Raw genomic sequence first — 113,302 nt, forward strand, 5'->3', positions numbered from 1 at the left:
TGATGCTGATGCTGATGCTGATGCTGATGCTGATGCTGATGCTGATGCTGATGCTGATGCTGATGCTGATGCTGATGCTGCGGAGCCTGAGCCTGAGCCTGAGCCGACGATGTACGCGAAAATCGCGGATACCTGCACCGCTCTGGTGGATGCGGTGGCGCAGGTGGAGAAGCTGGAGGCCCGTCAGGCGGCGTGGAAGGCCGAGTTCATCGACCGCGCAAGGACGCTTGCCGTTGCCACGGAGGAGGGCGTGCTGGTCACGGCCCGGTCGCGGAGTGCGGTCGAGCGTCAGGATCTGGCATTGCGGTCGTTCATCGCGGAACTGGCCTGCACGCTACGGGTCGCCGAACGCACCGCCACAGCACTGGTCGACGAGAGTCGGGCCTTGTTACACCGGCTACCGGTCACCCTGGCAGCGTTGCGGGAAGGGGAGATCAGTTACCGCCACGCCCAGGTGCTGGTCGATCAGACCGACACCCTGACCGATGACGCTGTTGCGGAACTTGAGGAGAAGGCGGTGCCGTTTGCGAAGACGATGCCGGTGGCCCGGTTTCGGCAGAAGACCCGGATGCTGCGGGAACGGTTGTGTCCGGAATCCGCCGTCGCCCGGTGTCGGAAGTCGGTAACCGATCGGCGGGTAGAACTGATCCCGGCACCGGACGGGATGGCCTGGCTGAGCCTGTTCACCACCGCACCGGCCGCCGAGACGATCTTCGACACGATCCGTGCGCAGTCGATGAAACTGCAGTCACCGGTTGAGCCACGCACCCTGTCCCAGTTGGATGCCGATGTGGTGTTCGCGGCGATGATGGAGGCATTCACCGGTGAGTTCACCCTGCCCGACCCCACCGGCACCCGGCTCTTCGGCACCGGCCTCGGCACGCGCAACCCCTACACCGAGGTGGAACCCGCACCTGCCACTGCGCCTCCATCCGGAGAAGAAGAGGGTGCTGTCATCGCCCCGGGACCCGGACGTGACCCGGCGACCGCGTTTCGGAAGATCGTGCCGACGGTGATGGTCACCGTGCCGGTACTCACCCTCCTCGGCAAAAGTGTCGAACCGGGCAACCTCGACGGATACGGTCCCATCGATCCGGACACCGCACGGGAACTCGCGTCCCAGGCACCGGAGTTCAGCCGGATCCTGACCCACCCGGAAACCGGAGTCGCCCTGTCCCTCGGCCACACCAAATACACCCCATCGAAAGCGATGCGACGGTTCCTCCGCTACCGCGACGGATACTGCCGGTTCCCCGGCTGCACCCGCAAAGCGGTGTCCAGCGACATCGACCACACCGACCCATACGAAACCGGCGGAAACACCGACTTCGACAACCTCGCCAGCCTCTGCCCCAAACACCACAAACTGAAACACGAAACCGGGTGGAACGTCGAGCAACTCGGTGACGGGATCCTGAAATGGACCTCACCCCACGGACGCGAATACCTCACCCACCCCGAGAACCCGGTCCGCAACCCGATCCCGCATCCGATCCCACCGGCGAAAGCGGCACCACCAAAACCCACTGCGGGGACTGAGTCGGACGACGCAACCGAAGCTCACACAACCCAGGCAGAGGAGGAAGACGCCCGGCAGAACAACGTCTATACCCGACTCCTCGACGCCCAGAGAGAAAAACGTGAGAAGGAGAGAACGGAAAGAGGGAAAGAGGGTGAGGCCAATGAAAGCGACGCTCAACGAGAAGGCGAACCGCGTGACGACGACGGCCCACCGTTCTGATTCACGACGTCATCCAGCCCGGGTTCTATTTCGGAACGGTCATCCAGGCCGGGGTTCTCCTTCGGGGCGGTATTCCGGACCTGGATATCGCTTCGCGACGGTCATCCAGACCGCGGTTCTCCTTCGGGGCGGTATTCCGGACCTGGATATCGCTTCACGACGGTCATCCCGATCCCGGATGTCTTATTGACGACACTCATTCACACTGGGATTCTGTCCCGCGACGCTCATCGAAACCTAGAATCGACAGGTGTTCACTCACCGTGACCCGCTTCCTCGTCTGCCCCGGAAGGTGCTCGTTGCCGGAGTATCGGGAGTAGGCAAAACCACCTTGGCGAAGCAGATCGCGGAGGTCATCGGCAGCACCCACGTGGAGATCGACGCGCTCTTCCACGGACCGGAATGGGCGCCGCAACCGAACTTTCTCGACGACGTCCGAGCCTTTGTCGCAACCGAGACCTGGGTGACCGAGTGGCTGTACCACTCCGCCCGCCCTCTCCTCGCAGCGAACGCCGACGTGCTCGTCTGGCTCGATCTGCCGTTCGTGCGGGTCACACTTCCACGGCTTGTGCGGCGCACTGTGCATCGCCGCCGAACCCGGCAAGAACTATGGAACGGCAACATCGAGCCACCTTTCCTCACGTTCTTCACCAACCCCGAATACATCATTCGATGGGGCATTCGAACACGCAACAAGTATCGAGTGGCGATCCCTCCGCTCGAGGCAGAGAACCCGAACCTGACAGTGGTTCATCTCCGAACACAGCGAGAGGTCGACGCCTGGCTCGATGGCCCACTGGCGATGTCACTCAGTGCGAGCGATGCCTAACGACCCGCCCGCCTAAAGCCGAAATACAGGGCAACGGCACCGACCGTCAACAGTAGGACATTCACGGTGACGTACACGCCACCATCCGCAAGGGAATGCATCGCCGTCCGACTGGCAACTGAACCGACGACGGCAAGTATCACCAATGAGAGTCCGAGAATCTTGAGCCGCCCGGGCGTCTCGGTGCTCACAGCGACAGGAGAAGCGCGTCGCCCTGACCGCCACCACCACACAACGCAGCCACCGCCTTGCCCGAACCTCGCCGCGACAGCTCGAGCGCCGCATGCAACACAAGCCGCGCCCCGGAAGCGCCGATCGGGTGCCCGAGGGCGATAGCTCCGCCGTGGATGTTGACCTTCTCGTCATCAATACCGAGGTCACGCATCGACTGAACGCTGACGGCCGCAAACGCTTCATTGATCTCGATCACATCAAGATCGGATGCCGTCCAGCTCGCCTTGCCGAGGGCATCCGCTATCGCCCGTGACGGTTGTGAATGCAACGAGTTATCCGGCCCGGCAACCGACCCTGAGGACCCGACCACGGCCAGCCAGCTCAGCCCGTGCTCCTCTGCGTACGAACGACTCGCGAGCACGAGCGCACAAGCACCATCACTGAGTGGCGATGAATTGCCGGCGGTAATCGTGCCGTCCTTGTCGAACGCCGGACGCAACGCTCCCAGAGAGTCGAGCGTCGATTCACCCCTGACACCCTCGTCCTGGGTGAGGATCGTCGGCTCACCGCGCCGCGACGGTACCTCCACTGGAGTGATCTCGTCGGCAAACACGTCACTCGCCTGCGCCCGCGCCGCCCGCGTATGTGAGCCGACCGCAACCCGGTCCTGCTCGTCCCGATCGATACCGAGTGGCCCGTTGTGCCGTTCGGTCGAGATGCCCATCGAGTCGCCGTCGAAAGCATCGGTCAGACCGTCGAACGCTGCGGTGTCGAGCAAGGTTACATCGCCGTATTTGTAGCCCTTCCGCGAGGCGGGCAGCACGTGGGGCGCATTGGTCATCGATTCCTGACCGCCGGCAACAACGACGGATGCTTCGCCAAGCCGAATCATTCGAGCCGCGTCGATCACCGCCTGAATTCCAGACAGGCACACCTTATTCACGGTCACGGCAGGCACTTCCCAGCCGATTCCTGCCGCACGCGAGGTTTGTCTGGCGGGATTCTGACCTGCACCGGCCTGAAGGACCTGGCCGAAGATCACCGCGTCGATGTCTGCAACATCAACCCCCGACCGCTCGAGTGCAGCCTTGAGCGCGATCGCTCCGAGTTGGACAGCACTGAAGCCGGCCAACTGGCCAAGCAGTCGTCCCTGCGGAGTGCGGGCTCCCGCAAGGATGACAACATCGTTCTGGCTCATGAAAACTGACTCCCTTGTCGTTGACTTTGGCACTTGGTGCCTGGCACCTGGCACCTGGCACTGGGTGCGTGGCGGATTTGCTCTCTCCAGCTTGGCACGTTTTCGCGGTGACCAGCGGGGTCAGCAGTGGGGGTAGCAGAGTGGTGTCAATAGCGTGGGGTCAATAGCGCGGGGTGACAGCCTGCGGTCAACAGTGTGGGGTCATCAGCGCGGGTCACAAGCGTGGGATCAGCACCATGATCAGCGCCTGGGGTTCAGCAGCATAGGGGCAGCAGTGTTACTCAGTCGGCGGCAGACCCTGCCGACGCGTACCTGGCCGCGAGCTGCCGGAACGCGTCGGCAAGCTCGGGTGGGTGCACATCCTCGATATTGGTATCGAATCGGCCGAGGGCGGCAGCAAGGGCGACCCACGACCACGATCCGGACTCCAAACGACAGCGGCCCGGCCCGAGCTCCTCGACGGTCCCATCGCCGGCAAACGGTCGGACCGAGCTCGCAGGCAGCGAAAGGATGACAGTGCCTGTGCACGGCCAGGCGTTCGTCCGATCAGATCCCTTGAACCGGGCTGAGACAAACTCGTGGACGTCATCACCCGGAATCCGGCGAGGAGCAAACCGCGGACCGGTCGGCGTTCGCGGACCGATCCGATCCGCACGGAAAATGCGCCAGTCCTCGTGCTCCAGGTCCCACGCCACGAGGTACCAGCGAGCGTTGGACGTCACGAGGTGGTGTGGCTCAACGCGATGTGGTGCCCGGGGCTCGACGGTGGTGGTGTTGCCGGTGGCGCCGGTGGCGCCGGTGGTGATGGTGCCAGCCTGCTCAGTGTCAGCCAGCTGAGTGTCAGCCAGTTCAGGGCCACCCTCAGCTGAGGCTGCGCTCCCGGCACGGTCGTGTGACCCGGAGTAATCGAACCGCAACACCTCCCGCGCCCGGATCGCCGTTGACAACGCGATGAGCACATCGGAGGAGACCGTTTCAGCCGCCCGGGGAATCGCGGTGAACCTCACGGCATCAAGACGGTGACGCAATCGCGACGGCATCACCTGTCGCACGGTCGTGAGTGCCCTCACCGCGGCTTCCTCGACCCCGGCCCCGGCAACGGTCGCAGCCTGCAGCGCAACGGCAAGCGCGATCACCTGATCGTCGTCGAAGAGGAGGGGAGGCAGGTCCGTTCCGGCATCAAGGCGGTACCCGCCATCCGGTCCCTTCGTCGACCTGATGCGGTACCCCATCTCACGGAGGCGATCCACGTCACGCCTCACCGTGCGATGACTGATCTCCAGTCGCTCGGCGAGAAGCTGACCGGGCCAGTCCCGCCGGGCCTGCAGCAGAGACAGCAGCAACAGAAGCCGCGACGTTGGTGAAGTCATGTTTCCGATGCTAATTCCAGTAGAGGACGAAGGCTGACCTCTACTGCCGAGAGACTCGAAGTTATCGGGCACACGAACCCGGAATCATCTCATCAAGGGAGCACAACAATGTCTGTCATCACCACCCCGCACCTCAACTTCCGCGGCGACGCGCGCTCTGCCCTGGAGTTCTACTCGTCGGTCTTCGGCGGTCAGCTTCTGATCATCACCAATGAAGACGCTCACAGCACCGAACTGCCGAGCGAAGCACAGCAGGTCAAGTTCGGCCAGGTCGTCAGCGAGAACGGATTCCGGATCATGGCGTACGACGTGCCGGCAAGCCAGTCATACGAGCGGGGCGACAAGTCCATGTTCGTGTCGGTCCGCGGGGACTCCGCCGACGAGATCGCCGGACTCTGGTCGAAACTCGTTGAGGGATCCACTGTTGTGGAGGACCTGGCCCCGTCCTTCTTCTCGCCCGCCTACGGAATGCTCGAGGACAGGTTCGGAGTCGTGTGGGTTCTCGACGTCGCGGTCGCCTACGAACCGGCGTGACGGCACGGGCGTGGAGGCCCTGGTCTCCACGCCCGTCCCGCACCGGTTTCGTGCGCGGGTCGTCCGCGCTGGTTCTCGTGCACGGACGCGCTAGGGTGGAAATCGTTGGCCACCGACGGTCTCTCGCGGGCTGCCGACACGGGGTGCCGCGAACGCGCGGCATCCGCAGCGACGGAGGTGCAACGATGACGATGGACAAGACAGTGTCGAGCGCAGCTGAGGCGATTTCCGACATCGACAGCGGATCATCGATAGCGGTCGGTGGCTTCGGACTCTGCGGAAACCCGATGATTCTCATCGAGGCCCTTCTCGAACTCGGCAGCGACGAACTGTCCATAGTGAGCAACAACTGCGGCGTCGACGACTGGGGACTCGGCATCCTGCTCGCCAACGGCCGCATCCGCAAGATGACCTCGTCCTACGTCGGCGAGAACAAGGAGTTTGAACGACAATTCCTCTCCGGCGAGCTCGAGGTCGAACTGACGCCTCAGGGAACTCTTGCCGAAAAGCTCCGCGCCGGCGGTGCGGGCATCGCCGCCTTCTACACGCAGACCGGAGTCGGAACGCAGGTCGCCGAGGGCGGCCTGCCGCGGCGATATGACGGCACCGGGGGAGTGGCCATCGCCTCCGAACCGAAACCGGTCCAGATGTTCTCGGTCCGCGGCACAGAGAAGACCTTCGTTCTCGAGGAGGCCATCACCACCGATTTCGCCCTTGTCCACGCCAAACGGGGAGATCGCCACGGCAATCTTGTCTTTGACAAGTCCGCTCGCAACTTCTCACCTCTGGCCGCAATGGCCGGAAAGATCTGCATCGCGCAGGTCGAAGAGCTGGTCGAGCCGGGAGGCATCGATCCGGATGCCGTCCACTTGCCCGGTGTGTTCGTGCACCGGGTCCTTGAGGTCGGCACCGACATCGAAAAACGGATCGAACGACGCACCGTTCGCCAGACGGAAGGTGCGTGACCATGGCTCTCAGCCGCAATGAAATGGCAGCCAGGGCCGCGCTCGAACTTGAAGACGGTGCGTACGTCAACCTGGGAATCGGACTGCCAACGCTCGTCCCGAACTACGTCCCGGACTCGATCACCGTCACGCTCCAATCGGAAAATGGAATCCTCGGTGTTGGTCCGTACCCGACGGAAGACGCTGTCGATCCCGACCTGATCAACGCGGGCAAGGAGACCGTCACGACACTCCCAGGCACATCGTTCTTTGACTCGGCCCTGAGCTTCGCCATGATTCGCGGCGGCAAGATCGACGCGGCAATCCTCGGTGCGATGCAGGTCTCCGCTCGAGGGGACCTCGCGAACTGGATGATCCCGGGCAAAGTCGTGAAGGGACCAGGGGGAGCGATGGATCTGGTTCACGGTGCCGAACGGGTCATCATTCTGATGGAACACGTCGCCCGCGACGGCAGCGCCAAGATCGTCCACGAGTGCTCACTGCCCCTCACCGGCCGGGGCGTCGTCGACAGAATCATCACGGATCTCGCCGTCATCGATGTCACCGCCAGCGGCCTCGTTCTCGTCGAGACAGCACCAGGCGTCAGCGTCGACGAGGTGATCGCGGCAACAGAGCCGCCCCTCAGGATCGCACTGCAGAGCTGAACGGAATCCAACTTTCGGACCATCATTCATCGGCTTGTGTTCAGGGGCGCGGCGTAGGATGGCACGGTGCCAGCAGTTAATTTGGGAATGCCCAAGGTCCCCGAGATCCTCGCTCCGCGACGCAAGTCCCGTCAGATCAAGGTAGGCAAGGTCCTCGTCGGCGGTGATGCCCAGGTCAGCGTTCAGTCCATGACGACGACGCCAACCACGAACATCAACGCGACGCTCCAGCAGATCGCCGAACTGACGGCATCCGGCTGTGACATCGTCCGTGTCGCCGTGCCGAGCCGTGATGACGCAGAAGCTCTTCCGATCATCGCGAAGAAGAGCCAGATCCCGGTCATCGCCGACATCCACTTCCAGCCCAACTACGTTTATGCAGCGATCGACGCCGGGTGCGCCGCCGTCCGCGTGAACCCCGGCAACATCCGCAAGTTTGACGACCAGATCGGTGAGATCGCCCGTCGCGCCAAGGCCGCAGACGTCTCACTCCGCATCGGCGTGAACGCCGGATCGCTCGACCCCCGCCTGCTGCAGAAGTACGGCAAGGCCACTCCGGAGGCTCTCGTCGAGAGCGCCGTCTGGGAAGCCAGCCTCTTCGAAGAGCATGACTTCCACGACTTCAAGATCTCGGTCAAGCACAACGACCCGGTTGTCATGGTCAAGGCGTACCGACTGCTCGCCGAACGGGGCGACTGGCCACTTCACCTCGGCGTCACCGAGGCCGGTCCGTCATTCCAGGGCACGATCAAGAGCGCAACGGCGTTCGGCATCCTGCTCTCAGAAGGCATCGGCGACACCATTCGGGTCTCGCTCAGTGCGCCTCCCGCCGAAGAGATCAAGGTCGGCCTGCAGATCCTGCAGTCGCTCAACCTGCGTGAGCGCAAGCTTGAGATCGTGTCATGCCCGAGCTGCGGCCGCGCACAGGTCGACGTCTACAAACTCGCCAACGATGTGACCGATGGTCTCGAGGGAATGACGGTTCCGCTCCGCGTCGCCGTCATGGGCTGTGTCGTCAACGGCCCAGGCGAAGCCCGCGAAGCCGACCTCGGTGTCGCCTCCGGCAACGGCAAGGGCCAGATCTTCGTCAAGGGGGAGGTCATCAAGACCGTTCCCGAGTCCGAGATCGTCGCAACGCTCATCGAAGAGGCGAACCGCCTTGCCGCCGAGATGCCCGCGAGCGACACCAGCATTGGTGCACCGGTGGTCAGCGTCAGCTAGCGGTTCGGGACGCTCTCCCGCGGCCCGCACCAGCGCGGCCAGAGGCACTGTAACTGGCACCGCAACTCGCGCAGGCGCAGGGGCGAAGGGTCACGCGGGGCTAGCATAGACGGGTGGTAACTCGGCTAACTAACTATTTCCTCAAGACCCTCCGCGAAGACCCTTCAGACGCCGAGGTGATCAGTCACCGCCTGCTCGTCCGGGCTGGCTACATCCGGCGCCAGGCTCCGGGTATTTTCGCGTGGCTGCCCCTCGGCCTCAAGGTCAAGGGCAAGATCGAACAGATCATCCGTGATGAGATGACCCGTGCTGGTGCGCACGAGGTGCACTTCCCGGCGCTTCTCCCGCGCGAACCGTACGAGGTCACCGGCCGCTGGGACGAGTATGGCGACGGACTCTTCCGGCTCAAGGACCGCAAGGGAAGCGACCTGCTGCTCGCTCCCACCCACGAGGAAGTGTTCACTCTCCTCGTCAAGGACCTGTACTCCTCGTATAAGGACCTGCCCCTGTCGATCTACCAGATCCAGGACAAGTACCGCGACGAGGCACGTCCCCGCGCCGGCCTCCTGCGCGGCCGCGAGTTCACGATGAAGGACGCGTACTCCTTCGACTACACCGATGCCGGCCTTGACGCGAGCTACATGGCACAGCGCGACGCGTACGAGCGCATCTTCACCCGCCTCGGTCTCGAATACGTCATTGTCCAGGCGGATGCCGGTGCAATGGGCGGATCGCGCAGCGAAGAATTCCTGCACCCAACGCCCGTGGGCGAAGACACGTTCGTGCGCTCAGCGGGCGGCTACGCGGCCAACGTCGAGGCGTGGACCACGCTCGCACCCCCAGCCATCGCGATCGAGGGACAGGCGCCTGCAGAGGTTCACGACACCCCGAACACACCGACTATCCAGACCCTCGTCGATGTCGCCAACGCCGAGCATCCCCGCGAGGACGGTGCAGCCTGGACGGCGGCGGACACGCTGAAGAATGTCGTCCTGGCGCTCAACCACCTCGACGGTACCCGAGAGCTCGTCATCGTCGGCCTGCCCGGCGATCGCGACGTTGACCTCAAGCGCGCCGAGGTTGCCTTCGCTCCGGCTGAGATCGAGGCTGCGACCGAGGCCGACTTCGCCAAGCACCCGGGACTCGTCAAGGGCTACATCGGCCCGTGGAGCGAGAACGGCCCGGTGCTCGGCGAGAAGTCGGCGACGGGCATCCGTTACCTGCTCGACCCCCGCGTCGTGGACGGCACCAGCTGGATCACCGGAGCGAACGTCGACGGCAAGCACGTCTTCGGCCTCGTCGCCGGTCGCGACTTCACCGCTGACGGAATCGCCGATGTCGCTGAAGTGCGTGCCGGCGACCCCGCACCGGACGGATCAGGACCCGTCGAGCTCGCACGCGGCATGGAGATCGGCCACGTGTTCCAGCTTGGCCGTAAGTATGCGGAAGCCCTCGGGCTGAAGGTCCTGGACGAAAACGGCAAGCTCGTCACCGTCACGATGGGGTCATACGGCATCGGTGTCACGCGAATCCTCGCGATCATCGCCGAGCTCAACAACGATGAGAACGGCCTGATCTGGCCCGAGACCGTCGCTCCTTTCGATGTCTACGTCGTTGCTACGGGCCGAGATGCAGCGGTCTTCGAGGCGGCGGAGAGCGTCGTTGCCGACCTCGAAGCTGCAGGGTTCGATGTACTCTTCGATGACCGCCCGAAGGTCTCACCCGGCGTCAAATTCGGTGACGCCGAACTGATCGGCATCCCGAAGATCGTCATCGCCGGTCGCGGTGTCGCCGACGGTGTCGTCGAGCTGTGGGACCGCCGCACGAACGAGCGCACTCCGGTTCCGATCAGTGAAGCAGCAGCAACGCTCCAGGCCGGCAGCAAGGCCACACAGAGCGTCTGACGCTCGCATGCAAAAACCCCGGTCGGATGATTCCGACCGGGGTTTTTATATGGCGCCAGGGAGTTAGCGGCCGTGGTGAGCGCCGTGCTTGATGATCGGCATCGGGCCGGTGACGCTCAACTGGTCCTCCCAGCACTCGACGTTCTTAAGCTCGGGCAGGCGCTCTTTGGTGAACACCGGATCGAAGCCATCGCGCCTCTGGTCTGAGTAGTCCTTGAGGAGCTTGAATGCCACACCACCGAGCAATCCGATCGCCGTGAGGTTGACGAGTGCCATCACGCCCATCAAGCCGTCAGCGGTGTTCCAGACGATGTCAGCCGTGAGCACCGAGCCCGCAAGTACCGCGACCACGGCGGCAACGCGGTAGACCGTCAGCCACACGGGCTTCGTCGTGATGAACTCGATGTTCGATTCGCCGTAGTAGTAGTTTCCGAGGATCGAGCTGAACGCGAGCAGGAAGACGATCACGCTGAGCAGGATGCCGGACCACGCCCCGAGCTGACTCGTGACGGCGTCGAAGGTGAGGCCGATTCCGCGCTCAGCATTCGCGAGGTCCGGTGTCGAGACCAGGACGATGAACGCCGTGATCGAGCAGATGAGGAACGTGTCGAAGTAGACGCCGAGCGTCTGCACCAGGCCCTGCTTCACCGGATGGGTGACCGCCGCTGACGCACCGGCGTTCGGCGCAGAACCGAGCCCTGCCTCGTTCGAGAACATCCCGCGCTTGACGCCCTGGAGGATGATCGTGCCGATCGCCCCACCGGCGACCTGCTGGAAGCCGAAGGCCCCGGCAAAGATCTCCCCGAAGACCCGGGGTACCTCGGTCACGTTCAACCCGACGATGATGACGCCGACGACGAGGTACAGGAGCGCCATGAGAGGCACGATGGCCTGCGTGACCGAAGCGATTCGTCGCACGCCGCCGAAGACGACGAGGCCGGTGAGCACGGCGAGGGCGAGGCCGACAACCCACGGCAGCCAGGTGAGCTCAACTCCGACCGTGCTCATGACTGTCGCGCTAATGGTGTTCGCCTGCAGAGAGCTGAACGCGAGCGGGAAGCAGAGGATGAGGATCACAGCGAAGAGGATGCCCATCCACCTGGCCCCGAGACCGCGTTCCATGTAATAAGCGGGGCCGCCTCTGAACCCGTCTTTGTCCTTGGTCTTATACAGCTGGCCGAGTGTTGACTCGACGAAGCTCGATGCGCCACCGATGAACGCCATGGTCCACATCCAGAACACCGCACCGGGGCCGCCGATGGCGATCGCGGTTCCGACCCCGGCGATATTGCCGACGCCGACGCGGGATGCTGCCGAAATGGTGAAGGCCTGGAACGCCGAAACCGACTGCGCTTTGCCGCTCGAATCGAGCGGCGTCTTGTCGGTGAGCGTCCGGAACATCTCCGGAATCATGCGGAACTGGACGACGCCGGTTCTCACTGTGAAGTACAGGCCGAGAAGTCCAACAACGGGTAGTAGCACCCAGGTCCAGAGTCCGTCTCCCGCTGCGAGCACGAGATTATTGAGTGCGTCCATCATTCAAACCTAACCGCCAGCCGGCGCGCCTTCGTTCACGGAGCGGTCTGGGAGGCCACCAGGCAGCGCCACTTCGCCGACTTTCGTAACGTATCTGTTATCGGACCGCCAGCGCTGAGCGCCCAGCCGTCCAGTAGGTTCTGACCAGTGGCGAGAGTCTCGTTCTCGCTGATGAGACGAGGAGCCATGATGGTTCGGGCACGCACGCTTTCGGCGCTGGCGCTTGTGGTCCTTCTGGGCGCGGCCGGATGCGTAACCCCACCGACTTCCCCGCCACGGCAGCCCAGCGCGACCGCATCACCGTCGGTGACGCCGACGTCGTCCCCCACCCCGGACGCTCCCCTCGTCAGTATCGTCGTCATCGGTGTTGACGGCCTCTCAACGCAGTCGGCGGAAGGGGAGGAGATCAGCGTCCTGCCCTACGATTCCGATCCTGACGCCGCCATTTCGGCCGTTACCCGGATCTTTGGCGCCGAACCGGCCGTGGAACACTTCCCGGGCGACCAGAACTGTGACGCCGAGCGGGTGGAATACCGGTGGAGCGCCATGTCCATCAACGTGGAAGGAGAGCTCTCGAGCGCGACATCCTTCTGGGCGGTTTCTGAGCCGGATGCCGGAAATTCCGGCATCGTCGTCCAGTCCGAACACGGCGGACAGGTCGGCGGATCCTTCGTCGAGCTGTTGTCGAAGATCCCTGATCCGCTTACGGCCATGTTGGATGAGGAGGGCGACCGTTTGGAGTGGCTCATGGACGGACTGAGCGAAGAGCCCGATAGCACGGTGGAACGCGAGTACTGGCTTGGGGCCCGAGTTCACGCTGTTGATGATGAGATCGTCCAAATCGTTGCTCCCGTCTCTCTGTGGGGTGCCTGCTAGCAACAATCGCTTCGCTGTCACCGCTGTCACCGCTGTCACCGCTGCCACGGCTGTCACGGTTATCGCGACGGCAGGGCAGGCAGCCCCGTGGTGTTGGAAAGCGCGCGCGTCGGGTAAGTTGGAAGATCGATCCGCCAGTGCAGAAGTGGCGGTGGCAGCTGAATAGAGGAGTACCCCGGTGGACATCGATCTCAACGTACTGAAGATGATGGAGCGGGAGAAGGAAATCCCCCTCGGCGAACTCATCGGCATCATCGAACAGGCTATTCGTACCGCCTACATCAAGAGCCAGACCGAACCGGGTGAAGCAGAACCCGACGTCCGCGTCGAGCTGGACCGGAAGACCGGTCACGTCGCTGTCCTCATTCCTGAAAAGGACGAAGAGGGCAATATCATCGGCGAGGCCGAGTCGACCCCTGAGGACTTCGGCCGCATCGCTGCTTTCGCAGCGAAGCAGGTCATCAACCAGCGTCTGAGGGACCTCGCTGACGACGCGATCCTCGGCGAGTTCAAAGGCCGCGAAGGTGACATCGTCGCGGGTGTCGTGCAGCAGGGTCCCAACCCGCGCATGGTGCATATCGACCTCGGAACCATCGAAGCGATTATGCCGCCCGAAGAGCAGGTCCCCGGCGAGGAATACAAGCATGGTGCCCGCATCCGGGTCTACGTCACGAGCGTTGCCCGTGGAATGAAGGGCCCGCAGATCACCGTGTCTCGCACCCACCCGTCTCTCGTTCGCAAGCTTTTCGCGCTCGAGGTCCCTGAGATCGCATCCGGCGTCGTCGAGATCGTGTCGCTTGCCCGAGAAGCAGGTCACCGCACAAAGATCGCCGTGCGCGCCAACGACCCGAGCGTCAATGCCAAGGGTGCGTGCATCGGCGAGCTCGGACGACGGGTTCGCGCGGTGACGGAGGAACTCGGCACCGAGAAGATCGATATCGTCGACTACTCGCCGAACCTGGCTACGTTTGTCGCCAACGCGCTCTCGCCGGCGAAGGTCACGAGCACTTTCATGATCGACGAGTCCACCAAGGCTGTCAGGGCGCTCGTGCCCGACTACCAGCTGTCCCTCGCTATCGGCAAGGAAGGGCAGAACGCCCGCCTCGCCGCGAAGCTGACGGGCGCGAAGATCGACATCCAGCCGGACTCGATCCTCGAGGACTGAATACGCTGCTGACCGGATCAGCCGCCTGGTCGGGTCGAGAGGCCGAATTCTATCCTCGAGGCTCGACCACGCGCTGCCGGGCGTCTTCGAATTGAGGGAGTGCTAGGATGGAACCCGTTAGAACGTGCGTCGGATGCCGCGTACGTGCCGAGAGATCCTCCCTCGTGAGGGTCGTGGCCAGGGACTCACAGCTCGTGGTGGACACCACCGCGTCGCTGCCAGGCCGAGGCGCGTGGCTGCATCCGCAAATCCAGTGTTACCAACTCGCAGTGAAGCGGCGGGCCTTCGGGCGTGCCCTTCGTGAGCCGAGGTCCCTCGACACGGCAGCACTTGAAATTTCAGTACGAGAGAACAGGCTGAACGGCTAATGGACAACTAATGAGCGGCTCGAAATGAGACCCGTCCGTAAATAAAGGTCCGCCCTGTCTGGGTGGACCCAGACAGGAGAATAGTGGCTGGAAAACCACGCGTACACGAGATCGCATCTGAACTCGGTGTCGACAGCAAGGTAGCCCTTGCGAAACTGAAGGAACTGGGCGAATTCGTCAAGTCGCCCTCATCAACTATTGAACCCCCGGTTGCACGGAAGCTTCGTGCTGCCCTTGAAGCGGACGGCGCCAAGCCCTCCGCTCCTGACGCGGCAAAGGCCCCGGCCACCTCGGCGAAGCCGGGCTCACGCCCGACGCCCGCTCCGGCTAAGAAGCCTGCAGCCGCCGCTCCGGCACCGGCTGCGGAGCCCGCCGCGAAGACGGAAGCCCCTGCAACACCTGCAGCGCCTGCAGCACCGGCGCCAGCCGCAGAGGCAGCACCGGCCGCAGAAGCAGCACCGGCAGCATCCGCAACACCATCAGCAACGCCATCGCCCGCTGCTCCGGCAGCCGCGGAAGCGTCGGCTGACGCCGCGACCGGCTCTGCAGACAAGCCAGCAGCACCGGGTGGTCCTCGCCCAGGCGCACCTCGCCCGGGTAACAACCCGTTCGCGAGCGCACAGGGCATGGGCCAGCGCCCGGCAACACCGCGTCCGGGTAACAACCCGTTCGCAAGCGCGCAGGGCATGGGCCAGCGCCCCGCTCCGACCCCGAGCAACATTCCTCGCCCGCAGGCACCCCGACCCGGTTCGCCGCGTCCGGGCGCTCCGCGTCCCGGCGCTGCAGGTCAGCGTCCCGGCGGCGGCGGATTCCAGCGTCCCGGTGGCGCAGGTCGCCCCGCAGGTGGCGGATTCCAGCGCCCAGGCGCTCCCGCTGCCGGTGGATTCCAGCGTCCGGGTGGCGCTCCAGGTGCTCCAGGCTCGAACTTCGGCCCCAACCGCCCCGCAGGTGGCGGCGGTCGTGGCCGTGGCCCCGGTGGTGGAACCGCCGGTGCGTTCGGTCGTGGTGGCGGCAAGAGCAAGTCACGCAAGTCGAAGCGCGCCAAGAGGCAGGAATTCGAACTCAGGGAAGCTCCGTCGCTTGGTGGCGTGAGTGTTCCCCGCGGTGATGGAACGACCATCGTCCGTCTTCGCCGTGGAGCGTCCATCTCGGACTTCGCCGACAAGATCGACGCGAGCCCCGGAAACCTCGTCACCGTGCTGTTCCACCTCGGTGAAATGGCGACGGCTACCGAGTCCCTCGACGAGGCGACCTTCGGCATCCTCGGTGAAGAGCTCGGCTACCGGATCCTCATCGTTTCCCCCGAGGAAGAGGACCGCGAGCTTCTCGAAGGCTTCTCGATCGACCTCGACCAGGAGCTTGCAGACGAGACGGACGAAGATCTTGAGATCCGCCCGCCCGTCGTCACGGTCATGGGTCACGTCGACCACGGTAAGACCCGACTGCTCGACGCCATCCGTAACGCCAACGTCGTTGCGGGAGAAGCCGGCGGCATCACGCAGCACATCGGTGCGTACCAGGTCGTCGCTGAGCACGAGGGCGTCGAACGCCCCATCACCTTCATCGACACACCGGGCCACGAGGCGTTCACCGCCATGCGTGCCCGTGGTGCGCAGGTCACCGACATCGCGATCCTCGTGGTCGCGGCCGACGACGGCATCATGCCCCAGACGATTGAGGCACTCAACCACGCACAGGCAGCAAACGTGCCGATCGTGGTCGCAGTGAACAAGATCGATAAGGAAGACGCCAACCCGCAGAAGGTGCGCCAGCAGCTCACCGAATACGGACTCGTCGCCGAGGAATACGGTGGAGACGTCATGTTCGTCGACGTGTCAGCGCGCAACAACATCAACATCAAGGAACTCCTTGACGCTGTGCTGTTGACCGCAGACGCCGGCCTCGACATGCGCGCCAACCCGAACAAGGACGCCCGTGGTGTCGCGATCGAAGCGAAGCTCGACAAGGGACGCGGTGCTGTTGCGACAGTGCTCATCCAGTCGGGAACGCTCAAGGTCGGAGACCCGATCGTCGCCGGTACCGCTTACGGCCGTGTCCGTGCGATGGCAGACGAAAACGGCGACGCCGTCGAGTTCGCTACCCCGTCACGTCCGGTCCAGGTTCAGGGTCTGTCTTCGGTGCCCCGCGCCGGCGACACGTTCCTCGTCACTGACGATGACCGCACAGCACGTCAGATCGCTGAGAAGCGTGAAGCTGCTGAGCGCAACGCCCAGCTGGCCAAGTCCCGCAAGCGCATCAGCCTTGAGGACTTCACCCGCGCTCTCGAAGAGGGCAAGGTCGAATCGCTCAACCTCATCATCAAGGGTGACGTCTCCGGTGCCGTCGAGGCACTGGAAGAGTCGCTGCTCAAGATCGAGATTGACGACAGTGTCCAGCTGCGCATCATCCACCGCGGTGTCGGTGCGATCACCGAGTCGGACGTCAACCTGGCGACCATCGACAACGCGATCATCATCGGCTTCAACGTGCGCCCCGACCCGAAGGCTCGGGAACGTGCCGCCCGCGAAGGCGTCGACATCCGGTTCTACTCGGTTATCTACAACGCCATCGACGATGTGGAAGCAAGCCTCACCGGCATGCTCAAGCCCGAGTACGAAGAAGTCCAGTCCGGTGTCGCCGAGATCCGCGAGGTGTTCCGTTCCTCCAAGTTCGGCAACATCGCCGGTGTCATCGTTCGCTCGGGAACCATCACGAGGAACGCGAAAGCTCGCGTTATCCGCGACGGTGTTGTGCTCGGTGACAACCTCGCCATCGAATCGCTGCGTCGGTTCAAGGACGACGTCACCGAGGTTCGGACGGACTTCGAGGCTGGAATCGGCCTCGGCAAGTTCAACGACATCCAGATCGGTGACGAGATCGAGACGACAGAGATGAAAGAGAAGCCGCGCGTCTAGGCTCCTCTCGACTGCGGCAGCCTCTTTGGGGCTGCCGCAGTCGATTCCGTCCCTGTACAGGGACACAGGGACTGCAGGCAAGGCTGAAGGAGAAGATCATGGGCGAGAACCCACGAGCACGTAAACTGGCCGACCGTATCCAGGAAGTCATCGCCAAGCGCATCGAGCGTGGAATGCGTGACCCCCGGCTCGGATTCGTCACGATCACCGACGTCCGCGTCACGGGAGACCTCCAGCACGCGAGCGTGTTCTACACGGTCTACGGCTCTGACGAGGAACGGGCAGACTCAGCGGCCGCACTCGAGGCGGCCAAGGGCATGCTTCGAAGCGAAGTCGGCAAGAACATCACGGCACGGCTGACCCCGAGCCTCGAGTTCATCCACGACGCCCTCCCGGAGAACGCCAAGCACCTGGACGAGCTCCTCGCCAAGGCCCGCGAACGCGACTCATCGATCGAGGCACTCAAGTCCACGGCGACATACGCCGGCGACCCCGACCCGTACGTCAAACCACGGGTTGCTGACGACGACGAATAAACCGAACACACTAGAGCTTCGAGCAAAACGGGCTGTGTGCCGCCTCAGGGCAGCACATAGCCCGTTTGTGCGTTCACGGCCAGCCCGTCGGCGACGAGTCCAGCGAGTGCGCGTTCGCGCTGAACGGCATCCGGCCACAGGCTTTCGATCTCGGCCGGTGTGACGGGAACGTGCGCCGCACGCAACTCGGCCATGATCAGGCCACGGACGTGCCTGTCACTGCCTTCATACTTCTTCTGCACAGCCTTCCGTTTGCCCTCGTACGCCGGATAGCCCGCGAGACGCCAGGCGCAGGCATCAGCGATGGGGCACTCATCGCACTTCGGCGCCCTTGCCGTGCACACGATCGCACCGAGCTCCATCGCACCGGCGTTGAACACCCTCGCATCCTCGACGCTTTCCGGCAGCAGCCGCTCCATCGCGGCGAGGTCGCGGGCATTCGACGGGGGAGCGGGCTCCTGGTTACCGTCGATCGCGCGCGCGATCACGCGTCTGGTATTGGTGTCGACGACCGGATGCCTGTGGCCATACGCGAACACCGACACGGCTCGCGCGGTGTAATCACCGACCCCTGGCAGGGCGAGGAGATCGTCGACACCCTGCGGCACGATCCCATCGTGCCGCTCGGCGATCGTGACGGCAGCAGCGTGCAGCCAGAGAGCTCGGCGCGGGTAGCCGAGGTTCGCCCACGCCCGAACGGCTTCACCGGGCGGAACGCTCGCGAGCGCCCCCGGCGACGGCCAGCGCTCGAGCCACTCGGCAAGGCGGGGGATCACACGGGCGACGGGGGTCTGCTGCAGCATGAACTCAGACACCAGGATTCCCCACGCCGGGAACCCCGGCTCGCGCCACGGCAGGGCGCGGCCGCTCGTGGTGAACCAGTCGATGATCCGGTCAGACAGCACCGAGTCAGACAACTGGGCTGACAGCGGCGGGGACAGCACCGGGGCCGACGGCTGCGGGGCGGACGGCAGCGGCGCGGGACGCGGGGCGAGGGGAGTGTCAGACATACGTCCGTCAAGCGTATGCGGTCGGCCAGAGGTATTCTCGACTGATGAGTCTTGTTTCGACACCCAGGGTCGAGCTGTTGCGTGACCTGCGAGAAGAGATCACCCACAATTACCCCGCAGGCCGCACGATTGTGGCGGTGGACGGCATCCAGGGCTCCGGCACTGCGGCGTTCGCCGATGACCTCGCCGATGTGTTCCGTGAAGCGGACAGGGCCGCCTTCCGTGCCTCGATCGACGACTTCCACCGGCCGAGGGAGGAGCGATACGCGCGGGGACGGAACTCCGCTGAAGGTTACTACCATGACTCGTTCGACTACTCGCTGCTTCGCCGTGTGCTCATCGAGCCGTTCCGGTTGGCGGGAAGCACCGGATTCCAGCTCGCGGGTTTCGATGAGAAACGCAACACGGGTGAAGAGCTTCGATGGGTGACAGGACCAAAAGACGCCGTGCTCATCGTCGACGGTGTTTTCCTCCACCGGCCTGAGCTTCGCGGACTCTGGCACTATTCGATCTGGCTCGACGTGCCGTTCTCGGAGGCGTACCGGCGGCTGGCAGAGTCGCTCGGCGCAGATCCGGATCCTCAGGCCGCGTCCAACGCAAGGTACGTCGGTGGCCAGCAGCTCTACCAGCGAGAAGCGAACCCGCGCACCAGCGCGACCGCGGTGGTCAACAATTCTGTTGAAGCCAGTCCTGCCCGGGTCTTCCTGGACAGCTGCTGAGTCCGCTCACACGTGCGTGCGGGCCTCGGCACCGGACACAACGCTGGCCACAGCATCCGCCACCTGCCGCGGGGTGAAGAAGACCCCGGTCTTCTCGACCTCGTGCACGAGGGCCGTCAGTGATTCGTTGACCGGGGCGCGACGCCCGAGCGCGCGTGCCTGCCGCACGACTGCCCCGTTGAGGAAGTCGATCTCCGTGGGCTGGCCCCGCCTGATCGACTGCAGCGTCGAGCCGGGGTTGGGGACCGGTCCCATCCTGGCCGCGAAACGGGCGGGCAACGCCTGTCCGAGCGCGACGGGCAGCCGAGCGAAAAAGCGAAGCCTGAGGTCACCCAGACCCTGAATCGACCCGAAACGGATGCCGGTGGCAGCGCCGACGCGCACCGTCTCCCGCATGCTCCTCGTCATGATCATGCGAAGGGAACGATCGGCAACGACCTCCTGCACGCTCAAGCCAGTGATCGCCGGCAGGGCGTTGAGCCCGTTGACGAGGAGCTTCGTCCACTGCGCTCCCACGAAATTACCGATGGCCGTGAACCGCAACGCCTCACCGAGCTCGGCCTCGATCCGCCGGACCTCGGCGTCGGGCTGGCCAGTGCCCCTGCCGACGTGCGTCGTCGCCGGGGTGGTCACCCGCACGGCGCCCGGCTCCAGGTACGACGCCGCGACGATCGACAGCGCACCGATGCATGACGAGTCGACGAGTGTTTTCGCGACTGTGTCGACACCGTCGAGACCGTTCTGCACAACGATCACCGGTGTCCCGTTGATCGCCTGGCCGTGTTCGGCGAGAGCGGATGCTGTGTCCTGCGCTTTGACGGCGATGAACGCGAGGTCAAAGTCCCCACCGGGCATTTCGGGGGTCGTGAGATGCGGGACGGCGACGAGCTTCGTTGTGTCCCACTCGCCGAACCCGCCGCTCAGATGAATTCCGCTCGCGCTGACCGCCTCGAGCTGCGCTCCGCGGGCGACCAGCGTGACCTCGTGGCCGGCCCGGTCGAGAAGTGCCGCGAAGGTGGAGCCGAGGGCTCCAGCTCCGATCACGGCAACACGCATGCCTTCAGCCTACGGTGCCGCGTGTGGGAAGATGGTCTGTCGCCCGCAAGGCACGAAAGGACCATCTGTGCACTCCGGCATCCTCCTCGTTGACAAGCCGCAATCGATCACGAGCCACGACGTCGTCGCGCGCACCCGGAGACTCGCGGGCACCCGTCGGGTCGGACACGCGGGCACCCTCGACCCGATGGCGACCGGTCTCCTGATCCTCGGCATCAACTCATCCACCCGCCTTCTCACCTACCTCGTCGGGCAGGACAAGGAATACCTCGCGACGATCAGGCTCGGGATCTCCACGACGACGGATGACGCCGAGGGCGAACCGGTCGAGCGGGCGGATCCGGATGCCGTTTCCCGCGTCACCGACGCTGCGATCGCGTCAGCGGTCGCCGACCTCACCGGAAGTATCTCCCAGGTTCCGTCGAGCGTCAGCGCCATCAAGGTCGACGGTAAGCGGGCATACGCACTCGTCCGTGCCGGTGAAACCGTCGAGCTCAAGTCCCGCCCGGTCACCGTCTCACGCTTCGACGTTCTTAACCGAACGGACGGCGAGGGCATCGTGGACCTCGAGGTCCGCGTCGAATGCTCCTCGGGAACCTACATCCGCGCCCTGGCCAGAGACCTCGGTACAGCCCTCGGCGTCGGCGGTCACCTCACAAGCCTCCGGCGCACACGCATCGGGCCATTCAGTGTCGACAACGCTCCCCGCCTCGACCAACTCGACGTCGCAGCGAGCCTCATCGGCCCGGCGGAGGCGGCATCCGTTCTCTTTCCCCGCATCGCTCTCACCGAGCAGCAGGCCATCGACCTGGGGCACGGCAAGAAGGTCCCCGCCGCTGAGCTCGCATTGTCCGGGCCCCTCGGCTCCGATTCACTCGCCGCCGCTGTCGCCCCTGACGGACGGCTGGTCGGACTCGTGAAGATCGCGGGGGATGTCGCGAAGAGCGCCGTCAACTTCCCGGCCGATGCAGTGGCACCTCCGAAGGACGCTCAGGCAACATCCGACGCGACGGCTGAAACGACGGCTGCGCCGGCGGCTCAGGCAACAGGCGACGGGGAAACCCGGGCATGATCGAGTGGTTTACCTGGCTGCAGGTGGCTGTAGCGGTTGGGGCTGGCCTGCTCTGTGTGATTCTCGGATTCGCCGGCAAAAAACCGAGTGACCTCACCCTGGGCTCGCTCGCGCTCGTGGAACTCCTCCTCATCGCCCAGCTCGTCGTGGCCATCGTCGCACCGTTCACGGGCAACGAACCGGTCGGAAGCGTCCTCGAGTTCTACACCTATCTCGTTTCGGCGATTCTGTTGCCGGCCGCAGCGGGCTTCTGGGCTTTGGTGGACCGCAGCAAGTGGAGCACTGTGATCCTCGGCGTCGTCGCACTAGCGATCGCGGTGATGGTCTACCGGATGCAGCAGATCTGGACGACGCTCCCGTTCTGAGCCCCACAGAGGCGTTCTGAGCCTCGCTGAGGACTGCCTGCCCAACGCGAATAGAATTAGCGGTGTCATGACATCACACAACGAACAAGTCTCAAACGGGACCGGGGCGGCCCTCGCGCCCCGACGGAGTATCTCAGGCATCGGCCGCGTTCTCGTTGTCGTCTACGGGATCCTCGCTCTCGGGGCGACGGGCCGTTCATTCGTGCAGATCGCCGAGCGGTTCGGTGACGCGCCGCTCGCGTACTCGCTGTCGGCACTCGCCGCCGTGGTCTACATCGTTGCGACAATTGCGCTCATTCGCAGCGGGTCAGGGTGGTATCGGATCGCCTGGCTGACCATCGGATTCGAGCTGCTCGGTGTCCTGACGATCGGGACGCTCAGTGTGCTCGAACCCCAGTTGTTCCCCGAAGCGACAGTGTGGTCGTACTTCGGCGCTGGGTACCTCTTCATTCCACTGGTGCTTCCTCCGCTCGGAATGTGGTGGCTCGCGAGCCACAGGCCCGCCCGCCGTTCGACGGTTGCGGCAGCGTGATCACGTTCCGGCGGGTCAGCGACATCCCGGCAGGTTTTGGCCCGACCGCTGTCACCATCGGCAAATTCGACGGGGTACACGGGGGTCACCGCGCGGTGATCGAGCGGCTGAAACAGGCCGCAGGTGAACGCGGACTCAACTCGGTCGTCGTCACGTTCGACCGGCATCCGCTTGCCCTGCTCGCCCCCGAAAAGGCACCGCCCGTCCTGGTAAGCAACGAACAGAAGCTCGACCTCCTCGCTGAAACCGGAATCGATGCGGCGCTGCTGCTGCCGTTCGACCGGGAATTCTCGTGGCTCAGCCCCGAAGAGTTCGTCACGACGGTGCTTACCGATGGCCTCAAGGCGAAGCTCGTGCTCGTTGGCAACGACTTCAGGTTCGGCCACAGGGGCGCGGGCGATGTCGCCATGCTTCGCGAACTGGGTGCCAGACACGGGTTCGACGTGGAGACCATCCCCGACGTTGCTCCCGACGATGGCAGGCGGGTGTCGTCCACCTGGATCCGTGAGCTGCTCGCGGAGGGGCGGGTGGCTGAGGCCTCCCGCCTGCTCGGACACGACCCCGCCGTTCGCGGAGTCGTCGTGCACGGGGCCAAGCGCGGACGTGAACTCGGGTACCCGACGGCCAACCTTTCGCCGGACTCGGACGGCCTGATCCCCGCGGACGGTGTTTACGCCGGCTGGCTGCGCGTGGGCTCACGACGGTTCCCCGCCGCGATTTCGGTTGGCAACAACCCGACGTTCGACGGTGTGCCGCAGAAGCAGGTCGAAGCGTACGTGCTCGACGAGGACATCGACCTGTACGACCAGGTCGTCGAGGTGCAGTTCGTCGACCGCATCCGCGGCCAGGTCGCCTTCACCGGCATCGATCCGCTCATCGTGCAGATGGCAGACGACGTCGAGCGGGTCAGGCTACTGCTTTCCTGACGGCCGGGTGAGCCCGGTGGGCTCTGGTGCGCTCAGGCAAGCCCTGGCGTCGGAGCGGGTGCCAGAAGGCGTTCCCGTCCCGGCGGCTGCATGGCCTTGCGGCCGTTGAGGAACAGAATGACGCTCGCGGCATCCGCGATGATCTCCGATCCGTGCCCGATCTTCCACCCGGCGTCCTCTGCGACGAGAGTTCGGTGCCTGATCACGGCGCGCACTCGCCGCGGTGCCTTCAGCGCGCTGGCCGTCGCCACCCGGTGGGTCGTCGCCGGTGCGAATGGGAGCCGAATCTCCAGGGGGTGCAGGGCGTCGTAGCCGTGCACGACGACCTCGAGAAGTTCGCCGGCGTTCGTGCGTCCGTGTCCCTGTGCTTTCTCGGCGGCGATCGCACGCAACTCCCGGCGCAACTCGTCTGTGCCGCCCGAGTCGGCGATCCCGCGTGCGATGTCGTCGAACGACTCCATCGGGTTTGCGTGGTGCCCGGCGACGGACGCCCGGACAATGTCGCCCGCCAGTCGCATCGATGGCGTGCCGATCCGCCAGACCAGATGCGCGATGGTGTCCTTGACGCTCCAGCCCTCGCAGAGACTCGGGCTCGCCCACTGCACCGCGGTGAGGGTATCGAGGCCGTCGCCCACAACGGCAAGAGCTTCCGCAATCTCGATTCCCCTGGAGGGCGTTGACGGTTCCTGGCGTGATCGGGAGGCAGACATGAGTACAGGTTACGCGCGGCGGGCGTCGTCGGTCGAGAAGCGCACCGCCCATACACTTGGACCGTGATGTCGAACGCGAACCGTCCGCTGCTCGCCGGCAGGACGCTCGCGTTCATCGGCCTTATCCTCGTCGCCGCAAACCTCAGGACCGCGGTCGGGGCGCTGTCGCCCATCATCGGCCGCATCTCGGAGGACCTTCCTCTCGACCCTCTCGTCGTCGGCCTGCTCGGTGCGATGCCGCCGGTGTGCTTCGCGCTCTTCGGGATCATCACCCCGGCCCTCGTCCGCCGCAGTCGGCTCGAGCTCGTACTCATCCTCGCGCTCGCCGCGATTCTCGTGGGGCATCTGATCCGAGGTATCGCCGGTGACGTCCTGACGTTCGTGATCGGCAGCGCGGTGACCTTCGCCGGACTCGGCCTCGGCAACGTACTTCTGCCACCGATCGTGAAGAAGTATTTCCCCGACCGGATCGCACTGATGACGACGGTGTACGTCACAATGTTGTCCGTTTCGACACTCATCCCACCGCTGATCGCCGTTCCCGTCGCCGACAGCGCAGGGTGGCGGATCTCCCTCGCCATGTGGGCAGGGGTGACCGTCGTAGCCCTCGTTCCGTGGCTCGTGCTCAACCTCCATGCCAGGCGTACCCCGCCGTCACCGCGCATCGAACCCGCACGGACCGAGGTGGTTGGCCGGCTCTGGCGTTCTCCGCTGGCCTGGTCGCTGGCCGTCATCTTTGGCCTCTCGTCACTCAATGCGTATGCGATGTTCGCGTGGTTGCCGAGTCTTCTCCACGACATCGTCGGTGTGAGCGATGCAACAGCCGGAGTGTGGCTGTCGGTCTTCGCCTTCATGGGTTTTCCGGCCGGGCTGCTGATTCCGATCCTCGCCGTACGTATGAGAAACGTCGCACTCCTGGTCTATGTGGCGATCGGATGCCTCGTGGCCGGTTATGCGGGACTCCTGATCGTTCCCACCGTCGCGCCTCTCTTCTGGGTGGTGCTTATCGGTCTTGGGCCGCTCCTGTTCCCGCTCGCACTGGTGCTCATCAACCTGCGGACAAGGACCCATGACGGGGCAATAGCCCTGTCGAGTTTCGTGCAGGGCGTCGGCTATGTCCTCGGGGCGCTTGGCCCGCTTGTCGTCGGCATTACGCACGATGTGACCGACGGCTGGACCGTTCCGCTTGTGATCCTGATCGCTGTCGCGTTCATCGGCGTCTTCGCCGGGGCGATCGTGGCCAGGGACCGCAGCATCGAGGACGGCGCGTGACCGCACCGGCGTGATCTGCACCAGCGGGACCTGCACTGGCGTCGTTCCCAGCACCCAACATCCGCCGGGGTAATCCCCGCATCGTGCTCATATGAGCAGAAACCCCTACCTGTGTTGTTTTGAGCACTGTCGGGATTTAGTCTGGGGTTGGCGGGCTGGCAGGGTCCGTGGCGGGAGGGTCCGTGCCGGCAGAGCAACGAACGTCAGGGGAAGCGGTGGAAACCATCGACAACGACGAGCTGCTCTCCATCCGCGCGGCCGAGCTGTACTACGACGAGAACAAGACTCAGGACGAAGTCGGCGCGATTCTCAAGCTCACCAGATGGAAGGTCGGGCGGCTGCTCGCCTCCGCCAAGGAAAAGGGCTTCATCCGCATCGAGATCGTCCACCCCCGGGCGCGCAAGCTGACGCTCGAGCGCAGCCTTCGCGAACGCTTTGGACTCGACGACGCCATAGTCGTCCCCGCGGCGGGGACGAACAGCGCCGACGATCTCCGCGCACGCGCCGCTCAAGCCGCAGCCGACTATCTCGCGAGCCTCCGCCCCGTACCCAGGGTCCTCGGCGTGAGCTGGGGTCGAACCCTCCATGACGTTGCCGAACACCTCAGTGACGGCTGGGCCACCGGCGTGAACGTCGTGCAGATCAACGGCGGGGTGAGCGTGAACCAGCGAGCGGGCACAGCGGCAGCCACGGCGTTCGAGATCGCCCGCAAGGCCTCCGGTCAGGCCACACTGCTCCCGAGCCCGGCCATCCTGGAGCGGCTCGAGACCAAACGATCCATCGAGGCCGATCGCACGGTCGGGGGAGTGCTCGCGATGGCGGCTGACGCAGCCGCGTACCTCTACAGCGCCGGCGTGGCCGGCCACGACTCCGCGCTCGTCGACAGCGGGTACCTGACACCGAACGACGTGGACGAACTCGTGCGCCGAGGTGCTGTCGGCGATGTCGTCGGGCGCTACATCGACGCGGCCGGCATGATCGTCGACCCGTCGCTCGACGAGCGAACTGTCGGCCTGAGCCTTGCCACGCTGCGCAGTGCGGCGACGAGCATCGCGGTGATCGCCGGCGCTGGCAAGATCGCCGTCGCGCGCGCCGTCGTCACGAGCGGCCTGTGTACCGTGCTCGTCACCGACGAGGCGACAGCGCTCGCCCTGCTCGACGCCGGCAGCTGACGCTCTTACGCACCAGGCGCTGTGCCCCCGGCACAGTGCCCCAAGACTTCTCGACCTGAACACACTTTATGCAGGAGGATCCACGCATGACCGAAACCAGACAGGCTGTTGTTCCGCGAGCAACAGCCCTCGAGCTCTTCGACGGGCCGATGACCGATGCGAATCTCCGTCGCTACCTCGAGGGAATTCCCGGGGTCGACGCTGTCGGCCTCGAGCAGCGCGCTGCGGGACTCGGCACACGCTCGATCAAGACCAGCTCCAAGAAGTGGGCCCTCGACACAACCATCGGGCTCATCGACCTCACAACACTCGAGGGTGCCGATACTCCCGGGAAGGTGCGTTCTCTCGTCGCGAAGGCGATCACCCCGGACGCCTCAGATCCGTCGACGCCCCGGGTTGCCGCTGTGTGTGTCTACGGAGACATGGTGCCGTATGCCGTTGAGGCGCTTGGCTCGCACCACGCTCGCGGTACCGACTCCGGAATCAATGTCGCCGCTGTCGCAACCGCATTCCCGTCCGGCCGCGCGTCGCTCGCCATCAAGCTCAGCGATACAGCGGATGCCGTCGACGCAGGCGCCGATGAAATCGACATGGTCATCGACAGGGGTGCGTTCCTCTCCGGTCGTTACGGCCAGGTGTTCGACGAGATCGTAGCCGTCAAGGAAGCCTGCCGGCGCTCAGACGGCAGCTACGCGCACCTCAAGGTGATCCTCGAGACCGGAGAGCTCAACACCTACGACAACGTTCGCCGGGCATCGTGGCTCGCCATCCTCGCCGGTGGCGATTTCATCAAGACGTCCACGGGCAAGGTGGCTCCGGCGGCGACGCTTCCGGTCACCCTCCTCATGCTCGAAGTGGTGCGCGACTGGCACCGCCTCACCGGCGAGAAAATCGGCGTCAAGCCGGCTGGCGGCATCCGCACGTCGAAGGACGCCATCAAGTACCTCGTCACCGTTGCCGAAACCGTCGGTGAGGAATGGCTGCAACCGCACCTCTTCCGCTTCGGCGCGTCGAGCCTGCTCAATGACGTTCTGCTCCAGCGGCAGAAGATGTCCACGGGGCACTACTCCGGCGCCGACTACGTCACAATCGATTAAGGATTTTCAATGAGTTTTCTGGACTACGCACCGGCCCCCGAGTCGACGGCGATCCTCAACCTGAAGAGTGAATACGGCCTCTTCATCAACGGCGAGTTCGTGAGCGGAAGCGGCACCCCGTTCACGACGATCTCACCGGCGACCGAAAAGACAATCACCACTCTCGCTTCTGCCGACGACTCTGATGTCGATCGAGCGGTCGCGGCCGCTCGTGCCGCGTACGACAACGTCTGGTCACGGATGTCGGGCGCAGACAGGGGCAAGTACCTGTTCCGCATCGCGCGGCTCGTCCAGGAGCGGGCTCGTGAACTCGCCGTTGCTGAAAGCCTCGACAACGGCAAGCCGATCAAGGAGAGCCGCGACGTCGACGTGCCACTCGTTGCAGCGTGGTTCTTCTACTACGCGGGCTGGGCGGACAAGCTCGATCACGCCGGTGTCGGACCCAACCCCGCATCGCTCGGGGTCGCCGGCCAGATCATTCCGTGGAACTTTCCGCTGCTCATGCTCGCCTGGAAGATCGCCCCTGCGCTCGCCGCGGGCAATACCGTCGTGCTGAAGCCAGCCGAGACCACCTCGCTCACCGCGTTGCTGTTCGCCGAGATCCTGCAGCAGGCAGACCTGCCAGCCGGTGTCGTCAACATCATTACCGGCGCCGGTTCGACCGGGTCAGCCCTGGTTAACCACCCCGACGTGAACAAGATCGCGTTCACCGGATCGACGAACGTCGGCCGCGGCATCGCCCGCGCAATCGCCGGAACCGACAAGCGCGTCACTCTCGAACTCGGTGGAAAGGCCGCCAACATCGTCTTCGACGATGCGCCGATCGACCAGGCCATCGAGGGCATCGTCAACGGCATCTTCTTCAACCAGGGTCACGTCTGCTGCGCGGGCTCACGGCTCCTCGTGCAGGAGAACATTCACGACGAGGTCGTCGACCGGCTCAAGGAGAGGCTGTCGACCCTGCGTCTCGGCGACCCGCTCGACAAGAACACCGACATCGGTGCCGTCAACTCGGCCGCGCAGCTCGATCGGATCCGCACATTGACCGATGTGGGGGAGGCCGAGGGCGCCGAACGGTGGAGCCCCGACTGCGTGCTTCCGTCTGAGGGCTTCTGGTTCGCGCCGACGATCTTCACCAACGTCTCGACGAGCCACAGGATCGCCCGCGAGGAGATCTTCGGACCGGTGCTGAGCGTAATGACGTTCCGTACCCCCGCCGAAGCGATCGCCAAGGCGAACAACACGCCGTACGGTCTTTCCGCCGGCATCTGGAGCGACAAGGGCAGCCGCATCCTCGCTGTCGCGGACAAGCTCCGTGCCGGGGTGATCTGGGCGAACACCTTCAACAAGTTCGACCCGGCGAGCCCGTTCGGCGGGTACAAGGAATCCGGTTACGGCCGAGAGGGCGGACGACACGGGCTCGGTGCCTACCTCAAGCCCGCCGGTTCGGCCCGCCAGGTCACGTCGGCTCCCGCCGCCGACCTCACCACAACTGCCGCAGCATCCGATGCAACGCTTACAACGGATGCTACGGATGCAACGACACAGAAGGGCACCAAATGAGCCGCCTCGCCGTTCCCAAGACCTACAAGCTCTACATCGGCGGGAAGTTCCCCCGTTCGGAGTCCGGCCGCACCTACGAGGTGACCTCGAAAGACGGCGTCTTCCTCGCCAACGCCGCGAAAGCATCCCGCAAGGATGCCCGCGACGCCGTCGTTGCCGCACGCAGCGCGCTGTCCGGCTGGTCAGGCGCGACACCGTACAACCGCGGCCAGGTGCTCTACCGCATCGCGGAACTGCTCGAGGGGCGCCGCGTGCAGTTCATCGACGAGATCGAGCAATCCGAGGGCGTCTCGACCGAGGCCGCGACCGCTCAGGTCGACGAAGCCATCGACCGCTGGGTCTGGTACGCCGGGTGGGCTGACAAGTACGTTCAGGTCGCCGGAAACGCCAACCCGGTCTCTGGCCCGTACTTCAACCTCTCGGTTCCTGAGCCCACCGGAGTCGTGGCGATTGTTGCTCCGCAGGACACATCGCTTCTCGGTTTGGTCAGCGTGGTGGCCCCGGCGCTTGTCGCAGGCAACACCGTCGTCGTGATCGCGTCAGAGGCGCTGCCGCTCTCGGCGATCAGCCTCTCCGAGGTACTCGCGACCAGCGACGTCCCCGGTGGTGTCGTCAACATCCTCACGGGCTCGCCCGCCGAGATCACCCCGTGGCTCGCGTCGCACGCCGACGTCAACGCGCTCGACCTCACCGGTGCGGGAGACCTCGACTGGATCGATCTCGAGATCGCCGCTGCGGAGACGCTCATGCGGGTGCTTCGACCCGAGAACGGTTCGGATGCCGGGGCGCCGAGCCTCGACCGGATCACGGCGCTGACCGAGACGAAGACCGTCTGGCACACCAAGAGCCTGATCTAGTCTCAGCGCAAAGCAAGCAGGGCCGCTCCGAAAGGGGCGGCCCTGCTTCATTGGATGCCTAGTGGCTCTTCTTCATCGCGGTGATGCCGACCCAGAGTCCGACAGCCGCGAGCGCAAGAGCCGCAGCGAACCCACCGAACACGACAGGCACTCCGAGGTCACCGGCGAGTAACGCCCGACTGGCACCGACGATGTGGCTGATCGGATTGACCGACGCGGCCACTCGCATCCACTCGGGTCCCTGTTCAAGGGGAAGCAGCATCCCGGACAGGATCATCAGCGGGAAGATCAGCGCCTGCTGTACGACCCAGAACATCCAGTCGGACTTCCGGCTCGCGAGGGCGAGCGCGTAGCTGAGCGCTCCGAGACCAATGCCGAAGATGGCGAGCAGAACGAGCGTCAGGAGCATTCCCGGGATGCCGGGCCGGAACCCGAACGGAATGGTCACGAGCGCGATGACCGCGACCTGCACCGTGATGGGCACCATTTCTTTGAGCGCCCGCCCGATGAGGAGTGACGAGCGGGCGATGGGGGCGACGAGCGTGCGTTCGTGCGAGCCCGTCTGCATCTCATACAGCAGGTTCGATCCAGTCGCGCTCGCGCCGAAGAGGGCGACCATGACGAGGATGCCGGGCACAAACCAGGCGAGGACCTCGGGAGCGGGGTCTCCCGATGACCCGATGAGCAGCGGCCCGAACAGCCCGAGGAAGATGACGGGCTGCACCAGGCTGAAGATGAGTGAGAACGGATCGTGCAGGATCGGTTGGAGTTCCCTCCAGAGCACGTTCCAGGTGTCGCGCGGAAGGTGTGTCTCGCGGGCGGTGCGTGTTGCTGTGAGAGCGGTCATGATCGAACCTCTGCGTTCTCGAGTGGGGGAGTCGTGGAGTTGGGCGAGTCGGCGGAGTCGGGGCTGAATGCGCTGTCATCGCGGAGGCTTCGGCCGGTGAGGGCGAGGAAGACGTCATCGAGCGTTGGCTGCCGGAGGGCCGCCGTGTGCACGGAAATGCCCGCGGCGTCGAGGTCACGCAAAAGACGCGGAAGGACTTCGTCACCGCGCTCGAGGGTGATCTCGAGCACTCGCTCGTCATGCGCTGCCCGGTCAAGCCGGGCGGTCGGGAGCGACGCTGAGACGAGATCGGCTGTTCGCGCGGCATCGGCGGCAGAGCCGAGCCCGATGCTCAGAACGTCCCCGGCCAACCGGGATTTGAGTGCCGGAGCCGTGTCGTCGGCGATCATCCGTCCCGAGTCCATCACCATGACCCGTTCGGCGAACTGGTCCGCCTCCTCGAGATAGTGGGTGGTCACAAGATCGTGGTGCCATGCTGGCGTCGCAGGGTCAGGATGTGCTGCCAGAGATTGGCGCGACTCTGCGGATCCAGTCCCGTCGAGGGTTCGTCGAGGAACAGTAACTCGGGGGAGTGCACGAGTCCGAGAGCGATGTCGAGTCGGCGTTTCTGGCCACCGGACAAGCCGAGCACCGGTCTCTTCTCCAGGCCGCCGAGTCCGAGTGATTCGATGAGCTCGTCGGCCCGCTCCGCCGTTGCCGTTCTCGGCATGCCATAGAAGGCTCCCTGGTTGAGCAGTTCGTCCCGCACCCGGTGGTTGTGGCCGGCGCTGTTGCCCTGGCCGATGTATCCGATGCGCGACCGCACCCGGGAACTCTGGGTGGAGATGTCGAACCCGGCAACGGTTGCTGTGCCCCTCGTCGGCGGCAGCAGGGTCGTCAGCATCCTCAGGCTCGTCGACTTGCCCGCGCCGTTCGCCCGAGGAATGCGACGAGTTCACCGCGTTCGACGTCGATCGTGAGGTCGGTCACCGCGGCGGTGATGTTCTTCTTCACGGTGAACTCTTTGCTGAGCCCCCGTGCGCTAATCATGATGTCTCGTGTCATGACACCGAGACTAAAAGCGAATGCGGCCACTTTCTGTCCTGATAAACGTCGACAATGAGACTATGTCAGCAACCACGTCTCGGGCTCTTGAGCTTCTCGCCCTCCTGCAGACCCACCGGCACTGGCCAAGCTCCGATCTCATCCAGCGCCTCGGGGTGACGGCGCGCACCCTCCGCCGCGATATCGACAGGCTGCGTGCTCTCGGCTATCGGGTGACAGCGACGCGGGGGTCAATCGGCGGCTATCAGCTTGAGGCCGGCCCGGAACTCCCGCCCCTGTTGCTCACCGACGAGGAAGCCGTCGCCATGGCGATCGGGCTGCGGGCGTATGCAACCGAGGGCATTGCCGGCGGCGAAGTCACGGCGCTGACCGCGCTCGCCAAACTCGAGCACCTGCTCCCGGCCGAGCTGCGCAGGCGGGTGAACGCGCTGTCGGCTCATGTGCAGCCTCTCCGCCGCGACACCCCGCAGGTTTCGGCCGAACTCCTCGGCCAGCTCGCCCTGGTGTGCCGCGATCGGGACCGCATCCGGTTTCACTATGAAGCGCGTGATGGCTCACAGACCGACCGGCTCGTCGAGCCGCACTCGATAGTGTCGTCGTCCCGCCACTGGTTTCTCGTGGCCTGGGATGTCACCCGGGCAGACTGGCGCACATTCCGCATCGACAGGATCAGCAGGTTCTTCGACACCCGTGTACGGTTCGACGCTCGTGAGCTCCCCGCCGAAGACGCCGCCGAGTTCATTCAGGTCGCGGTTTCGCAGCTGGCCGAACCTCGACTGTACGCCGACGTCGTGATGGACCTTCCCCTGGAGCAGATGCGCGCCCGGTTCGGGCCCTGGTCGGACGGAGCCGAAGCGGTTGACGACGCCCATACCCGCTGGCCTATCGGCGGTGGGTCGTTCGAAGAGCTGATCAGTGCGCTCGCCTGGGTTGAGCGCGGCGTCGAGTACCGGATCGAGGGAAATGACGAGTTTGCTGAGTTTGTCCGGGAAGCGGCGACGCGGATGCTGCGGGCAACTTGAACGCAATACCCCCTAGGGGTACCGTGGAAGAGTGAAGACCGCAACGCTCGAAATTTCGGGGATGACCTGTGCCAGTTGCGTCGCTCGCGTGGAAAAACGCCTGTCCCGGCTGGACGGCGTGACCGCCGAGGTCAACCTCGCCACGGAGCGAGCCAGCGTCCACTTTCCGGCCACGGTGTCCGCCGAGCAGCTGGTCACGGCGGTTGAGTCCGCCGGCTACGGGGCCACGCTGGTGCCAGAGCGTCCGCTCGCCGAGCCTGCCGCCCGCGCGGAGCCGGCATCCCTTCGCACCAGGCTTATCGTGAGCGCTGTCCTCACGCTTCCCGTCGTGGTGCTGGCGATGGTTCCGGCCTGGCAGTTCGTGAACTGGCAGTGGGTGTCGCTCGCGCTCGCCGCCCCGGTTGTGATCTGGGGCGGATACCCCTTCCATCGGGCGACCTGGCTGAACCTCCGCCATGGCACGCTCACCATGGACACCCTCATCACGCTCGGCACAGGGGCCGCATTCCTCTGGTCGCTCTGGGCGCTGTTCTTCGGCATGGCTGGAATGCCCGGAGCGACGCACGAGTTCAGCCTGTTCACCCCGGACGCCGACCCGTCGGGAACCATCTATCTCGAGGTGGCCGCCGGAGTCACCGTCTTCCTTCTCCTCGGTCGGTACATCGAGCAGCGCTCTCGGCGTGCGGCAGGGCACGCGCTCCGGTCACTGCTCGAACTGGGAGCGAAAGATGTGACGGTGCTGCGTTCCGGACCGTCCGGATCGCAGGAATCCACGATCCCGGTCGGCGAACTCACGACCGGCGATCGGTTTGTCGTCCGTCCCGGTGAGACGATCGCCACGGACGGCATCGTCGAGTCCGGCTCTGCCGCCGTCGATGTCAGCATGCTCACGGGAGAATCGGTCCCCGTCGAGGTGGCGCCGGGCGACGCGGTGACCGGTGGCACGATCGCCGGCGGTGGGCGGCTCATCGTCCGGGCGACCCGGGTCGGAAGCGAGACGCGGCTCGCCCAGATGGCGCGCCTCGTCGAAGCCGCCCAGCTGGGAAAGGGGCAGGCCCAGCGGCTGGCCGACCGGATCTCGGCGGTCTTCGTACCCATCGTCATCGCCCTCGCCGTTGCTGTGTTCGCGGGGTGGGTGCTCGCCGGTAACCCGCTCTCGTCGGGATTCACCGCCGCGGTTGCCGTGCTCATCATCGCGTGCCCCTGCGCCCTCGGCCTCGCCACCCCCGTTGCACTTCTCGTCGGCACCAGTCGCGGTGCGCAGTCGGGCATTCTCATCACAGGCCCTGAAGCGCTCGAGCGGGCGCGCCGAATCGACACGGTCGTGCTCGACAAGACGGGCACGGTCACGACCGGAACCATGACGCTGACCCGTGTGACCGCGACCGACGAAACCGCGCTCGGTCGTGCGGCGTCGCTCGAAGCCGCGTCGGAGCATCCGATCGCCCGGGCCATCGTCGCCGGGGCAGTGGACCTCGTGGGCACCGATGGACATCGTGCGGTGGCGCCGGCGGTGTCCGACTTCCGGAGCGCAGCGGGACTCGGCGTGACGGGAACGGTTGACGGCTCCGAGGTCGTCGTCGGACGGCCTGCCTTTGCCGCCGAACACGGTTGCACTGTGCCCGATGGGCTTGCGGATGCCATCACCGCGGCGGAATCTGCGGGATCGACAGCCGTTGTGGTCGGCTGGGATGGCGAAATTCGAGGCGTGCTTGAGGTGGCCGACACGGTCAAGCCGGGAGCGCGTTCCGCCGTCGAGCGCCTGCGCCGGCTCGGACTCAGCATCGTCCTGCTGACCGGTGACAATGAGCGCGCCGCCCGGGTCGTCGCCGGTGAGGTCGGTATCGATCGTGTCGTCGCGGGCGTGCTCCCCGAACAAAAGGTCGACGAGATCCGGCGCATCCAGGGCGATGGCCACAGTGTTGCGATGGTCGGCGATGGCGTGAACGACGCGGCAGCGCTCGCGACGGCTGACCTCGGTATCGCGATGGGTTCCGGGACGGATGCCGCGATCTCGGCGTCAGACATCACGCTCGTCCGCTCCGACCTCGGAAGCGTTGCCGACGCCGTCGAGTTGTCGCGAAAAACGCTCGCCATCATCCGCGGCAACCTGTTCTGGGCCTTCGCCTACAACGTCGCTGCGCTCCCGCTCGCCGCTTTCGGGCTGCTCAACCCGATCATCGCCGGCGCCGCCATGGCGTTCTCGAGCGTATTCGTGGTGCTCAACAGTCTCAGACTGCGCTCATTCACACCACGCTGACCTCTTCCATGGCGTAGAATGAGCGAGCGCCCGCCGTGTGGGGTGTGCCGATCCGCAATGAACATCTTCGCGTCGATTGGTCACGTAATCGGCGCCCGCTGTCTCGGCCACCGGCATCCGCCTGGCCATTCGACTGCTCAGGAGGAGCATGCCGCACACCGGTACACGCCGCAGTTCTGGCCGACAGGCCACCCGCGGATCTTCATCGCGCGCATCATCGTCGCGCGGTTCATCGTCACGACACGATGACGAATCCCCGATCATCCCCATCCTCGCCCGCAAGGTGCGCGAGGTTGAAGCGAAGGCGCAGAAGGGCAAGGTCGGGCCAACGAACCGGACCAAGTTCCAGGTCATCGCGTTCCTGGTTCGTGAGGAACGGGCAAAGGTCAAAGCCGACACCACCCTCAGCGACAGCACGCGAGCGGAACTGCTGAAGCGACTCGACGGTGTTGCGACCATTCTTGCGAAGACCGCCGCGCGCGACACCTCGCTCATCACGCTGCTCGAAGCGGATGCCGCCACCACGCCGGTTGCGCAGAAGTTGCGTCGCGACTGGCTGCTCGAGTCCGGCGCTGAGCTGAGCCCCGACGAGCTGATCATCACCACAACGAAGCCGGTGCTTGAGCCCGTAGTTCCCGCCGAACTCGCGGAGAAGCAGGTCATCCCGCAGTCCGTGAAGTCGCGGCTGATGGCCAATCCGTTCCTCGCCCCGGTCCTCGACCAGCCGGAGGTGAAGCAGCCCGTTCGCGGCCGGCTCTCCAACTGGGAGCTGATGGGCCCGCTGTACAAGGCGTTCGAACAGGGCTCAGGCGGGCGAGCCGCGAGTATGGAACTTCCCGAGGCGCCGAAGATCGACAGGCTTTCTCCCAAGGGTCGCGAGATCATGCGGCACCAGGCCCGATTCGTTGAAGCGGTCCGGGAGGGTCACCGCACCTTCCTGCTCGCCGATGAGCCCGGGCTCGGCAAGACCGCGCAGTCGATCCTCGCCGCCAGCGTCGCCGACGCGTGGCCGCTGCTCGCCGTCGTCCCCAACGTCGTGAAGATGAACTGGGCACGAGAGGTCGAGCGCTGGGCGCCCAACCGCCGCGCAACGGTCATCCACGGTGACGGTCGCGACCTCGATGCGTTCGCCGATGTCGTCATCGTCAACTACGAAGTGCTCGACCGTCACCTCGCCTGGCTGGGAACCCTCGGGTTCAAGGGCATGGTCGTCGACGAGGCGCACTTCATCAAGAACCTGCACTCGCAGCGTTCACAGCACGTGCTGTCGCTCGCGTCGCGTATCCGCAAGCTCACACCGGGCGGCAACCCGCTGATGCTCGCGCTCACCGGTACGCCGCTCATCAACGATGTCGAGGACTTCAATGCCATCTGGCAGTTCCTCGGCTGGGTCGATGGCGACAAGCCCGCGCCCGAACTCATGGCGAAGCTCGAGGAGACCGGACTCACCCCGGCCGACCGCGACTTCTACCCCGAGGCTCGCAGTGCCGTCATCGACATGGGCATCGTCCGTCGTCGCAAGATCGACGTCGCCAAGGACCTGCCGTCGAAGATGATCGCCGACCTTCCCGTCGAACTCGACGACGACCTCGGGCGTTCCATCCGCGACGCCGAGCGCGAACTCGGCGCCCGGCTGCTTGCAAAGTACCGTCGCATCATCGAGGCACGCGGGGAACGCGCGTCGCTGGCCGGAGAACCGGACACCGACATCATGCGTCTCGTCGCCCAGGGCGAACTCGACGAGTCCAAGGCGTCTGGGGGAGCGGAGAACGTCTTCACCATGGTGCGCAAGATCGGCCAGGCGAAAGCAGTGCTCGCGGCCGATTACACGGCGCAGCTGGCTCACTCGGTGGGCAAGGTCGTCTTCTTCGCCAAGCACATCGACGTCATGGACACAGCGGAGCAGGTCTTCGCCGGCCGCGGCATCCGTACGGTGTCGATCCGTGGAGACCAGTCGACTCCGGCCCGCCAGGCCGCGATCGATGCCTTCAACAACGACCCGGACGTGGCCGTTGCTGTCTGTTCGCTCACCGCTGCGGGAGTGGGACTCAACCTGCAGGCCGCGTCGAACGTCGTTCTTGCCGAGCTCAGCTGGACCGCTGCGGAGCAGACGCAGGCGATCGACCGCGTTCACCGCATCGGCCAGGACGAGCCGGTGACGGCGTGGCGGATCATCGCTGCTCACACTATCGACGCGAAGATCGCCGAGCTCATCGACAGCAAGCAGGGCCTCGCGGCTCGGGCGCTCGACGGCAGCGACCAGGAGATCACGACGAGCGATTCCGTCCAGCTCAACGCTCTCGTCGCGCTGCTGCGCGACGCGCTGGCGGCGTAATCGTGGCGAAACCACAGGCACGGCCTGCCGAACCGACGTTCTCGAGGCCTGCCCTCGCCCCCGGCATCCTCGCCGCCATCGTCCTGATGGCGGGTGTCGCGTTCATCGAGGACTCATGGTTCATCGCGGTGCACTTCGCCGTGACCATCCTCGCGGTGATCATCGGCTGGTTCGCGATCCAGGGCAGGCAGTACTGGTGGCTGATCGTCCTCGTGCCCATCATCGTGCTGTGGAACCCGGTGTTCCCGTTGCCGCTCTCCGGTGACGGCTGGTTCGCTGCACAGCTGATCGCGGCGATTCCGTTCGTCGCGGCCGGTGTGATGATCAAGGTCGACACCCCGGCAGACGCACACGCAGAAGACCGCCGCAGGCGCTAGGCCAACGGCGGTCTGTGTTCCGCGGATTGAGGGTTTAGCCCGGGTCTGGTGCGAGTTCCTCGGCTTCGGCAGGAGTGGCCGCGTCAACGGCCGGATTCTCGGCAACACGGTCGGACTGTCCGCTCGGATTGTCTGACGCCGTGTCGTGGCCGGTTGCGTTGTTCTCGACCGAACCGGAACCCGAGTCGTGTGACTCCGGGTCACCAGCGGCATCATCGGCGACGATGTCGGCGTCCTGCGGAATCGAGAAATCGGTCAGCGGGTCGTTCGAGGTCGCGGTGTTCGCGGTTCCCTCGGTGTTTTCCGTGTTCGGCCCGGTCTTTGGGGTGTTCTGTGCGTCGGTCATGGCTCGAGGCTACGGCGACGACGACGGCCGAGGCTACCCCTTGCGCTCTCGAAGCGGATGCTGTTCAGCCGCGCGCGAGCACACGCCGGGGCTCAAGCGCCGAGCGCAGCCTTGACGGCGATGAGAGACGGGTTGGTCGCCGAGGTGCCATCCGGGTAGATCACCGTCGGGACCGTCTGGTTGCCGCCGTTGAGGCTCGCGACCAACTCGGCAGTTCCCGGGACCTCTTCGATGTTGACTTCGGTGTACCCGATTCCGGCCTTGTCGAGCTGGCTCTTCAGTCGTGAACAGTAACCGCACCATCCCGTTGAGAACATCGTGATGGTGCCGTCTTCGGGAATGTAACTGGTCGTTGTGCTCATGATTTCGTGGGACTTTCTTGCTACTGTTCTCGGTCTATTGCGGGTCGCGGTACGCCGGCGGGTAAACCCCGGCGCGTGCTTCACGCTATCCTCATTGCAGCAACGACGCTGCTCTTTTCATTCCCCCATCTACCGTATGAGGAACGTAACCCTATGAGAATTGGTGTACTCACCAGCGGCGGCGACTGCCCCGGACTGAACGCCGTCATCCGTGGAGCCGTGCTGAAAGGCACCAAGATCCACAACCAGGAGTTCATCGGAATTCGGGATGGGTGGAAGGGTGTCGTCGAGGGACTGACCATGCCGCTCGACCGGCACAGCGTGCGCGGCCTCGGCAAGCAGGGTGGCACCATCCTCGGCACCAGCCGCACGAATCCGTTCGAGGGCCCGCACGGCGGCCCCGAGAACGTCCAGGCGACACTCGACAGGCTCGGGATCGACGCGCTCATCGCGATCGGTGGAGAGGGCACTCTCGCGGCGGCGAAGCGGTTGACGGATGCCGGACTTCAGATCGTCGGCGTGCCGAAGACCATCGACAACGACCTCGATGCCACCGACTACTCGTTCGGCTTCGACACCGCCGTCGAGATCGCCACCGAGGCGATCGACCGGCTGCGCACCACTGGTGAGTCACACAAGCGCTGCATGGTCGTCGAAGTCATGGGACGCCACGTCGGCTGGATCGCACTGCACTCCGGCATGGCAGCAGGCGCCCACGCGATCCTCATCCCGGAGCAGCCGCAGTCGATCGATCAGATCTGCGAGTGGGCGAAGAGCGTCGGAGATCGCGGCCGCGCCCCTGTCATCGTGGTCTCAGAGGGATTCACGCTCGACACCATGGAGAGCGCTCACTCCGAGAAGGGGCTCGACGCGTTCAATCGTCCCCGCCTCGGCGGCATCGCCGACGTGCTCGCGCCCATCATCGAGGAGCGCACAGGTATCGAGTCCCGCGCCACGGTGCTCGGGCACCTCCAGCGCGGTGGCGTACCGAGCGCGTACGACCGCGTGCTCGCCACCCGCCTCGGCATGGCTGCCATCGACTCCGTCATGAAGAAGGAGTGGGGCACCATGGTCGCGCTGCGCGGCACCGATATCGTCAACGTTCCGTTTGAGGATGCCCTCGGCGGGCTGAAGACGGTGCCTCAGGAGCGCTACGACGAGGCCGCAATCCTGTTCGGCTAAGCCGTACGTCTCGGCCCAGCCGTCCTCGCGAGCGCTGCACTTCCATGCCCGCGCTGCAGAAACATCTGCAGCTTGAGCATGGAAGTGCAGCGTTCGGCGTTTAGTCGGCCAGACCCAGCACCTTGAGCAGCCAGGCGAGCTCGTAAGCGCGCTCGTGCCAGGCCTTGTACCGGCCGCTGACTCCGCCGTGACCGGCGCTCATCTCGATCTTGAGCAGTGCCGGCGCGCCCACCTCGCGCAGGCGGGCCACCCACTTGGCTGGCTCAACGTAGAGCACCCTCGTGTCGTTGAGGCTCGTCACCGCGAGGATCTGCGGGTAATCGACTCCCTCCCGCACGTTTTCGTACGGCGAGTACGACTTCATGTACTCGTAGACTCCGGCGTCCTCAAGCGGGTTTCCCCATTCGTCCCACTCGATGACGGTGAGCGGAAGATCAGGATCGAGGATGCTGGTGAGCGGGTCGACAAAGGGAACAGCGGCAAGGATGCCGGCGAAGAGTTCAGGGGCAAGGTTCGCGACGGCGCCCATGAGCAGGCCTCCCGCGCTTCCGCCCTCAGCGACCATCCGCTCTGGTGTGGTGTACCCCTCGGCAACGAGATGACGTGCACACGCCACGAAGTCGGTGAACGTGTTCTTCTTGGCCAGCGTCTTGCCGTTCTCGTACCACGCGCGGCCCAGCTCGCCACCGCCGCGGACGTGCGCGATGGCAAACGTGACGCCTCGGTCCAGGAGGCTCAGCCGCGCCACTGAGAACGCCGGGTCCATGCTCGCCTCGTATGAGCCGTACCCGTAGAGCTCGAGCGGACCGGGGTGGGCCGCTCCCTTCTTCCAGACCAGCGAAATGGGGACCCGTGTCCCGTCGTCGGCGACCGCCCACTCGCGTTTCTGTTCGTAGTCGAGCGGGTCGTACCCGCCGAGCACCGGCTGCTGCTTGAGCAGGGCGAGCTCACCGGTGCGTACGTCGAGGTCGAACACCGTCGCGGGTGTGACCAGTGAGCCGAACCCGAATCGGACCGTCGGTTGCGTCCACTCGGGGTTGCTCGACGACCCGACGGTGTACAGCGGTTCGGTGAACGGCACCTCGTCGACGGCGAGAGCAGCGGGGGAGTCGACCCCGTCCAGGGTTGCGATGCCGAGCTGGCTGAGCCCCGCCCGCCGGTAACCGAACACGAGGTGGCCGGCGAACGCCTCGACGTCCTCGAGCCTGACCTCGGCACTGTGTTCACGCACGACGATGGCGTCCGCCGGGCCGGTGCCGACGGCATCCGGGCGCACAGCGACCAGCTCGAAGTTCGGGGCACCGTCATTGTGAAGGATGAGGAACCAGTCCTCGCCGCCGATCACGGCGTGCTCGAGGGAGTACTCAACCTCGTCCCGGCGTTCCCAGACCACCCGGGGCTCGGCGGTCGGGTCAGCAGCATCGAGGATGAGCCACTCGCTGGTGACGCTCGAGGAGACCACGATGATGATGTACTTCGCGCTCCGGGTGACTCCGGCGCCGACCCAGAACCGTTCGTCCGGCTCGGAGAGCACGACGACATCGGCGCTCGACGCCGTGCCGACCTCGTGCCGCCAGAGCGTGTCCGGTCGCCAGGACTCGTCAACCGTCGTGTAGAACACGTGGGCGCCGTCGGGGGAGAAGGTCGCGCCGTGTGAGGTGTTGGGAATCTCGTCCGGCAGGTCGACGCCCGTCACCAGGTCACGGATCCGGAGGGTGTACCGCTCGTCACCCTCGGTGTCGACGGCCCAGGCCAGCAGCCGGCCGTCGAGCGAGACGTCGAACGAGCCGAGCGAGAAGAACTCGTGCCCATCGGCCTCGACGTTGCCGTCGAGCAGCACCTGTTCACCGGCGACGTCGACGCCGGGGGTGAGGGTCGGCGGAGTCCAGTCGAGCGGGTCTGTGATGGGCGCCCGACAGTGCAGGGCGTACTCCTTGCCCTCGATGCTCCTCGAGTAGTACCACCAGTCGCCCTCACGCACGGGAACGCTGAGGTCGGTCTCGAGGGTCCGTCCCTTGATCTCCTCGAAGATCCTCTGCCTGAGTGGAGCGAGTGACGCGGTCTGCGCATCGGTCCAGGCGTTCTCGGCTTCGAGGTGGGCGATCACCTCGGGGTTGCTCTTGTCGCGCAGCCACTCGTAGTCGTCGACGACTGTATCGCCGTGGTGAGTCCGTTCGGTGGGGCGCTTCGCGGCGCGAGGTGCAGCGCGAGGTGCGGAAATATCAGGCATGATTCCACGCTACCGGGCATCACCCGGGCATAGGGTCGACACATGACTTCTCTCCGCTCGCTCACGCTCAATGACGGCAACCAGCTTCCAGGAATCGGATTCGGCACCTACCCGCTGAAGGGGCAGGAGGCGACGGATGCCGTGGCATCCGCTCTCGAAATCGGCTACCGGCTGATCGACACCGCTGTGAATTACGGCAATGAGGATGCTGTCGGCCGCGCGATCGCGGAGACCTCTGTACCTCGATCGGAGATCACGCTCACAACGAAGCTGCCGGGCCGCGACCACGGCTACGACGAGACCCTGCGGTCGTTCGATGCCTCTGCCAGCGCGCTCGGCGTCGACACCATCGACCTCTATCTCATTCACTGGCCGAACCCGTCGGTCGGGAAGTTTGCCGAGAGCTGGAAGGCGATGGTGCAACTGCAGAGGGACCACCGGGTTCGCAGTATCGGTGTGTCGAACTTCACTCAGGAGTTCATCGAACGGCTTGGCGCCGAGACGGGTGTGCTCCCCGCGGTGAACCAGATCGAGGTGCACCCGTGCTTCCCGCAGGAGCCCCTCATCGAGTTCCACACCGAGCGCGGCATCGTCACTGAGGCCTGGAGCCCGCTCGGAAAAGGCGCGGCGCCGTACAAGGACGAGGTCGTCGTCGACATCGCTCGCGAACACGGGATCACCCCGGTGCAGGTCATCCTGCGCTGGCACACGCAGCGCGGCACAGTCCCGCTGCCGAAGTCAGGAAACCGCGAGCGGCAGCTGGAGAACTTCTCACTCCCCGGTGGCGACCTGTCCGCCGAGGAACTCGCCGCGATCACCGCACTCGGGCGGGAGAACGGGCGACTGTTCGGCGGCGACCCGAACACCCACGAAGAGATGTAAGGGCGGGTGCGCGACGCTTCCGGACGTCGCGGATCCTGTGCGTGAGCGGAGATGCCGGTCTTCTAGGCTGGTGGCATGACGCTCCAGCCGACATCGCCGTCCCGACAGTCAGTCCGTTCCAGGTTCGCCCGCGCGGCGGTATTTCTCGCCGTCACGGGGGCGCTGGTGATGTCAGCGGGGATCCCGGCGACCGCCGCCGTGCCGCAGCAGGCGGAGGCAGGCATCCGCTCGGATGTCGACGACTTCACCTTCAGTTCGTTCGACGGGGAGTACACGCTCGGCAGGGACGACAACGGCAACTCAACGCTCACCGCCGTCGAGACGTTCGTCGCCGAGTTCCCCGAGTTCGACCAGAACAAGGGCATCATCCGGGCGATTCCCGAGGGATACCTTGGCGTCAACCTGCACACCGAGATCCAGTCGGTGACGGATGCCGCCGGAAACCCGGTCGAGTTCGACGACTCCGAAACCGAAGACGGGTTCATCCTCCTCGCGCTCGGTACTGACGATTACGTCCGTGGCACCCAGACCTACGTGATCGAGTACACCCAGAAGGATGCTGTCCGGGCGTTCGCAGACACAGACGCTGACGAGTTCTACTGGGATGCACCGGGAACGGGCTGGAACCAGCCCTTCACCGAGGCGCAGATGCGGGTCGTCGTGCCAGAGGAACTGGCGAGCGAGCTGACGGGCGCTGCAGCCTGCTACACGGGTCCCCAGGGATCGACCGACAGGTGTGAGCTCGAAGAGACGGCGACGGACGGGACCGTCGAGTTCGCCTCGCCCGTCACCGGACTCGCTCCGCACGAAACGTTCACTGTAGCCATCGGCTTTGAACCAGGTACCTTCGTCACGCCGGAGATCCCATCGACCTGGCCCGTCTTCACCGTGGTCCCCGCAGGGATCGCCGGCGCAGGACTGATCGGTCTTATCGCCGCCGTCTTCACCAGGCGGCGAAACGTCAGGGATGCGCCAGGGCGAGGAACCATAGTCCCGCAGTACACGGTGCCAGCCGGCGTGGACATCGTGGTGGCCGCCGACCTGATCGGCAAGATAACGAAGGCCATCCCTGCCTTGTTCCTGAGCCTCGCGGTGAGGAGAAACATCCGCATTCTCGACGATGGCGAGTCGTCGAAGCTCGGCGCGAAGAAACGCGAGTACCGCATCCAGTTCCTCACGGACGCCGGTGCATCGGGCGCCGATCTCGAGGCGCTCGACGCCCTGTTCGGCGCAACAAGGCGTCCGAACATGATCATGCCGCTTAGCGCAACGAACACCACGCTCAGCAAGAAGCTCCAGGCCATGACGACGAAAGCGACGGATGCTTCGGTCGCTGCCGGCTACCGCGTGAAACGTAAAGTACCGCGCGCCGGCTGGTTCGCCCTGTTCGCTCTCGCCGTTTTCGCTGTGCTGTTCGCGCTCTTCTGTGTCGGTGTGGCGTCGTATGCGGTCAATGCGTGGCTGGGATTCGGGCTCGTCATCGGGCTGGTCTGTGCGATCGGCACGCTGCTCGCTGTCTCATCGAAGAAAGCGCTCACGCCCGAGGGGGCCGAGGTGAAGGATTACCTTCTGGGGCTCAGGGAATACCTGGCGCTCGCCGAAAAGGACCGGATCGCCATGCTCCAAAGCCCGGAGGGTGCCGAACGGGTGAGTGTCGAGGACACGGTGAACCCCGGTGACACCGTCGAGGTGATCAAGTTCTACGAGAAGCTGCTTCCCTTCGCTGTCCTGTGGGGAATCGAGAAGGAATGGGCGGAAGAACTGGGCAGGTACTACGAGACCACCGGCACCGATCCGGACTGGTACTCGAGTCGGTCAGGCTTCTCGCCATACGGTTTCACCGCGGGACTGAGTACATTCGCGACCTCGGCCGGGGCGTCGACACCGTGGTCCGCCAGCGCGACAGCGAGCTCAAGCGGTGGTTCGAGCGGTGGTGGATTCTCCGGCGGCGGTGGCGGCGGCGGAGGCGGCGGGGGTCGCTGAGCGTTTGCCCAAACGGGGGTGTCAAGTTGACGGCTGGATCGAGGGGTGTAATCATCGTTTACGGCCCCTCAACTGGCAACCTCGATCACATGAATCCCTCCTGAACTTTTAGGGATTCCTGTGCCCGGGCGAGTCCCTACTCAGAGAACTATGCCGGTGGATATCACCCTCATTATCGTGCTTGTTATAGCACTTGCCCTTTTCTTCGACTTCACCAACGGATTCCACGACACAGCGAACGCTATGGCGACCCCGATTGCCACTGGGGCTCTCAAGCCCAAGATGGCTGTCACGCTTGCGGCGATCCTTAACCTGATCGGTGCGTTTCTGTCGACCGAGGTCGCCAAGACGATCTCGGGTGGAATCATCCGCGAGGGTGAAGGTGGAGTCCTGATCTCGCCGGAGCTCATCTTCGCTGGCCTGATCGGCGCGATCGTCTGGAACATGCTGACCTGGCTGCTCGGACTGCCGTCCAGCTCCTCCCACGCGCTGTTCGGCGGGCTCATCGGTGCCGCCCTCGTCGGGGCTGGTGTCGGGGCCATTGACTTCGGCGTGCTCACCTCCAAGGTGCTCCTGCCGGCGCTCCTCGCCCCCCTCACCGCCATGCTCATTGCCTTCATCGCCACCAAGCTGGCCTACGGCGTCACCCGCCGTTACGACGGCAAGCCGGACGGACGTTCGGGCTTCCGGTACGGCCAGATCTTCTCGTCCTCGCTCGTTGCCCTCGCGCACGGCACCAACGATGCTCAGAAGACGATGGGTGTCATCACCCTCGCCCTCATCTCGGTCAACCTTCAGGCACCGGGTGACGGCGTGCAGTTCTGGGTTGTGGTCGTCTGTGCACTCGCTATCGCTCTCGGCACCTACGTTGGCGGCTGGCGCATCATCAAGACCCTCGGTACCGGCCTCACCGACGTGAAGCCGGCGCAGGGCTTCGCCGCCGAGACCAGCACCGCCGCAACCATCCTCGCGTCGAGCCACCTTGGTTTCGCGCTGTCGACAACGCAGGTTGCCTCCGGCTCCGTCATCGGCTCGGGGCTCGGCCGCCGCGGCTCCACAGTGCGCTGGAAAACCGCGGGCAGGATCGGCCTCGGCTGGCTGATGACGCTTCCCGCCGCTGCCATCGTCGGTGCTCTCGCCGCCCTCGTCGCGCACCTCGGCACGTGGGGTGTCATCGTTGACGCCGTCGTCGGCATCGGTACCATCGCTTTCATCTTCCTGTGGTCTCGCCGCGACCAGGTCGGCCACCACAACGTCGTGAGCGAGGTCGCAGCGTCCGGTGAAGCCGTCTCGATTGCTCCAGAGCCCGACATCAAGAAGGTGACCAAGTGATCGACTGGATGGGGTTCGTTATCGTCCTGCTGGCGGCGCTCACCGGCACCGTCGTCGTTGTCGGCCTGTACTCTCTCGGGCTGAAGTTGCTCGTGCGGGCGGGCCGTGTGCCGGTTGTTACGCCGGCTACCTTCACCGACGCAATCACGGTGTTTACCGAGGCCGAGATTAAGTCGGCCGCGAAGAAGGCCGCCAAGGCCGTCAGGAAGAATCCGCTGTCGCCGACGCAGAAGCGGATCGCCCAGATCGCCGCATACACCTGCTTCGCGCTCTGCGGCGCGGCAGTACTGCTCGGTATCTACCTCATCGTGCCAGCCCTGCACAGCTAGCACAACGACAAAGCCCCCGGCCCCGACGCGTGATGCGTCGGGGCCGGGGGCTTTGTGCGTGGCGCTCTGTCGGCGCGCAGCGCGTCGCGCCTTAGCCGGTCCCGCGGAGCCGACCGAGGGAGTTCATCACGTGATAAACGATGATCGCCGCGAGGGTTCCGAGCGCAATCCCGTTGAAGATCACATCCCCGAACTGCAGGGTGTAGTTGGCGATGCCGAGGATGAGGGCGATCGCCGCGGTGAACTGGTTCTTCGGCAGTGAGAAGTCGACCCGGTTGTCGATCCAGATCTTCACGCCGATGATTCCGATCAGGCCGTAGAGCGCCGTCGTCACCCCGCCGAGGACCCCGGCAGGAATCGTGTTGATCACCGCTCCGACCTTCGGGGAGAGCCCGAGGAGGATGGCAAAAATGCCAGCGACCCAGTACGCGGCGGTTGAATAGACGCGCGTTGCGGCCATGACACCGATGTTCTCGCCGTATGTTGTGGTTGCCGAACCGCCGCCCATTCCCGCAACGACCGTTGCGAGACCATCGGCGAAGAGGCCCCGCCCGGTGAGTTTATTGATCGTGGGGTCGTCGGTCATTTGTGCGACACCCCGAATGTGTCCGACGTTCTCGGCGACAAGGACGAGCACGACCGGCAGGAACGCGGGGAGCACCGCCCAGAGTGCTGAGTCGGTGAACGGGTTGCCTGGGCTACTGAATTGCGGGAGACCCACCCAGGCCGCATCGCCAACACTGGAGAAGTCGATCTCACCGGCAACCACTGCGGCGATGTACCCGACGATCACGCCGATGAGAATGGACATCCGGCCGAGGATGCCACGGAAAAGGACGGATGACAGAATCACCGCTGAAAGCGTGATCGTCGCGGTGAGCGGGGCTTGCTGGAAGTTGTTCCAGGCGGCAGGGCCGAGGTTGAACCCGATCAGGGCAACAATGGCGCCGGCGACGACAGGCGGCATGAGCGCGTTGATCCAGCCGATGCCGGTGAACTGCACGAGAAGTCCGACGAGTGCGAGCAGAAGGCCGACGATGACGATGCCGAAAAGCGCGCTTCCCATGCCCTGCGCTGTTGTCGCAACGGTGATCGGAGCGATGAAGGCAAACGACGAGCCGAGGTAACTTGGCAGGCGGTTTTTGGTGATGATGAGGAACAGCAGTGTGCCGATTCCCGAAAACAGCAGTGTGGTCGACGGCGGGAAATCGGTGAGGATCGGGACCAGGAACGTGGCGCCAAACATGGCCACGACATGCTGGGCGCCGAGGCCTATCGTGCGTGGCCAGGTCAGTCGCTCCTGTGGCGCGACGACTTCGCGCGCGCCGACATCCTTACCGTCACCGTGCAGCGTCCAGGGTAAATTCATTCGATCTCGTCTCATTTTCGGGCGTGGTCCTTGCGATACCGTACTCGCAAATAACCGGGGTGCGCGGACGAGCACAAGGCTGGCAATAAACTGGCAGTCTGCGCGTTACGCGTGCACGGGTCACCCGTTCCTGGCTCGTGTGTCTGGCGCCAGCCGGTTTCATCCCATTCTCCTGTTCGGAAAGGCCCCTGAGTGGCATCCTCAACTGCGCCAAGCGTCAAAGACCGCGTCGACAGATTCTTCGAGATTACGAAGCGAGGCTCCACCTTCGGCGGTGAGATCCGCGGCGGCCTCGTCACCTTTGTGGCGATGGCCTACATCGTCATCCTCAACCCCATCATCCTGAGCGGGGGAGTGGACGTCGACGGCAACTCCCTCGACTTCGCCCAGCTCTCCGCGGTCACGGCACTTACCGCCGGCGTGATGACCATCCTGTTCGGCCTCGTGGCCCGACTGCCGTTCGCGTTCGCTGCCGGGCTCGGCATCAACTCGTTCCTCGCGTTCAGTGTCGTCGGTCAGGTCACCTGGGCCGAAGCGATGGGACTCGTTGTCATCAACGGCGTGTTCATCGTGCTCCTCGCCGCAACCGGACTTCGACGGCTGATCTTTGAGGCGGTGCCCATCCAGCTGAAGATCGGCATCACCGTCGGTATCGGTCTCTTCATCGCGTTCATCGGGCTCGTCAACGCGGGCTTCGTCACGTCAACCGGCCAGGCCTCGCCCCCGGTCGGGCTCGGAGTCGACGGCTCGGTCGCGACGATCCCCACCCTCATCTTCGTGATCACGCTCCTCCTCGGCGGTGTGCTCGTCGCCCGCAAGGTGAAGGGCGCGCTCCTGATCGCTATCCTCGTCGGCACGGTTCTCGCGGTAATCACCGAACTCATCTGGCCGGTCGGCGCGTCCAACGGCGGAGAGAACCCTGGCGGCTGGAGCCTCACCGTTCCCGCGCTTCCCACCCAGATCTTCAGCGCTCCCGACCTCGGCCTCATCGGTGCGTTCAACTTCGGTGCCTTTGAGCGGATCGGCGTCCTCGCGGCACTCATGCTCGTCTTCACCCTCGTGTTCACGAACTTCTTCGACGCCATGGGGACAATGACCGGGCTGAGCAAGGAAGCCGGGGTCGCCGACAAAAACGGCAACTTCCCGCGCATCAAGTCCGCGCTCATCGTTGAGGGTGTCGGTGCTGTCGCCGGTGGAGCAACGTCGTCGTCATCGGCCACGGTCTTCGTCGAGTCCGGCGCAGGCATCGGCGAGGGTGCCCGCACCGGGCTCGCCAACATCATCACCGGTGTGCTGTTCATCCTGGCCATGTTCCTGACGCCGCTCACCGGCATCGTCCCGAGCGAGGTTGCATCCGCGGCTCTCGTGCTCGTCGGCGCCATGATGATGGCCCAGATCAAGGACATCGCCTGGACGGAATTCTCCGTCACGTTCCCGGTTTTCCTCACCGTGGCGGTCATGCCGTTCACGTTCTCGATCGCCAATGGAATCGGTGCCGGGTTCATCTCCTGGGTCGTGCTCCGTGCTCTCAGCGGCAAGGCACGCGAGATCAGCCCGCTGCTCTGGATCGTTGCGCTGGGCTTCGTGGTCTACTTCGCGCGCGGACCGATCGAGATGCTGTTCGCCTGATAACGACCTGACGGGCCGGAGGGCCCGACGTCTGCGAGAGCGGGCCGACCGAACGGTCGGCCCGCTCTCGTGTTTCATCCGGGTGACATCTTCAGAGCTGTGTCCGCGGCCCGAACTAGGCTGGGCCCATGGTTCAGCTCGGTCAGTACCCCAAGGCACGGCAGGTGCTCGTTCACCTCAGCGACACGCACTTCCTGAGCGGCGGGGCACCACTCCACGGAGATCTACCGGCCGAGTCCAACCTCGAGCGGGCCCTGGAGCAGGTCGAATCGATGGGCATCAGCCCATCGGCGCTTGTGTTCACCGGAGACCTCACCGATGAGGGTGAGACGGATGCCTATGCTCGCCTCCGCGAGCGGGTCGAGCCCGCCGCGCGGCGGCTCGGGGCCGAGGTGATCTGGCTGATGGGCAATCACGATGAACGTGGTGCGATGCGTTCAGCACTTCTCGACGAGGAGCCCAGCGACGCCCCGGTGGACCGGGTCTGGGACCTGGGGGGACTTCGGTTCATCGGCCTTGACTCGAGTGTTCCCGGCTTCCACCACGGCGAGCTGACCGACGCGCAGCTGGACTGGCTCGACGCCGTGCTCGACGTTCCCGCGCGCCTCGGAACGGTGATCGGGATGCATCATCCGCCCGTCCCCGCTCCGCAGCCCCTGTTCGATCTGCTCGAGCTCAGGCACCAGCGCCCGTTCGCCGAGGTGCTCGCCGGCCGTGACGTCAGGGCCATCCTGGCCGGGCACCTCCACTACTCACTCAGCTCGACATTCGCCGATGTGCCGGTGTCAGTTGCCGCTGCGACGTGTTACACGATGAACCTCTCCCGCCCGCCGCGCGAGGCCAACGGTATGAACGGCGGACAATCGTTCAACCTGGTGCACGTCTACGACGAGCAAATCACGCACTCGGTGGTTCCGATCGGCGACTTCGAGACAGCAGACACCTTCAGCGCTGAGTTCATTGCCGAGATGGAGGCGCTCTCGCCCGAGGAACGCGTCGAAGCCTTCTCACGCAAGCGATAGCCACCCGGCCCGCAGGCGCCGCGAGTGCTCCGTGCCATTCCGGCGCGCGTGCGGCATTCGGATGCCAGTTCGGCCAGCTTCCGGGCAGCCAGAAGCGGGTACAGTCGAAACTGTCCGGCCACAAGCACACGACACAGGCGATGGAGCCACACAGTGAGAATCAGCAACGCCGCCACACGCGGAATGACGATCGACGACGAAAGCGGAAAGGGGTTCACGGTGAATGCACCAGGCCAGACGCGGACGGAGACGGATTCACTCGGATCACTGGAGATTCCCGCCGACGCATACTGGGGCATCCACACCGCGCGAGCGCTGGAGAACTTCCCGATCTCGAAGCGGCCGATCTCCGTCTATCCCGATCTCGTCGAGGCCCTCGCGAGTGTCAAACAGGCAGCGGCCCGCACGAATGTCGAGCTTGGTGCGTTGAGTGCCGAGAAGGGCGCCCTCATTGACCGGGCGTGCCAGCGCATCATCGACGGCGAGTTCCACGACCAGTTTGTGGTTGGGGTCATCCAGGGTGGCGCAGGAACGTCGACCAACATGAATGCCAACGAGGTCATCACCAACGTGGCCCTCGAGATCGCCGGAAAGCCCAAGGGCGAATACGGCTACCTCTCGCCGATCGATCACACGAACCGCAGTCAGTCGACAAACGACGTCTACCCGACCGCGATCAAGATCGCCCTGTCGTTCTCGCTGCAGACCCTGCTCGACGAGCTCGAATACCTTAAGGAGTCGTTCACCCGGAAGTCCGCGGAGTTCCGCCACGTCCTCAAGGTCGGACGCACGCAGCTGCAGGACGCCGTTCCGATGACGCTCGGCCAGGAGTTCCACGGGTTCGCGACGACGCTCGGTGAAGACCACGCGCGGCTCAACGAGACTCGGTGGCTGCTTGCCGAGATCAACCTCGGGGCGACAGCAATCGGTACGGGCATCACAGCGGATCCCCGGTACGCGGCCGCTGCTGTCAAGCACCTGAACCGGATCACCGGACTCAGCCTCGAGACCGCGCCTGACCTCATCGAGGCGACGAGCGACGCCGGGGGATTCATGTCGTTCAGCGGAACCCTCAAGCGTTCGGCGATCAAGCTGTCGAAGATCTGCAATGACCTCAGGCTTCTCTCCAGCGGCCCTCAGGCCGGGTTCGGCGAGATCAACCTGCCGCCGGTCCAGGCCGGATCGAGCATCATGCCAGGCAAGGTGAACCCGGTCATTCCCGAGGTCGTCAACCAGGTCGCGTTCTCGGTGGTTGGCGCGGACATGACGGTGACCATGGCCGCCGAAGCCGGGCAGCTGCAGCTCAACGCGTTCGAACCGGTGATCGCGCACTCATTGCTGCAGAGCATCACCTGGATGACCCAGGCGTGCCACACGCTCCGGGTCAACTGCATCGATGGCATCACGGCCAACCTCGAGCGACTGGAGACGATGGTCGGCTCGTCGGTCGGCGTGATCACTGCCCTCACCCCGCACATCGGGTACTCAGCGGCAGCTGCCCTCGCCAAGACCGCGCTCCTGACCAGGAGGAACATCGCCGATCTCGTGGTCGAGTCGGCGTTGATGACGCGCGAAGAGGTGACCAGGCAGCTCTCGCCGGCGAGACTCTCCGGACTCGAGGCGGTCACGATGGCGATTCCGATCATCGATGGGCCCACTCACCCGCACCCGGTCGGAGAAGAGCTCACAACGGCGGTCGAGGGCACCGAGCGGGTCTGACCCGCCTACGCGCCTGATTGACCGGGCCGCTGATTGCCTGACCCGCTCGCTGCGCTCATCACTGGCTCGCAGCCTGCTCTTCGACCCAGTCGAAGGCGAGGGGGAGGAGATCCGCGATGGCGACGCTCCGAACCCCCGCCGGCGTCGGGACGATAACCCGGATGCCGGGGTGATAGTCCGCGAGCACCTGCCGGTCGCGCCCACAGGGGGCCTTCACTCCGCGCCCGGCGTCGCCTACCGCCACGATGGTCACCAGCTCACGGGCGCCCGCACTGCGCGCTGCCCCGAGGGCAACGAGTTCAGCGCAGGGCCCGCCGGTGAAGTGGTACAGGTTGACGCCACGGTGCACGCGGCCGGTGACGTCTCTCACAGCCGCCCCGACCGTGTGTACCCCGGACTCAGCATCCGCATTGGCGTCGATGACGGCCGTCGCCTCGGCGATGAGGTCGATGTCGTCCTGGCTGAGCTCGCGCATGTTCATGCCGTCGAGCCTATTGCCGGTCAATGCCGTTGCCGACCAGCGCTGTAGGCGGCGAGTGCCGTTGCCGGTCAGCGCTGTCGCCGGTCAGGCCGGGAGCAGCCGATCAGGTCATCCGGCAGTGCGTGGTGAGGGCTCCGACACCCTCCACGGCAACGGTGACCGTCGACCAGTCGCGAAGGAAGACCTGCGGCTCCCGGGAGTATCCGGCACCGCCGGGGCTGCCCGTTGAAATCAGAGTGCCAGGCAACAGGGTCGCTGATCGCGACAGGTGGGCGATGAGTTTGGCCACACTGCGCACCATCAGGCCCGTTGTCGAATCCTGCATCAGGTGCCCGTCGAGCGTCGTCGTGACGTGGAGGGCCTGCGGATCGGCGATCTCGTCGCGGGTAACGACGGTGGGTCCCGTCGGCGTGAAGCCGTCGAACGACTTGCAGCGGCTCCACTGGGTCTCGGCGAACTGGATGTCGCGGGCTGTGATGTCGTTGACGACCGTGTAACCGAAAACGTAGTCAAGGGCATCCGCCTCTGAAACGTCTTTGGCGTGCCTGCCGATGATGACGCCGAGCTCCGCCTCATAATCGATCGACTCGCTCAGTGCCCGCGGCCAGCTGGTCGTTGCTCCGTGTCCGGAGAGGGAGTTGGGCCAGAGCGAGAACACGGTCGGGGCGGCGTCGGCCTTGACGTTGAGTTCACTGGAGTGGGCCGAGTAATTGAGACCGATGGCGATGATCTGCGGCGGGCGCAGAACGGCCGACGCGTGGGTGAGTTCAGACACCGGTGTGAGCCCTACTCCCTGGGCGAGCGCGGCGTCTGAGTGAGACTTCACCCGCGCCAGCTCGGCATCGCCCCGTTCGAGGAGATGCTGGAGATCGACGGGAGCGTCGTCGAGGATCTCGTCGAGGAAGAGCGCACCGTCCCCGGAGATCACAGCCAGTCGAGCAGCGGGCGTGCCGGGGGCACTGGGATGGGCGTCATCGATCAGGTGTGCAAATCTCACATTCTCAGGGTAGTGGACCCCGCCGCGGTTCATTTCGTAAGCGCGGGAACCAGTAATCTGATCCAATGGCGAACGAGTTTCCTGGCGGACACCGGCACACTCCAGACAATCGCGCGCGCGGTCACGAAGCAAAGGGCCATCGCCCGCTGCAGATCTATACCGGCTCTGCGTACTCCACGCCGGGCGGATTCGGCCAGCCGACCTACGCCCAACCCGTCGCCCCTGAGTCCTGGGTTCAGCCCGTGTGGACACAGCCGGTGTCGCGCACGCCGGCGGTTGCCGTGGTCGGCGTCATCGCCGTAGCCGTCCTGACCCTGCTGCTTTTCTCTGTGCTCGGCTACTTCGTAATCTTCCTCGGGCCCGCAGCCACCCTCGTTGGTTTCCTGATCGCCCTCGTGCCGCTTGCCGTCGTGCTGTGGGCGATCCGCTGGGTCGACAGGTGGGAACCGGAACCCCGGCTCGCGCTGTTGTTCGGTTTTCTCTGGGGTGCAGCTGCCTCGGTCGCGATCGCCCTCATCGTCGGGCTCACCATCGAGATCGCCGCGATGGCGACGACAGGGCAGGGCACCCCGACATTCCTTCAGGCTGCCCTGCAGGCACCGGTTGTCGAAGAGACAGCCAAGGGCATCGGCGTCCTCATCCTGTTTTTCGCGACGCGCAAGCATTTCACCGGCCCCGTCGACGGCCTCGTCTACGCGGCAATCATCGCCGCGGGATTCGCGTTCACCGAGAACATCCAGTACTTCGCCGTCGCGCTCGTCGAGGGTGGGCTCGGCGAGCTGGGCGCCACGTTCTTCATGCGGGCGATCCTCGCGCCGTTCGCCCACGTGACCTTCACCGCCATTACCGGACTTGCGATAGGCATGGCGGCTCTGCGTGGAGGCAGGATGCTGATCGGCTGGTTCGTTCTGGGCCTCGCGGGTGCCATCGCACTTCACGCGCTGTGGAACGGTTCCCTCTTCGTTGTCAGTTCCCTCGAGTCGTATGCCATGTACTACGTGCTGATCCAGGTGCCGATTTTCGTGATTCTCATCGTGATCACCATCCTGATGCGCAGGCACGAGGCCCGTCTCACCGCAGCGAGGCTCAGCGAGTACGCCGCCGCCGGGTGGTTCGTGCCCGCGGAAGTGCAGATGCTCGCGTCAGCGACAGGGCGCAGGCAGGCCATGTCGTGGGCTCGCACGCTGCCGGGAAACAAGGCCGTCGTCATGAAGCAGTTCATCAACGATGCCACCCGGCTGGCATTCACCAGGCAGCGGATCATCACCGGGCGCAATGACCTCGTCAACCGCAAGACAGAGCAGGAACTCCTCGTCGCTGTTGCCGGCGACCGCCAGGTGTTGCTCGGGCCGTAATCGCCCGACGACCGGCACAGAAAAAACCCATCGCCCCGTGCTGCGGCACTGCCGGCGAGTCGACGGGGCGATGAGTTTTCTTAGGTTCAGGATGCACCCGACCTGGCTGTATTGCAAGCACTATTTCCGCATTAGCGCTCGATGACGTGAGCTTCAATGCCCCCCACCCGCTTTTGACGCGCGCACTCTGACGCGGTTGTATTGTTCTATGACCGAATCGCAGAACACCAAGCCCGAAATCGACGCACCGGAGGGGCCGGCTCCCTCCGAACTCGAGATCGTCGACATCACCGTCGGCGAAGGAGACGAAGCCAAGAGCTCGTCGACAGTCAACGTGCACTACCTCGGCGTCAGCTATGACACCGGCGAAGAGTTCGACTCATCCTGGAGCCGTGGCGAACCCATCAACTTCCCCCTGTCCAACCTCATCCGTGGCTGGCAGGAAGGCATCCCCGGCATGAAGGTAGGCGGTCGCCGCAAGCTCACGGTTCCGCCCGCACTGGCGTACGGCACTGCAGGAAGCGGACACCCGCTTTCCGGCCAGACCCTCGTCTTCGTCATCGACCTGCTTGGCGTGAAGTAAAGTTTGAGCGTTTCAGACCTCGTTCTCGAGCTGAGCGACACGATCCCCGACTTTCCGAAGCCGGGGATCGTGTTTCGTGACCTCACGCCCGTCTTCGCCGACGCGGATGCCTTCACCGCGATCATCGATGACCTCGCCTCCCGATTCGCCGGTGGGTACGACGCGGTCGCTGGCCTCGAGGCCAGGGGTTTCCTGCTCGCCGCTGCGCTCGCGTACGCCGGGCACGTTCCCCTGGTCGCGATCCGCAAGGAAGGCAAACTTCCCGGCGACGTGCTGTCGGAGACCTACGACCTTGAGTACGGGACGGCGACGTTCGAAATCCGGCCAGGACAGATCGCCAGCGGGAGCAGGGTGCTCATCGTCGATGACGTCCTCGCCACCGGTGGAAGTGCCGTCGCTGCGGCGCGGCTGGTCGAGCGGGCCGGCTACGTCGTTGGCGGCGTAGGACTCGTGCTCGAACTCGATGGGCTCGGCGGCCGGGACCGGCTCACGGGCTACGACGTGTACTCGATAGTCGCCGAACCGGCGTAGTCACTGTTTTCCGATCAGTGCTCCGTCACCCAGCTGGTGATGTAGAGCACAACCGTGATGAGCGGGAAGATCCCCTGAATGACCGCGGCCGACAGTCGGCCCTTCCCGCTCGTCACGAGCACAATGGCGGCGGCGAGCATGCTCGCGACGCAGAAGATCCCCAGCGCAAAACCGGCGTCTGCCCGGCCAATGCCATACATGATCGAGCCGACGAGGGCACCGATGCCGAGGAAGAGGTTGTAGAAGCCCTGGTTGTACGCCAGCGCTCTGGTGGTCTCGGCGTCTTCAGCGCTTCTGAGCCCGAACCGCTTCCAGACGGCGGGCCGCGTCCACGCGACTGATTCCCAGTAGAAGATGAGGAAGTGGACCGCGGCGGAGAGGGTTGCGGCGATCGTGATGAGGATGACCATGGGCTGAGCCTATTGCGGCAGCTTCGCCTGAGCCAGTATCGCCTGCGGGTGAGCCGCGCGCGCCACGCCAGGGTGCGGCTCAAAGGCACCTTCGTCGATCGTCCACCCGGAGACGGCCCATCTAAGATGAGAGAACCGGCAAATCGTCGCAGATGGTGCACGTACCACGAGGGATCACCCCATGGAATCGAAGAAACCCCCGCTTGACAGTACAGATCGCGCACTTCTGCGCGCCCTGTCGAGCAATGCCCGTGCATCGGGTTCACAGTTGGCCGCGGATCTCGGTCTTGCCGAGTCGACGGTGTCGCTCCGCCTCCGGCGACTGCACCAGTCCGGTCACATTGTCGGGTACCACGCCGACATCGACCTCGCTGTGCTCGGTGCGCCGCTCCAGGCGCTCATCGCCGTTCAGCTTGCCCAGCACAACAGAGCCGACATCCAAAAGTTCCGGCGCGAGGCGCCGACCTGGCCAGGGGTGCTCTCGATGTTCCACATGGGTGGACGGGACGACTACCTGATGCACGTCGCGGCGCGCAGCACGGCCGATCTCAGGGAATTCGTCGTTCAGTACCTCACCGGCCACCCCGCCGTCGCGCACACCGAGACGAACCTCGTCTTCGAGCACGCCGCGGGAACCGGCTGGCAGCAGCTTCTCGCCTGATCGGGAATGTCGGCGCGTTCGTTGTGCTTGGACTTCTCGAAAGGTTGTGTTTGTGAAACTCTCTGTTCTTGATCTTGTCCCCGTCCGTTCGCGGCAGTCGTCGTCTGACGCCCTGGCCGCATCCATCGATCTGGCGAAAGCCGCGGATGCCCTCGGTTACACCCGCTATTGGGTGGCGGAACACCACAACATGCCGTCGGTCGCATCGACGAACCCGGCGGTCATCATCGGGATTCTGGCCGCGCACACCGACAGGATCCGGGTCGGCTCGGGCGGTGTGATGCTGCCCAACCACGCGCCCCTGGTTGTCGCCGAACAGTTCGCGCTGCTCGAAGCAAGCGCTCCCGGCCGGATCGACCTCGGGCTCGGGCGGGCACCGGGAAGTGACCCGGTCGTCACCGCCGTTCTCAACCGTTCCGGTGCAACGAGCGACGTGAACCAGTTCCCGAACTATGTATCGGACATCGTCTCGCTGCTTGGCACTGACGGCGCAACGGTCCGGCTCACCAGCGGCACCGAGTACCAGCTCAAGTCGACGCCGGCCGCCACGAGTGTCCCGGACATGTGGCTGCTCGGCTCCAGTGACTACTCGGCGACGCTCGCTGCGTCGCTCGGCCTGCCATACGTCTTCGCCCACCACTTCGCGGGCCACGGCGCCGAGCGAGCGCTCGAGATCTACCGCGGCCAGTTCCAGCCGTCGGAGATTCTCGACGCACCGCGCACCTTCGTGACGGCGAACGTCGTTGTCGCGCCGACGGCATCCGAGGCCTATGCCCTTGCCCTGCCGAACCTGCAGCACATGGCACGGCTCCGAAGCAACGAACCGCTCGGCAGGCTCGCGACGGTCGAGGAGGCCGCGAACACCACGATGAGCCCGATACAGGACGAGTTCATCAGCGCGTCGCTCGGGTCCTGGATCATCGACGAACCAGTTGCGGCGGCACAGCGCGTGCGGGAGCTGGCGAAACGCTTCGACGTCGACGAGGTGATGGTGTCTCCCGGAGCTTCGGCGTACGACGCCGAGAGCCTGACCGAGACACCGGGCCGGGTTCAGACGCTCGAGCTGCTCGCGCAACAACTGCTCGCAGACTGACCGCAAAACGGTGGTGCGCGTCGCGCCACTGACGCGCCAGAATAGGCAGATGACGTTACCTCCGAGCTCGCGGTTGGCGAGGCTTGACGCACTTCCGTTTACGAAACAGCACAGGAAGCTCCTGGTTGGATCCGGGGTCGGCTGGGCGCTTGACGCAATGGACGTCGGATTGATCTCCTTCGTTCTCGCCCAGCTCGCCGTGACCTGGCAGCTCGAAAGCGCAGAGCTCAGCTGGATCGCCTCGGCGGGGTTCATCGGCATGGCCGTCGGGGCGAGCCTCGGCGGCCTGCTCGCCGACCGGTTCGGTCGCAGGCAGGTCTTCGCGATCACGCTGCTGGTCTTCGGGATCGCCACAGGGGCAGCGGCGCTGTCCTGGTCGCTCGGCGTGCTCATCGTCCTGCGGTTCATCGTCGGCCTCGGTCTCGGCGCCGAGCTGCCTGTGGCGTCCACCTACATGTCCGAGTTCGCACCGCCGCGGATTCGCGGACGCGTCATCGTGCTGCTCGAAGCGTTCTGGGCCATCGGCTGGACGATTGCGGCACTCATTGGCTACTTCATCGTGCCGCTGAGCGACAATGGCTGGCGCTGGGCGCTCGCCATCGGAGCTGTGCCGGCGATCTACGCGGTCATCGTACGGTTTGCAATGCCGGAGTCCGTGCGCTTTCTCGAGTCACGCGGTCGCACGGCCGAGGCAGAGGCAACGGTGCGCCGGTTCGAGATCTCGGCCGGACGAGCGACGGATGCCGTTGGCGATGCGGCGGGGGAACGCGAGGCGGCGGCTGCACAGCGGGCTGGCACTGCCCGTCCCGCTGATGCAGCCGGTGCTGAAGACGCGGGAACTGCACGAACGAAGCCGAGGCTCACCGCGCGGGCCCAGGTCGCGACGCTCTGGGCGCTCCCGCACCGTGTCCAGACCCTCGCCCTGTGGGTCGTCTGGTTCTGCGTGAACTTCTCCTATTACGGAGCCTTCGTCTGGTTGCCATCGATCCTCGTGGCATCCGGGTTCTCGCTCGTCAAGTCGTTCGAGTACACGCTCATCATCACGCTCGCACAGCTGCCGGGATATCTGGTTGCCGCGTACCTCGTCGAGAAGTGGGGCAGGAGCAAGACGCTCGCCGTCTTCCTGACCGGTTCGGCGGTCTCGGCCGTGCTCTTCGGCCTGGCCGGACTCGAGTGGCAGGTGATCGGCGCCGGCATGCTGCTGTCGTTCTTCAACCTCGGTGCGTGGGGTGCGCTCTACGCCGTGACGCCTGAGCTGTACCCGACCGAGCTGCGCGCAACAGGGTCGGGCTGGGCGGCCGGGGTCGGCCGGATCGCGTCGATCATTGCCCCGCTGCTTGTCCCGATCCTCACCGGTGTCGGCGGCAGCGTCCTGCTGTTCAGCGTGTTCGCCGCGTTCTTCCTGATCGCGGCAGCCGCAGCGCTTGCCCTCGCAGACAAGCGAGGCAAGGCGCTCGAGGAGTTCGTCCCGGCCGTCGCCGAACGGGTGTGAGCTAGAAGCGGTTCGGTGTGCCGCCGGTACGATCGGTGTGCCTCGGCTGCTCCGGCGTCGGGTCGAACGCGCGGACCCGGTCGACGAGTTCACGCCAGCCACCGGTGAGGGACTGCTCAGGGATGACGGCCTCCCTGGGTTCCGGGCGGGCCTCAGGCACCGGTTCCAGCCGGATCCGGTAGATGTAGCGGTCGGGCTGCGGCGGTTGGGGGCGCTGGTTGTCCCAGGGCAGGTCTCGGAGCAGGACGAGCCACGAATCTGCGTCCGGCTGCTCGTCGACGCGGACTTCCCAGCGCGTGCTCAGCCCGGCGAAGCCGCCGCTCCGGATAACCGTCACCTTCATGCCGGGAATGCTACTCCGGTTATGCGGTGACACCTACCGTCTGCCAGGCGGTGCGAACGGCGGAGGTTTCGCGCGAGTCCTCTCCGAAGAGGCGGGATGCGACGACAACCGTTGCCTCCGCGAACTCCCGGAAATCGGCGTTCGCCTTGACCTCGGTGGTCAGGGTGTCGTACCAGATCTGACCCGGTGCCTCCCACGCGTTGCCGCCGATGGCGGTCGCCGCGAGGTAGAACGCCCGGTTGGGGATTCCGGAGTTCAGGTGGACTCCGCCGTAATCGTCTTCGGTTTCGATGTACCCGCTCATGTCGGCCGGTTGCGGATCCTTACCGAGGACGTCGTCGTCGTATGCGGTGCCAGGCGCCTTCATGGAGCGAAGTGCCTGGCCCTCGACCTCAGCCGAGAAGATTCCCTCGCCGATGAGCCAGCTGGCCTCGTCGGCGCTCTGGCCCCGGGAGCGCTGGTCGACGAGCGCACCGAAGACGTCGGACACCGACTCATTGAGGGCACCCGATTGCCCCGAGTAGACGAGGTTCGCTGTGTACTGGGTGACGCCGTGGGTGAGTTCGTGCCCGATAACGCTGAGCGATCTGGTGAACCCGATGAACACCTGTCCGTCGCCATCGCCGAAGACCATCTGGGTTCCGTCCCAGAACGCGTTGTCGTACGCGTCTCCGAAGTGCACGGTTGCGGCGAGGGGGATACCCTCACCGTCGATGGAGTTCCGGGAGTACGCCTCCCAGAACAGAGCGTATGTCTGGCCGAGACCGTCGTAAGCCTCGTTGACGCTGTCGTCGGGTGTTGGCGGCTCGCCCTCCGAGCGGACGAGGCGACCGGGCAGGTCTTCTGTGCCCCCGGCATCCGAGATGTATCGCTCGGGCTGGCCGGGAGCTGATGCCTGCCGGCGGTCGGTGTCGCTACCCCGCATCGACTGCCGCGGGGGAGCCGGTTCGCCCCTCCGCACCGCACGGATCTGTGACGCGGCTGCCAGTGCGCGCTGTGCCGCGCTCGCCGCGCGGGCGAGCCGTGGATCGTCGAGCTGCGCGAGGTGGTTGAGGAGATACGGCGGCACGATGGAGCAGCGGGGGGAGTCGATGTGAGTGCTCATGGCGACAGTGTGGCACTCGCCGCAGACATCCGGACACTACCCTGTGGCGTTTTCTTGAGGGCGGGGTGCGACAGCGGTTGGACCGTGGCTTCGGGAGGTCCTGGCCGCGACGCGTCTTCTAGACTGCGGGGATGCGTTGTGGAATCATCATCCTCCCTCAGGACCCCTGGCTCGAAGCGAAGCGCAAGTGGCAGGGAGCTGAGGAACTCGGCTTTGATTCGGCGTGGACCTATGACCACCTCTCCTGGCGGAGTCTCGCCGATGAGCCGTGGCAGGCCACGATCCCCACGCTCACAGCGGCATCCGTCGTTACCAGCCGCATCCGTCTCGGGACGATCGTCGCGTCACCGAACTATCGGCATCCTGTTCCGTTCGCGAAGGACATTGCGACCGTCGATGAGATCTCGGGCGGGAGGTTCGTGCTCGGTGTTGGCGCGGGCGGAACCGGCTTCGACGCGTTTGTGCTCGGCGATCGTGAGCTCACCCCGCGTGAGCGGCACGAGCGATTCGCCGAGTTCGTTTCTGACCTGGATGCTCTGTTGCGGTTCGAGCTTCCGGAGAGCGGGGGAGTGAGCTTTGAGGGCGACTGGTACACGGCGGTGAACGCCCGGATGGTGGGAGCGCCGGCGCAGAGCCCGCGGGTGCCATTCGTGGTCGCGGCGAACGGCCCCAAGGGGATGCGCGTTGCTGCCGAGTACGGTTCAGGCTGGGTCACGACCGGTCCCGACGGCGAGGTCGGCGACGAGTGGTGGGCGTCTGTCGCAACGCTCGGGAAGCGATTCGAGGACGCCGCGTTGTCGGTCGGCACCGATCCGCTGTCGGTCGAGAAGTACCTCATGATCGACTCAGGCGGCTCGTACGCGCTCGACAGTGCGGCCCGGTTCGAGGACAGCGTCGGGCGAGCGGCCGAGCTGGGATTCTCCGAGGTGCTGACGCACTGGCCGCGGGCGAACGGGATCTATGCCGGAAGCGAATCCGTGCTGGATGACGTCGCCGCCCTGTTCCCTAAGCTGAGGGGATGAATATTCTCGACGCGCCCGAATCAGACGGTCTCAACGGCCTTGAGCAATTGCAGGCGATGCTGGCAGCGGGGCAGCGGCCGTCCATTTGCGAGACGCTCGGCTTCGATCTCGTCGAGGTCGGTCGTGGCTCCGCCGTCTTCGAGGGCACCCCTGGAGCGCACGTCCTCAATCCGATCGGCACTGTCCACGGCGGATTCGCCGCAGCGTTGCTTGACTCCGCCTGTGGCACCGCTGTGCACACCCGCCTGTCGCCGACGCAGGGGTACACCACGCTCGAACTCAAGACCTCGTATCACCGGCCGATGAGCGTCGACACCGGTGTTGTGCGCGCGGAGGCGAACCTCATTTCGTTCGGACGGCGGGCAGCGTTCGCGTCTGCCGCGCTGACGGATGCCGATGGCCGGGTGCTCGCGACGGCGACGTCGTCTCTGCTTGTGTTCGAACGGTCTGCGTAGAGCGCAGCCGGGTGGAGAGGGACAGTCGTGATGCACTTCGAGCGTGATCTCGGCGACGGCTATCGGCTGGGTCTTCGCACGAGGGCGACCGATGAGGGGATGCTCCGCCTGATCGAGAAGAACCTCTCACGGCTGCGAGCGTGGGAACCGTGGGCGCTCGCCGATCAGACACGCGAGACTCTCGGGGCCTTCACGCAATATCAGCTCGAGGGTTTCTCTCGGGGAACCATCGTGCCGACCGTCATTTTCCGTGGGGATGAGATGGTCGGTGCAGTTTCTGTGGCGTTGAACCGTGTGACGCGGAAGGCAGAACTCGGCTACTGGCTCGATTATGAGGTCGAGGGGAAGGGCGTTGCGTTCCTGGCCTGCTCCGCGCTTGTGGAACACCTCGCCGAGCAGGGCATGCGACGGGTCGAAATTCGCACGGCAGCCTCGAATGAGCGCAGTTGCCGACTCGCAGAGCGCCTGGGTTTTGAGCTCGAGGGTGTTGTGGAGCGGGCGCTCGTGCTCGGGGAGAGACGGCTCGACCTTGCGATCTACAGTCTCGCCATCGACAGTCTCGCCATCAACCGTGCGTGAGTCGGCACTCTCGCGCTGACTCGATGGGAGATGGGAGGCGCCGCTAGCCGGTCTTCCTGCGGAAGTCGCGCTGGTGCGTCGCTGGCCCGTGCACGCCGTGGATGGCTGAGTCACCGTCGAGGTGATCGGTGCCCTTGCCCTGCGACTGCGCCTTCTTGCGTTCGAGAGCTTCGCGGAACTTGCGCTTCGTTTCCTCGGCGCGGTCTGCGGCCTCATCGGCATCCGGTGTCGGATTCTCAGAACTCATTGTGGTCCTCACGCTGGATTTCAACCGTTTCAGTTTAGGCACTGACGGCATCCGTTGACAGTGTGGATTTTCTCGTGAAGTGTTCATTCGCCGAGGAGGACAGCGCCCGTTTCGTCGATGCTCCAGGCCGGGTTGTGCGCGATCTCCCACACCACGCCGTTCGGGTCGGTGATGTGGCCGTGGTAGCCGCCGAACGCCGCGAACTGCGGCCTTTTCAGCAGCGTCCCGCCCGCGCTGAGGAGCGCTTCGATGGTTTCGTCGACGAGCGTTGGGCTGTCGACATTGTGCGACAGGGTGAAGCCGGATGGCTCGGCGGTTCCGGGTAGCAGGAGATCCCGGTTGAACGCGCGGGAGTCGTAGAGACCGAGTACGAGCCCGGGGCCGACCTGGAAGAAGATGATCTCGTCGGGAACGTCCACGAGCGGTTCCCAGTTGAGTCCGTCGACGTAGAAGCGGCGGGCGGCGTCGAGATCGGCGGCGGCGACGGTGAGGAAGTGGAGGCGAGGGTCCATGCCGTCAGGATGCCAGTGCGGCGGTCGAGGGGGAAGGCCCGTCTGGCCTAGGTGATCGTCCTGAGGGAGCCGTTCGCGTCCCGCCCGAGCCACGAGGCCGCACCAGCGTGCTGGAAGTGCCGACGAGAAGCGTTTCGGGAGGAAAAACGTGGGGTCGGCGGGCTATAGCCGCCTGGGCTTCCGCCTTCACCTCCCGGGGCATCGCGGGGCGCCGGCCCACGCGTGGTGGCTGGGGTTGTGGGACCAGCGTGGCGGAAGTGCCTGCGAGCCGGTGTTTCGGGAGGAAAGTCGTGGGGTCGGCGGGTTGTAGCCGCCCGGGCTTCCGCATTTGCCTCCCGAAGCAGCGCCGGGTGCCGGTTCCGGCGGTTGGCTGCCGTTCGTGTCGCGAGTGCCGGCTGCGGCTCATGTTGCCCGTGCCGGGCAGCCCCGGACGCCGGTGAGTCGTGGCGGGCGGCGGCGGACGGGTGGGTTGGACGCGGGTGGTCGGTGTGCCGCCTGTGTGTTTCGGGAGGAAAAACGTGGGGGCGGCGGGTTCTAGCCGCCTGGGCCTCCGCATTCGCCTCCCGGGGCATCGCGGGGCGGCGGCACGGGGAGTGCGGGACCCGGGGCGCCATGGGGGAGTGCGGAACCCGGTATCGCGGGTGGAAGCCCGAGAGGGGGGGGCGACAGGAGGTGGGAGGGACCGGCTACGGCCAGAGCAGCCCGCGCTCCCACGACCGCCCGTGCAGGCGGTACTTGAGCCGGAGGTGTCCGCGGTCCCTGGACGCCTGCCAGAACTCAACCTCGTCGGCGATCACAGCCCACGTGCTCCAGTTGCGGTCGACCCGCCTGGGGTCCCCGGCCACGGCAGCAACGGCATCCTCGAGCGCCTCGCGGTAGGTCTCGGGGGAGTCCAGCGGCTCGCTCTGGTGCCCAACAAAGGCAGCGGCACGCGAGCTCTCCGGCCGCGCCAGGAAGTCTTCCTCGCTGTCGGCCCGCGTCCCCTTCCGCACGGCACCGGTCACCCGCACCTGCCTGCCGAGCTGCGGCCAGAAGAAGGTGAGCGCAGCGAACGGGTTCGCACCGAGGTCTCGTGCCTTCGGGCTGTCATCGCGCGACGCGAACACCCAGCCATGCTCGTCGATGTCCTTGAGCACGAGCGTTCGTGCCGTGACCCGGCCGTCGGGCTCGCTCGTCGACAGTGTCATCGCGTGTGGTGCGGGCACGCCGGCATCCATAGCCTCGGTCAGCCACTCGGCGAAGAGGTCGGCCGGCTGCTCCGGCGCCCGTTCCCAGTCAAACACCGGAAGATCGGCGGGAAATGACGGAATCGAACGCAGGGTGTCCCGAAGGTGGCTCATGGCATCCCTTTCGCTGCAGGTATGGACGCGGCCCCGGCCTCCCCGGATGTACCGTGTCGAGTGGGTTCACACTAGCGCCGACTCGGCGAGCGAAACCTGCTAAACTCTTGAGGTTGCCGTCAAACGGCCGCGGATAAAGAGAGCCCACGCATTCTGTGACGGGCACCGCGCAACGAGAGAAAAGGGGATCAACCTATGGCACTTGAAGGCGAAGCCAAGAAGGCGATCATCGAAGAGTACGCAACCCACCCGGGTGACACGGGATCCCCCGAGGTCCAGGTCGCAGTGATGACCCAGCGGATCAAGGATCTCACCGAACACCTCAAAGAGCACAAGCACGACCACCACTCACGTCGTGGCCTGCTTCTGCTGGTTGGTCAGCGTCGCCGCCTGCTCGGTTACCTCGCTGATGTCGACATCAACCGTTACCGCTCGCTTATCGAGCGTCTCGGCCTCCGTCGCTAATTTCAGCCGGGAACCGCGTCGGTCCCTGATTTGATCAGGACGATGACAACGCGATCTTCTTGAAAACGGGCCGTTCACCTTCGGGTGAACGGCCCGTTTTTTGTGCACCAGCGGATGCCAGGGGTCAGAGCCGGTACAGCCGCGCCTCCCATGGACGCAGCGGCAGGTCACCGTCAACCGGGTAGTTGCCCAGCACGAGTTCGGCTGCAGCGACATCGAGGGGGAGTGCGCCGTCGAATGGCTCGTCCGACACGTTGGCGACGACGAGCAGACGTTCCGAAGCGGATGTCCTCATGAACGCGTACAGCGTCGGATGCGACGGCTCCAGCAGTTCGAAGTCGCCGAGCGCGACAGTGTCATTCGTGTGCCGCAGCTCGATCAGCCGCTGGTAGAACGCGAACACGCTCGTGCCGCTCGCGCGGTCGGCCTCAGCGTTGATCTCCGGATAGTTCGGGTTGACCGAAATCCACGGCGTGCCCGTCGTGAAACCGGCTTGCTCACTGCCATCCCACTGCATGGGAGTCCGCGCGTTGTCGCGCCCCATCGCGTGCACGGCGCTCAACACGCTCGACGGTGCCACGTCGAATTCCTCGACGGCCTCGCGGTAGTGGTTGAGCGACTCGATATCGCGGTAGTGCTCAATCGACTCGAATTTAACGTTCGTCATACCGATCTCCTCGCCCTGGTAGATGTAGGGCGTGCCACGGTGCAGGTGCAGCACAAGGGCCCACAGCGTCGCCGACTCGTAGCGGTACTCGGTGTCGTTGCCGAAGCGTGACACCAGTCGGGGCTGGTCGTGATTGTTGAGATACAGGCTGTTCCAGCCGGTCTCGGCGAGGCCGACCTGCCAGCGGGCCAGATTGGTCTTGAGGGCAACCAGGTCGAGCGGGATCGGATCGAACTTGTGCTCACCCTGGTCGAGCGAGACGTGCTCGAACTGGAACACCATGTCGACCTCGCCCTGCGTTGGGTCGGTGAACAGCGCAGCATCGTCGATACTCACGCCCGGCATCTCGCCGACGGTGAGGTAGATCTCATCGCGCCCGGCAAAGACCTCGCGGTGCATCTCCTTCAGGTACTCGTGAATTTGCGGTCCCATCGCGAAACCACTGCCAGTACCGCGGTCCGGCCCGTCGATCAGTTCGCGCCGTTTCGCGATCAGGTTGATGACGTCCATCCGGAACCCGTCGACACCGCGGTCAAGCCACCGCCGCATCATCGCGTACACGGCCTGCCGCACGTCGGGGTTCTCCCAGTTGAGATCCGGCTGCTGCTTCGCGAACAGGTGCAGGTAGTACTCGCCGGTCTCCTCGTCGAGCGTCCACGCCGGGCCCGAGAACGCGCTCGTCCAGCCGTTCGGGGCGCTACCGTCGTCCTGCGGTTTACGCCACCAGTACCAGTCCCTCTTCGGGTTATCGAGGGAGGACCGCGACTCGCGGAACCAGGCGTGCTCATCGCTGGTGTGGTTCACGACAAGGTCCATGACAATGCGGATGCCGCGATCGTGCGCTTCGGCGACCAGCGCATCGAAGTCGGAGAGAGAGCCGAACACCGGCTCGATGTCTTCGTAATCGCTGATGTCGTAGCCGTTGTCGTGCTGCGGCGACGGGTACACCGGCGAGAGCCACACGACGTCAACCCCGAGTTCAGCCAGATAGTCGAGCTTCGAACGGATACCGTTGAGGTCGCCGACCCCGTCACCATCGGAATCCGCGAAGCTCCTCGGGTAGACCTGGTAGACGACGGCGCGGGTCCACCAGGGGGCGGCGGGCGCTGGCGTGGTCTCGGTCTCCGTGGCGGGCGCGGTCCCTGCCTCGGCGGTAGCCGCGGTCTCGGCAAGATCGTTCGATACGTGGGTCTCTGTCATGGACACGATCCTCTCATCTCGACGCGGCCGCCGATGTCTGGCATTCTCGGTAGGTGCCCCGTTCGGGTCACACAGACGGGGAGAGCAACATGAGCCTTTGGCGGACCAAAAGCATCGAGGAGTCGCTGGCAGACTCTCACCTCGAGCACCGCAGCCTGAAACGCACACTCGGCACCTGGGATCTCATGGTCATGGGCGTCGCCGTCGCTGTGGGAGCCGGAATCTTCTCGGTCGGAGCCCGTGCAGCGGGTCAGTATGCAGGACCATCGGTCAGCCTCTCCTTCCTGCTCGCCGCCCTCACCTGTGCCCTGGCGATCATGTGTTACGCGGAGTTCGCATCGACGGTGCCCGTCGCCGGGTCTGCCTACACGTTCACCTATGCGACGCTCGGCGAACTCGTCGCGTGGATCATCGGCTGGGACCTGATCCTCGAGATGCTCACGGCGGCAGCGGTCATCGCCAAATACTGGGGCATCTACCTCTCCCTTGTCTTCGACCTGTGGGGGTGGAGTGTTCCGGACACCCTGAACCTCGCGGGACTTCAGGTCAGCTGGGGCCCGTTCATCATCGTCGCGATTTTCACCACACTCCTCGTGCTCGGCACCCAGCTCTCGGCCCGTGTGGGCGCGGTCTTCACAATCATCAAGGTCGCCATCGTTCTCTTCGTCATCGTGGTCGGCGCGTTCTTCATCCGCCCGGAGAACTACGTACCGTTCATCCCGGAGTCGGTTCCGACCGAGGGCGGATCGAGTGACGTCTGGAGCCAGTCGCTCTTCGCGTTCCTCACCGGAGCAGCCCCGGCACAGTACGGGGTATTCGGCCTCCTCGCCGGAGCCAGCCTGGTCTTCTTTGCCTTCATCGGATTCGACGTGGTGGCGACGAGCGCTGAGGAGGTGCGTGACCCGCAGAAGAACCTGCCGCGCGGCATCCTCGGTGGTCTCGCCATTGTTACCGTGCTGTACATCGGGGTGAGCCTCGTGCTCACCGGCATGGTGCCGTACACGACGCTCGCCGAGGCAGAGGACCCGTCGCTCGCCACCGCCTTCGTCGCGGTCGGGGCCGACTGGGCGGCCCAGGTGATCTCCGTCGGGATCCTCGCGGGTCTCACGACGGTCATCATGGTGCTCCTGCTCGGTCTGGCGAGGATCCTGTTCGCGATGAGCCGCGACGGCCTGCTGCCGCGGTCGCTGAGCGTCACGAGCGACAAGCGCCGCACTCCCGTCCGGGTTCAGATCATTTCCGGCGTCCTCGTCGCGCTGCTCGCTGGCCTGACGGATGTCGGTGTCCTCGAGGAGATGATCAACATCGGCACCCTGAGCGCCTTTGTGCTGGTGAGCATCGCCGTCGTGGTCCTCCGCAAGAAGCGGCCAGACCTGCCGAGGGCCTTCCGCGTGCCGCTCTCGCCGTTCCTTCCCATCCTCTCGGCGGTGCTCTGCCTGTGGCTCATGTTCAACCTCACGACCCTCACCTGGGTTCGGTTCCTCATCTGGCTCGCTGCGGGTCTGGTTATCTACTTCGCCTACGGGCGGAGCCACTCGGTCCTCGGCAAACAGAACGCCGAGCGTCGCCTCGCCCAGGAGTGACGGGCAGGGCGCTCCCGGGGGATTCCCCGGAAGTGCTCTGCTCGTGTCCATCCGGACACCAGAGAAGTAGGACAGACTGAACGGATGCTGCACCGTCACCCGATCCTCGGCCTGTTCACTGGCGCGTACCTGGCCTTTGTCTGCTGGGTGACTCTCGGGCCGCAGCCATTCGACGACAGCAACAGCGGACTGATTTTCCGTGCGCTTGGCGTACTCGACCGGTACGAGGCGACCTCCTGGATCACCTACAACGTCCTCGAGTTCGCGGCCAACATCGCCATGTTCTTCCCCATCGGGCTGTTCCTCGTCCTGCTTTTCGGTCGACGACTGTGGTGGCTCGCGATGGCCATCGGCTGCGGCATCACCGTCGTTATCGAGACTGCCCAACTCTTCATCCCCGGCCGGGTCTCCGACCCGAGGGACCTGGTAGCGAACAGCGTCGGTGCGATCCTCGGTGTGATCGTCGGCCTGCTCCTCACGGCCCGAAAAGCACGACGGCTTCGCGAGGAGCGTGCGGCGCGGTCCACTCCAGTCCGACAGCGATCGGTCGCCGGTTCGGTCAGGTAGCAGGAGCACTGCAATACCGTCGCTCCACGCACCGCGTCGCGTCAGGCGCCCACCGCGTCGCGTCAGGCGCCCTCGCGAGGAGGGGTCGGCGGACGCTTGGCTTCCGGAGCGGGGTCCCGCTCGGCCCCCGTCGGGTCGCGGCGCGACGGTCCGGGCGGGGCATCCCGGTGATCCGCAAAAATCCACCGCGGTTTCGGCTCGATCACGGGTCGGAAAACGCGCCGCACCGGCGCGCTCGCCAGTGCCACCGAGATAACGACGGCAAAGATCAGCATGGCGACGAGCCAGACATCCGGCAGCGATTCGTGCCGGAGCACCCCGCTCTCCCGAAGCGGATAGAGCACGAAACTATGCAGGAGGTAGACGTACATCGTGTACCGGCCAAACCGGGTCATCCAGGTCTCGTGCCGCGGCAGCAGGACGAAAAACGCCGCGCTGAGCAGGGTGGCAAGGACGATGAGGCCGAGTCGGACAGCGCCACCCCACCACTGGGCTTCACCGAGACCCGCGTACGAGTCGTCGTAGAAGAACCAGAAACGAAGGTCGATCCTCCGCCACAGGTCGATGAAACTCACGAGCACGGCGATCCAGGCGGCGAACAGCGCGATCGCCGCGCCCCGGATCACCCACGTCTGGCGATCAACGACGCGCCAGCGCTCGACGAGCTTCCACCTGTGCAGTTGCCAGCCGAGGACAAAGAACGGGAGGATCCCGAGCGTCCGCGCCAGCGAGAACGTGCTGTCGACGTTGTCGAGGTAGCCGACACCGATGGAGATGATCAGTGCCCAGGCGAGCGGCCAGCGCAGCAGCGCCAGGTAGGGGAGGACCAGCCGGAAGATACCCAGCGCCAGCAGGAACCAGAGCGTCCACGACGGCTGCGTCGGATTCAGCTCCTGCTTGCCCTCCACGAGGAACTGGACCAGGGTCCACACGGTCTCGAAAATCACGTAAGGAACAAGGATGTCCGTGATCAGTCGTTTCATCTCGCGGGCGCCAGGCGGGCTGCTCTTCGTGAAGTACCCGCTGACGATGGCGAACGCCGGCATGTGGAAGGCGTAGATCAACAGATAAACGGTGAGTGCGGCATCCGAATCGTAAATGAGCCGCTGGATGCTGTGCCCCATCACGACGAGGACGATGCAGGCGAAGCGGGCGTTGTCCCAGAACGGTACCCGGGGTTTGGGGATGCTGCCGGTCACTGCTCTCACGCCTCCACCCTAAGCGCCAGCGCCGGTCACCCTGGAGGCCCGCCGGGAATGAATGCGGTCGTAACCCGGTTACACTCGATATCCATTCAAACGAATAGATGACTTCTCTGGTTGGAAAAGACAATGGCGGAAAGCACAATGCAGTTCGGAATCTTCAGCGTCGGCGACATCACTACCGACCCGACGACCGGTCACACCCCCACAGACGCCTCGCGCCTCAATGACGTCCTGACCATCGCTCAGCACGCTGAAGCGGTGGGCCTCGATGTGTTTGCCATGGGCGAGCACCACAACCCCCCGTTCTTCCCGTCGAGCCCCGTGGCGATCAACAGCTACCTCGCGGCCAAAACCTCGACCATCATCCTGTCGACCGCAACGACACTCATCACCACGAACGATCCGGTGCGCATCGCCGAGGAATACGCGATGCTCCAGCACCTCTCCGGCGGCCGGATGGATCTCACCCTCGGCCGTGGAAACACCGGCCCCGTGTACCCGTGGTTCGGTGAAGACATCCGCCAGGGCATCCCGCTCGCCCTCGAGAAGTACGCCCTGCTCCGGAGGCTCTGGCGTGAGGACGTCGTTGACTGGGAGGGCCAGTTCCGCACTCCGCTCCAGGGCTTCACCTCCACTCCGCGTCCGCTCGACGGTGTGCCTCCGTTCATCTGGCACGGCTCGATCCGCTCTCCGGAAATCGCCGAGCAGGCCGCGTTCTACGGGGACGGCTTCTTCTCGAACCACATCTTCTGGCCAGCGTCACACACCCAGAAAATGGTTGCCTTCTACCGCCAGCGGTTCGAGCACTATGGTCACGGCCGCGCCGACCAGGCCATCGTCGGGCTCGGCGGACAGGTCTTCATGCGCAAGAACTCGCAGGATGCCGTCCGCGAATTCCGTCCGTACTTCGATAACGCCCCGGTGTACGGCCACGGCCCCAGCCTCGAGGACTTCACCTCCCAGACCCCGCTCACGGTGGGCAGCCCGCAGGAAGTCATCGACAAGACGCTCGGTTTCAGGGATTACGTCGGCGACTACCAGCGCCAGCTGTTCCTGATGGACCACGCCGGCCTGCCGCTCAAGACGGTGCTCGAGCAGCTCGACCTGCTCGGTGAAGAAGTGGTGCCGGTGCTCCGCAGGGAGTTCGCGAAGAACCGTCCGGCCGACGTCCCCGACGCTCCGACCCACTCGTCGCTCAAGGCCGCTGGCTCGTCGGCTCACAACGAGGCTCTCACCGATTCAGAGGTGAAGTAATGACCGTCAGGAAACTCGCCGTCGTTTCGGCAGGCCTGAGCCAGCCGTCATCCACGAGAATGCTCGCCGACCGCCTCACGGACGCGACCGTGGCGCGACTGAAGGAACAGGGTGTCGACGTCGAGGTCACGACGGTGGAGCTGCGGGACGTCGCCACCGACGTCATGAACAACATGCTGACCGGCTTCGCCAGTCCGAAGCTCGAGGCGGTCATTGATGCGGTGACCGGTGCCGACGGCCTGATCGCCGTCACACCGATCTTCACGACGAGCTACAGCGGCCTGTTCAAGTCGTTCTTCGATGTGCTCGACAACCGGTCACTCACCGATATGCCCGTGCTCATCGGAGCCACAGCCGGCACCGCGCGTCATTCCCTCGCCCTGGACTACGCGCTTCGCCCCATGTTCACCTACCTGCATGCCGTCGTCGTCCCGACGAGCGTCTTCGCCGCGTCGGAGGACTGGGGCAGCGGGGCGGACACGGTGAAGACCCTGCCAGACCGGATCGACAGGGCAGCCAGCGAACTCGTGCCGCTCGTTGCGGCATCCGATCGCTCTCGGCAGGTTCGCGACCCGTTCGGATTCGACGCGTCGCTGAGCCCGGTCGGCGGGTTCCAGCCCGGCTGAGCCGCGCGGGAGGACGGGTGCGGAGTACTCGTTCGCAGTTGACGACGATCGTGTGGTCAACTTGAGCCATGAAGACCAGCACAAAGAACCTCCTGATCGGCATCGTCGTCGTCATTCTCGCTGTCGTCGTTGCATCGTGGATCGTCAACATCGCGCTTGCCTTCCTCGCCGCCGCGATCAAGTTCGCCCTGATCGCCCTCGTCGCCGTAGTGCTGCTCATCGTTGTCGGCGCCTGGTGGGCCCGCACCCGCGACTAATCGCGCAAGGCGTCCGGGATGACGGCCGCTTTCCAGGCGTCGCTTCTGCCCTCCGGGATCTCGGGCAGCCACCACACGAGCTGACCCCAGACAAAGACCATCACGATTACCGTGACAGCGACGTGAAGCGGCGTCGCATTCGTGCCGGGCAACAGCATCGAGACCACGACGACCGCCGCGGCTGCCGCACCCGCGACCGCTGACACGGTCACCGTGTTGAGCAGCCAGGTGCGCCGGAGCTGCACCCTGACCGGCAGCCACCCGACCGTCAGCAGGAGAGCGACGCTGAAGCCGGCCAGTGCTACACCGACAACAATCACCAAATCGGATGCCGGGAGCCCGAAAATGCCGCCGGTTCCGCTGGCGCCGGCACTGACGTCGGCGACGAACCCGGGCAGCGCGAGCACGAGAGCAATCCAGGCGGCGTAACCAACGGCGCAGGCGCCGAAGGTGAGGGCGGGCGTGCCCCTGTCACTCGGCGATCTTGCGAGGTGCAGTGCCAGTGCGGCAAGGATCACCGCGGCGTAGGCGAGGATCCAGAACGACGCGCCGAGGCCGTTGCCGGCCAGCCGCAACGCCGCGATCCCCAGGGTTGTGCACGACCCGGCCGCGCACGTCGCCGCCTGCCAGGTGGCAGCCGTGCGCAGCGTGTGTGCCGTCGCCAGCGCACGCGCCGGCCAGCTGGCGGGCGCCCGCTCTCTGGCAGCCGCGCCCTCTCTGGTATTCGGGCTCGGTGGGGCATCCGCTTTCCGGGCCCCATCCGCTTTCTCGATGGCACCGATGAGGTGTCGCCAACGGTGCACGGCGACTCCGAGTCCGGCGACCAGTGCAACGAATATTGCCGCGAGGATGAGGGCTCCCGCCAGTACCGTCCCGGCACCGGGCGCGCTCATGGTGACCGGGGTTGACGATGCTGACAGAACGATGGTTGCGCCGAGAATCAGCACAGCGACTCCCGCCCTGACCGGTGTGGCAACGAGCGGCACGAAGACGACCAGCGGACGCAGGAGCGTGAGGAGCAGTCGCCCGGGCGTCGACGTTGATCCCGAGATCGCCCGGGATGTCACACGGATGCTGCGGGACAGCACGGCGAGAAGGTACCCAGGCGAGAGATCCCCGAGCGTGTTTCCGCCGCGGGTGAACGCGGAACGGAGCTGGTGTGGTGGCGCTGTTTCGCCCGGGTCCGCCGGAAAAGGTCGGTCAGGGCTCGCCGCCGCGTCCGCCAGCACACTGGACTGCACGGCGTCGATCGATGGCGGTGCGGTTCTCCTTCTGCCCGCCTGTTCGAGCGGCGGATAGGAATCGACGAAGCGGGTCATGCCCGCAGCGGCATCCAGTCGTCCCCACCACCAGTCATTCGCGCGCCATCCCCTCGCGAGGAACCCGCCGAAGTTGACGGCGGCGATGCCGGCGAGCTTGTCTCGCGACGTGAGAGGTGTGCCGAACAGGCGAGCGAGGACGTCCTGGTCGATGTCGCTGGTCGGGCGTGAAAGTGCTGTGCGTGTTGCTGTCCGCATCTTGCGCTCGAGCAAGGCCGTGTAGTCGCCAGGCCTGGCCGCTGGTTCATCCCCGGTGATCCGCCAGAACGCCAGCGCGGAGATGGGTTCGGGGATCCCCACCGCCGCGAGGAACGGGGCAAGGTCGAGTGCTGTGAAGTCCGGTCGGCGCATCGGAATCCCGCTCCAGGGCACATGTGCCCACACCCGGGCGGTGTGCGTGCTGGTGGTTGAATCGGCGTTGCTGCTGCGAGTACCGGTCTCGCCATGGCCGGGCGACGCGGTGCGGAGCGCGTCGAGGCACTCATCGAGGACGGCCCAGTGCCTCGCAACGGCACCGACGGCGGCGGAGTTCTCGCGAATCCATGCCGCAAGAACTGTGTCGGCCAGCCGGGCGGGCGACGATGCCGCGTCGAGTCGCTCGGCGTCGTCGAGCACGGCGCGAAGGCACAGGTCCCGCGCGTCGGTTGCCCGTGCGAGGACCTCGTAGACCCTGAGCCGGATGTCGGCGACCGCATCACTGGTCGCCACGACGCTTTCGAGCGCCCGCACCCAGTTGAGCAGCGACAGCGTCGCATCCAGCAGCGCCTGTGGTCCGACGACGACAGCGCGGAAGAACTCCCCAGCCTCGGATTCGCCGGACAGATCTTCGAAGACGCGCTTGAAAAGGTGATCCAGTCCGCGACGTTCCTCGGCTGATCGCGCACGCCAGTCGGACCGCGTCGGCAGGTTGGTGCCGAGCTGCCACAGCGAGGGATCGGCGAGCACAAGCGTGATCCGCTGCAGATCCGCCGCCGCCCGGTACCGGATGTAGGCGCGTTGCACCTCCACCCGGTCGTAGTCGTCAACGGCCGCTGCGGAGAAAACGGCGAAGGACTCGCTCCGTCCCTCCGATTGTTTGAGGGCGAGGCGGAACCGCTCGACTTCGTCTTCCTCCTCCGGCCCTGACTCCCTCATCACCTGTCGTCTCAGCGCCGCGACGATGACGGAGAGGAACTGGGACTGGCTGTCAGCCAGCCGCTCGAGCACCCGGTGGGGTCCGGCGGGCGCCGAGCCAGCATCCGCCCGCCCGTAGTGGGTCGGTCGCACCGAGGCGAGCGGCTCGGTCGGGGGACTCGGGTCGAGGTACAGCAGCGCCCGGGTGGCATTGACCCTCGAGGCCATACCGCGGACCGCCCGAAACGCCCGATCAATCGGAACGTTATCGAGCACGCCACCGTCGACGACGCGAAACGGATGTGACCAGTCGTCCCGGTGTGCGTGGAACGCGAAGGTCATATCGATGCTCTCCACCTCCGGGACCCACGGGCCGTTGAGGGGTAGGCGCGTCGACTTCGAGAAGATGAGCGCAGGCTCGAACGCGCCCGGAAACGATGACGTCGTGCGCGCGGCGTAGGCGAGTCGAGCCAGGTCGGCTGCCGGCACCGGCCCGTCGCCGGAGGGAATCGCGCGGCCATACTCTGACGCCGAACCGTCATCACTGCCGACGAAGTGGAAATGACCGTTGGCGTCCTCAGTTGGCCGCGCGGCGGCATCCGTGTTGTCGATGAGCGTTGCCGAGAGATCAACGGCCATGCGGGTTGCACGGTGGAACGGATGATTGTCGGTGCCGGCATAGAGACGGTGAAGGACGCCCTTAAGTTCGGGCCAGAAGTATCCGTCACCGCGCAGGATGGAATCGACGCGCTCGAACCCGGGCGGGCGCAGGAGCCGCCAGACACTTCCTATGTCGCGCCAGACCGGCAAAAGCGCATCGACATCGGCACCCGCGCGCTGCGCTGTGGCGTACATCACGGCGTTGAGGCCACCGGCACTCGCACCGGCCAGGACGTCGAACTCGATGGCGTCGAACCCGCGCGAGTGCAGGAGTCGTGCGTAGGTCACGACGCGGTCGAGCCACACGGCGTCCAGCGTGATGCTTGATAGTGCCCCCATCCCGCCCAGTGACGGGGGCACGATCACGGCGTACGTCGACCCGCCGGCATCCGTGCGGATGCGGATGCGACGCCACAGGTCCATCTCTGCTGTCGCACCACCGATCCAGACCGCGAGACTCACTCCGCCGCGCATGGCCAGGGCGGCACGCAGAATTCGCGAGTGACGGGGCTGGAGCGCCTCGAACTCGCTGACGCTGATCCGGCGGGGAGTGAGGCGCTCGCCGGGGTCGAGCGCGACCGCCATCAAGGTCGCCGGTTGCGCGCTGGTACCCATGTGCCATCCTTGCCGCGAGAGTGATGCGAGTCACCGTACTCTCGCGTCGATGCCTCTCGGTAGTGGCTCGATCGGAGGCTCCGGACGACGGTGGAGGCATCCGTCTGGCCACCGAGCTGTCGGCCGTTCATCCAATGGACACGCGGGATGAGCAACTTCCCAGCGCACAAAAGGGGCCCTCTGCTAGGCTGGACACGGCTCGATAGCAATATCGGGCCCACATCAACGGAGCAGGCCGGCAGGAAGCTGGTCCTCGGTGGTGAATTTCTCTCACGTCGGTCTTCCCGACGTTCCTCCCTTCGGTGTATCGGCGGTAGTGAGAGCGGTTTTCTACTGGAGATCAGCCAGACCACACGGTCTGAGAATTTACTGCCTGTTCCTGCTCCTCGCAGAGCGTGCGCCCACACGGGGCAGCGCTAAACGTAAGGAGAGACCTATGGAAGGTCCAGAAATCAAGTTCGCCGAGGCAGTCCTCGACAACGGCAAGTTCGGAAAGCGCACAGTCCGCTTCGAAGCAGGACGTCTTGCACAGCAGGCACAGGGTGCCATTGCTGCATACCTCGATGAAGAAACCATGCTTCTCTCGGCCACCAGCGCCGGAAAGCACCCCAAAGACCAGTTCGACTTCTTCCCCCTCACGGTGGACGTTGAAGAGCGCAGCTACGCTGCAGGCAAGATCCCCGGCTCGTTCTTCCGTCGCGAAGGACGTCCGTCCACCGAGGCCATCCTCGTTTGCCGCCTGATCGACCGTCCGCTCCGTCCGTCATTCGTGACCGGCCTGCGCAACGAAGTCCAGATCGTCATCACCGTCCTGAGCATCGCTCCCGACGAGTTCTACGACGCCCTGGCGATCAACGCAGCATCGATGTCGACGCAGATCTCGGGACTTCCGTTCTCGGGCCCGATCGCCGGCATCCGTCTCGCCCTCATCAACGGCCAGTGGGTCGCATTCCCGAAGGCATCGCAGCTCGCTGACGCCGTCTTCGACCTCACCGTCGCCGGCCGCCTCGTCACAGACGAGAACGGCAACGAAGACATCGCCATCATGATGGTCGAAGCAGAAGCAACCGAAGGTGCATGGGGCCTCATCCAGGCCGGCGCCCGCAAGCCGAACGAAGAGGTCGTCGCCGAGGGCCTCGACGCCGCGAAGCCGTTCCTCCTTCAGCTGGTCAAGGCTCAGTCCGAGCTCGCCGCACAGGCTGCCAAGGAAGTTCGCGAGTACCCGGTCTTCCTCCCGTACACCGACGAGACCCTCGCCGCTGTCTCCGAACTGGCCAAGACCGAGCTCACCTCGATCTACCAGATCGCCGACAAGCAGGAGCGTCAGAACGCTGACGACGAGCTCAAGGACCGCGTCAAGGCTGCCATCGCCGCCAAGGTCGAAGCAGGCGAACTGCCCGCAGACGCCAACAACCAGGTGTCGGCCGCGTACAAGTCCGTCACCAAGGACATCGTCCGCAGCCGCATCCTCACCGAGGGTGTCCGTATGGACGGCCGTGGTCTTGCAGACATCCGTCCGCTCGACGCCGAGGTTCAGGTCATTCCTCGCGTTCACGGTTCGGCGATCTTCCAGCGCGGAGAGACCCAGATCCTGGGTGTCACCACGCTGAACATGCTCAAGATGGAGCAGCAGATCGACTCACTGAGCCCGATCACGAAGAAGCGCTACCTGCACCACTACAACTTCCCGCCGTACTCCACCGGTGAGACCGGCCGCGTCGGTTCGCCGAAGCGTCGCGAGATCGGGCACGGCTTCCTCGCCGAGCGCGCACTCGTTCCGGTTCTTCCGAGCCGCGAGGAATTCCCGTACGCCATCCGTCAGGTGTCTGAGGCTCTCAGCTCCAACGGTTCGACGTCGATGGGTTCCGTTTGCGCCTCGACCCTGTCGCTGCTCAACGCCGGTGTGCCGCTGCGCGCCCCGGTTGCCGGTATCGCCATGGGCCTCGTCTCCGACGAGGTTGACGGTCAGACCCGCTACGCGGCTCTCACCGACATCCTCGGTGCAGAAGACGCACTCGGCGACATGGACTTCAAGGTTGCCGGTACTTCTGAGTTCGTCACGGCGATCCAGCTCGACACCAAGCTCGACGGCATCCCCGCCTCCGTGCTCAAGGCCGCGCTGACCCAGGCCAAGGAGGCTCGCACCACGATCCTCTCCGTCCTGAACGCCGCGATCGACGCTCCGGATGAAATGGCACCGACCGCGCCTCGCGTGATCAGCGTCAACATCCCCGTCGACAAGATCGGTGAGCTGATCGGCCCCAAGGGCAAGACGATCAACGCCATCCAGGACGAGACCGGCGCAGACATCTCGATCGAAGAAGACGGCACCGTGTACATCGGCGCTGTCGACGGACCGTCGGCTGAGGCAGCTCGTGCCCAGGTCAACGCGATCGCCAACCCGACCAACCCTGAGGTTGGCGAGCAGTTCCTCGGAACCGTCGTGAAGATCGCCACATTCGGCGCCTTCGTCTCGCTGCTCCCGGGCAAGGACGGCCTGCTGCACATCTCTGAGGTGCGCAAGCTCGCCGGTGGCAAGCGTGTTGAGAACGTCGAAGACGTCCTCGGCGTCGGACAGAAGATCCTCGTTCAGATCACGAAGATCGACGACCGCGGCAAGCTCTCGCTTGAGCCGGTTGTCGCCGAAGAGTCTGAGCGTGTTCACTCCGAAGAGCCCGCTGAAGGTGGCGACACCGCGCAGGCTCCTCGCGTTCACGCCGAGCAGCCCGCTGAAGGCTAAGCAGCTCTCTTCTGAATAACGGATGCCCCGCCTCGAGAAATCGAGGCGGGGCATCCGTTCGTTAACGTGGCATTGCTCGGCCGCAAACGGCTGTTCGCTGGCTTTGCTCGGCCAGAAATGGTTGTTCGCCGCGGTGCTCGGCCAGAAAGGGTTGCGTTTTTGGCTTGGAAGCAGCCAAATGTGTCCTAGCGGCGATGGGAGAGCTGCGATTGGCAGCGAGCAGCGCCCGGCGAGCGGGCGACGCGCGCGCACGGTGAGGGCTTAGTCCCGTTGCGTGCGCTCGAGCAGGGGAGCGGCCCGGAACGGGATCAGCTCGCCCATCGCAAGCGAGGTCTCGGCGCGGTCGACCCCGTCGCACGCGAGGATGAGGCTCGACACGCGGAACAGGTCATCGGCATCGGTGGCAACGACCCGCACGAGGAGGTCGCTCGGCCCGCTCAGCCCGTGCGCCTGGATGATCTCCGGGATCTTCGAGAGCTGTTCGACGATCGCCCCGAGCTTCTGCTGCTGCAGATGGACCGAGATGAACGCCGACAACGGGTACCCGAGCGCGACCGGGTTGATCCGTCGCTCGAACGAACCGAGCACATCGGTCGAGTCGATGGCACTCAACCGCGCCTGCACGGTGTTGCGTGACAACCCGAGTTTCTCGGCGAGGGCAACGATCGACGATCGCGGATCTTCAGCGAGCGCCAGGAGAAGGCGAGTGTCTGTGCGGTCGAGCTTGTGCATAGTGCCAGAGACTAGCAGCCCCTGTTTCGATCTCACCGGGCAGAATGCGCAATCGGAACGACGACGGTTGTGCCCATTGACGGCCCGGCGTACCGTCGCACGTACATCTGGCAACGGCGCCGGATGCTGAATTGCTGCGATCCAGCGGTTCAGTACACGAAAGAAAGTGGCGTGTAACTGTGTCCACCACCCATGAAGGCACACGAATTCACGAGGCGCACGACGAGTACGGTGTGCACCTCGGTTCCCTCGAAGATGTCGTCCAGCTCGTTCGGCCGGACGGCACACGCGTCAGCAACCCGGGTTTCGATCCGTGGGTCGACGACGTCTCCACAGAACAGCTCATCGACCTGTACGAAGACATGGTCGTCGTCCGGCGCATCGACACGGAAGCCACAGCGCTTCAGCGGCAGGGTGAGATCGGACTCTGGCCACCGCTGCTCGGCCAGGAAGCCGCGCAAATCGGCTCGGCCCGTGCGCTGCGAAGCGACGACTTCGTGTTCTCGAGCTATCGAGAGAACGGCGTCGCCTACTGCCGCGGCGTCGACTTCACCGACCTGATGCGGGTCTGGCGCGGCAGCGCGGCATCCGGCTGGAATCCGTACGAGGTCGGCATGGCCACACCGGCCGTCATCATCGGCGCACAGACTCTCCACGCCACGGGGTACGCGCTCGGCTGCAAACACGACGGCGTCGACTCGGTCACGATCGCCTACTTCGGCGACGGCGCAACGAGCCAGGGTGACGTCAACGAGGCTCTCGTCTTCGCGGCGAGTTTCTCGGCCCCGGTCGTCTTCTTCTGCCAGAACAACCAGTGGGCGATCTCCGAACCGGTGGGGCTGCAATCGCAGCGCCACATCTCGGACCGTGCACCGGGCTTTGGCATCCCGAGCATGCGTATTGACGGCAATGACGTGCTCGCCGTGATGGCCGCGACGCGCATCGCTCTCGATCGGGCGCGGTCCGGCGGCGGACCCACCTTCATCGAGGCGGTCACCTACCGGATGGGTCCGCACACCACGAGCGATGACCCCACCCGATACCGTCCGGCGGGCGAACTCGACGAGTGGCGCGCAAAGGACCCGATCACGCGCATCGCCGCCCTCCTCGACGCGCGCGGCGCGTTCACGGAAGAGCTGCGGTCGAGAGTGGATGGAAGATCGGATGCCGTGGCCAGCGAACTGCGGGCGGCGTGCCTCTCGATCCCCAAGCCAGATCCGCTCACCGTTTTCGATCACGTCTTCGCCGAGCCGCACTCGGGCCTTGAGCGGCAGAAGAGCCAGTACGCCGCGTACCTCGCGTCGTTCGGAAGCAGCGATGCCGACGGCGACGCCGAAAGGAGCGAGTCATGAGCCAGATGACGATGGCCGGTGCGCTCAACGACGGACTCCGTCGCTCGCTCGCCCGCGACGACAAGGTGGTGCTCCTGGGAGAAGACATCGGCAAGCTCGGCGGAGTCTTCCGCATCACGGACAAGCTGCAGGGGGAGTTCGGTCCTCGTCGCGTGATCGACACCCCGCTGGCCGAGGCCGGCATCATTGGCACGGCGGTCGGCCTCGCCATCCGCGGGTATCGCCCGGTCTGCGAGATCCAGTTCGACGGCTTCATCTACCCGGGTTTCGACCAGATCGTCGCCCAGATTGCCAAGCTGCACTACCGAACCAGGGGCAACGTGAGAATGCCCATCACCATCCGTGTGCCCTTCGGTGGCGGCATCGGCGCTGTCGAACACCACTCCGAGTCACCCGAGGCGTACTTCGCGCACACGGCAGGGCTCCGGGTGGTGTCGTGTTCGAACCCGCAGGACGCCCACACGATGATCCAGCAGGCCATTGCCAGCGACGACCCCGTGCTGTTCTTCGAACCCAAGCGCCGGTACTGGCAGAAGGGCGACGTCGACACCGAGCTCGGAGCAGAGGCGGCGCCGCTCGGCCAGGCTCGGGTCGTGCGGCCGGGAACCGACGTCACACTGGTGGCGTACGGCCCGCTCGTGCGGACGGCGCTGGATGCCGCTGCTGCGGCGGGAGACGACGGTGTGGCAGTTGAAGTCATCGATCTCCGCTCACTCTCGCCGGTGGACTTCGCGACGGTGGAGGCATCCGTTCGCAAAACCGGCCGACTGGTGATCACCCACGAGGCCGCGCAATCCGGCGGGATGGGCGCAGAGATCGCGGCGTCGATCACCGAGCGCTGCTTTGACTGGCTCGAGGCTGCGCCGGCGAGGGTCACCGGGTTTGACACGCCATACCCGCCGGCCTCGCTCGAGGACGCGTTCCTGCCCGACCTCGACCGGATTCTCGACGCCGTTGACCGCGTGCTCGGCCGTCGAAATTCCCTGACGGGCTGGAAGGCAACAGCATGAGCATCGTGAACTTCGCCCTGCCCGATCTGGGTGAGGGACTCACCGAGAGTGAGATCGTCTCGTGGCGGGTTGCGGTCGGTGACACGGTGACGCTCAACCAGGTCATCGCCGAGGTCGAGACAGCCAAGGCACTTGTCGAACTGCCGTCTCCCTTCGCCGGCACGGTGTCGCAACTGTTCGCCGACGAGGGCACGACGGTCAACGTCGGTGAGCCGATCGTGGCGTTCGAGGTCACGGTCGGGCTGGGGGTCGACGCACCAACGGATGTGCCCACTGACGGAGCACCGCATGACGTCGACGCCGAGACGGGAGCGGGTGAACCGGATGCCGGTAGTCAGCGGGTGCGGACGGCAGCCGGTGATGCTGGTGCGGACGCTGCGGCTGGTGTTGCTGACGCAGCCGTGAGTGCCGCACGGGTGCAGAGTTCGCGGGGGAGCGGAGAGCGGGAACCGGTGCTCGTCGGGTACGGCCCGCGGGTCGAGCGGGGCGACCGGCCCCAGCGGCGTGCACGCGCGTGGGGAGCGGACCAGGGCGGTGCCGGTGGAAGCGCCTTGGCCGACGACGTACGCAGCGACGAGGGGCTCGACGCAGGCAGCACGGTCGTGGCGGAGGAGCCAGCGACGTCGGAGGCCGAGCGCCCCCGCTCGACACCGCCCGTTCGGAAGCTCGCTCGAGATCTGGGCATCAACCTCGCAACGGTCACGGGCACCGGGGAGATCGGGCTCATCACGCGGGAGGACATTGAGCGGGCCGCCGGCCGCGTGACGGCATCCGTTACTGCGCCGCAGGAAAACGCACGCGAGGACGTCGCCGAGGGCGCTGACGTCGACGGAGGGGATCTCGCGCCGAGCGTGGAGCGTGGGCGTCGAGCGGATGTCAGGGTTCCGATTCGAGGCGTTCGAAAGGCGACCGCCCAGGCGATGGTGCGGTCCGCGTTTACGGCGCCGCACGTCACGGAGTTCCTCACGATCGACGTGACCGCCGGTATGGACCTCGTGCGGTCGCTCGCGGACACTCCGGAGTTCCGGGGCAAACGCCTGTCGATCCTCACCCTCGCGGCGAAAGCGGTCATCCTGGCGGCTGCCCGGACTCCCGAAGTGAATTCCCGGTGGGATGAAGACGCGCAGGAGATCATGCAGCTCGGCGCTGTGCATCTCGGTATCGCTGCCGCCACCGGGCGTGGGCTCATCGTGCCAAACATCAAGGACGCGGACGCCCTGAGTCTCGCCGGGCTGCGTGACGCGCTCGACGCGCTCATCGAGAGCGCTCGGGCCGGGTCAACCAGCCCGCAGAGCCTCGCCGGCGGAACCATCACCATCACCAATGTCGGCGTGTTCGGTGTCGATGCCGGCACGCCGATCCTCAACCCGGGTGAGGCGGCGATCCTGGCCATCGGGGCGGTGCGGCGGATGCCATGGGAATACCGGGGCGAGATCGCGCTGCGCGAGGTCATGACGTTGAGCCTGTCGTTCGACCATCGTCTGGTGGATGGGGAGCAGGGGTCGAGGTTCCTCGTCGATGTCGGCAACATCCTCAGCAACCCGGGGATCGTTCTGACGATGGTGTGAGGCGCCGGAGTGCCGGTGACGCCGACGCACATTGGTTGCGATCGGAGCGATCCCGTGCGAAGATTTCTACTTCTGTTCCCTCACGATAGGTAATTGCTGTGGACATCTTCGGTTCCGCGCCGCTTCCCGCGCGCTGACAACCGTCGATTCGCCACACCAGGCTCCGGTATTCAGCGCGACCGCTGACTACCCCGGAGTCCCATGTTTTCGCACAGCAACTCAACAGTCACACTCACCGATCTCGGCTTCTCCTGGCCCAACGGTGACAGTGCTCTCGCCCACATCTCAGGCACCTTCGGATCGGGGCGCACCGGTCTCGTCGGCGCCAATGGATCGGGCAAATCCACACTCCTCCGCCTCGTGGCTGGGGAACTCACTCCGTCCTCCGGCCGAATCGCCGTCGACGGTGAGGTGGGATACCTGCCCCAGAACCTGACCCTCCGCGTCGAGGCGACGATCGCCGATCTTCTGGGCATTAGCGGAAAGCTCGCGGCACTCAGAGCGATTGAGTCCGGTGATGTGGCGGCCCACCACTTCGATCTGCTCGGTGACGACTGGGACGTCGAAGCCCGGGCACGCGAAGCGCTCGCCGAGATTGGCATGGCAGGCGCCGACCTCGGCAGGAGGGTGGACCGGATCTCGGGCGGTGAGGCAATGCTCGTCGCGACGACGGGACTCAGGCTTCGCCGGACCGCAATCACGCTTCTCGACGAGCCGACGAACAACCTCGATCGGGATGCCCGCACACGCCTGGCGGGGCTGGTTGCGTCGTGGCCCGGCGCCCTCGTTGTCGTGAGTCACGATGTGTCGCTGCTCGAGGGAATGGACGAGACGGCAGAGCTGTACGGGGGAGAGCTCTCGGTGTTCGGTGGGCCGTACAGCGAGTGGCGCGCTCATCGCGAGCAGGAGCAGTCCGCCGCCGTCCAGGCGGTGCGCTCAGCGGGGCAGGCGGTGAAGGTCGAGAAGAAACAACGCATCGAGGCCGAAACGAAGCTCGCGCGACGCGCGCAGATGGGTCAGAAGGCGTTCGAGAACAAGCGGATGCCGAAGATTGTCATGCACGGCCTGCGGTCACAGGCCCAGGTTTCCGCCGCGAAGCTCCGTGCCGGAATGGACCGCGACATCAGGTCTGCGCAGTCGGTGCTGGATGCCGCTGAGGCGCGTGTCCGCGAAGACGAACCCATCCTGCTCGACCTCCCGGATCCGGATGTGCCGGCGTCCCGGAAGATCGCCGAACTGCGCGCCGCGAACCGCACGGTCATCATCCAGGGTCCCGAGAGAATAGCGATCACCGGTCCGAACGGCGTGGGGAAGACCACGATGCTCGACAGTCTGGTTCTCGGCACTGCCCGTGGCCTCGGCAGCGCAGGCGGTTACGCCGGCGTGAATGAACCGGAGGGAGCGGGGGCGATCAGCGCGCGTCGACTCACCGACCGGGTGGGATATCTGCCGCAGCGACTCGACGGGCTCGACGAGAACGCCAGCATGCTCGACAACGTGCAGGCCGCGGCACCGACTGTTGCTCCCGGCATCCTGCGCAAGCGGCTCGCCCGGTTCCTGCTCCGGGGCGACAGCGTGCACCGCGAGGTGCGCACGCTCTCGGGCGGTGAGCGGTTCAGGGTCTCGCTCGCGCGACTGTTGTTTGCGGATCCGCCTTCGCAGCTTCTGGTACTCGACGAGCCCACGAACAACCTGGACCTGCAGAGTATCGATCAGCTCGTCGATGCGCTCCGAAGTTACCGCGGTGCGGTACTCGTTGTGAGCCACGATGAGGCGTTCCTCGACAGGCTCGACCTCGACGAGACCTGGGAACTCGGCGCGGATGGATCGCTCACGGCGGCCCGGTGACGTCAGTATTCGACAGCGGTTTTCAGTGCTCGTCGGGCTCGTCGGGCTCGTCGGCCTCGCCTCGTCCCGCCCGTCGAACCCGCTGTTCATCGCGGCGAATGAGCACGAGGCCGACCACCCCGACCACGAGAGCCGCGACGAATGCCCACACCAGTGCTGTGCCCAGATTCGCAAAGATCAGGTCACCGAAGATCACGAGCACGGTCGCCAGTGCTGCAATTGCAAGCAGCATTCCGAGAGCGACGTTCACTCGCCTCCGGCTGATCGTCCCGCGTCGAAAAGTGGCAGAGGAGACCCTGTTCAGGTTGGGCACAAGAACCTCGATGGCCGGATTGACCGGATCGGGCGATGGTGGGTTCGCCGGAAGCGCAGTGGGTGGGGGCTCATCATCGTTGCTGGCCATGGGCCCATGGTAAGTCAGGCCGTCGTGAAGGTCAGCACTGCGAGCGTTGCCGCAATAGTCCCGACGATCGTCAGCACGCCGGCACCCAGCCAGCGGTTCTCGACCGCGCACGCCCCGGCCGAGACCCAGGAGGAAACCGCCGCTGGAGCGAGGAAGCATCCGGCGCTGATGCGTGCGACGGTACGGGCATCCGCCAGTTCGAAGAAGGCGACGATGAAGACGGCCACCACCGCGAGTATCCCGCCCACCACGGTCGTGATCCAGCAGAACGCGGCGAGAGGGAAGAGCAGCTCGCCCCAAGGTGACTCCTCGGTCGCGGCGGCCGCTCTGCGTTGCGCCACGTGCGCGGCGAGCGGCCCGTCCACCACTTCCTCGAGATCCGGGTAACTCTCGACAGGCCCAGTGAGCGCCAGGAACTCGACCAGATCGTCGCGCGGGGTGCCGACCGGTGCCAGCAGCCGCGCCAGCCGATCCCGTTCGACCGCGGTCGTCCAGCCCTCGATGGCGATGCCCCAGCGGCCCGCCTGATCCGGGGAATTCATCTCGCGGTACAACTCGGCGAGGGCAAGTCGAAGCGGGGTGGCCTCCGGGTCTGACCGGACGGCAGCCTTGAGCAGCTCGAGTGCCGCGCGTCGTTTGCCCTCGCCCCACAGCGTGCGCGCCCGGTCCACCTTCTGTGTTACCTCGCCAGGCGCGGGGTTGGAGGCAGGGGGCTGCTGCGGCATGGGCCCATCAAAGCAGAGAGGTGGGCGCCGCGGCGTCACCCCGTTCGGGAGGATCCCGTTGTGTGGCTGTGGGTGTGACGTGTTTCGCTGCGGGGACAGAAACGGCTGCGAATTTCGGCGATGTGCGACCGTTCTTGGCCGAGCAGCGTGCCGAGCAGCCGTTTCTGGCCGAGCGGCGGATGCGGGCAGCCATTTCTGGCCGAGCAAGCGTGAACTCAACGCCGTACGAGAGGCAGGGAGGGCAGCGTCGACTCGGGTCGCAGCGGCACCGCTCAGGAGAGCGCGGCGAACGCCATCCGCTCGAGGATGTCACGGAGATCGTTCTGGGGGAGCTGATCACCGCTATACGGGGTCGAGTTCATGAGCCCGAACGCGGCGTGCGCCCTGATCCTCAGGGCCGCCGCGTCTGTTGTGGGCTGCATTCGCTGCAGGATTGCCACCCACAGCTCGACGTACCGGCGCTGGAGGGTTCTCACCGTGCGGCGGTCCTCCTCGGAGAGGCTGTCGAGATCGCGATCCTGGACCCGGATGACATCGGGATTGGCGAGCGCAAATCGCACGTGAAATTCCACGAGAGCGCGAAGCGCGAGCTCTCCGTCCGGCGCCCTCGCCACAACATCCGTTCCACCGGACAGCAGCTCACGGCTCACATCGATGAGGAGCGCAGCGAGAAGCGCCTGCTTGCTCTCGAAGTGCCGGTAGACCGCCGGACCGCTCATGCCGACAGCGGCTCCCAGGTCTTCGATCGATACCCCGTTGAAGCCGCGTTCGGCGAATCGGGAGGCAGCTGCGGCGAGCAGGGCCTGCCGTCGTTGTGCCTTCGCCGCGCTGCGGCCGAGCCTGATGGATCCAGACTCCGTCGTGACTGGGTGATCATCGATGATGGTGTCGTCGGCCATTGCGCCCTCCGTTGGAAGCGATGCTGGACATTTGAGTTAATCCATACTAACGTCGGGGTCAGTTAACGGGGACTAACCGAATGGTGGCGTCCTCTCCGGTACACATTCACTCCGGTACAAGGGAACTGTCAATGCAGACACTGATTTCCGCGGCTTCGCCGTCGAGCGACTCTTTCCTCCGGAACGACGCCGAGCAGCGAACCCTGGTTTCCGACCTGCGGCAGAGGCTCGCCACTGCCGCACTTGGTGGCACCGAAAAGTCCCGCGCACGCCACGTCGGCCGGGGCAAATTACTGCCGCGCGAACGCATCGACGAGCTCCTTGACGACGGCAGCCCGTTCCTCGAGATCGCACCGCTCGCCGCAACGGGAATGTACGACGACCAGAGCCCGGGGGCTGGTGTCATCGCCGGCATCGGCCTGGTCCAGGGCCGCCACGTGCTGGTCATCTCCAACGACGCCACGGTGAAGGGTGGCACCTACTATCCGATGACCGTGAAGAAGCACCTTCGGGCACAGGAAATCGCGCTCGAGAACCGGCTGCCCTGCGTCTACCTCGTCGACTCGGGCGGCGCGTTCCTGCCCATGCAGGACGAGGTCTTCCCCGACCGCGATCACTTCGGCCGGATTTTCTATAACCAGGCCCGGTTGTCCGCGTCGAAGATTCCGCAGATTTCCGCCGTACTCGGATCGTGCACCGCCGGTGGCGCGTATGTGCCCGCCATGAGCGACGAGACGGTCATCGTCCGGAACCAGGGCACCATCTTCCTCGGCGGTCCACCACTCGTGAAGGCCGCCATCGGTGAGATCGTCACCGCCGAGGAACTCGGAGGGGGAGACCTTCACGCGAAAACCTCCGGCGTCGTCGACCACCTCGCCGAGGACGATTCGCACGCCCTCGAGATCGTGCGGGATATCGTCTCAACGCTGCCAACGGCATCCGTGTCGCCCTCGGGGTCTCCGACGAGAGAGAGCCGCGATCCGCTCTACCCGATGGAGGAGCTGTATGGAGTCGTTCCCGCCGACGTCCAGGCGCCCTACGACGTGCGGGAGGTCATCGCTCGGCTGGTCGATGCCAGTGAATTCGTGGAGTTCAAGAAGGAGTTCGGCACGACGCTCGTCACCGGGTTCGCTCGGCTGCACGGGCACTCGGTGGGCATCATCGCCAATAACGGCGTGCTGTTCTCCGAGAGCGCGCAGAAGGGCGCCCACTTCATCGAGCTGTGCGACCAGCGCGGCATCCCGCTGATCTTTCTGCAGAACATTTCAGGGTTCATGGTCGGCCGCGATTACGAGGCTGGTGGCATCGCCAAGCACGGCGCCAAGATGGTGACGGCTGTCGCGACCACGAGGGTGCCCAAACTCACGGTGATCATCGGCGGCTCGTTCGGGGCCGGCAACTACTCGATGTGCGGTCGCGCGTACTCGCCGCGCTTTCTCTGGACCTGGCCGGCGAGCCGGATCTCGGTGATGGGCGGTGCGCAGGCCGCCGGTGTGCTCGCCACGGTCAAGCGCGACCAGCATGACGCGCTGGGCACTGAATGGTCTTCCGATGACGAGGAGCGATTCAAAGCCCCCATCCGTGCCCAGTTCGAGGAGCAGGGCAGCCCCTATTACTCCACCGCCCGCCTGTGGGACGACGGCGTCATCGACCCCGCAGACACCCGAAGGGTTCTTGGCCTCGCCCTCGACGTGTGCGCCCTCGCGCCGTTGCCAGACTCCGCCTTCGGGCTGTTCCGGATGTGACGCCGTGACCGCACTGTTCGATACAGTCCTCGTCGCCAACCGGGGCGAAATCGCGTCGAGGGTGATCCGTACCCTCCGGAGCCTCGGCATCCGCTCCGTCGCCATCTACAGCGACGCCGACCGGACGGCGAAGCACGTGACGGATGCCGACACCGCGGTGCGTATCGGCCCGGCCCCGGCGAGGGAGAGCTACCTCAACATCGAGGCGGTGATCGCCGCGGCGACAGCGACGGGTGCGAACGCGATCCACCCGGGCTATGGCTTCCTCTCCGAGAACGCCGACTTCGCGAGGGCGTGTGCCAAGGCCGGCATTGTCTTCATCGGACCGGGTGTCGACGCCCTCGAGGTGATGGGCGACAAGATCCGGTCCAAGAACCATGTGGCCGCGAGCGGAGTACCCGTGATCCCGGGTGATTCCCGTCCCGGGCTCAGCGATGCGGACCTCAGCGAATCTGCCCAGGGCGTCGGCTATCCGTTGCTGATCAAGCCGAGCGCCGGCGGTGGCGGCAAGGGGATGGAGATCGTCACGACGCCGAGCGAGCTTCCGGGTGCGCTTGCCACAGCCCGCCGTATCGCGGCCGCTGCCTTCGGTGACAACACGCTGTTTCTCGAGCGGCTCATCGCGCAGCCGCGACACATCGAGGTGCAGTTGCTCGCTGACACGCACGGCACAACGATTCACCTCGGCGAGCGCGAGTGCTCGCTGCAGCGCCGCCACCAGAAGGTCATCGAGGAGGCGCCGTCTCCTCTGCTCGACGCTGACACCCGACGACGCATCGGCGAGGCCGCCTGCCGGGTCGCGGAGAGCGTCGGCTATGTCGGGGCCGGCACCGTGGAGTTCCTCGTCTCGGCCGGGGCGCCTGACGAGTTCTACTTCATGGAGATGAACACCCGCCTGCAGGTGGAACACCCGGTCACCGAGGAGGTCACCGGAGTTGACCTCGTTGCGGAGCAGATCCGGATCGCGGCGGGTCACCGGCTTTCGCTTCGCCAGGACGCCGTGACGCTCACGGGGCACGCCATCGAAGCCCGGGTGTACGCCGAGAACCCCGAGCGTGGATTTCTGCCGGCGACGGGCCGGGTCATCGCGCTCGACGAACCGGCCGGTGAGGGCGTTCGCGTGGATTCGGGCATCGCCGTCGGCAGCGAGATCGGCTCCTACTACGACCCCATGCTCGCCAAGGTGATCGCTCGCGGTGCCAACCGCGCCGAAGCCCTCGCCAGACTCGACCGGGCGCTCGCCGAAACGTCGATTCTCGGCGTGCGCACCAACATCGAGTATCTGCGGCTGCTCCTCGCCGAACCGGAGGTGCAACGGGGCGACCTCGACACGTCGCTCATCGACCGCAGGCTGCCCTCGCTGAGCTTCGCCCGTCCCGATGCCGAACTTCTGGTTGCCGCCGCCCTCACCGTTCACGCCGAGCGCTCAGCGCCGTCCGCGGGTGCGGCATGGGGTGTGCTCGACGGGTGGCGGATGACCGAGGCCCGGCCGATCGACTACACCTTCACCATCGAGGAGGGCACGACGGCGACGGTGAGTGTCCTCGCCGCCGGTGACGCGGCATCCGTTCGCATCAACGGGGGCGAACCGCACACCGCGACGCTGCGACAGCTGAAAGACGGGCGGAGCGCGTTGAGCCTGGACTTAGGAGTGCGGATGCTGTCGCTCGCGCGCACAGCGACCGGCGTGTGGGTCGGACGCGACGGGTTCAGCTGGGAACTGCCCCTTCTCTCGCGTGGGCAGCGGCTTGCGTTGCGACTCGCTGCGATTGCGCGGCCCGATGCGGCACGCGCTCCCGAGGTGCGTTCGCCGATGCCCGGCACGGTGATCAGCGTTCCCGTCGCGCCCGGCTCAACGGTCGACGCCGGGGCCACTGTCGTCGTTGTCGAGGCCATGAAGATGGAGCACAAGCTCACGGCGGCCGTCGCCGGGACCGTCTCGATCGCCGTTCAGCCCGGTGACCTCGTGAAGCTCGACCAGGTTGTCGCGACGCTGACTCCGCTGGTGCCCGACGCCGCGCCATCCGACGCGAAACCGAACCATCCGATTGTCGAAGGGGACACCGCATGAACACCGAACTCACCGAGGAGCACCAGCGAATCGTCGACGAGGTGCGCGACTTCGCGACTACCGTCGTCGCTCCCGCCGCGTACGAGTACGACACCGCGCGCCGGCTGCCGATGGAGATCATCGCGCAGATGGGCGAGATGGGGCTGTTCGGGCTGCCGTTTCCCACGGAGCACGGGGGCCAGGGCAAGGATTACCTCTCGCTCTGTCTTGCCGTTGAGCAGCTCGCCCGGGTCGACCAGTCCATCGCCGTCACGCTCGAGGCCGGGGTCGGGCTCGGCGCGATGCCGGTGTACCGCTTCGGCACCGAGGCGCAGAAAGACGAGTTCCTGCCGATGCTCGCCCGCGGTGAGGCGCTCGCCGGATTCGGCCTCACGGAAGCGGAGGCGGGGTCGGATGCCGGCGCAACGCTCACGAACGCCCACGTCGAGAACGGGGAATGGGTGATCAACGGCTCGAAACAGTTCATCACCAACTCGGGCACTCCGATCACCCGGCTGGTCACGATTACGGCGGTCACCGGCGAGAGCACCCGCGCTGACGGCAGCATCAAGAAGGAGCTGTCGACCATCCTGGTTCCGACACCGATCGACGGGTTCACGGTTGAGCCCGCATACGACAAGGTCGGCTGGCACACGTCAGACACCCACCCGCTCACCCTCGAGAACGTCCGGGTGCCGGAGGCCAACCTCCTCGGTGAACGCGGTCGCGGGTACGCCAACTTCCTCACCATCCTCGACGAGGGGCGGGTCGCGTTCGCCGCGCTCTGTACCGGTGCTGCACAGGGCTGCGTCGACGAGGCCGTCGCGTACGCAAAGAGCCGCAACGTCTTCGGGCGCAGCATCGGCTCGAACCAGTACATCGCGTTCAAGATCGCGCGGATGGAGGCACGGGCGATGAGCGCACGGATGGCGTACTACGCTGCGGCGTCGAAGCTCCTCGCCGGCAAGCCGTTCAAGAAGGAAGCATCGATCGCGAAGCTCCTCGGCAGTGAGGCGGCCATGGAGAACGCCAGGGACGCTACCCAGATCTGGGGCGGCTACGGGTTCCTCAACCAGAATGCCGTCGCCAGGCACTACCGTGACTCGAAGATCCTCGAGGTGGGTGAGGGCACCAGTGAGGTGCAGCTCATGATCATCGCCCGTGAGCTCGGCTTCGAAGCGTAGGGGACCCGATGAACGAGAACGAGAACGAGAACGAGCGAACGCCCGTCGAGCAGCGGGGACTCTTCTTCGAGGAGTTCGACACGTCGGCCAGGTACCTCCACAGGCCCGGCCGCACGGTCACCGAGGCTGACAACGTGTTCTTCACGACGATGACGATGAACACCCAGGCGCTGCACCTCGACAGTGCGTGGTCCGAGACCCAGGAGTTCGGGCAGCGGCTCGTCAACTCAATGTTTACCCTCGCGACGATGGTCGGCAGCTCGGTCGCCCAGCTGACCCAGGGGACGCTCGTCGCCAACCTCGGGTTCGACTCGGTTGTCTTCCCACACCCGCTCTATCACGGCGACACCCTGTACTCCGAGACCATCGTCACCCACAAGCGACTGTCAAAGTCGCGGCAGGGCCAGGGCATCGTGACTCTCGAGCACACCGGTCGCAATCAGGACGGCGTGATCGTCGCGACGGCGGTGCGCAACGTGCTCGTGCGCTGCCGGGAGGGCGCCGCGTGACCGGGTTCGAGCTCGGACCGGCCCTGCTGTTCTGCCCGGCAGATCGGCCCGATCGGTTCGAGAAGGCGAGCGCACGTGCGGATGCCGTGATCCTCGATCTTGAGGATGCCGTTGCGCCGCGGGACAAGGAGGGGGCGCGCGCGGCGATTGTGCAGCATCAGCTCGACCCCGAACGCTCGATTGTCCGGGTCAACCCGGCATCGTCCGGCGAGCTGGCGGCGGATCTCTCGGCGCTCGCCGGCACCGATTACCGATGGGTGATGTTGCCGAAGGCCGAGAGCATCGCCGACGTTGCCGCGCTCGGCGACCGGTACCGGGTGATCGCGTTGTGCGAGACCGCTGCTGGCGTGCTCACGGCTCCGGAGATCGCACGGCACGACTCGGTCGAGGCGCTCATGTGGGGAGCGGAGGACCTCGTTGCGTCCCTCGGTGGAACATCGAGCCGGCGAGCCGACGGTTCCTATCGCGACGTCGCCGTGCACGCTCGGTCGCGCGTGCTGCTCGCCGCCGGAGCTGCCGGGAAGGCTGCGATCGACACGGTGCATCTCGACATTGCCGACCTCGATGGCCTGCTCGACGAGGCGACGGATGCCGCTGCGAGCGGCTTCAGTGCGACCGCCTGTATTCACCCCGGCCAGGTGGACTCGATCCGCGCCGGATACCGGCCGGGAGCAGACGCCCTCGAAGCGGCTGTGGCGCTACTCGAGGCTGCGGAAAACGAGCCGGGAGTGTTTACATTCCGGGGTCGGATGGTGGACGAACCGGCGCTTCGGCACGCCAGAATGACCGTCGGTTTAGCCAACAAAAACAGGTGATTTTGACCGTTGTCAGATCGTTATGAAGTATTCATGCAAATGACCGGCGAATGGTCGGTTGGCGTCGGTGGGCTGACATAGTCTCGGAGGCAGGGATGAGGGCTGGGGAGCTCCGTTTTTTCCCTGTAAGACCGAAGGAATGGGGTGGCGAGATGGCTCGGATGACGCCTCGCCTGTTGACCGCAGAACCGGGTACAGACCCGGTCGACGATGTGACCGCTGACGCGACCCGGATTTCGGGTTCAGCCGGTCGCCCGGTGGCCGCGGCCGCCGAGCCGGTAGCGTCGAGTACCGCGGTCAATGCCCCGCTCGAGGTGCACCCATCCGCGCCGATTCAGATCCTCGGATCGAGCGGCAGTATCGGCGCATCGATCCGCCGTACCCTCGGTGAGACTGACCTCGACGTATTCCCGATCGCCCTCGGAACAAGCGTGTTCGGGTGGACCGCACAGTCCGACGCGAGCACAGGCATCCTCAACCGGTACGCCGACTGCGGTGGCAACTTCATCGACACGGCAGACAGCTACTCGGCTGGCCGGAGCGAGCACATCATCGGCACCTGGATGGCCAGACGGGGCAATCGCGACGACATGGTCGTCGCAACGAAGGTCGGCAACCACCCCGACAACCCAGGCCTCGGTCCGGTGAGCATGGTGCGCGCCGTCGAAGCATCCCTCCAGCGCCTGCAGACCGACCACATCGACCTGCTCTACTTCCACCTTGACGACCGCTCGGTTCCCCTCGAAGACAGCCTCGGTACCGCGCAGTGGCTCATCGAGTCCGGCAAGGTGCGCTACCTCGGCGCGTCGAACTTCACCGCGGAGCGCCTCGTCGAGGCGAGAATCCTCAGCGCTGCCGGTTACCCGCGATTCGAAGCGCTCGAGACGCACTACAGCCTCCTGCACCGCGGTCCATTCGAGGGCGACCTTGGGCTCGTCAGCCGTGGCCAGGGACTCGGTGTCATGCCGTACTTCGGCCTCGAGAACGGGTTCCTCACTGGCAAATACCGCAGCCGCGCCGACCTCGACGATTCGGCCCGCAGCGCTCGAGTCTCCCGTCACCTCAACCGGAATGGCCTGCGGGTGCTCCACGCGCTCGATGTCGTCGCAAAGGAGCAGGACGCTCCTATCGCGTCGATCGCGCTGGCCTGGCTGCTCAACCGGCCAGGTGTTGTGGCGCCGGTCGCGAGCGCGTCGCGGCCAGAGCAGGTCGACGCGCTCGTCCAGGCAGCGGCCATCAGGCTCACCCGGACACAGGTGGTCGAACTCGAACGGGCAACTCGCGTCTGAGCGCCTTCCCGGCTCGACGCGTTGCTCACAGCGTGTCCTGCCGTAGTGTTGAGGGTAATGAACGGGTCGATTGAACTTCCGCTCGATGTTGCCGAGCTGTCCTTTGCCGCATCCGGTGATTCGCTCGTTCGGCGCACCGTCCTGCCGAGCGGTGTGCGGATCCTCTCGGAGAACGTGCTCGGCTCACGAAGCGCGACCCTGGGTTACTGGGTGGCCGTCGGTTCCCGTGACGAACTTCCCGGCGCCGACGCGGATGGCGACGTCCCCGCTCGCGAGTCCGGGTTCGGGTCGACCCACTTCCTCGAGCACCTCCTGTTCAAGGGAACCGAGAAGCGCACAGCGTTCGACATCGCCATAGCGTTTGATTCGGTCGGCGGAGAGAGCAACGCACTCACCGCCAAGGAGCACACCTGCTATTACGCCAGGGTGCGCGACATCGACCTCGGCATGGCCGTGGAAACGCTCACCGACATGCTTACGTCGTCGTTGCTCGACCCCACCGAGTTCGAAAACGAACGCGGAGTGATCCTCGAAGAACTCGCCATGGCCGAGGACGACCCGGCAGATGTCGCGACCGAGAACCTGTTCGCCGCCGTGTTCGGCGACCACGCCCTCGGGCGGCCGATCGGCGGCACCCCCCAGGCCATCCGCGAGGCGACCCGCGATGCAGTGCTCAGGCACTACCGCGCCAATTACCGGCCGCAGGACCTCGTCGTCACCGCGGCAGGCGCTGTCGACCACGACGAACTGGTCGCGGGTGTCACCCGTGCCCTCCTCGAGGCCGGCTGGGATCTCACCACCCCGGCACGGCCGGTCGAGCGCCGCATGCTTCCCGCCGCTTCGGTCACCCGGCAGTCTGCGCTCGTCGTTGCGTCACGCCCGATCGAACAGGTCCACCTGCTGGTCGGGATGCCTGGACTGATGGCATCCGACGATCGCCGGATGACGATGAGCGTGCTCAACTCGATCCTGGGCGGCGGGATGTCGTCGCGCCTGTTCCAGGAGATCCGCGAGCGCAGGGGCCTTGCCTACTCCGTGTACTCGTTCGCGGCGTCATACTCGGATGCCGGTGTGTTCGGGATGTACGGTGCCTGCTCGCCCGCAAAAGCCAGGCAGGTCGCGGACCTTATGCTCGACGAGCTTCGATCCATCGCCGTCAACGGCGTCACCGAAGACGAACTGCGCCGTGCGCACGGCCAGCTCTCTGGAGCGAGCGCCCTCGCCCTCGAGGAGTCCGAAACTCGCATGTCGAGGCTGGGGCGTGCGGAAATCACCCTCGGCGAATTCACCGATCTCGACGAGAGCCTGCGCCGCCTGTATCTTGTGACCGCCGCCGACGTCCAGGATCTCGCACAGGAACTGTTGAACCAACCGCTGTCCCTCTCCGCCGTTGGGGCCGTCGATGATGACGTGTTCGCCGGTTTCGGAGAGTCCGTGAAGGAGCTGTCATGACCCAGTACATTTACCTCGTTCGCCACGGCGAGCAGCAGGATGCCCAGCACGGAATGCCCGACGGGCCGCTGTCTGCGCGCGGACGCAGGCAGGCGGAGCACCTCGCCGAGCGCATCGGCGGACTCCCGATCACGGCGACGCTGCACTCGCCGCTGCAGCGCGCCGCCGAGACGGCCCGCATCATCCACGAGCGCCTCCCGTCCATCGATCCTGAACCGAGCGCGCTGCTCTTTGACTGCGTACCGACCGGCAAGCTGCCCGAGATGCCCAACGCGTACGAGCCGTTCTTTGGCGCGGTGACCGAGGCGGAGATCGAAGCCGGTGCCGCCCAGATGTCGGATGCTATTGCCGAGTTCCTTGCGCCGCGCAAGGGCGACCGTCATGACGTGCTGATCACCCATAACTTCGTCATCGCGTGGTTTGTGCGCGAGGTACTCGGCGCCCCGGACTGGCGCTGGATGACACTCGACCAGGCGCACTGCGGACTCACGATCATCCAGCGGAAGCCGGGCCGGCCGTGGACCCTGTTGACGCACAACGACCTCGGCCACCTGCCCGTCGAGCTGCGCACCGGCCTCCCGGAGCCGCTCCCGGTCTGACCGGAGCGCCGGGTCCCGCCTCGCCGCAATGGCGGAGGCAGGGGAGCCGCTCGCTAGGAGGCGAGCGCCTTGAAGTACCAGTCCGTAGCGTTCGGGTTGTCGTTGTACGGCTCGATCGACGCGTAGCCCGAACGACGGTACAGGCCGCCGGCGGCCTCGAGAGACGCGTTGGTGTCGAGCACGACCTCTGTCGCGCCGAGCGCCGCGGCACGGCTCTCGAGCTCGGCGAGAAGCTGTTTGCCCCAGCCCCGACCGCGCGACTCCGGCCGTAAATAGAGGTGCTTGACCTCGAAACGAGACGGTGTCAGCGAACGGATGCCGCCGCATCCGACCGCTCGTCCGTCCTCGAACGCCACAATGAAATCGCCCACGGGTGGCACGAAACGCTCTGGACTCGGAAAGTTGACGACATAGTCGCCGCCGACGAAGCCCATTTCACGGGCTGTGAAGTATTCCGTGAGAAGTTCGGTGGCGAGCGGATCGGTCACTGGGACGCTGTCAAACGTAAGCACAGCACCAGTTTAGGGACGGATTCACCTCGTGAGGCCCGGCTTCTCGTGCCGGTTCCCCGCGGCGACCTTGTAGATTGGCAGCATGGTAACGAGAGTGGCTGTCGTCGGAGCAAGCGGCAAAATGGGGCAGCTTTTCACCCGGCTCATCGATGAATCGGAGGACTTCGACGTCTACGCGAAGCTCGGTTCGGCCAGTTCTCTCGACGAGATGAACGGTGCCGACCTCGTGGTGGATGTCACGGCCCCCGCCGTCAGTGCGACCGTCGTCACCCATGCCATCCGTGAGGGTATCAACGTTCTCGTTGGCACATCCGGATGGTCGGCCGACCGCCTCGCGGCGCTCAGCACCCAGCTGGCCGACACCGAGACGGGTGTCCTCGTCATCCCGAACTTCTCGCTCGGCTCCGTACTCGGAACGACCCTTGCGACGATCGCCAGCCGGTTCTTCGACTCGATCGAGATCGTCGAGGCCCACCGTGCCACCAAGGTCGACTCGCCGAGTGGCACCGCCGTGCGCACCGCTGAGCTCATCGGCGAAGCCCGAATCGGTCTCGGTCCTGTCGTTGCCCCGCACGTTGACCAGCGTGCGCGTGGCCAGCAGGTGTCGAGCATCCCGATCCACAGCCTCCGGCTCAACGGGCTCATCGCCCGCCAGGAAGTCATCTTCGGCGGGGCGGGGGAGACCCTCACGATCTCGCACAGCACCATTGACCCGACCTCGTACGAGCAGGGGATCCTCCTCGCGCTCGGGGCTGCCCGAACGGCTCAAGGACTGACCGTCGGACTCGAGAGCATCATGGACCTCGGGATCACGCGCTCGTGACCACCCGAATCGGCGTCGTCGTCATGGCAGCGCTGCTCGCGCTGTACCTCGTGCTCGTTGGCCAGCGCGCCGTGCTCTTTATCGCGACCGGTGAACCCGTCGCTGTCACTATCGGTGTTGCGCTTCTCGTGCTCCCGGTGGTCGGGGTGTGGGCTTTGACGCGCGAGATTCTGTTCGGTGTGCGTGCGGAGCGACTCGGCCGTCTGCTGGAGTCGAACGGCGAACTCCCCGATGACGAACTGCCCGTGCGGCCGAGCGGCCGGATCGAGCGTGACGCCGCCGATGAGGTGTTCCCTCGGTACCAGGCTGCGGTTGAGGCCGCCCCGACCGACTGGAAGGCGTGGTACCGGCTGGGTCTGGCGTACGACGGCGCTGGCGACCGGCGTCGGGCGCGGTCGGCGATCCGCGAGGCCATCCACCTTTACTCGAGCTGAGCGATCGCCCGCTCGGACGAAAAGGGTTGCTCTAACCCGTGCTCGGACGAAAAGGGTCGTTCCCGCGCTGCTCGGACGAAAAGGGTTGGTCTAACCCTTGCTCGGGCGAAAAGGGTCGCTGAATCTCCCGGGGAGCAGCCGTTTCTGGCCGGGCAAAGCGTGAACGACCGTTTGTGGCCGAGCAAAGCGCGTGCGGGCGGATGCGTGTGCGCGTGGCGCGTCCTGCAGCAACCGGTTCCTTGCTCGGACGAAAAGGGTCGCTCCCGCCCTTGCTCGGACGAAAAGGGTCGCTCCCGCCCTTGCTCGGACGAAAAGGGTTGCCGGAACCTGCGGGGCGCAGCCGTTTCTGGCCGAGCAGTACGCGAACGACCGTTTGTGGCCGAGCACGGCGCGAGTGGGACGGATGCGTGTGCGCGTGGCGCGTCCCTGCGGGGACAGGTCGATCGCGTGGACGAAAAGGGTCGCTCCCGCCCTTGCTCGGACGAAAAGGGTTGCCGGAACCTGCGGGGCGCAGCCGTTTCTGGCCGAGCAGTACGCGAACGACCGTTTGTGGCCGAGCACGGCGCGAGTGGGACGGATGCGTGTGCGCGTGGCGCGTCCCTGCGGGGACAGGTCGATCGCGTGGACGAAAAGGGTCGCGCACAACCCTGCTTGGTCGAGAAGGGTCGCTCCTCCGCACGGACGAAAAGGGTCGCTCCCGCCCCTGCTCGGACGAAAAGGGTCGCTCCCCTGCACGGACGAAAAGGGTCGCTCCCGCCCCTGCTCGGACGAAAAGGGTTGCTCACACTCGTGCTCCGACGAAAAGGGTTGCTGAAACCTGCGGGGCGCAGCCATTTCTGGCTGAGCGGCGTGCGAATGGCCATTTGCGGCTGCGCAAGGCGCCCGCGTGGGCGGATGCCTGCGCCTCACGCCGCGTCTGCGACCGAGACTGGGGCAGCGACTCAGCGGCGCGAAGGTCAGCGGCGTAATTCAGCGGCCGCGCTCCAGCGCCGCATCCACGGCCTGCTCCATAATGCCGTGCCGGAAGACGAACCCGTCGTTGAACAGGCGCTCCGGCTTCGTCCTCTGGTCGACCAGCAGCAGATCTTTGGCCGCATCCCCGAGCAGCATCCGAAGTGCGAAAGCGGGCGCGGGCAGCCAGAACGGTCGTCGCATCCGCTTGGCCAGATATTCCATGAGGGCCGTCGCCGTTGCGGGGGTCGGGCCCGTGATGTTCACGGGACCAGCGAGGTCGGAGTCGAGCAGGTGCACGATAGCCGCGACCTCGTCGTCGAGGCTCACCCACGGCCAGTACTGCGTGCCGCCGCCGAGGGGCCCGGACACACCGAGCCGGGTGAGGCGCAACAGCGGCTTGAGCACACCGTCGACGGCGAGAACGATGCCACTGCGCAACGTCACCACGCGGGTGATGTCACTCACGCGCAGGGCAGCGGTCTCCCATTGCTCCGCAACGTCACTGAGGAACCCCGTTCCGCGCGGGCTGTCCTCGGTGAGAACCTCGCCGGGCCGCGACCCGTAATACCCCGCAGCCGAGGCGCTGAGGAACGCCCTTGGCGTCACCTCAGCGCCGCGGATCGCGGTGACGAGCGTGGACGTCGCGTCGATTCGCGACGACAGGATCGTGCGCTTGTATTGCCGGGTCCAGGGCAACCGACCGATGGATGCGCCGGACAGATTGATCACGGCATCCGCCCCGCTGATCGCCCGCGGGTCAAGACGCCGTGATGCGGGATCCCAGGTGAGCTCGTCGGGTGACCGCGCCGGACGGCGGACGAGACGCACGACCCGGTGACCGCGCTTGCTCAGTTCGGCCGTCAGGGCCTGCCCGACGAGGCCAGATGCCCCCGCGATAACGATGCGCATGTCGCCAGGATCAGGCGAGGCTTGCTTCGATGGTCAGCGGGATGCCGGCGAGCGCCTGGGAGACCGGGCACGTTGCCTTCGCCTCGTTGGCGATGCGCTCGAAGTCATCCTCGGAGATGCCGGGTACGGTCGCGCTGACGAGAAGGTGGCTGCCCGTGATGCCCGTTCCCGGCTGGAACGTGACGGCTGCCGTTGTCTGGATGCTCTCTGGCGGGGATCCTGCCTCCGTGAGCATGTTGGAGAACTGCATGGTGAAACAGGATGCGTGCGCTGCACCGAGGAGCTCTTCCGGTGTCGTCACGGTGTCGGATCCCTCCGAGCGCGCCTTCCAGTTGACGGGCAGGCTTGCCGCGGTCGAGGTGTCGAGCGACACGGTTCCCGAGCCCTCGAAAAGCGTTCCGTTCCACACAGTCGTTGCTTCGCTGGTCACAGTCATGGTGTCCTCCAGGAGATCGGTGCGACGCACGTCGCCGCTGTCCCGAGCCTAACTGTTTGCCTAATTCGGGTCACCCCCGTTGCGTCACCCGCTGCCTCGATGTACCGCGCCCGTCCGGCGGGAATCTGTGCACGCCCCACGGCTGGGCCAAGGCGTTTCAGCGCCCAGCGTGCATTACCGTTGAGTCATGGCAGCGACTCTCCCCACCCCGTACGAGGACCTCCTCCGCGACACTCTCGAGAACGGCACACGCAAGGGCGATCGAACGGGCACGGGCACCAGGAGTGTGTTCGGACGCCAGTTGCGCTTCGACCTCTCCGAGGGCTTCCCGCTCATCACGACCAAGCGCGTGCACTTCAAATCGATCGCGTACGAACTGCTCTGGTTCCTTCGCGGCGAGAGCAACGTCAGCTGGCTGCGTGAGAACGGTGTCACAATCTGGGACGAGTGGGCTGACGAAAACGGCGAACTTGGTCCTGTCTACGGAGTGCAGTGGCGATCGTGGCCCACTCCCGGTGGCGAAACCATTGACCAGATCTCCGAGGTCATCGAGGCGATCCGCACCAACCCCGATTCTCGGCGGCTGATCGTGTCCGCGTGGAATCCCGCCGACATCCCGAATATGGCGCTCGCCCCGTGCCACGCCCTGTTCCAGTTCTACGTCGCAGACGGCAAGCTGTCGTGCCAGCTCTACCAGCGAAGCGCCGACCTGTTCCTCGGCGTGCCGTTCAACATCGCGAGCTATGCGCTCCTGACACACCTCGTCGCTGCTCAGACCGGTCTCGAAGTCGGCGACTTCGTCTGGACCGGCGGGGACTGCCACATCTACGAGAACCACATCGACCAGGTCACCGAGCAGCTCAGCCGCGACCCGTTCCCCCTGCCGACGCTCAGGATCACCGCGGATCGCGACAGCATTTTCGACTACGAGTACGAGGACCTCGTCGTCGAGAACTACGTGCACCACCCGGCGATCCGGGGAGCTGTCGCCGTATGACCAGCGCACACATCGGACTGATCTGGGCCCAGGCACAGAACGGTGTCATCGGCCGTGACGGCGTCATGCCCTGGCACATCCCCGAAGACCTCGCGCACTTCAAGGCGACAACGCTCGGCAGCGCGGTGATCATGGGCAGGAAGACCTGGGACTCTCTCCCTGAGCAGTTCCGCCCGCTCGAGGGGCGTCGCAACATCGTCGTGACCCGCCAGGCCGATTGGCACGCCGACGGCGTGGAGGTTGCCCACTCACTCGAGGAGGCGCTCGAACTCGCCGACGCGTCCTCACAGTCCGACGACGAGGCAGCCGACGGTGCCGAACCGCGCTGGGTCTGGGTGATCGGTGGCGCAGAAATCTACAACGCTGCCCTCACGATGGCCGAGCGGATCGAGGTGACCGAGATTCGCACAGAGATTCCCGGGGATGCTTTCGCCCCGGCCATTCCGGAATCCTGGCGGGTTGCCGACCGCGATCCGCTCGAAGGCTGGCGCACGTCACGCACGGGCGTCGTCTACCGGTTCATTCGGTACACGCCCGCGTCGTAGCATCCGTGCCCCGTCCCGGTACGCCGCGCCGGCATCCGCATGACCACAGAGCCCGAGGCATCACGCGCCGGGATCGGTGGGACCGCTCCGGGCTTTGACCCGGTAGCCTTGAACCTGTGTCTAACGTCGTGAATCCTTTCGGTCAGGTCCTCGTAGCGCTCGTCACCCCATTCACCGCCGACGGCGAGGTGGACTGGCCCGGTGTGGAGAAGCACATCGACGACGTCATCACCGCTGGGGCAGACGGCATCGTCGTCACCGGAACAACGGGGGAGACCTCGACCCTCACCGACCCGGAGAAGCTCCGGCTCGTCGAGGTCGGCAAGAATGTCTCCGCCGGCCGCGCGAAGATCATCACCGGTGGCGGCTCCAACGAGACCGCTCACGCCATCGACCTCTATCGCAAGAGCGAGAAGGCCGGCGCCGACGGCGTCATGATCGTCACGCCGTACTACAACAAGCCAACGCAGGCGGGCATCCTCACCCACTTCCGGATGATTGCGGATGCCACTGACCTCCCGGTCATCCTGTATGACATCCCCGGCCGCACGGGCGTCCCGATCAAGTACGAGACGATCCTCCGGGCAGCGAAGCACCCGAACATCCTCGCCGTCAAAGACGCCAAGGGTGACTTCTCCGAGGTCAGCCGCGTGCTCAACCAGACCGACCTGCTCTACTTCTCCGGCGACGACGCCAACGCTCTGCCGCACCTGTCCATCGGTGCGGCCGGCCTCATCGGCGTTACGGCGAACATCGCCGCGACGCCGTACCGCCAGATGATCGACGCCGTCAACGCCGGCGACCTGGCGACAGCGACCGCAGCTCACATGCAACTCGAGCCGCTCGTCCGCGCCGTCATGACCCACGTTCCCGGCACCGTCGCCGCAAAATACATCCTCCACGGCCTCGGCCGTATCGGAAGCCCCCGCGTCCGCCTGCCCCTCGTCGGGCCGGAAGAGTGGGAAGCAGCACAGATCGAGGACGAAATCGACCTCGTCACCAACATTCCGGGAGTGGACTTCTCCAACTTCCGACCAGACCGCAACGCGGCAGCCGGTGGCGCACTGCCACAGGTGCACGGCACCACGCGCTGACGCAAATATCCCAAGGAGGGCATATGCCCACAACTATTTACGATCCCCCTGCCCTCGATAAGGGAACTCTCCGGATTATCCCCATCGGAGGACTCGGCGAAATCGGTCGCAACATGACCTATTTCGAGATCAACGGCAAGATCCTCATCGTCGACTGCGGCGTCCTCTTCCCTGAAGAGCACCAGCCGGGCGTCGACCTGATCCTGCCCGACTTCGGCCCGATCAGGGACCGTCTCGATGACGTCGTCGGCGTCATGCTCACGCACGGGCACGAGGACCACATCGGCGGAGTGCCGTATCTCCTCCGCCTGCGCAACGACATCCCGCTGATCGGTTCAGGGCTGACACTCGCGCTCGTCGAGGCGAAGCTCAAGGAACACCGCATCAAGCCGTACAGCCTCACCGTCTCGGAGGGTCAGAAAGAGCAGCTCGGTCCATTCGACCTCGAGTTCGTCGCCGTCAACCACTCGATTCCCGACGCGCTTGCCGTCGCGATCAAGACCGAGGCAGGAACCGTCCTCGCCACCGGTGACTTCAAGATGGACCAGCTCCCTCTCGACGGCCGCCTCACTGACCTCCGCGAGTTCGCCCGGCTCGGCGAAGAAGGCGTCGACCTCTTCCTCGTCGACTCCACCAACGCCGACGTCCCCGGATTCACGCCGCTCGAGCGCTCGATCGGCCCTGTGCTCGACCAGGTCATCGGCCGTGCATCGCGCCGTGTGATCGTCGCGAGCTTCTCCAGCCACGTTCACCGCGTCCAGCAGGTGCTCGACGCTGCTCACGCTAATGGGCGTCGCGTCGCGTTCCTCGGGCGCTCGATGGTGCGCAACATGACCATCGCCGCCGACCTCGGTTACCTGAAGGTGCCAGAGGGCGTACTCGTCGAGTACAAGAAGGCCAAGGACATCCCCGACAACAAGATCGTCTACATGTCGACGGGGTCGCAGGGCGAGCCGATGGCTGTCCTTAGCCGCATGGCGAACATGGACCACGCGATCGAGGTCGGCGAGGGTGACACCGTCATCCTGGCGTCGAGCCAGATCCCCGGCAACGAGAATGCTATCTACCGCGTGATCGATGGCCTCACCAAGCTCGGTGCCAACGTCGTGCACAAGGGCAACGCCAAGGTGCACGTCTCCGGCCACGCCGCAGCCGGTGAATTGCTCTACTGCTACAACATCATCCAGCCGAAGAACGTCCTCCCCGTGCACGGCGAATACCGTCACCTCGTTGCCAACGCGAAGCTGGCCATCGACACGGGCGTGCCTGAAGAGAACACCTTCCTGGCCGAGGACGGCACAGTCATGGACATGCGTGATGGCAACGTCGAGGTCGTCGGTCAGCTCGACCTCGGCTTTGTCTACGTCGACGGTTCGAGTGTCGGCGAGATCACGGATGCCGACCTCAAGGACCGCAGGATCCTCGGTGAGGAAGGCTTCATTTCGATCATCGTCGTGGTCGAGGCCCAGACCGGAAAGGTCATCGTCGGCCCGGAGATCCACGCCAAGGGCTTCGCCGAAGACGACAGGGTGTTCGACGGCGTCAAGCCGAAGATCGAGCAGGCACTCGCGGATGCCGCACGCAACGGTGTGCGCGACTCCCACGCGCTCTCGCAGATCGTTCGTCGCACCGTCGGCCGCTGGGTGAACACCTCGTACCGTCGCCGTCCGATGATCGTCCCGCTGGTCATCGAGGCGTAAGCACCCTCGCGCAAGCCCGGTTCGGACCGGTTCTGGAAGTCCAGGGCCGGGTCGGACCGGGCTTTTCGCATGTTCGGGCGGTAGACGTGGGATACCGTTGATCAGGATATGACGAATACTGACATCCCCATCGACTCACCCCTCGGCGAACGCATCGACCTTGCGGTCGCCCGCTACGGCGAAGAAGCCTTCGTGACCAAGGTCCTCGGCCTGCTCGACGGGCGTAACGAAGGCGATGACGTTCTGCTCTACGTCGGTGGTCGCCACGCCCAGGGAGTACTCGACGGAGCTCCAGCGCTCTACTGGCCCGAACTCTGGGGCGCCCGTGCGCTTCTGCACGTCTGGAACGACGCGGCAACGCCCGCCGTGCTCCGTGGAACCACCAACCGGGCATGGCGCGTGCGCGAGATGTGCCTCAAAGTCTGCGCCGAGCGCAGCATCGGCACCGAGTCTGAACTCGCGAAGCTCACAACCGATGAGAACCCGCGGGTCCGCGCAGCAGCTTCACGGGCTCTCGCGAAGGTCGGCGGTCCCGACAGCGAAGAGATCATCGGTCGGCTCCTCAGGGATCCCCAGAAGGATGTCCGTCGTGCAGCAGGCGACTCGCTCGCGGTCCTCAAAGACCGGCTTTCTCCCCGCAACGCCTGAGGTCGCGCCACGTCATCCGGGAGGATGACGCGCCCGAGACATCCGCATCCCTAGACTCGAGCCATTCGAGACGATCGGGGTTCACATGGGTGTCTGGCGCAAGTGGATCTTTCCGATCCTCCGAGTAACGATCTTCGCGGTGATCGCCGTCGCGCTCGTGAAGGTGGCGTTCTTTCCCGATGCCTCGGCCGAAGCCGACCCGGCGATGGCCACCGGTTCGATCACCGAGCCCGTCATCCAGGTGGCACTTGGCTCGATCGTGACGACCGTTGTGGTCGACGGTTCGGTGAGCGCAGACCCGGCGTCGCCGGGCAAGGCGACGCTCGCCGGCGAGGTGAGTGCCATTCCGGTGAGTCAGGGCCAGGCCGTCTCCGCCGGCGATTCGCTCGCCACGATCCGGCAGGAGATCCTGCAGGACCCTGTGGCCACGACGGATGCCGACGGCAACGTCACGATGACGCAGCCGAAACCCCGGTACAAGACGGCGACGGTGACGGCTCCCGTCGCCGGGGTCGTGTCCAATATCCCGGTGCTCGTCGGCCAGATCGTCGCGGTCGGTGACGTCCTGGCCAGTGTGGCGCCGCCCACCTTCAGCGTGACCGGGCCCATGCTGCCCGAGGACCAGTTCAAGCTCGTGACCCAGCCGGCAGACGCGCAGGTGGAAGTGATCGGAGGGCCCGGTGCATTCACCTGCACCGGACTGACGATCACCAGCCCACTCGCCGGAGCGGAAGCATCCGTCCCTGACCAGACCGGGGCAGGGCCAGCACCGTCGACGGGAGCGACGGTGCGCTGCGCGGTCCCTGCCGACGTGCGGGTCTTCGCCGGCCTCACGGCGAAGCTCACCATCGCGGGCGGAAGCGTCGATAACGCAATGACGCTTCCGGTGACGGCGGTCAAGGGCAATGCGGCGAGCGGAACAGTCTGGGTGGTCGGCGAGGATGGCGCTCACGAGGAGCGCGCCGTGACCCTCGGCCTTAATGACGGAACCGTCGTCCAGATTGTGGACGGCGTTGCCGAAGGCGATGAGGTTCTCGAGTTCGTTCCTGTGGTTGACGCGACCGATCCTGCCGTTGATGGCTGCATCGAGCAGCCGGACGGATCGGTGTACTGCGAGGAAGGTGTCGTCAGTTGAGCCTCATCGAGCTGACGGACGTCACGCGCACGGTCCTGATCCCCGACTCCGATCCGCTCACGATCCTCGATGGAGTGAATCTCAGGGTTGAGCCGGGAGAGCGGGTCAGCATCGTCGGACGATCCGGTTCGGGAAAATCGACACTCCTCAACCTGCTGGGGATGCTCGACCTTCCGAGCACGGGGGAGCTCACTTTCGAGGGCGAATCGGTGGCTGCCATGAAATCCGGCCGCCGTGACCGGGTGCGCGGCGCCAACGTCGGCTTCGTTTTCCAGCAGTTCAACCTGCTCGACGGACGGACCGCGCTCGAAAATGTCACGATGCCCCTGCTCTACGCGAGGGGTCCGCGGTTTTGGGCGAGGGAGCGACTGGCCGCGGACATGCTCGACCGGGTCGGGCTCGGACACCGGCTCTCAGCGTTGCCCGCAAGCCTCTCCGGAGGGGAGCAGCAGCGCGTGGCCATCGCGCGGGCCCTCGTCCGCCAGCCGAAACTCATCCTCGCCGATGAGCCGACGGGCGCCCTCGACGTTGAAACCGGCCAGAGCGTGATGACGCTCATCGACGACATCGTGCGCGAGGAGAACGCCGCACTCGTCACCATCACCCACGACCCGGCGATCGCCGCCAGAAGCGACACCCACTTCCGGCTTGACCGCGGCGTACTCACCACCGATTCCTACCCCACCGCAGTGGTTCTCTGATGGGCGGCTTTCTCTCCGGCATCGTCGGCGCGTGTGCCGAGGCCTGGCAGGAGGTCCGCATCCACAAGGGACGCGTGCTTCTCTCGCTCGTCGGCGTCGCCGTCGCGGTGTGCGCCCTCAGCGGTGCAATGGCCCTGTCCGCCATCGCCCAGCAGGCGACCATCGAGCAGGCAGACAGCGCGGGGGGTCGTCCGGCGACCCTGACGATGTCGATGCAGTCGTCGTCGGGAACAGCGGCAGGGACGGAGGCCGCTGAACAGGCGTGGTTCGACGTGATGGATCGGTACGAGATCTCCTACGCGACGCGCGTGCTGTGGGAATCGGGCCGTGTGCAGTTCCCTGACAGCGTTCAGGAGGTCAGTATGCAGGTCGTTGACCAGCCGTACGCCGAGATGCACCGGACCCGCATGGCCGAGGGCAACTGGTTCCAGGTCGGCGACAGCTCGAGGCTTGCCCCGGCGATCGTCGTGAACACGGCGTTCTGGGAGCAACTGGGTTCTCCGAACCTGGCGACGCATCCGGTTGTCTCGATCGAGAGTCTCGGCGGAACCAAAGCGACAGTGATCGGCGTCTACGCGACGAGTGTCTGGGACACCTGGCCGTCGATGTACATGCTCACGAGCCACTTCCACGCCGCCGCGGACGCTCCGGGAAGCGGCCTGCTGCCGTCGTACGAGATGTGGGTTCCCACCGAGTTGGCGGCGGAGCTCGCGACCCGGATCCAATCCGAACTCGGTGGCGCCCTCGGCAACGGGGCATCCGTCACGGTCGATCGCACCGACTGGGGCACCCAGATGGACGATCCAACCGCGATCCTCCGGCTCATCACGATGGGAATCGGCGGCATCATCCTGCTGCTCGGAGCGCTCAGCCTGCTCAACATCGCCCTCGTCACTGTCCGGCAGCGGATTCGCGAGATCGGTATCAGGCGCAGTTTCGGAGCGACGAGTGGCAGGGTCTTCTTCGCCGTGATGATGGAGAGCGTTGTCGCAACGTTCGTCGCTGGAATTGTGGGCGTGATCATGGCGATCCTGCTCGTGCAGAGTCCGATCATGTCAGACCTGGTGAGCTTCGGCGGGGTCAGCGACGTCCCGCCGTTCCCGGCGTCAGCCGCGATCTTCGGACTCGTCGTTGCGACGGTGGTCGGTGCTCTCGCCGGTCTGATCCCCGCGATCATCGCGGTGCGGGTCAGGGTGATCGATGCCATTCGCTACTGACCTGTGCGGGGCACGGCAGGAGTTGCGCCCGATCCGAGCTCACGCCGCGACTGATTGAGGAACCGTCATCTTCTCGAAACACTGATGCCTTAGCATCCGTATATGGCCAATTACCGGCTCCGCAAAGCGACGCGAAGTGACGCGCGGTTCCTCGGCGACATGCTCGTGGAGGCACGCAACTGGACGCCGTCGCGTTCGGTGGTCCGGGTGGACGCGATAGCGGATCCTCTGGTTGCCCGTTACATCGAGGGGTGGAAACGGCCGGGGGATGCCGGCACGATCGCTGTCGACGACGCGGGGAGTCCGATAGGCGCGTGCTGGTATCGGCTCTTTCCCGAGCACAGCCCCGGCTCTGGATTTGTGGAGCGCGGTGTACCGGAGCTGACGCTCGGCGTCGTGAGCGTCTGGCGAGCGCAGGGCGTCGGCCGCCAGTTGCTCCACGCGGTGGTCGTTCAGGCGCGGCAGCAGGGTCACAACCGGCTGAGCCTGCACGTCGACAAAGCCAACTTCGCGTCGAGGTTGTACCTGGCTGAGGGCTTTGTTCCCGTGATCCGGGACGAAACCTCGTTCGTCATGGTCCGCACGCTCCGCTGACCGGGCGCGATAGCGGGAACTCCCGCGTCAATACCGGGCAACGTCGGTGCGGCCAAGTACCGTTGAGGCCATGGCTACGACGAGTAAATCCTCCAGCGGCGGCCGGAGTACGTCGGCGCGCTCAGGAACAACAGGCACTTCCAAGACTCCAGCGAAGACACCGGCGAAAGCGCCCGCGAAGAATTCGCGCACCAGGGCGGTACCGACAACGACCGCCAAAACCGTTGCATATCCCGCCGCAGCGACCGGCGGCGACAACGCACTCGTCAAGATGTGGATGGGACTTGCTCACCTCGTCGGAGGGGCCGCGAGGGCTTTTGGGGCCGAACGGTTCGAGAAAGACCAGCGCAGGGACGGTGTCCCGTTTCTCATCTTCCTCCTCGCCATCGTCGGCATGGTGGTCGAGTGGTTCGGCGTCAACGACGCCGTGGCCCAGAACCTCACGGCATTCACCTTCGGTGGGATCTTCGGACGCCTGGCCTTCGCGCTGCCCGTCATCATGGTGCTGCTCGCCATCTGGCTCTTCCGGCATCCGTCGAGCGTCGACGACAACGGACGCATCGGGATCGGTCTCATCATCGCCCTCGTCGCGGTCTCCGGGCTCTGCCATGCCTTCGGAGGACAGCCGAACCCGAGCCAGGGAATGCCGGCGCTCGCCCAGGCCGGAGGACTCGTCGGCTGGATCGTCGGCGCGCCCCTCGTCGCACTGATCACGCCGATCGGGGCGGGCATCGTGCTTGGCCTGCTCGCTCTGCTCAGCATTTTCATCATCACGAAGACCCCGCCGAACAAGATCGGTGAGCGCTTCAGGCAGCTGTACGCCTGGACGTTCGGCACCGAGGTTGTGACCCCCGAAGAACGCGAACTGGCCAAGACCGAGAAGACCAGGCAGGTCGAACTCGACGGCATCGATGGCGTCGAAGACGGCACAGATGACGACTCCCTCCCGTGGTGGCGCCGCAACAAGAGCCAGCGTGAGGTCGATCCGGCCTTCGACTCTGAGTCGGCGGACGTCACCGAGCTGCTCGGGCTCAAGCCGAAGCGGGGCAGGGGCGAGTTCGATTCGGCCATCGAAAGCCCGCCGCCCGTTGTCGAGAACGTCGACATGTTCGGTAACCCGCTCGACGCCGACGATTCCATGACCGAGGTCATCGGCGACCTTTCCCGGGCAGAGGCGGCTCTCGCCGGAGCGGGTCCGGCGAAACCATCGTTGTCAGGTCTCCACGACGACGGCCCCGACAACCAGACCGAGGCGCTCCCCGGCATGGAAGGCCTCGGGCTTCTCGACGGCACTACAGATGCCTCGCAGATGGCGCGGCCGATCCAGCCGACCGCTCCGTACCGGCTCCCGGCAGCATCGACCCTCGGCGCCGGCGATCCCGCGAAGACGCGGTCGGCCGCGAACGACGAGGTCGTCGCTGCCGTGACGAGTGTTCTCGACCAGTTCAAGGTCGACGCGAAGGTCACCGGGTTCTCCCGTGGTCCCACAGTGACCCAGTACGAGATCGAGGTCGGCCCTGGCGTCAAGGTCGAGCGCATCACAGCCCTGACCAACAACATCGCGTACGCCGTCGCATCCAACGAGGTCCGCATTCTCGCCCCGATCCCGGGCAAGAGCGCCATCGGCGTCGAGATCCCCAACACCGACCGCGAGATCGTCACCCTCGGTGATGTCCTCCGCTCAGCCAACGCCACGAAGAGCGTTCACCCGATGACGATCGGCGTTGGCAAGGATGTCGGCGGCGGATTCGTTGTGGCGAACCTCGCCAAGATGCCTCACCTCCTCGTCGCGGGTTCGACCGGTTCGGGTAAGTCGAGCTTCATCAACTCGATGATCACGAGTCTCCTGATGCGGGCAAAGCCGAGTGACGTGCGCATGGTGCTCATCGACCCGAAGCGGGTCGAGCTCACCTCGTACGCCGGAGTGCCCCACCTCATCACGCCCATCATCACCAACCCCAAGAAAGCAGCCGAGGCGCTGCAGTGGGTGGTGAAGGAGATGGACATGCGGTACGACGACCTCGCCAGCTTCGGCTTCAGGCACATCGACGACTTCAACAAGGCCGTCGTGAACGAGGAGATCGTTCTCCCCGTCGGAAGCGAACGGGTGCTCAAGCCCTACCCGTACCTGCTGGTCGTCGTCGACGAACTCGCCGACCTCATGATGGTCGCGCCGCGCGACGTCGAAGACTCGATCGTCCGGATCACGCAGCTGGCACGAGCATCCGGAATTCACCTCGTTCTCGCGACCCAGCGCCCGTCCGTCGACGTCGTCACCGGCCTCATCAAGGCCAACGTCCCGTCCAGGCTCGCGTTCGCCGTGACGAGCGTTACCGACTCTCGGGTCAT

At 65.4% G+C, this 113,302-nt stretch carries 106 protein-coding genes (1 of these 106 cut by a window edge); 74 read left to right on the forward strand and 32 right to left on the reverse strand.

Annotated features, from left to right (window positions below; all coding sequences use genetic code 11):
* On the forward strand, positions 1-1,741 hold a 1,741-nt coding region (locus AC1C2M_RS10595; RefSeq protein WP_495436352.1), incomplete at its 5' end, for an HNH endonuclease signature motif containing protein.
* 250 nt (positions 1,742-1,991) lie between these two features.
* Positions 1,992-2,570 carry a P-loop NTPase family protein gene (locus AC1C2M_RS10600; protein ID WP_495432962.1) on the forward strand — a complete coding sequence of 193 codons (579 nt, stop codon included), beginning with the start codon at positions 1,992-1,994 and terminating at the stop codon, positions 2,568-2,570.
* Positions 2,571-2,757: 187 nt separating this feature from the next.
* Here the strand turns inward: AC1C2M_RS10600 and AC1C2M_RS10605 are convergent, their stop codons facing one another.
* Together AC1C2M_RS10605 and AC1C2M_RS10610 are read right to left on the reverse strand one after the other, a co-directional pair.
* Positions 2,758-3,942, reverse strand: coding sequence for an acetyl-CoA C-acetyltransferase (locus AC1C2M_RS10605; protein WP_495436354.1), 1,185 nt, complete (start codon positions 3,940-3,942; stop codon positions 2,758-2,760).
* Between the two features lie 281 nt (positions 3,943-4,223).
* Positions 4,224-5,312, reverse strand: coding sequence for a helix-turn-helix transcriptional regulator (locus AC1C2M_RS10610; RefSeq protein ID WP_495436356.1), 1,089 nt, complete (start codon positions 5,310-5,312; stop codon positions 4,224-4,226).
* Between the two features lie 108 nt (positions 5,313-5,420).
* On the opposite strand from AC1C2M_RS10610, the gene AC1C2M_RS10615 reads away from it, so the two are divergent.
* From AC1C2M_RS10615 to AC1C2M_RS10635, 5 genes are all read left to right on the forward strand, one after another.
* Entirely contained in the window at positions 5,421-5,846 is a 426-nt protein-coding gene (locus AC1C2M_RS10615; protein ID WP_483405724.1) for a VOC family protein, read from the forward strand.
* A gap of 185 nt (positions 5,847-6,031) precedes the next feature.
* Positions 6,032-6,811: a CoA transferase subunit A gene (locus AC1C2M_RS10620; RefSeq protein WP_495436357.1), complete on the forward strand. Its 780-nt coding sequence runs from the start codon at positions 6,032-6,034 to the stop codon at positions 6,809-6,811.
* 2 nt (positions 6,812-6,813) lie between these two features.
* On the forward strand, positions 6,814-7,455 hold the full coding sequence (locus AC1C2M_RS10625) for a CoA transferase subunit B (protein WP_495432966.1): 642 nt from the start codon (positions 6,814-6,816) through the stop codon (positions 7,453-7,455).
* A 66-nt stretch (positions 7,456-7,521) separates the two neighbouring features.
* Complete coding sequence (gene ispG, locus AC1C2M_RS10630; RefSeq protein WP_198410448.1) at positions 7,522-8,676, forward strand: flavodoxin-dependent (E)-4-hydroxy-3-methylbut-2-enyl-diphosphate synthase; 1,155 nt, start codon at positions 7,522-7,524, stop codon at positions 8,674-8,676.
* Positions 8,677-8,789: 113 nt separating this feature from the next.
* Positions 8,790-10,580: a proline--tRNA ligase gene (locus tag AC1C2M_RS10635; RefSeq protein WP_483405728.1), complete on the forward strand. Its 1,791-nt coding sequence runs from the start codon at positions 8,790-8,792 to the stop codon at positions 10,578-10,580.
* Between the two features lie 63 nt (positions 10,581-10,643).
* Here the strand turns inward: AC1C2M_RS10635 and AC1C2M_RS10640 are convergent, their stop codons facing one another.
* Positions 10,644-12,116 carry an alanine/glycine:cation symporter family protein gene (locus tag AC1C2M_RS10640; protein ID WP_483405901.1) on the reverse strand — a complete coding sequence of 491 codons (1,473 nt, stop codon included), beginning with the start codon at positions 12,114-12,116 and terminating at the stop codon, positions 10,644-10,646.
* Between the two features lie 186 nt (positions 12,117-12,302).
* Between AC1C2M_RS10640 and AC1C2M_RS10645 the strand changes: the two genes are divergently transcribed.
* From AC1C2M_RS10645 to rbfA, 5 genes are all read left to right on the forward strand, one after another.
* On the forward strand, positions 12,303-12,992 hold the full coding sequence (locus AC1C2M_RS10645) for a hypothetical protein (protein ID WP_495436359.1): 690 nt from the start codon (positions 12,303-12,305) through the stop codon (positions 12,990-12,992).
* Positions 12,993-13,170: 178 nt separating this feature from the next.
* Positions 13,171-14,157 (forward strand): transcription termination factor NusA, encoded by a 987-nt coding sequence (gene nusA, locus AC1C2M_RS10650; RefSeq protein ID WP_483405730.1) that lies wholly within the window; start codon positions 13,171-13,173, stop codon positions 14,155-14,157.
* 107 nt (positions 14,158-14,264) lie between these two features.
* Entirely contained in the window at positions 14,265-14,525 is a 261-nt protein-coding gene (locus tag AC1C2M_RS10655; RefSeq protein WP_108390530.1) for a YlxR family protein, read from the forward strand.
* An 83-nt stretch (positions 14,526-14,608) separates the two neighbouring features.
* Positions 14,609-17,440 carry a translation initiation factor IF-2 gene (infB, locus tag AC1C2M_RS10660; protein ID WP_495432968.1) on the forward strand — a complete coding sequence of 944 codons (2,832 nt, stop codon included), beginning with the start codon at positions 14,609-14,611 and terminating at the stop codon, positions 17,438-17,440.
* Positions 17,441-17,538: 98 nt separating this feature from the next.
* Positions 17,539-17,976, forward strand: a complete 438-nt coding sequence (gene rbfA, locus AC1C2M_RS10665; RefSeq protein ID WP_108390532.1) for a 30S ribosome-binding factor RbfA — start codon at positions 17,539-17,541, stop codon at positions 17,974-17,976.
* Between the two features lie 44 nt (positions 17,977-18,020).
* Here rbfA and AC1C2M_RS10670 read toward each other — a convergent pair whose 3' ends face one another.
* On the reverse strand, positions 18,021-18,893 hold the full coding sequence (locus AC1C2M_RS10670; protein ID WP_483405902.1) for an HhH-GPD family protein: 873 nt from the start codon (positions 18,891-18,893) through the stop codon (positions 18,021-18,023).
* 137 nt (positions 18,894-19,030) lie between these two features.
* Here AC1C2M_RS10670 and AC1C2M_RS10675 point away from each other — a divergent pair, with 137 nt between their 5' ends.
* Complete coding sequence (locus tag AC1C2M_RS10675; protein ID WP_495432970.1) at positions 19,031-19,705, forward strand: nucleoside/nucleotide kinase family protein; 675 nt, start codon at positions 19,031-19,033, stop codon at positions 19,703-19,705.
* Between the two features lie 6 nt (positions 19,706-19,711).
* Here AC1C2M_RS10675 and AC1C2M_RS10680 read toward each other — a convergent pair whose 3' ends face one another.
* Positions 19,712-20,761, reverse strand: a complete 1,050-nt coding sequence (locus tag AC1C2M_RS10680) for a ketopantoate reductase family protein (protein WP_495436361.1) — start codon at positions 20,759-20,761, stop codon at positions 19,712-19,714.
* Positions 20,762-20,792: 31 nt separating this feature from the next.
* On the opposite strand from AC1C2M_RS10680, the gene truB reads away from it, so the two are divergent.
* The 4 genes from truB (at position 20,793) to AC1C2M_RS10700 (ending at position 23,656) form a co-directional block, all read left to right on the forward strand.
* Positions 20,793-21,833 carry a tRNA pseudouridine(55) synthase TruB gene (gene truB / locus AC1C2M_RS10685; protein ID WP_495436505.1) on the forward strand — a complete coding sequence of 347 codons (1,041 nt, stop codon included), beginning with the start codon at positions 20,793-20,795 and terminating at the stop codon, positions 21,831-21,833.
* Positions 21,830-22,198, forward strand: coding sequence for a hypothetical protein (locus AC1C2M_RS10690; protein ID WP_483405734.1), 369 nt, complete (start codon positions 21,830-21,832; stop codon positions 22,196-22,198). The genes truB and AC1C2M_RS10690 overlap by 4 nt, the downstream gene beginning before the upstream one ends.
* Positions 22,199-22,265: 67 nt before the next feature.
* Positions 22,266-22,730 (forward strand): hypothetical protein, encoded by a 465-nt coding sequence (locus tag AC1C2M_RS10695; RefSeq protein WP_495432972.1) that lies wholly within the window; start codon positions 22,266-22,268, stop codon positions 22,728-22,730.
* Positions 22,727-23,656 carry a bifunctional riboflavin kinase/FAD synthetase gene (locus AC1C2M_RS10700; RefSeq protein WP_495433077.1) on the forward strand — a complete coding sequence of 310 codons (930 nt, stop codon included), beginning with the start codon at positions 22,727-22,729 and terminating at the stop codon, positions 23,654-23,656. The genes AC1C2M_RS10695 and AC1C2M_RS10700 overlap by 4 nt, the downstream gene beginning before the upstream one ends.
* Positions 23,657-23,688: 32 nt before the next feature.
* On the opposite strand, the gene AC1C2M_RS10705 is transcribed toward AC1C2M_RS10700, so the two are convergent.
* Complete coding sequence (locus AC1C2M_RS10705) at positions 23,689-24,366, reverse strand: maleylpyruvate isomerase family mycothiol-dependent enzyme (RefSeq protein ID WP_495432973.1); 678 nt, start codon at positions 24,364-24,366, stop codon at positions 23,689-23,691.
* 66 nt (positions 24,367-24,432) lie between these two features.
* Here AC1C2M_RS10705 and AC1C2M_RS10710 point away from each other — a divergent pair, with 66 nt between their 5' ends.
* The 5 genes from AC1C2M_RS10710 (at position 24,433) to AC1C2M_RS10730 (ending at position 30,327) form a co-directional block, all read left to right on the forward strand.
* The gene (locus AC1C2M_RS10710) at positions 24,433-25,638 is read left to right on the forward strand and encodes an MFS transporter (protein WP_495433078.1); all 1,206 of its coding nucleotides are present in this window, start codon (positions 24,433-24,435) and stop codon (positions 25,636-25,638) included.
* Positions 25,639-25,853: 215 nt separating this feature from the next.
* Positions 25,854-26,810, forward strand: a complete 957-nt coding sequence (locus AC1C2M_RS10715) for a sugar-binding transcriptional regulator (RefSeq protein WP_495432974.1) — start codon at positions 25,854-25,856, stop codon at positions 26,808-26,810.
* A gap of 86 nt (positions 26,811-26,896) precedes the next feature.
* A complete protein-coding gene (gene deoC / locus AC1C2M_RS10720; protein ID WP_483405738.1) occupies positions 26,897-27,907 on the forward strand; it encodes a deoxyribose-phosphate aldolase in 1,011 nt (336 codons plus the stop codon).
* A 9-nt stretch (positions 27,908-27,916) separates the two neighbouring features.
* Positions 27,917-29,470, forward strand: a complete 1,554-nt coding sequence (locus tag AC1C2M_RS10725; protein ID WP_495436363.1) for an aldehyde dehydrogenase family protein — start codon at positions 27,917-27,919, stop codon at positions 29,468-29,470.
* Positions 29,467-30,327, forward strand: coding sequence for an aldehyde dehydrogenase family protein (locus tag AC1C2M_RS10730; protein WP_495436365.1), 861 nt, complete (start codon positions 29,467-29,469; stop codon positions 30,325-30,327). Before AC1C2M_RS10725 ends, AC1C2M_RS10730 begins: the two co-directional genes overlap by 4 nt.
* 58 nt (positions 30,328-30,385) lie before the next feature.
* On the opposite strand, the gene AC1C2M_RS10735 is transcribed toward AC1C2M_RS10730, so the two are convergent.
* Genes AC1C2M_RS10735 through AC1C2M_RS10750 form a run of 4 tightly spaced genes read right to left on the reverse strand, consistent with a single transcriptional unit; the run spans position 30,386 to position 32,218 of the window.
* A complete protein-coding gene (locus AC1C2M_RS10735; protein WP_495436366.1) occupies positions 30,386-31,174 on the reverse strand; it encodes an ABC transporter permease in 789 nt (262 codons plus the stop codon).
* Positions 31,171-31,632, reverse strand: a complete 462-nt coding sequence (locus AC1C2M_RS10740) for an ATP-binding protein DrrA1-3 family domain-containing protein (RefSeq protein WP_495436368.1) — start codon at positions 31,630-31,632, stop codon at positions 31,171-31,173. The genes AC1C2M_RS10735 and AC1C2M_RS10740 overlap by 4 nt, the downstream gene beginning before the upstream one ends.
* On the reverse strand, positions 31,629-32,057 hold the full coding sequence (locus AC1C2M_RS10745) for an ATP-binding cassette domain-containing protein (protein ID WP_495436370.1): 429 nt from the start codon (positions 32,055-32,057) through the stop codon (positions 31,629-31,631). The genes AC1C2M_RS10740 and AC1C2M_RS10745 overlap by 4 nt, the downstream gene beginning before the upstream one ends.
* 2 nt (positions 32,058-32,059) lie before the next feature.
* Entirely contained in the window at positions 32,060-32,218 is a 159-nt protein-coding gene (locus AC1C2M_RS10750; RefSeq protein ID WP_495436372.1) for a hypothetical protein, read from the reverse strand.
* 62 nt (positions 32,219-32,280) lie between these two features.
* Between AC1C2M_RS10750 and AC1C2M_RS10755 the strand changes: the two genes are divergently transcribed.
* From AC1C2M_RS10755 to AC1C2M_RS10770, 4 genes are all read left to right on the forward strand, one after another.
* Positions 32,281-33,240, forward strand: coding sequence for a helix-turn-helix transcriptional regulator (locus AC1C2M_RS10755; protein WP_495436374.1), 960 nt, complete (start codon positions 32,281-32,283; stop codon positions 33,238-33,240).
* Positions 33,241-33,271: 31 nt separating this feature from the next.
* Entirely contained in the window at positions 33,272-35,500 is a 2,229-nt protein-coding gene (locus AC1C2M_RS10760; protein ID WP_495436375.1) for a heavy metal translocating P-type ATPase, read from the forward strand.
* Between the two features lie 148 nt (positions 35,501-35,648).
* A complete protein-coding gene (locus tag AC1C2M_RS10765) occupies positions 35,649-37,835 on the forward strand; it encodes a DEAD/DEAH box helicase (protein ID WP_483405745.1) in 2,187 nt (728 codons plus the stop codon).
* 2 nt (positions 37,836-37,837) lie between these two features.
* Positions 37,838-38,212 carry a DUF6804 family protein gene (locus tag AC1C2M_RS10770; RefSeq protein WP_483405746.1) on the forward strand — a complete coding sequence of 125 codons (375 nt, stop codon included), beginning with the start codon at positions 37,838-37,840 and terminating at the stop codon, positions 38,210-38,212.
* A gap of 34 nt (positions 38,213-38,246) precedes the next feature.
* On the opposite strand, the gene AC1C2M_RS10775 is transcribed toward AC1C2M_RS10770, so the two are convergent.
* Together AC1C2M_RS10775 and AC1C2M_RS10780 are read right to left on the reverse strand one after the other, a co-directional pair.
* Complete coding sequence (locus AC1C2M_RS10775; protein ID WP_483405747.1) at positions 38,247-38,558, reverse strand: hypothetical protein; 312 nt, start codon at positions 38,556-38,558, stop codon at positions 38,247-38,249.
* 92 nt (positions 38,559-38,650) lie between these two features.
* Positions 38,651-38,920 (reverse strand): mycoredoxin, encoded by a 270-nt coding sequence (locus AC1C2M_RS10780; protein ID WP_483405748.1) that lies wholly within the window; start codon positions 38,918-38,920, stop codon positions 38,651-38,653.
* 153 nt (positions 38,921-39,073) lie between these two features.
* Here AC1C2M_RS10780 and AC1C2M_RS10785 point away from each other — a divergent pair, with 153 nt between their 5' ends.
* Complete coding sequence (locus AC1C2M_RS10785) at positions 39,074-40,102, forward strand: 6-phosphofructokinase (protein WP_483405749.1); 1,029 nt, start codon at positions 39,074-39,076, stop codon at positions 40,100-40,102.
* Positions 40,103-40,202: 100 nt separating this feature from the next.
* Here AC1C2M_RS10785 and AC1C2M_RS10790 read toward each other — a convergent pair whose 3' ends face one another.
* The gene (locus AC1C2M_RS10790; protein WP_483405750.1) at positions 40,203-42,332 is read right to left on the reverse strand and encodes a S9 family peptidase; all 2,130 of its coding nucleotides are present in this window, start codon (positions 42,330-42,332) and stop codon (positions 40,203-40,205) included.
* A 42-nt stretch (positions 42,333-42,374) separates the two neighbouring features.
* Here AC1C2M_RS10790 and AC1C2M_RS10795 point away from each other — a divergent pair, with 42 nt between their 5' ends.
* The 4 genes from AC1C2M_RS10795 to AC1C2M_RS10810 all read left to right on the forward strand — a co-directional run bounded on the left by AC1C2M_RS10795 (position 42,375) and on the right by AC1C2M_RS10810 (position 46,858).
* The gene (locus AC1C2M_RS10795; protein ID WP_495436376.1) at positions 42,375-43,214 is read left to right on the forward strand and encodes an aldo/keto reductase; all 840 of its coding nucleotides are present in this window, start codon (positions 42,375-42,377) and stop codon (positions 43,212-43,214) included.
* Positions 43,215-43,289: 75 nt separating this feature from the next.
* Entirely contained in the window at positions 43,290-45,197 is a 1,908-nt protein-coding gene (locus tag AC1C2M_RS10800) for a DUF2207 domain-containing protein (RefSeq protein WP_495436378.1), read from the forward strand.
* A gap of 156 nt (positions 45,198-45,353) precedes the next feature.
* Complete coding sequence (locus AC1C2M_RS10805) at positions 45,354-46,529, forward strand: inorganic phosphate transporter (protein ID WP_483405906.1); 1,176 nt, start codon at positions 45,354-45,356, stop codon at positions 46,527-46,529.
* Positions 46,526-46,858 (forward strand): peptidase, encoded by a 333-nt coding sequence (locus AC1C2M_RS10810; protein WP_495436380.1) that lies wholly within the window; start codon positions 46,526-46,528, stop codon positions 46,856-46,858. The genes AC1C2M_RS10805 and AC1C2M_RS10810 overlap by 4 nt, the downstream gene beginning before the upstream one ends.
* Before the next feature lie 91 nt (positions 46,859-46,949).
* Here the strand turns inward: AC1C2M_RS10810 and AC1C2M_RS10815 are convergent, their stop codons facing one another.
* Complete coding sequence (locus AC1C2M_RS10815; protein ID WP_495436381.1) at positions 46,950-48,227, reverse strand: uracil-xanthine permease family protein; 1,278 nt, start codon at positions 48,225-48,227, stop codon at positions 46,950-46,952.
* A gap of 192 nt (positions 48,228-48,419) precedes the next feature.
* Here AC1C2M_RS10815 and AC1C2M_RS10820 point away from each other — a divergent pair, with 192 nt between their 5' ends.
* From AC1C2M_RS10820 to AC1C2M_RS10830, 3 genes are all read left to right on the forward strand, one after another.
* Positions 48,420-49,856 (forward strand): NCS2 family permease, encoded by a 1,437-nt coding sequence (locus tag AC1C2M_RS10820; RefSeq protein WP_483405755.1) that lies wholly within the window; start codon positions 48,420-48,422, stop codon positions 49,854-49,856.
* 128 nt (positions 49,857-49,984) lie between these two features.
* The gene (locus AC1C2M_RS10825; protein ID WP_495436383.1) at positions 49,985-50,878 is read left to right on the forward strand and encodes a phosphodiesterase; all 894 of its coding nucleotides are present in this window, start codon (positions 49,985-49,987) and stop codon (positions 50,876-50,878) included.
* A 183-nt stretch (positions 50,879-51,061) separates the two neighbouring features.
* Positions 51,062-52,597 (forward strand): aspartate ammonia-lyase, encoded by a 1,536-nt coding sequence (locus AC1C2M_RS10830; protein ID WP_495436507.1) that lies wholly within the window; start codon positions 51,062-51,064, stop codon positions 52,595-52,597.
* A 58-nt stretch (positions 52,598-52,655) separates the two neighbouring features.
* Here the strand turns inward: AC1C2M_RS10830 and AC1C2M_RS10835 are convergent, their stop codons facing one another.
* Together AC1C2M_RS10835 and AC1C2M_RS10840 are read right to left on the reverse strand one after the other, a co-directional pair.
* Entirely contained in the window at positions 52,656-53,078 is a 423-nt protein-coding gene (locus AC1C2M_RS10835) for a cytidine deaminase family protein (RefSeq protein WP_495436384.1), read from the reverse strand.
* Between the two features lie 103 nt (positions 53,079-53,181).
* On the reverse strand, positions 53,182-54,075 hold the full coding sequence (locus AC1C2M_RS10840) for a fumarylacetoacetate hydrolase family protein (protein ID WP_495432989.1): 894 nt from the start codon (positions 54,073-54,075) through the stop codon (positions 53,182-53,184).
* Between the two features lie 65 nt (positions 54,076-54,140).
* Here AC1C2M_RS10840 and AC1C2M_RS10845 point away from each other — a divergent pair, with 65 nt between their 5' ends.
* From AC1C2M_RS10845 to AC1C2M_RS10855, 3 genes are all read left to right on the forward strand, one after another.
* On the forward strand, positions 54,141-55,430 hold the full coding sequence (locus tag AC1C2M_RS10845; RefSeq protein ID WP_495432990.1) for a PrsW family intramembrane metalloprotease: 1,290 nt from the start codon (positions 54,141-54,143) through the stop codon (positions 55,428-55,430).
* 208 nt (positions 55,431-55,638) lie between these two features.
* Entirely contained in the window at positions 55,639-56,013 is a 375-nt protein-coding gene (locus AC1C2M_RS10850) for an FKBP-type peptidyl-prolyl cis-trans isomerase (protein WP_495436386.1), read from the forward strand.
* 3 nt (positions 56,014-56,016) lie between these two features.
* A complete protein-coding gene (locus AC1C2M_RS10855; RefSeq protein ID WP_483405760.1) occupies positions 56,017-56,544 on the forward strand; it encodes an adenine phosphoribosyltransferase in 528 nt (175 codons plus the stop codon).
* 14 nt (positions 56,545-56,558) lie between these two features.
* Here AC1C2M_RS10855 and AC1C2M_RS10860 read toward each other — a convergent pair whose 3' ends face one another.
* On the reverse strand, positions 56,559-56,954 hold the full coding sequence (locus AC1C2M_RS10860; protein ID WP_495436387.1) for a DUF1304 domain-containing protein: 396 nt from the start codon (positions 56,952-56,954) through the stop codon (positions 56,559-56,561).
* A 181-nt stretch (positions 56,955-57,135) separates the two neighbouring features.
* Here AC1C2M_RS10860 and AC1C2M_RS10865 point away from each other — a divergent pair, with 181 nt between their 5' ends.
* From AC1C2M_RS10865 to AC1C2M_RS10875, 3 genes are read left to right on the forward strand one after another with little or no spacing between them, the layout of a single operon-like run.
* On the forward strand, positions 57,136-57,615 hold the full coding sequence (locus AC1C2M_RS10865) for an Lrp/AsnC family transcriptional regulator (RefSeq protein ID WP_108390564.1): 480 nt from the start codon (positions 57,136-57,138) through the stop codon (positions 57,613-57,615).
* 52 nt (positions 57,616-57,667) lie between these two features.
* Positions 57,668-58,708, forward strand: coding sequence for an LLM class flavin-dependent oxidoreductase (locus AC1C2M_RS10870; protein WP_495436389.1), 1,041 nt, complete (start codon positions 57,668-57,670; stop codon positions 58,706-58,708).
* Between the two features lie 49 nt (positions 58,709-58,757).
* Complete coding sequence (locus AC1C2M_RS10875; protein WP_495436391.1) at positions 58,758-60,200, forward strand: MFS transporter; 1,443 nt, start codon at positions 58,758-58,760, stop codon at positions 60,198-60,200.
* Position 60,201: 1 nt separating this feature from the next.
* Here AC1C2M_RS10875 and AC1C2M_RS10880 read toward each other — a convergent pair whose 3' ends face one another.
* Together AC1C2M_RS10880 and AC1C2M_RS10885 are read right to left on the reverse strand one after the other, a co-directional pair.
* Entirely contained in the window at positions 60,202-60,543 is a 342-nt protein-coding gene (locus tag AC1C2M_RS10880) for a protealysin inhibitor emfourin (RefSeq protein ID WP_483405764.1), read from the reverse strand.
* Between the two features lie 19 nt (positions 60,544-60,562).
* Positions 60,563-61,648 (reverse strand): M4 family metallopeptidase, encoded by a 1,086-nt coding sequence (locus AC1C2M_RS10885; protein WP_495436392.1) that lies wholly within the window; start codon positions 61,646-61,648, stop codon positions 60,563-60,565.
* A 131-nt stretch (positions 61,649-61,779) separates the two neighbouring features.
* Between AC1C2M_RS10885 and AC1C2M_RS10890 the strand changes: the two genes are divergently transcribed.
* From AC1C2M_RS10890 to AC1C2M_RS10900, 3 genes are read left to right on the forward strand one after another with little or no spacing between them, the layout of a single operon-like run.
* Positions 61,780-62,670: an LLM class flavin-dependent oxidoreductase gene (locus AC1C2M_RS10890; protein ID WP_495432994.1), complete on the forward strand. Its 891-nt coding sequence runs from the start codon at positions 61,780-61,782 to the stop codon at positions 62,668-62,670.
* On the forward strand, positions 62,667-63,125 hold the full coding sequence (locus tag AC1C2M_RS10895) for a PaaI family thioesterase (protein ID WP_495432995.1): 459 nt from the start codon (positions 62,667-62,669) through the stop codon (positions 63,123-63,125). The genes AC1C2M_RS10890 and AC1C2M_RS10895 overlap by 4 nt, the downstream gene beginning before the upstream one ends.
* Positions 63,126-63,155: 30 nt before the next feature.
* Positions 63,156-63,704: a GNAT family N-acetyltransferase gene (locus AC1C2M_RS10900; protein WP_495436508.1), complete on the forward strand. Its 549-nt coding sequence runs from the start codon at positions 63,156-63,158 to the stop codon at positions 63,702-63,704.
* A 43-nt stretch (positions 63,705-63,747) separates the two neighbouring features.
* Here AC1C2M_RS10900 and AC1C2M_RS10905 read toward each other — a convergent pair whose 3' ends face one another.
* From AC1C2M_RS10905 to AC1C2M_RS10915, 3 genes are all read right to left on the reverse strand, one after another.
* Positions 63,748-63,951 carry a DUF5302 domain-containing protein gene (locus AC1C2M_RS10905; RefSeq protein ID WP_495436394.1) on the reverse strand — a complete coding sequence of 68 codons (204 nt, stop codon included), beginning with the start codon at positions 63,949-63,951 and terminating at the stop codon, positions 63,748-63,750.
* 83 nt (positions 63,952-64,034) lie between these two features.
* Positions 64,035-64,463, reverse strand: coding sequence for a VOC family protein (locus AC1C2M_RS10910; RefSeq protein WP_495436396.1), 429 nt, complete (start codon positions 64,461-64,463; stop codon positions 64,035-64,037).
* A gap of 686 nt (positions 64,464-65,149) precedes the next feature.
* Positions 65,150-65,803, reverse strand: coding sequence for a pyridoxine/pyridoxamine 5'-phosphate oxidase (locus tag AC1C2M_RS10915; protein ID WP_495436398.1), 654 nt, complete (start codon positions 65,801-65,803; stop codon positions 65,150-65,152).
* 195 nt (positions 65,804-65,998) lie between these two features.
* Here AC1C2M_RS10915 and rpsO point away from each other — a divergent pair, with 195 nt between their 5' ends.
* On the forward strand, positions 65,999-66,268 hold the full coding sequence (gene rpsO / locus AC1C2M_RS10920; protein ID WP_108390576.1) for a 30S ribosomal protein S15: 270 nt from the start codon (positions 65,999-66,001) through the stop codon (positions 66,266-66,268).
* Between the two features lie 124 nt (positions 66,269-66,392).
* Here rpsO and AC1C2M_RS10925 read toward each other — a convergent pair whose 3' ends face one another.
* Complete coding sequence (locus AC1C2M_RS10925; protein WP_495432998.1) at positions 66,393-68,135, reverse strand: glycoside hydrolase family 13 protein; 1,743 nt, start codon at positions 68,133-68,135, stop codon at positions 66,393-66,395.
* Positions 68,136-68,224: 89 nt separating this feature from the next.
* On the opposite strand from AC1C2M_RS10925, the gene AC1C2M_RS10930 reads away from it, so the two are divergent.
* On the forward strand, positions 68,225-69,718 hold the full coding sequence (locus AC1C2M_RS10930; RefSeq protein ID WP_483405774.1) for an amino acid permease: 1,494 nt from the start codon (positions 68,225-68,227) through the stop codon (positions 69,716-69,718).
* An 84-nt stretch (positions 69,719-69,802) separates the two neighbouring features.
* Entirely contained in the window at positions 69,803-70,285 is a 483-nt protein-coding gene (locus AC1C2M_RS10935; protein WP_483405775.1) for a VanZ family protein, read from the forward strand.
* Positions 70,286-70,347: 62 nt separating this feature from the next.
* Here AC1C2M_RS10935 and AC1C2M_RS10940 read toward each other — a convergent pair whose 3' ends face one another.
* Positions 70,348-71,493 (reverse strand): acyltransferase family protein, encoded by a 1,146-nt coding sequence (locus tag AC1C2M_RS10940; RefSeq protein WP_495436400.1) that lies wholly within the window; start codon positions 71,491-71,493, stop codon positions 70,348-70,350.
* 138 nt (positions 71,494-71,631) lie between these two features.
* On the opposite strand from AC1C2M_RS10940, the gene AC1C2M_RS10945 reads away from it, so the two are divergent.
* The 3 genes from AC1C2M_RS10945 (at position 71,632) to AC1C2M_RS10955 (ending at position 73,627) form a co-directional block, all read left to right on the forward strand.
* A complete protein-coding gene (locus AC1C2M_RS10945) occupies positions 71,632-72,744 on the forward strand; it encodes an LLM class flavin-dependent oxidoreductase (RefSeq protein WP_495436510.1) in 1,113 nt (370 codons plus the stop codon).
* On the forward strand, positions 72,744-73,370 hold the full coding sequence (locus AC1C2M_RS10950) for an FMN reductase (protein ID WP_495436402.1): 627 nt from the start codon (positions 72,744-72,746) through the stop codon (positions 73,368-73,370). The genes AC1C2M_RS10945 and AC1C2M_RS10950 overlap by 1 nt, the downstream gene beginning before the upstream one ends.
* A gap of 68 nt (positions 73,371-73,438) precedes the next feature.
* On the forward strand, positions 73,439-73,627 hold the full coding sequence (locus AC1C2M_RS10955; RefSeq protein WP_483405778.1) for a hypothetical protein: 189 nt from the start codon (positions 73,439-73,441) through the stop codon (positions 73,625-73,627).
* Here the strand turns inward: AC1C2M_RS10955 and AC1C2M_RS10960 are convergent.
* Positions 73,624-77,334, reverse strand: a complete 3,711-nt coding sequence (locus AC1C2M_RS10960; RefSeq protein WP_495436404.1) for a DUF3376 domain-containing protein — start codon at positions 77,332-77,334, stop codon at positions 73,624-73,626. The two genes, AC1C2M_RS10955 and AC1C2M_RS10960, sit on opposite strands and share 4 nt — an antisense overlap.
* A gap of 436 nt (positions 77,335-77,770) precedes the next feature.
* On the opposite strand from AC1C2M_RS10960, the gene AC1C2M_RS10965 reads away from it, so the two are divergent.
* Positions 77,771-80,074: a polyribonucleotide nucleotidyltransferase gene (locus AC1C2M_RS10965; protein WP_483405780.1), complete on the forward strand. Its 2,304-nt coding sequence runs from the start codon at positions 77,771-77,773 to the stop codon at positions 80,072-80,074.
* Positions 80,075-80,335: 261 nt separating this feature from the next.
* On the opposite strand, the gene AC1C2M_RS10970 is transcribed toward AC1C2M_RS10965, so the two are convergent.
* Positions 80,336-80,806 (reverse strand): Lrp/AsnC family transcriptional regulator, encoded by a 471-nt coding sequence (locus AC1C2M_RS10970; RefSeq protein WP_495436405.1) that lies wholly within the window; start codon positions 80,804-80,806, stop codon positions 80,336-80,338.
* A 206-nt stretch (positions 80,807-81,012) separates the two neighbouring features.
* On the opposite strand from AC1C2M_RS10970, the gene pdhA reads away from it, so the two are divergent.
* From pdhA to AC1C2M_RS10990, 4 genes are all read left to right on the forward strand, one after another.
* Positions 81,013-82,158 carry a pyruvate dehydrogenase (acetyl-transferring) E1 component subunit alpha gene (gene pdhA / locus AC1C2M_RS10975; protein ID WP_495436512.1) on the forward strand — a complete coding sequence of 382 codons (1,146 nt, stop codon included), beginning with the start codon at positions 81,013-81,015 and terminating at the stop codon, positions 82,156-82,158.
* Positions 82,155-83,168: an alpha-ketoacid dehydrogenase subunit beta gene (locus AC1C2M_RS10980; RefSeq protein WP_495436407.1), complete on the forward strand. Its 1,014-nt coding sequence runs from the start codon at positions 82,155-82,157 to the stop codon at positions 83,166-83,168. The genes pdhA and AC1C2M_RS10980 overlap by 4 nt, the downstream gene beginning before the upstream one ends.
* Positions 83,165-84,736 (forward strand): dihydrolipoamide acetyltransferase family protein, encoded by a 1,572-nt coding sequence (locus tag AC1C2M_RS10985; protein WP_495436409.1) that lies wholly within the window; start codon positions 83,165-83,167, stop codon positions 84,734-84,736. The genes AC1C2M_RS10980 and AC1C2M_RS10985 overlap by 4 nt, the downstream gene beginning before the upstream one ends.
* A gap of 201 nt (positions 84,737-84,937) precedes the next feature.
* Positions 84,938-86,584, forward strand: a complete 1,647-nt coding sequence (locus AC1C2M_RS10990) for an ABC-F family ATP-binding cassette domain-containing protein (RefSeq protein ID WP_495436410.1) — start codon at positions 84,938-84,940, stop codon at positions 86,582-86,584.
* A 22-nt stretch (positions 86,585-86,606) separates the two neighbouring features.
* Here AC1C2M_RS10990 and AC1C2M_RS10995 read toward each other — a convergent pair whose 3' ends face one another.
* The 3 genes from AC1C2M_RS10995 to AC1C2M_RS11005 all read right to left on the reverse strand — a co-directional run bounded on the left by AC1C2M_RS10995 (position 86,607) and on the right by AC1C2M_RS11005 (position 88,611).
* Complete coding sequence (locus AC1C2M_RS10995) at positions 86,607-86,987, reverse strand: hypothetical protein (RefSeq protein ID WP_495436412.1); 381 nt, start codon at positions 86,985-86,987, stop codon at positions 86,607-86,609.
* Between the two features lie 14 nt (positions 86,988-87,001).
* Positions 87,002-87,712, reverse strand: coding sequence for a DUF6584 family protein (locus tag AC1C2M_RS11000; protein ID WP_495436413.1), 711 nt, complete (start codon positions 87,710-87,712; stop codon positions 87,002-87,004).
* 272 nt (positions 87,713-87,984) lie between these two features.
* Positions 87,985-88,611: an SACE_7040 family transcriptional regulator gene (locus AC1C2M_RS11005; RefSeq protein ID WP_483405791.1), complete on the reverse strand. Its 627-nt coding sequence runs from the start codon at positions 88,609-88,611 to the stop codon at positions 87,985-87,987.
* A gap of 131 nt (positions 88,612-88,742) precedes the next feature.
* Here AC1C2M_RS11005 and AC1C2M_RS11010 point away from each other — a divergent pair, with 131 nt between their 5' ends.
* The 8 genes from AC1C2M_RS11010 to AC1C2M_RS11045 all read left to right on the forward strand — a co-directional run bounded on the left by AC1C2M_RS11010 (position 88,743) and on the right by AC1C2M_RS11045 (position 98,254).
* Positions 88,743-90,356: a carboxyl transferase domain-containing protein gene (locus AC1C2M_RS11010; protein WP_495436414.1), complete on the forward strand. Its 1,614-nt coding sequence runs from the start codon at positions 88,743-88,745 to the stop codon at positions 90,354-90,356.
* A 4-nt stretch (positions 90,357-90,360) separates the two neighbouring features.
* The gene (locus AC1C2M_RS11015) at positions 90,361-92,427 is read left to right on the forward strand and encodes an acetyl/propionyl/methylcrotonyl-CoA carboxylase subunit alpha (RefSeq protein ID WP_495436415.1); all 2,067 of its coding nucleotides are present in this window, start codon (positions 90,361-90,363) and stop codon (positions 92,425-92,427) included.
* A complete protein-coding gene (locus AC1C2M_RS11020) occupies positions 92,424-93,590 on the forward strand; it encodes an acyl-CoA dehydrogenase family protein (protein WP_495436417.1) in 1,167 nt (388 codons plus the stop codon). Before AC1C2M_RS11015 ends, AC1C2M_RS11020 begins: the two co-directional genes overlap by 4 nt.
* 8 nt (positions 93,591-93,598) lie before the next feature.
* Positions 93,599-94,099, forward strand: coding sequence for a MaoC family dehydratase (locus AC1C2M_RS11025; RefSeq protein ID WP_495436419.1), 501 nt, complete (start codon positions 93,599-93,601; stop codon positions 94,097-94,099).
* Positions 94,096-94,914, forward strand: a complete 819-nt coding sequence (locus AC1C2M_RS11030; protein WP_495433009.1) for an HpcH/HpaI aldolase/citrate lyase family protein — start codon at positions 94,096-94,098, stop codon at positions 94,912-94,914. Before AC1C2M_RS11025 ends, AC1C2M_RS11030 begins: the two co-directional genes overlap by 4 nt.
* A gap of 161 nt (positions 94,915-95,075) precedes the next feature.
* Positions 95,076-96,203, forward strand: a complete 1,128-nt coding sequence (locus tag AC1C2M_RS11035) for an aldo/keto reductase (protein ID WP_495433010.1) — start codon at positions 95,076-95,078, stop codon at positions 96,201-96,203.
* A 57-nt stretch (positions 96,204-96,260) separates the two neighbouring features.
* Entirely contained in the window at positions 96,261-97,655 is a 1,395-nt protein-coding gene (locus AC1C2M_RS11040; protein WP_495436420.1) for a M16 family metallopeptidase, read from the forward strand.
* The gene (locus AC1C2M_RS11045) at positions 97,652-98,254 is read left to right on the forward strand and encodes a histidine phosphatase family protein (protein ID WP_495433013.1); all 603 of its coding nucleotides are present in this window, start codon (positions 97,652-97,654) and stop codon (positions 98,252-98,254) included. Before AC1C2M_RS11040 ends, AC1C2M_RS11045 begins: the two co-directional genes overlap by 4 nt.
* 53 nt (positions 98,255-98,307) lie before the next feature.
* Here the strand turns inward: AC1C2M_RS11045 and AC1C2M_RS11050 are convergent, their stop codons facing one another.
* Positions 98,308-98,766 carry a GNAT family N-acetyltransferase gene (locus tag AC1C2M_RS11050; RefSeq protein WP_495436421.1) on the reverse strand — a complete coding sequence of 153 codons (459 nt, stop codon included), beginning with the start codon at positions 98,764-98,766 and terminating at the stop codon, positions 98,308-98,310.
* A gap of 82 nt (positions 98,767-98,848) precedes the next feature.
* Here AC1C2M_RS11050 and dapB point away from each other — a divergent pair, with 82 nt between their 5' ends.
* A complete protein-coding gene (gene dapB, locus AC1C2M_RS11055; RefSeq protein WP_495436423.1) occupies positions 98,849-99,589 on the forward strand; it encodes a 4-hydroxy-tetrahydrodipicolinate reductase in 741 nt (246 codons plus the stop codon).
* Positions 99,586-100,023: a tetratricopeptide repeat protein gene (locus tag AC1C2M_RS11060; RefSeq protein WP_495436424.1), complete on the forward strand. Its 438-nt coding sequence runs from the start codon at positions 99,586-99,588 to the stop codon at positions 100,021-100,023. Before dapB ends, AC1C2M_RS11060 begins: the two co-directional genes overlap by 4 nt.
* A 969-nt stretch (positions 100,024-100,992) precedes the next feature.
* Here AC1C2M_RS11060 and AC1C2M_RS11065 read toward each other — a convergent pair.
* Together AC1C2M_RS11065 and AC1C2M_RS11070 are read right to left on the reverse strand one after the other, a co-directional pair.
* Positions 100,993-101,886, reverse strand: a complete 894-nt coding sequence (locus AC1C2M_RS11065) for a TIGR01777 family oxidoreductase (RefSeq protein WP_495436425.1) — start codon at positions 101,884-101,886, stop codon at positions 100,993-100,995.
* Positions 101,887-101,896: 10 nt separating this feature from the next.
* On the reverse strand, positions 101,897-102,322 hold the full coding sequence (locus AC1C2M_RS11070) for an OsmC family peroxiredoxin (RefSeq protein WP_483405805.1): 426 nt from the start codon (positions 102,320-102,322) through the stop codon (positions 101,897-101,899).
* A 187-nt stretch (positions 102,323-102,509) separates the two neighbouring features.
* Between AC1C2M_RS11070 and AC1C2M_RS11075 the strand changes: the two genes are divergently transcribed.
* The 10 genes from AC1C2M_RS11075 to AC1C2M_RS11120 form a co-directional block, all read left to right on the forward strand.
* The gene (locus tag AC1C2M_RS11075; protein WP_495433017.1) at positions 102,510-103,319 is read left to right on the forward strand and encodes a thymidylate synthase; all 810 of its coding nucleotides are present in this window, start codon (positions 102,510-102,512) and stop codon (positions 103,317-103,319) included.
* Complete coding sequence (locus tag AC1C2M_RS11080) at positions 103,316-103,864, forward strand: dihydrofolate reductase (protein WP_495436427.1); 549 nt, start codon at positions 103,316-103,318, stop codon at positions 103,862-103,864. Before AC1C2M_RS11075 ends, AC1C2M_RS11080 begins: the two co-directional genes overlap by 4 nt.
* A 116-nt stretch (positions 103,865-103,980) precedes the next feature.
* Positions 103,981-104,958 (forward strand): 4-hydroxy-tetrahydrodipicolinate synthase, encoded by a 978-nt coding sequence (gene dapA, locus AC1C2M_RS11085; RefSeq protein ID WP_483405808.1) that lies wholly within the window; start codon positions 103,981-103,983, stop codon positions 104,956-104,958.
* A gap of 23 nt (positions 104,959-104,981) precedes the next feature.
* Positions 104,982-106,658, forward strand: a complete 1,677-nt coding sequence (locus tag AC1C2M_RS11090) for a ribonuclease J (protein WP_483405809.1) — start codon at positions 104,982-104,984, stop codon at positions 106,656-106,658.
* A gap of 108 nt (positions 106,659-106,766) precedes the next feature.
* Positions 106,767-107,306, forward strand: a complete 540-nt coding sequence (locus AC1C2M_RS11095; RefSeq protein WP_495433019.1) for a HEAT repeat domain-containing protein — start codon at positions 106,767-106,769, stop codon at positions 107,304-107,306.
* Positions 107,307-107,391: 85 nt separating this feature from the next.
* Entirely contained in the window at positions 107,392-108,441 is a 1,050-nt protein-coding gene (locus tag AC1C2M_RS11100; protein ID WP_495433020.1) for an efflux RND transporter periplasmic adaptor subunit, read from the forward strand.
* Positions 108,438-109,142 carry an ABC transporter ATP-binding protein gene (locus tag AC1C2M_RS11105; protein ID WP_495433021.1) on the forward strand — a complete coding sequence of 235 codons (705 nt, stop codon included), beginning with the start codon at positions 108,438-108,440 and terminating at the stop codon, positions 109,140-109,142. The genes AC1C2M_RS11100 and AC1C2M_RS11105 overlap by 4 nt, the downstream gene beginning before the upstream one ends.
* Entirely contained in the window at positions 109,142-110,359 is a 1,218-nt protein-coding gene (locus AC1C2M_RS11110; RefSeq protein ID WP_483405813.1) for an ABC transporter permease, read from the forward strand. The genes AC1C2M_RS11105 and AC1C2M_RS11110 overlap by 1 nt, the downstream gene beginning before the upstream one ends.
* A 102-nt stretch (positions 110,360-110,461) precedes the next feature.
* The gene (locus tag AC1C2M_RS11115; RefSeq protein WP_483405814.1) at positions 110,462-110,953 is read left to right on the forward strand and encodes a GNAT family N-acetyltransferase; all 492 of its coding nucleotides are present in this window, start codon (positions 110,462-110,464) and stop codon (positions 110,951-110,953) included.
* Between the two features lie 70 nt (positions 110,954-111,023).
* Positions 111,024-113,302 carry the 5' portion of an FtsK/SpoIIIE family DNA translocase gene (locus tag AC1C2M_RS11120; protein WP_495436428.1) on the forward strand. 586 nt of this gene lie beyond the right edge of the window, so only the first 2,279 of its 2,865 coding nucleotides appear in the window; its start codon is at positions 111,024-111,026; its stop codon lies beyond the right edge, outside the window.

Source organism: Mycetocola sp. Y444, assembly GCF_059445295.1.

Excerpts from the sequence above, each read along its gene's own strand:
- AC1C2M_RS10925 (WP_495432998.1), bottom strand. The coding sequence starts at position 68,135 with ATGACAGAGACCCACGTATCGAACGATCTTGCCGAGACCGCGGCTACC.
- AC1C2M_RS10605 (WP_495436354.1), bottom strand. The coding sequence starts at position 3,942 with ATGAGCCAGAACGATGTTGTCATCCTTGCGGGAGCCCGCACTCCGCAG.
- AC1C2M_RS10980 (WP_495436407.1), top strand. The coding sequence starts at position 82,155 with ATGAGCCAGATGACGATGGCCGGTGCGCTCAACGACGGACTCCGTCGC.
- AC1C2M_RS11035 (WP_495433010.1), top strand. The coding sequence starts at position 95,076 with ATGACGCCTCGCCTGTTGACCGCAGAACCGGGTACAGACCCGGTCGAC.
- AC1C2M_RS10815 (WP_495436381.1), bottom strand. The coding sequence starts at position 48,227 with ATGAATTTACCCTGGACGCTGCACGGTGACGGTAAGGATGTCGGCGCG.
- AC1C2M_RS11000 (WP_495436413.1), bottom strand. The coding sequence starts at position 87,712 with ATGCCGCAGCAGCCCCCTGCCTCCAACCCCGCGCCTGGCGAGGTAACA.
- deoC (WP_483405738.1), top strand. The coding sequence starts at position 26,897 with ATGACCGAAACCAGACAGGCTGTTGTTCCGCGAGCAACAGCCCTCGAG.
- AC1C2M_RS10610 (WP_495436356.1), bottom strand. The coding sequence starts at position 5,312 with ATGACTTCACCAACGTCGCGGCTTCTGTTGCTGCTGTCTCTGCTGCAG.
- AC1C2M_RS10615 (WP_483405724.1), top strand. The coding sequence starts at position 5,421 with ATGTCTGTCATCACCACCCCGCACCTCAACTTCCGCGGCGACGCGCGC.
- AC1C2M_RS10785 (WP_483405749.1), top strand. The coding sequence starts at position 39,074 with ATGAGAATTGGTGTACTCACCAGCGGCGGCGACTGCCCCGGACTGAAC.
- AC1C2M_RS10765 (WP_483405745.1), top strand. The coding sequence starts at position 35,649 with ATGCCGCACACCGGTACACGCCGCAGTTCTGGCCGACAGGCCACCCGC.
- AC1C2M_RS11100 (WP_495433020.1), top strand. The coding sequence starts at position 107,392 with ATGGGTGTCTGGCGCAAGTGGATCTTTCCGATCCTCCGAGTAACGATC.
- AC1C2M_RS10985 (WP_495436409.1), top strand. The coding sequence starts at position 83,165 with ATGAGCATCGTGAACTTCGCCCTGCCCGATCTGGGTGAGGGACTCACC.
- AC1C2M_RS10825 (WP_495436383.1), top strand. The coding sequence starts at position 49,985 with ATGGTTCAGCTCGGTCAGTACCCCAAGGCACGGCAGGTGCTCGTTCAC.
- AC1C2M_RS10800 (WP_495436378.1), top strand. The coding sequence starts at position 43,290 with ATGACGCTCCAGCCGACATCGCCGTCCCGACAGTCAGTCCGTTCCAGG.
- AC1C2M_RS10905 (WP_495436394.1), bottom strand. The coding sequence starts at position 63,951 with ATGAGTTCTGAGAATCCGACACCGGATGCCGATGAGGCCGCAGACCGC.
- AC1C2M_RS10745 (WP_495436370.1), bottom strand. The coding sequence starts at position 32,057 with ATGCTGACGACCCTGCTGCCGCCGACGAGGGGCACAGCAACCGTTGCC.
- AC1C2M_RS10695 (WP_495432972.1), top strand. The coding sequence starts at position 22,266 with ATGACATCACACAACGAACAAGTCTCAAACGGGACCGGGGCGGCCCTC.
- AC1C2M_RS10895 (WP_495432995.1), top strand. The coding sequence starts at position 62,667 with ATGAATATTCTCGACGCGCCCGAATCAGACGGTCTCAACGGCCTTGAG.
- AC1C2M_RS10790 (WP_483405750.1), bottom strand. The coding sequence starts at position 42,332 with ATGCCTGATATTTCCGCACCTCGCGCTGCACCTCGCGCCGCGAAGCGC.
- AC1C2M_RS10935 (WP_483405775.1), top strand. The coding sequence starts at position 69,803 with ATGCTGCACCGTCACCCGATCCTCGGCCTGTTCACTGGCGCGTACCTG.
- rbfA (WP_108390532.1), top strand. The coding sequence starts at position 17,539 with ATGGGCGAGAACCCACGAGCACGTAAACTGGCCGACCGTATCCAGGAA.
- AC1C2M_RS10735 (WP_495436366.1), bottom strand. The coding sequence starts at position 31,174 with ATGACCGCTCTCACAGCAACACGCACCGCCCGCGAGACACACCTTCCG.
- AC1C2M_RS10890 (WP_495432994.1), top strand. The coding sequence starts at position 61,780 with ATGCGTTGTGGAATCATCATCCTCCCTCAGGACCCCTGGCTCGAAGCG.
- AC1C2M_RS10915 (WP_495436398.1), bottom strand. The coding sequence starts at position 65,803 with ATGAGCCACCTTCGGGACACCCTGCGTTCGATTCCGTCATTTCCCGCC.
- truB (WP_495436505.1), top strand. The coding sequence starts at position 20,793 with ATGGTCTGTCGCCCGCAAGGCACGAAAGGACCATCTGTGCACTCCGGC.
- AC1C2M_RS11045 (WP_495433013.1), top strand. The coding sequence starts at position 97,652 with ATGACCCAGTACATTTACCTCGTTCGCCACGGCGAGCAGCAGGATGCC.
- AC1C2M_RS10795 (WP_495436376.1), top strand. The coding sequence starts at position 42,375 with ATGACTTCTCTCCGCTCGCTCACGCTCAATGACGGCAACCAGCTTCCA.
- AC1C2M_RS10645 (WP_495436359.1), top strand. The coding sequence starts at position 12,303 with ATGATGGTTCGGGCACGCACGCTTTCGGCGCTGGCGCTTGTGGTCCTT.
- AC1C2M_RS10680 (WP_495436361.1), bottom strand. The coding sequence starts at position 20,761 with ATGCGTGTTGCCGTGATCGGAGCTGGAGCCCTCGGCTCCACCTTCGCG.
- AC1C2M_RS10655 (WP_108390530.1), top strand. The coding sequence starts at position 14,265 with ATGGAACCCGTTAGAACGTGCGTCGGATGCCGCGTACGTGCCGAGAGA.
- AC1C2M_RS10930 (WP_483405774.1), top strand. The coding sequence starts at position 68,225 with ATGAGCCTTTGGCGGACCAAAAGCATCGAGGAGTCGCTGGCAGACTCT.
- AC1C2M_RS10995 (WP_495436412.1), bottom strand. The coding sequence starts at position 86,987 with ATGGCCAGCAACGATGATGAGCCCCCACCCACTGCGCTTCCGGCGAAC.
- AC1C2M_RS10970 (WP_495436405.1), bottom strand. The coding sequence starts at position 80,806 with ATGCACAAGCTCGACCGCACAGACACTCGCCTTCTCCTGGCGCTCGCT.
- AC1C2M_RS10625 (WP_495432966.1), top strand. The coding sequence starts at position 6,814 with ATGGCTCTCAGCCGCAATGAAATGGCAGCCAGGGCCGCGCTCGAACTT.
- AC1C2M_RS10955 (WP_483405778.1), top strand. The coding sequence starts at position 73,439 with ATGAAGACCAGCACAAAGAACCTCCTGATCGGCATCGTCGTCGTCATT.
- AC1C2M_RS11080 (WP_495436427.1), top strand. The coding sequence starts at position 103,316 with ATGACCAGCGCACACATCGGACTGATCTGGGCCCAGGCACAGAACGGT.
- AC1C2M_RS10875 (WP_495436391.1), top strand. The coding sequence starts at position 58,758 with ATGACGTTACCTCCGAGCTCGCGGTTGGCGAGGCTTGACGCACTTCCG.
- AC1C2M_RS10755 (WP_495436374.1), top strand. The coding sequence starts at position 32,281 with ATGTCAGCAACCACGTCTCGGGCTCTTGAGCTTCTCGCCCTCCTGCAG.
- dapB (WP_495436423.1), top strand. The coding sequence starts at position 98,849 with ATGGTAACGAGAGTGGCTGTCGTCGGAGCAAGCGGCAAAATGGGGCAG.
- AC1C2M_RS10945 (WP_495436510.1), top strand. The coding sequence starts at position 71,632 with ATGCAGTTCGGAATCTTCAGCGTCGGCGACATCACTACCGACCCGACG.
- AC1C2M_RS10835 (WP_495436384.1), bottom strand. The coding sequence starts at position 53,078 with ATGAACATGCGCGAGCTCAGCCAGGACGACATCGACCTCATCGCCGAG.
- AC1C2M_RS10640 (WP_483405901.1), bottom strand. The coding sequence starts at position 12,116 with ATGGACGCACTCAATAATCTCGTGCTCGCAGCGGGAGACGGACTCTGG.
- AC1C2M_RS11090 (WP_483405809.1), top strand. The coding sequence starts at position 104,982 with ATGCCCACAACTATTTACGATCCCCCTGCCCTCGATAAGGGAACTCTC.
- AC1C2M_RS10950 (WP_495436402.1), top strand. The coding sequence starts at position 72,744 with ATGACCGTCAGGAAACTCGCCGTCGTTTCGGCAGGCCTGAGCCAGCCG.
- AC1C2M_RS11010 (WP_495436414.1), top strand. The coding sequence starts at position 88,743 with ATGCAGACACTGATTTCCGCGGCTTCGCCGTCGAGCGACTCTTTCCTC.
- AC1C2M_RS10885 (WP_495436392.1), bottom strand. The coding sequence starts at position 61,648 with ATGAGCACTCACATCGACTCCCCCCGCTGCTCCATCGTGCCGCCGTAT.
- AC1C2M_RS10965 (WP_483405780.1), top strand. The coding sequence starts at position 77,771 with ATGGAAGGTCCAGAAATCAAGTTCGCCGAGGCAGTCCTCGACAACGGC.
- AC1C2M_RS11115 (WP_483405814.1), top strand. The coding sequence starts at position 110,462 with ATGGCCAATTACCGGCTCCGCAAAGCGACGCGAAGTGACGCGCGGTTC.
- AC1C2M_RS11005 (WP_483405791.1), bottom strand. The coding sequence starts at position 88,611 with ATGGCCGACGACACCATCATCGATGATCACCCAGTCACGACGGAGTCT.
- AC1C2M_RS10990 (WP_495436410.1), top strand. The coding sequence starts at position 84,938 with ATGTTTTCGCACAGCAACTCAACAGTCACACTCACCGATCTCGGCTTC.
- AC1C2M_RS11110 (WP_483405813.1), top strand. The coding sequence starts at position 109,142 with ATGGGCGGCTTTCTCTCCGGCATCGTCGGCGCGTGTGCCGAGGCCTGG.
- AC1C2M_RS11020 (WP_495436417.1), top strand. The coding sequence starts at position 92,424 with ATGAACACCGAACTCACCGAGGAGCACCAGCGAATCGTCGACGAGGTG.
- AC1C2M_RS11025 (WP_495436419.1), top strand. The coding sequence starts at position 93,599 with ATGAACGAGAACGAGAACGAGAACGAGCGAACGCCCGTCGAGCAGCGG.
- AC1C2M_RS10960 (WP_495436404.1), bottom strand. The coding sequence starts at position 77,334 with ATGGGTACCAGCGCGCAACCGGCGACCTTGATGGCGGTCGCGCTCGAC.
- rpsO (WP_108390576.1), top strand. The coding sequence starts at position 65,999 with ATGGCACTTGAAGGCGAAGCCAAGAAGGCGATCATCGAAGAGTACGCA.
- AC1C2M_RS10705 (WP_495432973.1), bottom strand. The coding sequence starts at position 24,366 with ATGTCTGCCTCCCGATCACGCCAGGAACCGTCAACGCCCTCCAGGGGA.
- AC1C2M_RS10690 (WP_483405734.1), top strand. The coding sequence starts at position 21,830 with ATGATCGAGTGGTTTACCTGGCTGCAGGTGGCTGTAGCGGTTGGGGCT.
- AC1C2M_RS11040 (WP_495436420.1), top strand. The coding sequence starts at position 96,261 with ATGAACGGGTCGATTGAACTTCCGCTCGATGTTGCCGAGCTGTCCTTT.
- AC1C2M_RS11075 (WP_495433017.1), top strand. The coding sequence starts at position 102,510 with ATGGCAGCGACTCTCCCCACCCCGTACGAGGACCTCCTCCGCGACACT.
- AC1C2M_RS10780 (WP_483405748.1), bottom strand. The coding sequence starts at position 38,920 with ATGAGCACAACGACCAGTTACATTCCCGAAGACGGCACCATCACGATG.
- AC1C2M_RS10725 (WP_495436363.1), top strand. The coding sequence starts at position 27,917 with ATGAGTTTTCTGGACTACGCACCGGCCCCCGAGTCGACGGCGATCCTC.
- AC1C2M_RS10910 (WP_495436396.1), bottom strand. The coding sequence starts at position 64,463 with ATGGACCCTCGCCTCCACTTCCTCACCGTCGCCGCCGCCGATCTCGAC.
- AC1C2M_RS10900 (WP_495436508.1), top strand. The coding sequence starts at position 63,156 with ATGCACTTCGAGCGTGATCTCGGCGACGGCTATCGGCTGGGTCTTCGC.
- AC1C2M_RS10750 (WP_495436372.1), bottom strand. The coding sequence starts at position 32,218 with ATGACACGAGACATCATGATTAGCGCACGGGGGCTCAGCAAAGAGTTC.
- AC1C2M_RS10710 (WP_495433078.1), top strand. The coding sequence starts at position 24,433 with ATGTCGAACGCGAACCGTCCGCTGCTCGCCGGCAGGACGCTCGCGTTC.
- AC1C2M_RS11065 (WP_495436425.1), bottom strand. The coding sequence starts at position 101,886 with ATGCGCATCGTTATCGCGGGGGCATCTGGCCTCGTCGGGCAGGCCCTG.
- AC1C2M_RS11070 (WP_483405805.1), bottom strand. The coding sequence starts at position 102,322 with ATGACTGTGACCAGCGAAGCAACGACTGTGTGGAACGGAACGCTTTTC.
- AC1C2M_RS10850 (WP_495436386.1), top strand. The coding sequence starts at position 55,639 with ATGACCGAATCGCAGAACACCAAGCCCGAAATCGACGCACCGGAGGGG.
- AC1C2M_RS10865 (WP_108390564.1), top strand. The coding sequence starts at position 57,136 with ATGGAATCGAAGAAACCCCCGCTTGACAGTACAGATCGCGCACTTCTG.
- AC1C2M_RS10880 (WP_483405764.1), bottom strand. The coding sequence starts at position 60,543 with ATGAAGGTGACGGTTATCCGGAGCGGCGGCTTCGCCGGGCTGAGCACG.
- AC1C2M_RS10830 (WP_495436507.1), top strand. The coding sequence starts at position 51,062 with ATGACGATCGACGACGAAAGCGGAAAGGGGTTCACGGTGAATGCACCA.
- AC1C2M_RS10860 (WP_495436387.1), bottom strand. The coding sequence starts at position 56,954 with ATGGTCATCCTCATCACGATCGCCGCAACCCTCTCCGCCGCGGTCCAC.
- AC1C2M_RS10620 (WP_495436357.1), top strand. The coding sequence starts at position 6,032 with ATGACGATGGACAAGACAGTGTCGAGCGCAGCTGAGGCGATTTCCGAC.
- AC1C2M_RS10775 (WP_483405747.1), bottom strand. The coding sequence starts at position 38,558 with ATGACCGACGCACAGAACACCCCAAAGACCGGGCCGAACACGGAAAAC.
- AC1C2M_RS10845 (WP_495432990.1), top strand. The coding sequence starts at position 54,141 with ATGGCGAACGAGTTTCCTGGCGGACACCGGCACACTCCAGACAATCGC.
- AC1C2M_RS11095 (WP_495433019.1), top strand. The coding sequence starts at position 106,767 with ATGACGAATACTGACATCCCCATCGACTCACCCCTCGGCGAACGCATC.
- AC1C2M_RS10730 (WP_495436365.1), top strand. The coding sequence starts at position 29,467 with ATGAGCCGCCTCGCCGTTCCCAAGACCTACAAGCTCTACATCGGCGGG.
- AC1C2M_RS10675 (WP_495432970.1), top strand. The coding sequence starts at position 19,031 with ATGAGTCTTGTTTCGACACCCAGGGTCGAGCTGTTGCGTGACCTGCGA.